We start from the raw sequence: 112,500 nt of genomic DNA on the forward strand, positions 1-112,500 counted from the left end.
GAGAAGGTGGAGCCTGTATGAGCAAGGCAACGAACAAGTTTGCACCAGAGGTGCGCGAGCGCGCGGATGGTGACCGATCACGAGCGCGATTTTTCATCCCACTGGGCGGCAGTAGTGTCGATTGCGGAGAAGATCGGCTGCGTTCCGCAGACGCTGCATGAGTGGGTGAAGAGGCGAGGTCAACAGCGGCAAGCGCGCTGGCATCCCGGTCGAGGTTGCCGACAAGGTAAAGGCGCTGGAGCGCGAGGTCCGTGAGCTGCGGCAGGCCAACGAGATTCTGCGCAAGGCGTCAGCATATTTTGCTCAGGCGGAGCTCGACCGCCCGTTCCGGCGATGATCGCATTTATTGACGATCACCGCGATGCCTATGGGGTCGAGCCGATCTGCCGCGTCCTGCCGATCGCCCCATCCACCTACCACGAGCGCGTCGCGCAGCGACAGGATCCGACACGCCTGTCGGCGCGGGCACGGCAGGATGCGGTCCTCAAGCCCGAGGTCGCGCGCGTGTTCGCTGAGAACTTCGCGGTCTACGGTGTACGCAAGGTCTGGCGGCAGATGATGCGGGAGGGCTTTCCGATCGCCCGCTGTACCGTAGCCCGGCTGATGCGTGAGATGGGCTTGGCAGGGGTGATCCGGGGCAAGCCGGCCGCACGACCATCAGCGACAAGGCGGCACCATGCTCACTCGATCACGTCAACCGCCAGTTCTACGCGCCAGCGCCGAACATGCTGTGGGTGTCGGACTTCACCTACGTCGCGACCTGGGCGGGGTTCGTCTACGTCGCCCTCGTCATCGACACCTATGCTCGGCGGATCGTCGGCTGGCGAGCCAGCAGGATGGCGCATGCCAGCTTCGTCCTCGATGCCCTGGAACAGGCGCTTCACGATCGCCGCCCGACCCATCGGGGCGGCCTGATCCATCATAGCGATCGTGGGTCGCAATACGTGTCCATCAAGTACACCGAACGCCTCGCCGAGGCCGGGATCGAGCCCTCGGTCGGCAGCGTCGGCGACAGCCACGACAATGCTTTGGCCGAGACGATCAACGGCCTTTACAAAGCAGAGGTGATCCCCAGGCGCGGGCCGTAGCGCAGCTTCGAAGCGGTCGAGTACGCCACGCTGGAATGGGTCGACTGGTTCAACCATCGCCGGCTGCTAGAGCCCATTGGCAACATCCCGCCTGCCGAAGCCGAAGATCAATTCATGCTGCCGCACACAACATCGATATGGCAGCGTGACTCACAACCCAATGCCTCCGGCAAACCCGGCGCGGTTCACAGCATGCCGAGCTGGACTTTACAAGCATCGAAATTCTCGTATCATTTAGTGTTCCTCTCGGCTCCCGCCCATGACTATGTTCGGCAGCCGATCAAATCATAATAATCAAGGAGTACGGATGCACCGGTTCATTGACAAAGTCGTAATCGTTACCGGCGGCGGGTCCGGCATAGGGCGCGCGACAGCCCGCGCCTTTGCCCGTGAGGGCACGACCGTCCTGGTCGCCGACATCCGCGAAGACCGCGCCGAGGAGACGGTGGCTCTTATTGCGGATCATGGGGGGCAAGCGATTGCGCGAAGGGTCGATGTTTCAAGTTCGCAAGAAGTTACCTCGATGTGCGAGGCTGCCGTTGAAACGTTTGGCAAGCTAGACATTCTATTCAGCATGCTGCTATCATCGACAAGGGCGCCCTCAGCGCGGAAATTGATGACGAATTGTGGTCACGGATCATGGGCGTCAACCTTTCCGGCACCTTTTATGCCATCCGCGCCGCGCTTCCGCATCTTGTGAAGACCAAAGGCAATGTCGTTGTTACGGCGTCAATCGCCAGCTTGGGCGGCATGCAAGGCGGAACCGCCTATACCGCTTCCAAACATGGTGTGGCAGGCTTGGTGGACCAGTTCGCCTGCGAAGCCGCAGCCGATGGCGTGCGGATCAACGCAGTGGCGCCCGGAGGCGTCGACACCAACATCTTCGACGGCATGGCTGATATCCCGGAGATGCAGAGGGCTGTACGAGCGAATACGCCTCTTGGCCGGTTTGCAAGCCCCGAAGAAATCGCTGAACCGGTCCTTTTTCTGGCATCCGACGCGGCAAGCTACATCACCGGCACCTTACTGCGCGTCGACGGCGGCGTTAAGTCAAAATAGTCCGAAACCAGACCAGGCTTCGGACCGACGATTTGTGGGAAATGGCGCAAAATCTCTTCCAGGGTCAGAACTCGTTGATTAGACCAGAAGATCATGGTTGCCGCGATGCAGATGGCCGACATGAAGGTGTGGACACAACGATCGTAGCGCGTATGGATGCGTCGCCAGTCATTGAGCTTTCCAAACATGTTTTCGACGTGGTGGCGTTGCGATAGAGAATGCGGTCGTGGGGGATCGGTACTTTTCGATTGCTCTTTGCCGGGATGCAGGGCGTGATCCCGCGTTCGATCAGAGCGTTGCGGAACCAGTCGGCGTCGTATCCCTTGTCGCCCAGCAAGGCCTGCGCCTTTGGAAAAGCATCGATCATCAGGGCTGCACCTTTGTAGTCGCTCATTACCTGACGCCCGCCGATGCTGCCAGGCGGCTTGTGCAACCCCGCCCGTATGGGCACGATGACAACCCCGGACTCCAGTTATGACTGGAGGAGAAATCGGCCAGTTTGCATCAACTAAATGACGGGTTTCAGTAAGAGCGGTCGTTAACGCCATCAGCGCTAAATGTCGTGAGTTGGTCGCGAGGCGACACCGCGAAAACAGCAGCTTTTCCCGCATCCCGGGTCCGAACGGGACATTCACCAACGGCCAATCATGCGTGAGTAAAAGTGTCTGGACACATCCAAGGTCGTCCGCCATGATGCTATCAAGCTGGTGATTTTATGATCAGTAGAGGCACCTGTGGGAAATGGTGTGGTAAAGCCTTAGGTAACGTGCAAGAAAAGTTTGGATTTCTGCCGTTTTTATTCACGGTTATTAATCCCTGCCGCTCCGCCATCATACAATTTCCTGTTTTCATTGCTTCCAAGGCTTTGAAAATGGGCGAGGTTTTCGGGGTTCGAAACCCTCGATTTCGTGCGTATGTAAGACGGTCTGCTAAGACCAATCGGATCACCGTTTGCTTGTCTTCGGCGCGATCACTTTTCCAAAGATTTGAAGGCTTTGAGAGGAAATCATAGCCGAGTTCGAACATTTCCTGTGAGGATCGTAGCGGCTTGCCCGCATTGCCCCGTTGTTCGGCAAGCAGAAGCCAATACCCACGAGATTTACCGTCCTTCCCGAAAATGAGGCTGTTGCCATCGCGCACCTGGAAGCGCGCGGCTATTCCCCGGTGGCCATCGACAAGGACGATGGCGGGTTGAGCGTATTGATCTTCACGCCGCTTCCTGACGATCAGATGTTTGGGCTGGTCCAAACCTTGCCGGTGCATCTGAGCGCCAAGATCGGCATCGTTATGCGCGATCAACCGCCATTCGCATCAAAGCTCGATCACTAACCTGAATTTGTCCATGCCGCCTAGGCCCTATGCTTGCCCAACCACCGCTTCGAATGGCTGCTTCTGTTTGCGAACCGCGAAGATCATCAGCACAGAGCCCAGGGAGGCAATGGCGAGAAGGCCCGCGGTCACCAGGAAGGGCAGTCTGTATCCATCAGCGTGATCGAACAGAAAGCCGACCAGCGGTGCGAAGCCGAAAATGAAGGGCAGGACGATCGCATAGCTGATCCCCATCGCCCGGCTGATGCTCGCAGCCCCTACCAGCCTGCTGAGTGCCGCGCCGTGCATCGTCGTCACCGGGACTACGCACATTCCCATTAGCGCCGCGAGCGCGAACAAGGGCAAGCCCGCCACATACAGCAGCCCCCACCACACCAGCCCCGCGCATAAAGTTGTGAGCGCGAGCGTGGAAGGAGGGCCAATACGGTCCGTTATCCAGCCAACGAGCAAGGTGCCGAAAATTCCGGCGCCGGCATAGACGGAAAGCAGCCCCGATGCGGCCTGCAGGGACAAATCCCGCTCCATGCCGAAGGGGACGATATGGACGAGAAACGCTATGCCCGATCCCGATATCACGCCGATCGCAAGCGACAGCAGCCAGAAGGGTAGGCTGGCAAGAATTTCGCGCGTCGACAGCTGCCGATCCCCGGCGGTCCCCTGGCCCGATGCGCCACCCGGGTCCATATTTGTCCCGCGCGGGGTCTGACCGATCCGTCCAGGATAATCCACGATCAGCAGCAGCGCGGGGATCAACAGAAGGAAGATCGTCGCGATCCCCCCGAGAACCGCAAATCGCCCATATTCCGGCAGCAGTTCGGCGACGATGAAAGGCGTCACAAACAGCGCGATCGGCAGGTTTACGATGCTCAGGACCTTTGCCTGGCCGGAGATGAACCATCGACTGACCAGCGTCAACGGACCCAGTATCGCCAACAGGCACACGCCCGTGCCGATCATGGCAAACATCAAGAGGGCGAGGCCGAACGAAGGAAGAAGGGCGAGGCCCCAATAGCCAACCGCGCTGAGCGCCGCGGCACCGATCATCGCGCTTCTTACCGAGACTTTTTGCAGCAGTCCCCCCAGCAAGGGAGCCAGGCCGCCGACGGCCAGCATGATCAGGCTCATCCCCGTGGCCGCAACGGCGCGGGTTACGCCGAAATGCTGCTCGGTGCTGGCGAGCAGCGGCCCGAAGGATCCGAAGGCGAAGCCAGCAGCGAGATTTTGCGCCAGAAAGCAGGGCAGAATCACTCTCCATCCCGAGAATGGCAGATCGGTCTGTGTATGCATGGAACTCCTCTCCTGTCCGGCAGATTACCCAAGGTTCTCGGGTTCGCGGTATTATTCTTGGGCTAGCAGTTAACCGACATATCACCGGGGCGCAATCTATCAAACCGATCACCACCGACTGCACAGGGAAGACGAGATACCTTCAGCCCGAAATGCATGCGTTATCTCGTATCCGCATATGTTGTCAGGAATAGGGTATTTGGGTTTCCATGAGTCTTGACCTGTGGGCCTAATTGCGGGCGAATAAAATATGCTCAGCGATAACGAGTTGAACAGTTGGTTTCGTCGGGAGGTGCTCATCCTTGAGCCCTCGCTGACCGCCTTTCTGCGTCGCCATTGTTCGCAAGGGGACGAGGTCGCCGATCTGCGGCAGGAAGTCTATGAAAAGGCGCTGCGTGGCGCCGGCCGGGGCCTGCCCGATCGCGCCGCCGCCTATGTCTTTACGATAGCGCGCAATCTGCTCATCACCCGCGCCAAGCGGGCGCGCATCGTCCGGTTCGATTTCGTGGCCGACCTTGAACGATTGTCCGTGCATGTCGACTGGCTGACGCCCGAAAGGCGTGTGAGCGCCAGTCAGGAGTTGGCCCGCGCCCGGGAAGGCTTGGAGCGCTTGCCCCCCCGCTGCCGTGAAGTCATGCGGCTGCGCAAGGTCCAGGGAATGAAGATACGCGAGATCGCGGACCAGCTGGGCATCGGCATCGAGGCGGTGGAGCAGCATATCACGCGGGGTACACGCCTGCTTGCCAGCCACATGCTGGACAGCGCGCTTCCCCCCGCTGCCGAATGCGCAGCGATCCCGGTCGGCAAGCCACGGGAGGGCGTGTGATGTCGGCCGATATCACCGAAGCGCGCGCCGCGCGGTTCATCATGCGTCGCGACGAGGATGACTGGTCGCAGGCCGATCAGGTCGAACTGGATGCATGGCTGGCCGAATCCCTAGCGCACAAGGCCGCCCTTTGGCGGCTGGAGGAAGGATCGCGCCAGACGGACCGGCTGCGGGCGCTCTATAATCCGGTCGACCTGCCGCACCCTGTGCAACGCAAGTGGCATTCCGTCGCGGCGTTCGCGCTGGCGGCCTCGCTCGTCATGGCGGTTTTGGGATATGTCATGTGGCCCCAGTCCGAGCCGGTTCAGATCGTCACCCTCGAAACGCATATCGGCGAGCGGCGCACCGCCCATCTGCCGGACGGAAGTACGATCGAACTCAATACGAACACCAAAATTCGCCTTGCCCTCGAACAGGAACGGCGTGTCGCATGGGTCAGCGGGGGCGAAGCCTATTTTCAGATCGCGCATGATCCGGCGCGGCCGTTCGTCATCCATGCCGGCGCGCATGATGTGACGGTGCTCGGCACCAAATTCTCGGTGCGTCGTGAAGGCGAATTGTTGCGCGTCGCCGTTGTTCAGGGCGCGGTCCAGCTTAAGGGCGTCGGGCGTAGTGCCTCCTTGGGATCGACGGTGCTGCCCGGCGGATCGACGGCGGTGGCGAACAGCGTGGCGACCATCGTCAGGCGTGAACCGCTGGACCAGCTTCAGCAGGGGCTGCGCTGGCGCGATGGCGTGCTGGTGCTGGATGGTAAAACGCTGGGTCAGGCGGTGGCGGAGCTTAATCGCTATAATCGCAATCCCATTGTCGTGAAGGGCGCCCCTCTCGCCGCGATGCCGATCGGCGGGACATTCCAGCTGGGCAATCGCCAAGGATTCGTCCGGCTGTTGAAAGAGGTGTATGATGTGCGCGTGTCGCGCGCCACGGACGGAAAAATATTTTTGCAGCGTTGAAATAGGGTTTTTCGTGTCCCGATAGTCCTGGCTTGGGACGGCAAAGCAGCCGCGACAGGGGAGATGTCATGAAAAATTGGAAGCGCGCCGCAACTGTAACTATTTGCGGGAGCCTGCTGACCTATGCCGCGCCCGCACTGGCGCAGGGCTACACTATTCCTCGGGGAGATCTGGCGCGCGCGCTCCAGCAGCTGGCCCGAGAATCGGGGCTTCAGATGGTGTATCGACCCGATCAGTTCGGGGGCGCCGTCACGGGCGGAACGAGCGGTAACGCCTCGCCCGAAGCCGCGCTGATCGATTTGCTCAGGGGCACGGGCTTTGAGGCGAAGCGCGATCCTTCGGGCGCGCAGGCGATCGTGCGGGAAGTGCCAAGGGCGCGTCCCATTGCCTATCAGGGGGAATCTTCGTCCACGATTCGCGGCGAGCCGGCGGCTGCGCCTGCTCCGGCATCCGTCGACGCGGGTACGGGCGACATCATCGTGACGGCGCGCAAGCGGGAGGAGACGCTGATCGACGTGCCCGTGGCGATCACGGCGGTAACGGGTGCCGAGCTGGAAAAGCGCGGCATCAATTCGATGGATGGTATCGCCCGCCTCGTGCCCCAGCTGATCGTCGGCGACGGCGGCACTGCCCAGGGCGGCAGCATCGTGATCCGGGGTATCAGCGGTTCGGACGGCAATCCTTTCGCCGATCAGGCCGTGTCGTTCAACATCGATGGCGTGCAGGTCGCGCGCGCCTCCGTCCGTCGCATGGGACAGATGGACATGCAGCAGGTCGAAGTGCTGAAAGGGCCTCAGGCGCTGTTCTACGGCAAGAACAGCCCCGGCGGCGTCATCTCCATCCGCACCGGCGATCCGACGAAAGATTTCCAGGGCAAGGCCTCGGTCGGCTATGAGTTCAACGCCCATGAATGGCGTGGCGAAGGCTATATATCCGGCCCGATCACCGACAGCCTCGGCTTTCGCCTCGCGGCTTATGGTTCGAAGATGCGCGGCTGGGTGCGCAACATCACGCCGCGCAGCGAAATCACCGCGCCCAAGCACCAATATGCGCCCAGGGCCGAAGAATTCGCCGTGCGCGGAACATTGAAATATGAGCCTGCGGACAATTTCGATGCCCGCCTGAAGGTCACCTATGGCAAGCTCAAGGATGACGGATATACGTCGAACCTCCAACTCGTATCCTGTCCCAATGGCGCGCCGCAATCCGGCCAGATCGACGATTGCCGCGCCGACGACAAGGTTTCCGTGGGGGCGCGTACCCCGAATTTCGCCTTGCGCTATCCGGCTTTCGGCGAGAATGATGGCCAGTTGCGGGGCGCTCAGAAGCAGCTGCTGATCGGCTATGAAATGAACTATCGACCGAGCGACGAACTGACGCTGACCTCGGTGACCGGCCTCTATCACATGAAGGCGGACTCCTTCGTCAACGTGACCGCAACCTATGTGCCCTCGCGCATGCTGGCATCCAATCAACGGCTGAGCTTCACCGAATTATCGGAAGAACTTCGCCTCACCAGCAATTTCGACGGGCCGGTCAATTTCATGATCGGCGGGCATTTCCAGAAGAGCACGGCCAAACAGGGTCTGGCCGCCTTTCTCAACGGTTCCAGTTTCACGACGGTGGCGCCGCTGGTTCCAGCGGTGGTCGCCAACTCCCATCACGAGCAGAAGGGCACCGCCTATTCGGGCTTTATGCAGATGCAATGGGATATCACCGACCAGATCCAGTTTTCCGGCGGTGGCCGTTATTCCTATGAGAAGAAAAAGTTGCCGGTCGCGGAAAGCCAGACCGCCGTCGATCCGGTGACCGGCCTTCTTCTGCCACGGGTGCCTATTCTCGCCCAGGGTTCCAAGAACAGCTGGAACGATTTCTCGCCCGAATTCACGCTGTCCTATCATCCCGACCGGAACCTGAACATCTACGGTTCCTACAAGCACGGCTTCATCTCCGGCGGTTATAACGGGGGCGCCGCCAACTTCGCCCTGCCGCTGGATTACGACCAGCAAACCGTCAAGGGCTTCGAAGCCGGGGCCAAGGCATCCTTGCTAGACGGTGCCCTGCGCACCAGTCTCGCGCTTTACACCTATGAGGTGAAGGGCTTGCAGGTCACGCTCAGCACCGGCGCTTTCCAGGAACTCAAGAATGTCGGCAAGGTGCGGAGCAAGGGCGGGGAATTCGACTTCTCCTACCGCACGCCGCTGCAGGGGCTGAGCCTGCACGGCGCCGTGGCCTATAACAGGGCGCGCTATGTCGATTATTTTGCGAACTGCTATCGGGGTCAGAGCAAGGCCCTTGGTTGCACATTCGTGCCGGTGCCGGGGCAGCCGGGATCGGGCATGCCTGCGGCGCCCGGCGTCAATGGATCGTTGCAGAACCTGGCCGGCACGGAAGTGGTCCGCACGCCCGAATGGACGGGTAATGTCGGCTTCGATTATGAAACGCCGATCGGGTCGGGCATGAAACTGGGCCTGTCGACCAACATGACCTTCAGCGCCAGCTATCTTTCGGACCCGGGCTCTATCCCGCAGGGACGGGTGCCCAACTACCAGCTGTTCGATGCGACGCTGCGCCTCTCGGAGCAGGATGATCGTTGGGACATCGCGCTGATCGGCCGTAACCTCACCGATGAATATTATTTCGTCAGGGCCAGCAACGTTCCCAATACAGGCACAGCACCAGGCAACGAAACTGGCCCCGCTGTTCTCGGCGATCTCCAGTCGTATGTCAGCCGCGGTCGCGAGATCATGCTGCGCGTATCGACCAAGTTCTGACGGCAAGGAGCATATAGTGCTGAATGCATCCAAATGGTTGATGGTCCTGGCCTGCACGATTTGTGCGGGCCAGGCAAAGGCGCAGGCCCCGTCGAAAGCGGGCCCCATATCCTATCCTGCGCTCGCCTATCCCACGACCAGCCGCGCGCCGGTGATTCCCGAGAATGAAAAGGGCCTCCAGACGATCGTCGCCGAACCCTGGTACAGCATGACGACCAGCATGCCGGCGTTCGGCGGGATGGATCAGAATCTCTTCATAGAAGGGCCGGTGTTCGACGAACAGGACAAGCTGCTGTTCGTCGAAGTGCAAGGCGGCCGAGTGATGCGGCTTTCGCCCAAACAGGATCTGACGATGATCCTGCCGAAGAACGCGGCCGGCTCTGCTGGTCTGGCCTTTCATAAGAACGGCCGCATAATCGTAGCAGGAATCGGCAGCGCCACGCAGGCCGGATCGATATTCTCGATCCGGCCCGACGGTTCCGACAAACAGGTCATCATCGATCCCAAGGCGGGCTATATTCCCAACGACCTCGCCATGGACAAGGAAGGCGGTTTCTACTTCACCGACTTCCAGGGCAACAATGCCAACCCCATTGGCGGGGTTTATCATGTCGCACCGGACATGAAGACGATAACCCCTATTATCACGCATCTTTCGATGCCCAACGGGATCGCGATCAGCCCGGACGGCAAGACTTTGTGGGTCGGCGAAGTGGGGACGGGGTTTCTCCATCGCATCGACCTTGCGACGCCAACGCAGATTTCGCCCGTGGTCGGCACGACGATCCGCTACCATTTCACCGGCGCAACGGTGGATTCGCTGCGAACGGACGTCGACGGCAACGTCTATGCCGCCCTCGCCGGCGAGGGCCGGGTGATGGTGTTCAATCGCAAAGGCGTACCGATCGGCCAGATACTGATCCCCGATCGCGATCGCGGGGAGATGCTCTTCACCACCAGCATGGCGATCAAGCCCGGCACCCGCGAACTCTATATCCTGTCGAGCGATTATCCGGGGCGCACGGCCAAGATTCATCGCGCCGGCGCGTTCGCTACGGCCGCTGCCTCGTCCGGCCCCTGACAAGGCGGCATGGCTCGCCCCGGCGTTATCGCTGCTGCACTATCTTGGGAGAATGGAGACATGAAAGCTGTAAGATGGACGGCGAGCGAGAAGCCAGGTCTGGAATTACATGATGAGCCGACGCCGACGCCGGGGGCTTATGATGTATTGATCCGTGTGCACGCCGCGTCCCTGAATTACCGGGACCAGATCATTCTGGACGGTAAATATCTCGGGCCGCTCAAGACATATGGCGTACCGCTCTCGGACGGTGCCGGCGAGGTCGTCGCGGTCGGAGAGGGCGTCACTCGGGCGAAACCAGGCGACAGAGTGACGGCCAGCTGCCACCCGCACTGGATCGACGGCCCCCCGCTTTGGGAGCACCGGCTGGATAGTGTCGGCATCAGCAGAGACGGGATGTTGGCCGACCATATTTTGCTGCACGAAAACGCCATCGTTCATCTGCCCGCGAGCCTGTCGTTCGTCGAGGCGGCCTGCCTCCCCTGCGCGGCTGTTACTGCCTGGACAGGTCTCAATCGGTCATCGCCCCTCCAGCCGGGCCAGACGGTTCTGGTCCAGGGCACGGGCGGCGTCGCCCTGTTCGCGCTCCAGGTGGCGCGGATGTTCGGTGCTCGCGTCCTGGCGATCACGTCGACGGACGAAAAGGCTAGGACGCTCGAAGAACTCGGCGCCGACGCTGTGGTGAACTACCGTAAAGTCCCCGATTGGGAGCACGAAATCCTTGCCCTCACCAACGGCAAAGGGGTCGACAAGGTGATCGACATCGCCGGCGAGCAGACGATCGTAAAGTCGGCGGCGGCGACCAGGATCGGCGGCGACATCGCCGTGGTGGGCTTCACGAGCGGCTTTGGCGGCGGATTGCCGCCGATCGACATATTGGGGCGGTCGCTCAATGTAGCGGGCACAGCCATCGGCCCACGCAGGGACTTCGAGGCCCTGGTCGCAGCGATGGCCCAGCACAAGGTCACGCCAGTCATCGACAGTATATTCCCCTTTGCCGAGTATAGAGATGCGTATCGCCGTCTTGAAAGCGGCAGCCATGTCGGGAAAGTCGTCATCGAGGTCAGCAAATAGCACCCGCACGAACCGAGCGGCCTCGCGTGGCGTGGCCACTCGGGTAGTGTGGGCCGACCTGCCGCCATAGTTCAAATCAATGGAGGATAAAGCAATGCGCTTCCACGTCGGAGAAGCGGTTAACCCGGTGAAGAACTACCTGCCCTTCGCCAAAGCTCTGGAATCTCTGGGGTATGACGGTTTTGCGATTTCCGACAGCATTGTTTATCCCCAAGATAGTCAGACAAGCTATGAATATGGCGCGGATGGCTCTCGTGCGTTCATCGAAAACAAGCCGGTCGTGGAAAGCTTCGTGCTCGCCTCCGCAATCGGTGTCGCCACTTCGCTGGAAATCACGACGAGTGTGGTAAAGCTTCCCATGCGGCACCCTGTATATGCGGCGAAGCTAGCCAGCTCCGTAGCGGCAATAGCGAACGGCCGATTTAACTTTGGTGTGGGTCTGAGCCCCTGGCCGGAAGACTATATCACCCTCGGTGTTCCTTACGAGGGCCGCGGAGGCCGGCTGGACGAATGCATTGAAATAGTTCGAGGGCTGACTGGCGGGGGCTATTTCGAATATCACGGAAAATATTACGACTTTCCGGCGATCAAGATCAATCCGATTCCGGTCCGCCCCTTGCCAATCATCGTGGGTGGGCACTCCGATCCTGCTTTGAAGCGCGCTGCGCGGAACGATGGTTGGAGTTGCGCAGGGGCGTCGTTCGCGGAGCTGGTCGCGATGATCAAGAAATTGAATTCCTTCCGCTCAGACTACGGACGAACTGGCGATTTCCGTATATTCGAGTCCGATATGGGCGAAGTCACCTACGACGATGTGAGGCGGAAGGAAGATTCGGGCGTGACAGATCTTATCTTATTTTTCAGGAATATTTATGAAATAGGAGAAAATCTAGAACCGATTTCCGAAAAGATTGATAGATTTAAAAGATTTTCCGATGAAGTCATAGCGCGAAGATAGAAGGGCGTTCGACCTTTATACGCTTTTCTACCGGCCGATCGTAGACGGCATGGGTGATGCAGGTCGCCGACTTAGGGTCTGTCCGAAATGCGCGAAGGAGCGCATTTCGAGACGGCCCTTGGACATCACGCCATCGTTCCGCGCCATCTGCAACACTGCGCCATCCGCCGCGTCTGCGTGGGTCTGCGCACCCTTTCGACGAGCGAGACTGACCGCCCGCGCCCGCAACAAAACGTCAAAGCCGTCACTCGTTGTCTACAGTTTACGAAAAACAAATCAGTTTGTATTGAAATAATCATAGGCAATGATATATCGCTCCCGATTAAGGGGTTCCTGCGATGCCATGGGGTCGCGAGGCGGTCGGATTGGGGGGGGTGGATTCATGCGGGCTGCCATGTTCATGATGTTGCTCGGCCTCGCTGCCCATGCCGCGCCGGCGGCCGCAGCAGAGTGTCCACCCAATCCCAACCTTCGCTTCCGCGTGCCCGAAAGCGTGTCGAAACAGGCGGCGGCGAAGCTTTGCGTGATCTACGCGCAGTCCGAAGCGCGCCCGCCCATGCCGCCGCTCAAAACGCTTGAAGACTTTGACCGGATGAATGCGGCAGTCGAAGCCGATGCCCTGCCGCCAAGCCAGAAGTTCGCTGACGCGATGGGCGTTCGTTCAGTCAGGGAAACGATCGGGGGCGTCAGTGTTCTCAGGATCATTCCTCCCAATGCGCAGCGTGGGCGGCCGCCGATCGTCTATATTCACGGCGGTGGCTATATTGTCCTTTCCGCCCTCTCGATGCAGGTACTTCCTTCCCTGCTGGGCAAGGCGCTGGGTCGCGAGGTCGTCTCGATCGATTACACGCTCGCCCCGCGAGGCAATGTGAACACGATCTCGGATCAGGTGATCGCCGTGTGGCGCGCCCTCATGGCTGCGGGGAACGACCCGCGGGGAATGGGACTGTTCGGTGACTCCGCGGGCGGGAACATGGCGGCCGCGTACACGCTGAAGATGCGGGACCAGGGCATCCCATTGCCCGGCGCGCTTTACCTGTTGTCGCCAGGCGCCGACCTGACGATGAGCGGCGATACCATTGCCACCATCGGGCCTTATGATCCGATGCTGGAAGCGCGGGACTTCAAGCTGTATCTGGACGCCTATGCCGCCGGGACGGATGTCAGGAACCCTTATATCTCTCCCCTTTTCGGAGATTATACCAAGGCGTTTCCGCCAACATTGATCCAGGCCGGCACGCGTGAATTGCTCCTCAGCGAAGCGGTCAGGCAATATCAGGCGATCCGCGCTGGCGGCCATGAGGCGATACTCGATCTCTATGAGGGCATGCCCCATGTATTCCCCGCGCTGCTCGCGAACACGCCTGAGTCTGACACGGCGATTTCCAGGGCTGCGGACTTCTTCAAAAAGCATTTGCGCAATTAGAGGGCGATTCAGGAGATGCGGTTATCAAGATCACGCCCCCTATGCAGGTTGGATTTCCCACGCCTGCTTCAGCCCGAGATCGACAGCGTCCGCTTGCCGCATAGGGTCTGGTGGCTGACCGTCGCACCATATGTTCAACCGGGTTCTGCTCATTCAGGAGCGTGAACGACCAATATTCGGAGCTGATATCTTGGTAAAACCTTTCGCATCTTCGGCCGACATGGCGCCCACGACGGAGAAGTTGGGGATCCAGGCCTCGATGACTTCTACGCGGCCTTGATCGCCTTGTACGATGGTCTGGACGAGCAGGAGAGCGCCGTGCTTAACGCAAAGCTGATCCTGATCCTGGCCAACCATATCGGCAACGGTGCCGTACTGGCCGAGGCTTTGGACCTGGCAAGGCGATCCTGATGAAGATCCGCGATCCCCGATGGGCGCTGGCATTGCTCTGTGCCGTCTATACCTTCAATTTCATGGACCGTCAGGTCGTGTCCGTCCTCGCCGAGCCGATCAAGCGCGACCTTGGGCTGAGCGACACCCAACTGGGCATGCTCACCGGTTTCGCCTTCGCCATATTCTATACTGGCTTCGGTCTGCCGGTGGCGGCGCTGGCCGACCGGATATCGCGGGTCAAGGTGCTGGCCGCCGCCTGTTCGCTGTGGAGCCTGTGTTGCGCCGCCTGCGGACTGGCCACGAATTTCGTCCAGCTCGCCGCCGCGCGCATCGGCGTTGGTCTGGGCGAAGCCGGCGGGGTCGCCCCTTGCTATTCGATCATCTCCGACCTCTTCCCCCCATCGCAGCGCGCCCGGGCGCTGGCGGTTTTTTCGCTGGGCGTGCCGTTCGGCCTGGCGCTCGGTTCCGCGCTTGCGGGCTGGTCGGCAGCGCAGTGGGGGTGGCGAACGAGCATGTTCGTCGTCGGGCTTCCAGGGCTGGGGCTCGCACTGCTGCTGATCTGCCTCGTTCCCGAGCCGCAGCGCGGCGGCATGGATGGCGGAGCGGTCCAGCCCAAGGCGTCGCTTCGTGAAACCGCGAAAATTTTCTTCCGCACGCCGACGATCCTTTCCACTGCCTTGGCATGCGCGATTGGCGGCATCCCCAATTATGCGCTGATGGCCTGGATGCCTGGTTACATGATCCGGGTCCTTGGCATGACGTTGACGCAGGTGAGCATCTATCTCAGCCTGACCGTCGCCGTCGCCATGGGTGCGGGCACCTGGCTCAGCGGATTTTTCGCAGACCGTCGGGGGGCAGGCGACAAGCGCGCCTATGCCTGGGTCAGTTGCGCCGCCATGATCTGTGCGGTGCCATTCCTGATCGCCGGCCTCCTGGTCCAGCGCTGGCAAATCGCCTTGCCCCTGCTGGGGCTGAGCCTTGGCTGCGCCGGCGCCTATCTGACACCGGCTGTCAGCTTCATACAAAATTCGGTCAACGCCTCGCAGCGCAGTACGGCCGCCGCGCTCCAGCTCTTGCTCGTCAACCTCGTCGGGATGGGCATCGGCCCGCTCTATGTCGGGATGATGAGCGACGGACTGCACGGGCGCTACGGGACGGAATCGTTGCGGATCGCGCTCGGCGGACTTGTGCCCTTCCTCGCCGCCGCAGGGATAGCGAACCTGGTGACGGCGCGTCTTGTATCGCGCGCAAGAGAGCGGGCGCTCGCCTCGCAATAATCTCCCGCAGGGTCCGGGCTTCGTGCGGGCGGCAAAGGCGGTTATTGCCATAAGGGCTTGACGCTGCGATGGCGACGTCGATGCTGCGGGGGCATAACGACGAGCGGTGAACCTGACGGACGCTGCAAATGGAGGGCGATAGGGTGGCTGCGGAGGCGCGCGGAGTTCAGTCGATAGAGGTCGGCGCGCGTATATTGGAGGCGATCGCGGCTGCCGGCGACCTGGTGATGCTGCGCGATATCGCGCTGGAAGCCGGGGTCGCGCCGGCCCAGGCGCATCCCTATCTCGTAAGTTATCGCCGCGCCAACCTCGTCGAACAGGACAGGCAGTCGGGCCGCTACCGCCTGGGTCCCTTCGCGCTCCAGCTCGGGTTGGCCCGGTTGCGCAGCTTCGATCCGCTCAAGGCGGCCGGGGACGCGGCGGCGCGGTTTGCGGCGGAAACGGCGATGTCGGTCGTCATCACCGTCTGGGGCGCCTATGGCCCTACCGTCGTGCAAGTCTATGAAGGATCGGATCAAGTCCACACGGCGCTTCGGCCCGGAACCGTCTTTTCCCTGACGGGATCGGCCACGGGCCGCATATTTTGCGCCAATTTGGGGGTCGAGATCATCATGGAGGCGATCAAGGCGCAGAAAGCCGACAAAATGCCCTCGCGCATCGTCGGCCCGGTTTCCGACTTCAGATCGATCAAGGCGGACCTGCCGCTTATTCGTGAAGCCGGCTATGCGACGACGACATCGAACCCCATTCCCGGTGTCAGCGCCATGAGCGCGCCGATATTCGAGACGGGCGGCGAACTGACGGGCGCCATCACGGTCATCGGGTCGGCCCTTTCCTTCGATATCGCCCCTTCCGCGGCACGCGTTCGCGACGTCATCGATCTGGCGCATGCCATTTCCGCGCGCGCCGGCTATCAGCGCCCGGCCGCTTCGGCATGACTGTTCCGTTGGACGCAGGGCAGGGACGATGAGCAAAAGCGCGGGACGGGGCATTCAGTCGATCGAGGTGGGGAACCGGTTGCTGGTGGCCCTGATGCGGTCGGGATCGCCGATGATGCTGCGGGATCTGGCGCAGGAGGCCGGGATCAGCGCGGCGCAGGCCCATGCCTATCTGGCGAGCTTTCGCCGGACCGAACTGGTCGAGCAGGAGCCGGCGAGCGGGCGCTATATCCTGGGGCCGGCGGTCAACCGGTTGGCCAGCGCGCGGATGGCGACGTTCGATCCGATGTCGAACATCAACGCCCGCGCGCCAGACTTCGCGCATTCGTTGGGCGTCATGCTCGCGCTGCTGGTGTGGGGACCGGTCGCGCCGACCGTCTATCGCGTTCACGACTCCAGCCAGTCCGTGAACAGCAACCTGCGGCCGGGCACGACCTTCAATCTTCTCAACTCCGCCGCCGGAAGAATATTCGGCGCATTCGACGCGTCGCCCGCCGTTGCGGAACGCCTGGCCCGCGAACTGGCCGGCGCGACCGCCAAGGGCGAGGAGGCGGCGTTCGATTCCGCGATCGCTGAGATCCGCAAGTCCGGCTATGCGATGATGATCGAAAGCCCGGTGCCGGGACTGGCCTCCATCGCCGCGCCGGTGCTCCGCGATGGCGACTGCATATTGGTCGCCATGATCATCGGCCCCAGAGCGGCTATGGAGGTTCAGGGAGCGGGCAGCCCCACCGAAGCCCTGCTGGACTTTACGCGCGGAGCCTAGTGTGGTGGAAGTTCGCCTGCCCTGTCGGATGAATGTGGCGAACTTCCGTCGAAACCCTGGTCGATGGCCGAAGCGACGGGGCCAACGAAGCACACCGATGTCCACAGGCTCGCAAAGATCAGGCGCTCTTTGCCGATGCGGTTGACCTCGTCGATGACGGCGGCGTCTTCCCATGTGTTCATCGACGTGCGGTCGAGCAGCGTCTGGCCGGGAAGGGCGTCGGTAATCTCGCTGAACATCGGGCCGGAAAAGCTGTCGACGGCGACGGTGGTCAGGATGGTGGAGACATTGAAGCCGGCGGCGGTATTGGCGACCAGCGCGGCGTTGTTGCGCAACAGCTCAGTGGACATGGACTTGGTGGCAAAGGCCATCTGCGACCGGAAGTCGATCATGATCAGCGTGTGATCATTGGCGGAAATCAGGGACTTGCCGGGGGTCGGGGTGGCGGTGATGGTCATGGGGTGTCTCCGTTCTGAAAAGCGGGACCGGGTGCCGCGATGCGCGGCAGGACTATGGGCCGCGCAAGATGCTCTGCAGCCGATGGGAGCGGTGGGGTTCGACGGGTCCCGCGCCGGTTACCCGCCATCACCGACGCGCGACCATTGTCTTCGCCGCCATCGCCCCCACCGCAGCCGTCATCGTCTGGCTCCGGTCAATGACTTCCGAGCCTGAACGGTCGATACAGCCTAGAAGCTGGTCGACGCACGAACCCCGAACTGACGCGGCATACCCCAGGTCGCTGGCGCGATGTCGCCGACATCCGTCTGCGAAACGAAATATTCCTGGTCGAACAGATTCTTGGCGAATGCTTCAATCCGCACGCCACCCGGCGTTTCCCAGCCGAGCCGCGCGCCGACGAGCGCATATCCATCCTGGATCGCATAGGGGTTATTATCGGGCCTGAAGAAGAATTTGGTTTGATAGATGATGTCGCCACCTAAAATCAGCGAGCCTCTGCCCTCGCCCAGGGATGGGTGCCAGCTAAATTGCCCGCTGACGCTGAACTTGGGGGTATTGGCCAGTCTGTTTCCGTCGATGGGCCGGCCCCCGATCAACAGGTTGGCCGGGGCGCTGAGCCTGTTGGAATTATAGGCGGCGCCGACCGAAGCGGTCAGGTCACGGCTCGGGCGCGCGGACAATTCGGCCTCTATCCCCTTGATCTTCGCATTGCCGATATTGAGATATGTCGCCACGACGCCCCCCGGACAACTCGCACAGGGCACGGTCGCCGAAGACTGGATATTCTTGTACTGACTGTAGAAGCCGCCAATATTGGCGACGAGCCGGCGATCGAACAGATTCGACTTTACCCCGAATTCATAGGTCTTGATCGTTTCGGAACCGACAGGTCCGACCGCGTTCTGGGTGGTGGCGAATGCGGTATTATAGCCGCCGGTCTTGAATCCGCTGGAAGCGGTCGAGTAGAGCATCACATCGGGCGTTACATGCCAGTCCGCGCCGAAGTGCCAGGTCACTTTCCGGGGGGCGATGCGGCCCGAATAGGTGAAGGTCGGCGTTCCCTCGCGCGTTCCGGGACGCGGCCCCCTGACGGCGGCATAGGCGCGCAACGTCTTTTCATCGCTCGTATATCGAAGCCCGCCGGTCAGATTGAGCGTGTCGGTCAGGGCATAGGTGGCCTGAGCGAAGGCGCCGAGGCTGGAAATCTTCTGGTCCGAATAGGAACCGAAATTCTGGCCGAGCTGGATCGCCGTAAAAAAACGGGTGTCCGTGTAGTAAATCCCGCCGGCAATCCATTGCAGCCGACCGACATCGCCGGACAATCTGAATTCCTGGCTGAACTGGCGATGGCGGATATAATAGTCGATCCAGATGTCGGCGACATAGGTCGGCGTAGACCCGGTATCCAGCGAATCCCGCTTGCGGCCGCCTTCGACGGCAGTGATCGACGTAAATTTCAGGTCGCCGATATCCGCATTCAATTTCAGGAAACCGCCGGCCGACGTCAGCGAGTATGGGATATCGCGCCGCGACGAAAAGGGGCGGCGGGGATCGGGATCGGGATCGCGAAACCCGACCGCGTTGGCGCACAGCGCCGCGCTTACCTGCGCGGGGGTACAAACCTGCGCGAGATTGGCGGGATTGCGCTTGCCATAGCCTGCCCGAGCATCCTCGCTGCCGGCGCTGTCGCCAAAATGGCCGCTCAGGGTCATCGAGATCGCGTCGGACAGGTCGGCATCCACCGTCGCCCTCACGGCGACGGCGTGGTCCACCTTCGCAAGCCGGGTGCCGAAACTCTGGCTGGTCTGCCAGCCATCGTTGCGGTTGAAGCGGCCGGCGATGCGCGCGCGTACCGAATCGCTGATCGGACCGGACAGCGCGCCTTCGAACACGACGTCGTTGAAGCTGGAATATTGCCCCAGCAACTGGCCCTGGAATTGCGCGGTAGGGCGCTTGGAAATGTAATGAACCAGGCCGCCGGTCGCATTGCGACCGTAAAGCGTGCCTTGCGGACCGCGCAATATTTCGATCCGTTCGACGTCGAACAATTGCTGGTTGGCCGAAAACGGATTGCCCAGATAGACGTCGTCCGCATAGATCGCGACCGAGCTTTCATTGGTATAGGTGAAATCCAGAATGGTGACGCCGCGGATATTGTAAACCGGCAATCCCGCATTTCCCGCGACACCCTGAAAGCGGACGCCGGGCGTCTGGGAAATGACGTCGCTGATGTTGCCTGCGCCCATTTCGCGCAGGCGGTCGCCCGAAAAGGCCGCGATCGAAACGGGCACATCCTGCAATTTCTGTTCGCGCCGCTGCGCGGTGACGATGATCTCGCTATCGCCAGCGTCGTCGGGGCCGACCTGCGCCGCCGGCATCGGATCGGCGACGGGCTGGGTATAATTTGCAGGCGCCAGCTTCGTCATTGACGCGGGCTTTGACGAAGGCGTCGGCTTGGCCACCACCAGAAATGATCCGCCGGGCGCCATCGTTGCCGCCAGGTCACTGCCGCGCAGCAACAGGCCCAAAGCCTCTTCCGTCTGATATGCGCCTCGCAAAGCCGGCGCGGTCCTGTCGCGCACGCTCTCGGGCCGGAACGCGATATTGACCCGCGCCTTGCTGCCGACCGCCCGAAGCGATCTGGCCAGGGTCTGGCTCGGAAGGTCGAACTGATATGATGTCTGCGCGATAGCGGGCGCACTCACGACCATCGCCGTCGCCAACGCCATGCTCGACGCACAGCATGCCCTGCTCGAAAGCCTCATCGACCTCTCCCCCTTTTTTTCGGTCCATTTGACGAACCGTTTGCTTCAGATGCTAGACGAACGGGTTCGCTGTTTCGGACAAAAAAAGATGCGCCGGGAAAATTATCCTGCTCGGCGCTCCGATGCCTTGTTGGCCACCGGCTGCCTCATTGGCGGGACGAGGCGGATTTCGCCGCCCTGTCGTTCGATCCTCAGCTGATGCAGCGTGGCCGCCGCGATCGCAAACTGTTCAAGTTCGTCGATACCGAAAATTCCGGAAATCCGCAGGTTCGCGACGGATGCATCCACGACGACGGACTTCGAACCGGCATAGCGGTTCATCTCGCGCGCCGCGTCCATCAGATTCGCATCCTCGAATATCACTTCTCCATTGCGCCACGCGGTAACGATGTCGATCGGCGGCCGGTCGATAACCAGGCCCGCCCGTTGCGTTATGCTGGCGCGCTCGCCTGGGCTGAGCACGGCCATGGCGACCTGCCGCATTCCTTGCGCCCGCGCTATTTCGACCCGCCCATGCGTCAGCGTGACGACGGTTGCCCGGGGCAAGCGCCGGACGACGAATGTCGTACCAAGCGCGCGCACCCGTTCATCGCCGCTCAAGACGGTGAAGGGACGACGCGGGTCCTTGCGCACGTCGAACATCGCTTCACCCCGGTCGAGCCGCAACCGGCGTTCGCGATTATTGTAAAACATGGTGATCTGGCTGTCGGAATTCAGGTCGACGCGCGACCCATCGGAAAGGACGATGGTTTCCTGCCGTCCCACGGTGGTCGCATATACCGTGGACTGCGGGGTCAGCCACGCATAGCCGATGCCGATCATGGCAAGGATGGCTGCGGCCAGGGCGATCAACGCGGCCGTGCGGCGATGGCGTGGCCGTTCGCTCGGCTCCGACGACGTCTCCAACAGGACGGCTCCAGGCAATATGTCCCAGATTTCGGTGGCGGCTTCGAACGCGTTGCGATGCGCCTCATCCTCGTCGAACCAGACTCTGAAAGCCTTTTTCGTCAGTTCAGGGGTCTGCTGACCCTGCAGGCGCGAAAGCCAGGCCGCGGCCTCGGCCCGGATCTGCTGCTCCGGGGTCGGGTGTGGCGTCACCATTCCTCCACCCACTTCATAAGGAAGAATGTGGCGCGGGCGATCTGCTTTTCGACGGCGGCGACCGACATGCCTTCGCGGAACGCGATGTCGGCCACGCTGGTCCCGTCCAGCCGCCGGGCGAGCAGGATGCGGCGGCTCGTCTCGCTCAATTCCTGCAGGCCTTGATTGACGCGTTGCAGACGAGCGCGCGCCCGGGCAATCTCGAAGGGATCAGGCTGCGCGTCGCCAAACTGCTCCAACCCCGAAGATGCGGTCGCAACCGGCGCCCTGGCCCTGCGTCGCGCATGGTCGATGGATATGTTGATGGCGGTTCGGACCAGAACGGCCTCCTGCGACCGAACATTCTGTACCTTTTCATATTCGCTCAACCGCACGAAAGCGTCATGGACGAGGTCTTCCCCCTCATCCACGGATACACCACGGCGGTGCAGCACTGCCGCGGCTTTTAACAGCATGTCTTTTACCTTGGCCATCCGCTCCGCTTTATATCTCTGACCCAAGACGAACGACAGGTCGATTCCGGACATTGGTGCGACGACTTGTCCCACCATGTCGCCGCCGGCCGCCCGCCAGGCGACTTCTGTATCCCGATCGCTGTCGCAGGGCTTGTCCTGGCCGGATCGGGCATAAGTATATGGGATATTTGGCAAATCATTTTCGCGCTTGATGACAGCCGTGTCCCTGCGCCATTGTCCCAACGGAGAGGCGCGCTGGTCCGATGCTCATGCCAAGCGGTCTCATAACAGGAATGAAGCCAGCGGCGCCGTCATGCGACTGAAAGCATAGTGCCGATCGCAGGGGAGGGCGCATGATGTCGAAAATGGACGACGCTTCATTACTGGTTCCGTCCCGATGGCGCGATTATATGGAGCAGCTCGCGCCGCTGGCAGAAAATATTGCCGCGCTTTCAAAACGTTCACATGATGAGCAATGGGCGGGAGAACTGCATCAGTTTCTCTATTCGCAGATATCGGTGGGATATCTGTTCATGACAAGCGATCCGCAATATCCCGAATTCATGCCCTATTATAATCATCTGTTTCGGCAGGGGTTTCCCAATCCGGACGATACGCTCAGCCAGGCTGTGATCGACGATCATGGGACCTATCAAATCTCTGGATTTCGCGGCGGCGCCCGGATCGTGTCGCTACAATTGGGCGGCGACGTCGGCTCGGTGGCGCGGATGCTCGACGATCCGAAATCGCCCGTAGGCCGTTCCAGGGGGGTGTTTGACCTGGATTCGGCAAGGCTGGCCGACGATGGCGCATTCGAAATCCTTCTCAGCCCGGAGCGACCGCCCGGCTATGAAGGGGACTGGTGGAAGCTGGAGCCGGAAACCACAGCGGTGATCATCCGCCAGCGCCACTATGACTGGATAAATGAAATCGACGGTCGATTTGCCATTCAGCGCCTCGACGTGCCGGCGGTCAAGCCCCGGTCGTCGCCCCAGGACATCGACAGGGCGCTGCGCGGAATTGCGCATTATATCGAAACATATGGAAAGGTGACGTTCGAGGGCGCGTCGACCCGTCACTTGCGGGCGGGGCCTTCCAACGTCTTCACCTGCAAGGACTATTCGGATTTTGGCGGGCTGGCGAACCAGGCCTTTGTCGAAGGGATGTTCGCGCTGGCCGACGATGAAGCGCTGATCATCGAATCGGCCGTGCCCGACAGGTGCGGCTATTGGGGATTCCATCTGACGGACGATTTCTGGCAGTCGATCGACTGGGTGAATCGGCAGTCGAGCCTGAACGGTCACACCGCCCGCATCGACGGCGACGGAAAGCTTCGGATCGTGGTTTCGGCGCGGGATCCGGGCGTGCCGAACTGGCTTGATACGGCGGGCCGCCAAGCCGGTTTCGTCTATGGGCGGTGGACCGACGCGTCCGAATATCCCACGCCCCATGTTGTCAAGGTCGGGATCGACGATGTGCCGGGGCATCTTCCGCCGGATACGCCGGTCGTCACGGCGCGGGAGCGGGAAGCGGTCATCCGCGCCCGGCGCAGGGCCGTTCAGATGCGGCATCGCTGGTAGCCGATCATGCCGAACCGCCGCTGGGTGCGCCGCGTCGCGACATCCCGCCTGACAATATCATTTGGATGGAGAACAGAATGACCGTGTTTGCCGTGGACGACCTTCTTTCGACGGCAAAGGATCGGACCGGTCTGTCCGATTTCGGCCCCGGTGACTTCATGGAGGGCCTTCATGTCCTGGTGAACGGCATCAACAAGTCGGGGCTCATACGCCAGGACCGCCAGGACGCGCTGCGTGAGCGCTTCCTCAACATTCTGGTCAATCGCCTATGGTTCGCCAAGGACCTGGCCCATCATCCCGAAATTGAGGATGAAGAGATCCGCTCTCCCGTCATCATCGCGTCCTTGCCCCGCACCGGCAGCACCAAATTGCAGCGCTTCCTTGGCGCTTCCGACGATTTTCAGGTCCTGCGCCTGTGGAGCGTGTCGAGATTTGCGCGCATACCCGGCATGGCCGACGGCGGTAGGGCGGAACGTATCCGCCAGACCTATGACTATGAAAAATGGATGTACAGCGTGTCGCCCGATATTGCCAAATGGCACCCGATGCACGCCGAAGAGCCTGAAGAAGACTGTTTTCTTATGGAAGCCGCCTTTCGCGACGTGCTGAATGCCGGGGTAACCGGCGCCGCGGATTTCATGGAATGGCTCGATCGTGCCGACCGACAGCCCGCATTCGACTATTTCATCAAGGCGATCAAATATTTGCAATGGCAGTTCCCGTCGGACAGGCACAAGCCCTGGCTGTTCAAGAACCCGTTTCATCTGGGGGCGGAAGCGCGGATTACCGGCTTGTATGACAAGCCAAGGTTCATCATCACCCACCGCGACCCGGTCAAATGCATGCCATCGGTCACGCACACGATGATGGCGGTGCGGAAAATGTATTCGCATGTCGACACGAGCCAGAACGTCGCTTCGGAAATGCTCGACGCCTGTTCAAGGCAAGTCGCCGACCATATGGCGTGGCGTGACAGCAATCCCGACGTGCCGATCCTCGATTTGAGCTTTCGTGAAGTCACCCAGGGCGGTGCGGCGGTCACCCGGAAGATATATGATTTTCTGGAAATGGACCTGTCCCAAGCATCGCAGGCGAATATTCAGGCATGGGAGGCCCGCAATCCGAGAGACAAGCACGGCAGGACGTCCTATTCCACGCAAGAGATCGGCATGAGCGATGCCGACATTCGTTCAGCCTTTGCGGCTTATACCGAACGGTTTTCCGCCTATATGGCGTGATCGCGCACGCGGTGGGACGGGCCTTGCTGAACTGGAGCAGAGATGATGCTGGAATTTTGGCTGCGTTATGATTTTAGGAGTCCGCCGTTCGGGCGTAGCTCCGCCGAACTGGCGCGCGCGGCCATCGAACAGGTCGAATGGGCGGACAAGCGCGGTTTCCACAGGGTCGAACTGACCGAACATCATGGCACGCCGGACAATGTCAATCCATCGCCGCTCATCATGGCCGCGGCCATGGCAAGCCGCACGTCGAACGTCCGGTTCCAGCCATCGGCCGTCATCCTGCCCCTGCACGACCCCGTTCGGATCGCGGAAGACTGCATCATGGTCGACATTATCAGCAACGGCCGGCTGGATGTGACGCTGGGGCTTGGCTACATGCCGGCAGAGTTCGAGATGTTCGGCATATCCTTGAAAGATCGCGCCCGCATCATGGACAGCAAGCTCGACGCGCTCGGGCGCGCGCTGAGGGGCGAAAGCTTCGAATATGAGGGGCGCAAGATCCGCGTTACGCCACGCCCGGTACAGGATGGCGGTCCCACGCTCTTTATCGGCGGCGGCGTTCTGGCTGCCGCGCACCGTGCCGCCAAATTCGGCGGCGGCTATTATCCCATGACCTATCGCGACGACTATGTGGCGGAATATCGCCATGCCTGCGCCGAACTCGGCAAGGCACCTGGCCGGGTGATGAACGGCAACGGCATCACCGTCATCCATATCGCGCAAGACCCTGAACAAGCCTGGGCGAAGCTTGCGCCCTATGCGCTGTATGAAACCAATTCCTACGCGACCAACGCGGCGAGTGCCGGGCAAATCCTGCATCAACAACAAGCCGACTCGACAGAGGCGCTTCGCGCATCTGGAAACTATCTCGTCCTCACGCCCGATGAAGGCCTGGCCTATTGCCGGGAGCAACGCGACCTAGGGCGCCACATCGTCATCAATCCGCTGATCTGCGGCATCGACCCTGAATTTTCATGGGAAAGCCTTGAATTGATCGCAAGCAGGATCATCCCCCAGCTTGAGGCAGATGAGAGCGGTCGCGACGGGCAGATCGCGGGGTCGTAAAAATCGAGACCGCGACGGGGCCGTGTCGCGCGGATGTCCAAACGGGTTGTGCGGCGCGATCGCTTCAGGGAGCATGACGTCAGCGCGGACCAGGGCGCAGTGATGACGCTCTAAGCGGTCATATGCAGTTGCGCCAGGCTGGCGGCCAGATCGCTCTGCTTGAACGGCTTGGTCAGCCGCGGCAGGTCCGGCGAAATGCCTTCGCCCTCGGCATAGCCCGACACCAGCAGGACCCGCAGATAAGGTTTCCGCGCGCGCAACTGCATCGCCAGCGCGGTCCCGGTGATCCCCGGCATCATATGGTCGGTGACGAGAAGGTCGATATCGTCGGATCGGTCGAGCAGGCGCAGCGCTTCCTCCGCCGAATGCGCTTCCACCACGGTATAGCCAAGTTCGGTCAGCATGTGCGCGGTGGCGGCCCGAACCAGATTTTCGTCATCGACCACCATGGCGACACCCCGGCCGGGCGAGCTTCCGTTCGTTGCCGGGGCTATCAGCAAGGGTTCGGGCCGGTCATCGGTCACCGGCAGCCACAGGTCGACGCAGGTGCCCTGGCCAAGCGCGCTGTCGATCGACAGCCCGCCGCCCAACTGCGCGGCCAGGCCATGGACCATCGACAGGCCCAGGCCGGTGCCTCGCCCCACTCCCTTGGTCGTGAAGAAAGGCTCGATCGCCTTGGTGATCGTTTCCTCGTTCATGCCCGTTCCGGTGTCGGCCACGCTGATCCTGACATAGGAACCTGGCTTCAATCCGGCCGCGTTGCCATCGGCCATGCTATTTTGCGTCGCGCGGATCGTCAGCGTCCCGCCGTCGGGCATAGCGTCGCGCGCGTTCACCGCCAGATTGAGCAGCGCCATCTCGATCTGGTTGGCGTCGGCCTTGGCCGGCACCAGTTCGTCGTCGACTTCGATGACCACCCTGATCCGGGGACCGCAGGTGCTGCCGATCAGGTCGGTCATGCCGTGGACCAGCCTGCCGATGTCGATCGCGGTGGCCTGCAACGGCTGGCGGCGAGCGAAAGCCAGCAGCCGCTGCACCAGCGTCCGCGCCCGGTCGGCAGATTGCATCGCGCCTTCGATCAGCTTGCGTTCGCGCTCCGTGCCCGCGCCGCGTCGATGCAGCAGGTCCAAACTCCCCACGATCGGCGTGAGCAGATTGTTGAAATCATGAGCGACGCCGCCGGTCAATTGCCCCATCGATTCGAGCTTTTGCGACTGGCGAAGCGCTTCCTGCGTCACCTCCAGCGCGCGCGTGCGCTCGGCGACCCGGTCTTCCAGCGTCTCGTTGAGCCGCAGCAGTCGCTCCTCGCTGTCGCGCAACGCCTGCTCCATGCGCCGGCGCCCGGAAATATCGCTGAACAGGACAGCGACCCGCCCCAATTCCGGGGCGCCCACCCGGAAAGCGTAAACCTCATACCAGATATTGCCCAGCGCCTGGGCATGTTGCTCGAACCGCCGGCGCTCGCCGGTCCGTGCGACTTCGCCATAGATGTCGAACCAGTGCCGCTCATGATCGGGAGCCAAGGACCGCATCGACCTGCCGACCACATCGTGCAATCCTGTCTGCCGTTCGAACGCGGGATTGGCTTCCACGAATATGTAGTCGACCGGCTTCCCATGGCCGTCGAACACCATGTCGATGATACAGAAGCCCGCATCTATCGAATCGAACAGCGACCGGTATTTTTTCGCGCCATTATGCAATTGCTCCAGTCGCGCGCGCGCGTCATATTGCCGCCGCCGGCCGCGCAACGCCGACTGCGCCAGGCTGACGAGCGTGGTCGGGTGAAAGGGGCGCTCCAGAAAGGTGACATTGCCCAAAATGTCGAGCAACCGCTTGGCGGTCGGGTTGCGCTCGATGCCGCCGCCTCTTTGCGTGAGCAATATGAACGGGAAATCCGACCATTCCGGCTGGCCTTGCAACCATTGGGCGAGCGGGTTGAGATTGGCGCCGCGCAATCCTTCCTCGGTCAGCAGGGCAAAGCCCGCGCCCTTTTCCAGCGCGTGAACGGTTTCGCCCAGCGACGTGCAGATCATCGTCAGCAGGCCCGCATCGCTCAGGATCGACGCGGCGATCGCGGAGTCGCGTCCATGCGGCGCCAGGATGATCGCGCGTTGGGAAAGGTCGTGACCCAAATCGCTAGTCTTTCAGCAATTTGGGCGCATCGCGCACTTCAACGAACGTGGGCACCCCGCGCAATATGCCCTGGAACCCTGACAGCGGTTCGCCAAAGCGGATGCCATAATCGCCGATCTTATATTCGCGGATCGTATGCTCATGCGCGCCGGTACGTTTCTTGATGATCGAAATGGCGCGCCGCACATGGCCCATCGCTTCGAAATAGCGCAGCAGGACGACGGTGTCGGCCAGATAGGTGATGTCGACGGGCGATTTCATGTCGCCCACCAGACCATGCTGGGCGACGGTCAGAAACGTCGTCGCGCCCTGGCGGTTCAGATATTGCAGCAATTCGTGCATGTGCAGGATCAAGGCGCTCTCTTCGGGCATCGCCGCCTGATATCCGTTCAGGCTGTCGATAATGATCGTTTGCACCTTGTGCTTTTCGACACAAGTACGCACGCGCTGGGTAAACTCCCCAGGTGACAATTCGGCCGCGTCCACCTGTTCAACAATCAGTTTTCCTTCATCGACCATCGCCTGCATGTCGATGCCAAGGCCCATCGCGCGATTGAACAGCAGCCCAACTTCCTCATCGAATACGAACATCGCCGCCCGCTCGCCACGATCGACCGCCGCGGCCACGAAGGTCAGCGTAAGCAATGACTTGCCCGTGCCTGCCGGACCCAGCACCAGCACGCTCGACCCGCGTTCTATGCCCCCGCCCAAAAGCGCGTCGAGTTCGGGGGCATTGCTCTTGAGCAACTCGCGCACGAAGGCTGTCTTGTGCTCGGCCGACACCAGTCTGGGAAAGGCCTGGACGCCGCCCTGCGCAATGATGAAGTCATGATAGCCGCCACGATAGCGCCGGCCGCGATATTTCGCGACGCGCAACCGGCGCCGTTCCGGGCCATATTCCGGCGACATTTCCTCCAGCCGGATCACGCCATGGGCGACGCTGTGCACCGTCTTGTCGGCGACCTCGGCGGTCAGGTCGTCCAGCATCAAAACGGTCGTATTCTGCCTGGAGAAGAAATGCTTGAGCGCGAGGATCTGGCGGCGATAGCGCAGCGAACTTTGCGCCAGCAGGCGAATTTCGGACAGGCTGTCGAGTACGACCCGGTCAGGTTTCACCTCGTCGAACATTTCGAATATACGTCGCGTGGTTTCGCCCAGTTCCAGGTCGGACGAATACAGCAGGCTCTGCTGCTGCTGTTCGTCCAAAAGGCTTTCGGGGGGGACAAGCTCGAACAGGTCGACGCCGCTCAGGTCCCAGCCGTGCGACCGGGCGCTTTCGTGCATCTCGTCGATATTTTCCGACAGGGTGATGTACAGGCATTTTTCCCCCTGCGCCGCGCCCTGCATCAGAAATTGGGTGGCGATGGTGGTCTTGCCCGTGCCGGGGCTGCCTTCCAGCAGGAAAACCCGGCCCCGTGTGAGTCCGCCGTTCAATATGTCGTCAAGGCCAAGCACGCCAGTACCAGCATACTCGGTAGATGCGTCCGTCATATGTGCCTTTTCCCTATCGATACCCACGCCACCGCGCTAGCACAGTCGTTGCGTGCGCGAAAAATCATTCACCTTGACCTGCATCAAGGATCATGTCGCAGCAGGCTCTGCACGCATATGGTCGCGCGCAGGAAGGAAGCGATCAGAAATTCGCGGACAGATTTAACGAGCCATAGCGCGTCCAGTTCCCCGGCGGCGCGTTCGGCGCATCGCGCAGGAAGCGGCCCTTGGCCAGCAGGACGCCATCGAATTCGAACCGCAGCCGGGCGGGAACGATCCAGTAGCGAAGCCGCGCCTCGATCTGGTGACCGGCGAAACGCCCCGACCGGCCGGTCGAATCGCGCACATTGGTCGATGAAAAGCTGTCATCCTTCGCCGCCAGCCACATCGGCCGATAGACCGCGAACCAGTCCAGCCGCTTGTCCGGGGCGGCTTCCAGGCGAATGCCCGCCGTCATGATGTTGGCCCGTCCGACGCTGTTATATATGCCAGAGGGCGCAAGGTCGGCGCGACGCATGCCGAACAGGGTGTCGAACCGCCCGAATCGTCCACCCCGTCGGTCGCCGCTGGCCCGGTCGAATTCGACAGACAGACGCGGTTTCCAGGGACCTGAGAAACTATATCCCATATCGGCATGGAAGAAGGTCGCGCTCACCCGCTGCCGGGCGGCCGCCGCCGCGGCGGAAACGCTGGCATGGCCGGTCTGGTACAATGCCTCGACCTCATAGTCGATGCGATCGGGATGCGGCTCGCGGATCACCCGACCGCCCAGGGTATCGAGCGACCGGTCGCGGGTCGGACGGCCGGGCGCATCCCGTTCGCCAAGGTGGAAATAGGTCAGTTCCGCCGTTGCTTGGCCAAGGATCCTGGCCCTGCTGACCTGACCGCCCCATAACACCAGGTCGAAGCCTTCCCGGTCCAGCCGAACCCTGGTCTCGCGCAGCCCTTCGCGATCGTCTGGCCGGCGCTGCTGCGGCAGGACATAGATCGCCGTTGCCTTCCAGCCCCGCGGCGCGACGACGTCGGCGCGCAGCCCGGTATAGCCGTTGGTGGTGTTGCGATAATCATCGGCTGCGACCAGGCGTCGCGACCCCAGATTGAGCATCATGCGCCCGGCGGTCATCGTCAGCATCGTACCCCGGCCGAAGGCATCGGCGAAATCGGCCGCGACATAAGCCTGGACCGGCTCGATCGCATTGACCTCGCTGGTGCTGACGGGCGATCCTGCATCCTCGCCCCACACCCTGCTGTCGTACAGCTCCACGCCGACGCGCAGCGCGCCCTCGCTATATTCGGCTTTCAGGGTGGTTCGCAGGTTGACGAGCTGATCGCTCTGGTTGAACCCGGTACGGGCTTGCCCGCCGATCGCTTCATATCGCAATCGAACGGTGCCGGTCACGCTCAGTCCGTCGCCGCCATCCTGCCCGCGCGCGGGCGCCGCCAGCGCCATCAGGCCGCCGACACAGCCGGACATGAGCGACAGCATCGACCCAAGATGTTTCAGGAGAGCCATGGTCATTGGCGCTTCGCTCGGCTCAGGGGCGCATCTTCGGGCGACGTCACCCGTTGCGGGCGCGGGGCATAAGAAAAGGGCGGTCCGCGCATGCGAACCGCCCTATCCATGAAATTCTCGCTCGCGCGAAGATTAAATCGCGTTCGCGGCGTTGACAGCGGCGTTGTCGGCAGCATTGGCTGCGTTCATCGCGTTGTCCGAAGCGTTGACGGCGTTTTCGATGACGTTCTCGACGACTTCGTTAGAAGCGTTCGCGGTCTCGTTGGCCGGGGTCTCACCGCAAGCGGCGAGGGCCAGCAGGCCGGCCGAAGCGAAAACAGCTGCGATCTTCTTCATTGTGTACGGCTCCCATAGCAATATGCCGCGTCTGGCACTTGTTGATGTGACCCTACGCGAGCGACCCGCATTAACGTGTGCGTTGCACAAATCAATGCTTTTCTAAGTCGGTGAACCGATGGAATCACGCGACCGGCTGTTGTCTACTATGAAAGTGCAGTTAAAGCCCAGCCTTTCCGCGTGGCCGTGCAAGGGGGCGGGGCAGGGGATGACGGGTCCGCAAAACACCCCGCGCGGGGCGGGGGCAGGCGGATTTCGGCAAGCACGCGGTGCAAGCTGCCCCTGGCGATTTGCCAATATGCGCGGCCTTCGCTAACCGGGCGCCAAATCGTTCGTCCTTCCTTCTCGGAGCTGAACCCCATGTCCGCCTCATCGCAATATGCCTTCGTCATGAAGGGCATGACCAAAACCTTCCCCGGCGCCGCCAAGCCGGTGCTCAGCAACATCAACCTGCAATTCTATCGCGGGTCCAAGATTGGCATCGTCGGTCCCAATGGCGCGGGCAAGTCGACCCTCATCAAGATCATGGCCGGCATCGACACGGACTTTTCGGGCGAGGCATGGCCGGGCGAGAATATCACGGTCGGCTATCTGGCGCAGGAACCGCAACTCGACCCGACCAAGACGGTGCTGGAAAACGTCAAGGACGGCGCGCGTGACACCGCCGACAAGATGGATCGCTTCAACGAGATCAGCAATATCATGGCCGACCCGCCCGAGGACGTCGATTTCGACGCGCTGATGGAGGAAATGGGCACGCTCCAGGAACAGATCGACGCGGTCGACGGCTGGACGCTCGACAACCAGCTGGAAATCGCGATGGAGGCGCTGCGCTGCCCGCCGTCCGACTGGTCGGTGGAAAATCTGTCGGGCGGTGAAAAGCGCCGCATCGCGCTCACTCGCCTGCTGATCCAGAAGCCCGACATCCTGCTGCTCGACGAACCGACCAACCATCTCGACGCCGAAAGCGTCACCTGGCTGGAAAATCACCTGAAGGAATATGCCGGCGCGGTGCTGATGATCACCCATGACCGCTACTTCCTCGACAATGTCGTCGGCTGGATTCTCGAACTCGATCGCGGCAAATATTTCCCTTACGAAGGCAATTATTCCACTTATCTGGAAAAGAAGGCCAAGCGCCTTGAGCAGGAGGATCGCGAGGCCACGGGCCGCCAGAAGGCGATCAATGACGAACTGGAATGGATCAGGGCCGGCGTCAAAGGCCGGCAGACCAAGTCCAAGGCGCGTATCAAGAAGTTCGAGGAACTGGTCGCGGGCCAGAACAACCGGACGCCCGGCAAGGCGCAGATCGTCATCCAGGTGCCCGAGCGCCTCGGCGGCAAGGTGATCGAGTTCAAGAACATCTCCAAGGCATTCGGCGACAAGCTGCTGTTTGAGGATCTGTCCTTCCTGTTGCCGCCGGGCGGCATCGTCGGCGTCATCGGCCCGAACGGTGCGGGCAAATCCACGCTGTTCAAACTCATCACCGGGCAGGAAACGCCGGATTCGGGCGATATCGACATCGGTTCGACCGTGCGCCTGGGCTATGTCGACCAGAGCCGCGACCATCTCGACCCGACGAAGAATGTCTGGGAAGAGGTGTCGGACGGTCTGGATTACGTCAAGGTCAACGGCCACGACATGTCGACCCGCGCCTATGTCGGCGCGTTCAACTTCAAGGGGCAGGACCAGCAGAAGAATGTCGGCAAGCTGTCGGGTGGTGAGCGCAACCGCGTCCACATCGCCAAGATGCTAAAAAAGGGCGGCAACGTCCTGCTGCTCGACGAACCGACCAACGATCTCGACGTCGAAACGCTGGGCGCGCTTGAAGAAGCGATCGAAAATTTCGCGGGCTGCGCGGTTGTCATCAGCCATGACCGCTTCTTTCTCGATCGCCTCGCCACGCACATCCTCGCGTTCGAGGGCGACAGCCATGTCGAATGGTTTGAGGGGAATTTCGAAGCCTATGAGGAAGATAAGCGCCGTCGCCTGGGCGATGCGGCCGATCGCCCGACCCGGCTCGCCTACAAGAAGCTTACCCGTTGATCGTCACGCGGTTGCAACAAACGCAATCGCGATGACAGTCTTCGCATTTGCACAGTAGCGATTCGAAACGCATATGCAGGAGGCCTTTCAGGCATCCTCTCCTAAAACTTATCAGGCCGGTCCTTCTGGGACCGGCCTTTTTTTCGATTTGAAGGGGGCGGCGGATGGGCGGCGGCAGCCGGATTGTCGTCAGGCGATGCTGACGAAACTGTCCATCACCCGCTTGCGACCGGCGGTTTCGAAATCGATCTCCAGCTTGTTGCCCTCGATCTCCGCGACGATGCCATAGCCGAATTTCTGGTGAAAGACGCGCAGGCCCACCGCCATGTCATCCCGGCCCTTGTTGCCCAGCGATATCGCTGAACTGCGGGCTTCGACGATGCGGGCCGGTTCGCGGCTGAAATGACCGGTCGATTGGGCGCGCTGCCATCCGGGGCCGCGTCCCGTGCCGCGCTGGACATCGGCGAAGGGGTCGGCGTGTTCGGACCAGTTGGCGCGCCATAGCGACGCACCCCCCGCCATGCTGCTTTCCTCATCGACATGGTCGCGCGGCAATTCGCCCACGAAACGCGACGGGATGGAACTGGTCCACTGGCCGTAGATGCGGCGATTGGCGGCATGCAGGATCACGCATTTGCGCCGCGCTCTTGTGATGGCGACATAGGCCAGGCGGCGTTCCTCCTCCAGGCTGTTGAGACCGCCTTCGTCCAATGCCCGTTGCGACGGGAAAATGCCTTCTTCCCAACCGGCAAGGAAGACGGTTTCGAACTCCAGCCCCTTGGCCGCATGGATGGTCATGATCGTGACCTTGCGCTCGTCCGCCTGCGCGTCATTATCCATGACCAGGCTGACATGTTCGAGGAACGCGCCCAGCGTATCATATTCCTCCATCGCGCGGGCAAGTTCGGACAGGTTTTCCAGCCTGCCGGCGCTTTCGGTGGTGCGATCGGCTGAAAGCATCGCGGTATAGCCGCTCTCGTCGAGTATCAGGCGCGCCAGTTCCGCATGCGGCAGTTGCGCCGCGCGGTCGCGCCAGCGGGCAAGGTCGCCGATGAAGCTGCCGAGCGCCCGTCGCGCCTGCGGCGTCAGTTCGTCGGTGTCGAGGATGCGGGCGGCCGCCAGCGTCATCGGAATGCCCTGCGCCCGCGCAAGGCGATGGAGCTTTTCGACCGCCTTGTCGCCAAGCCCGCGCTTGGGCACATTGACGATCCGTTCAAAGGCGAGATCGTCGGCGGGCTGGTTGACCAGCCGCAGATAGGCGAGCGCATCGCGGATTTCGGCGCGCTCATAGAAACGAAAGCCGCCGACGATGCGATAGGGCATGCCGATGGCGATGAAGCGGTCCTCGAACTCGCGGGTCTGGTGCTGGGCGCGCACCAGGATGGCGACGGTGTCGATCGTGCCGCCGCGGCGCTGGATGCCTTCGATTTCCTCGCCGACGCGGCGGGCCTCCTCAGGCCCGTCCCACACGCCAAGCACCTGAACCTTGTCGCCCTGCGCCTCCTGCGTCCACAGGGTCTTTCCCAGCCTGCTGCTGTTTTCGGCGATGACGCCCGACGCGGCGGCGAGAATATGGGGCGTCGATCGGTAATTCTGCTCCAGCCGAATGATGGCGGCGCCGGGAAAATCCTTTTCGAACCGCAGGATATTGGCCACTTCCGCGCCACGCCATGAATAGATCGACTGGTCGTCATCGCCAACGCAGCAGATATTCTTGCGTGTCTGCGCCAACAGCCGCAGCCATAGATACTGGCTGGAATTGGTGTCCTGATATTCGTCCACCATGATATATTTGAACCGCTGCTGATACTGTTCCAGCACGTCGCGGTGGCCTTTCAATATCGTCAGAACATGCAGCAGCAAGTCACCGAAATCACAGGCGTTCACTTCGCGAAGGCGCGTCTGGTAGGCGGCATAGAGCTTCTGCCCCTTGCCCTGTGCATAGCCTTCGCTCTCGCCCGCTCCGATCTCGCCGGGCGTCAGTCCCTTGTTCTTCCACTGGTCGATCAGGCCGCCCAGCTGGCGCGCGGGCCAGCGCTTTTCGTCGATTCCCTCCGCCTGGATCAACTGCTTCATCAGCCGGAGCTGGTCGTCGGTGTCGAGGATGGTGAAGTTGGACTGCAACCCCACCAGTTCGGCATGGCGGCGCAGCATCTTCGCGGCGATCGCATGGAATGTGCCGAGCCAGGGCATCCCCTCGACCGCTTCGCCGATCATCCGCCCGACCCGCTCGCGCATTTCGCGCGCCGCCTTGTTGGTAAAGGTCACCGCCAGTATTTCCGAAGGCCAGGCGCGGCGCGTCGCCACCAGATGCGCCAGGCGCGCGGTCAGCGCGGCGGTCTTGCCGGTGCCGGCCCCTGCCAGCACCAGCACCGGCCCCTCGGTCGTCAGCACGGCTTCGCGCTGCGGGGCGTTCAAACCGCGCAGATAGGGCGGATCGTCGGGGGAGGGAGCAGGAAGAGTCATGGCCTCAATGCAGGTAGGGGCGGGGGCGGGAGCGGGCAAGGACGCAAAGGCCGCGGCCGCTTGCGCTCCCTCCGCGTATATGAGAACAAACAGAGAATCAATCAGGGAGAGCGTTATGGCCACGGGCGGATGTCACTGCGGTGCGATACGATATGAGGTACGGGGCGATCCGGCCTACAGCACGCTTTGCCATTGTTCGGATTGTCGGCGGACCACCGGCGCGCCGATGGTGGGATGGGCGCTGTTTCCTCAAACCGCCGTCACGATCATCGGCGATCCGGTCGAATATCGCTCGTCCGCCGATGTCGTACGGCGCTTTTGCGGCGCGTGCGGCACCAGCCTCTTCTATACCAATGCCGTCGTCTTTCCGGGCATGATCGACATTCAGAGCGCGACGCTGGACGACCAGGCCCGGTTTCCGCCGACCGCCCACATCCAATATGCCGCCGCCGCGCCATGGATGGACGCCAGCCACGATCTGCCGAAATTCGATCATTATCCGGAATAGAAGGGCTGTTCCGCAAACGTCTCGGGCGATGACCGGAACGGTTCGTCGCACGTCTGGAACGGGTGCATCGCCGATCAGGTTCTCTACCGGCCCCCCATGTTTCGACCGGGCGAGAAAATAAGGAAGGATGTTCCGATGAGAACCATCATGTTGACCGGGCTTGCCGCTCTCACTTTGGCTCTGGCAGGCGGCGCGACCGCCCAGACCACGTCCGATCCGACGATGCAGCCGCCGGGGACGGAAACGCCCTCCGCGCCCGACAATGTTCCAGCGCCGACGGACCAGCCCGGCATGGGCACGGATCCCAATGCGGGCGTGCCGACCGGCGCCGTTCCTGCCGATTCGGGGATGGCGCCCGCGCCCGCCGGTGCGCCCGCCGATCCGACAGCGCCTGTGGGGTCGTCCAGCAATCCGGTCACGGTCGGTGGCAACATGACGCCGCCGCCCGCCGAAGCCAAGGATTACCCCCTGTGCAGCCGAACGGTGCAGGACAGCTGCATCAATCCGGGCGAGGCGAAGCGCAGGCCTCGTCGCTGACAGACGGCGCGGGCGGGCGGGGGCGCGCGGCCAGAAGCGCCGCAAGCCCCGCCCGGTCGCGCGCCGCGTCGGCCAGGCTATAGCGATCGAGCACGGCCATGAATGCGTGCGTGGCTTCGGCCAATATTCCGGTCAGCCCGCATGCGGGGCGGATCGCGCAATGGGCGCAATCCGCCATTGTCATGCCCGGTTCGGCATGCCGCACCACATCGCCTATTCCGATCGCGTCGGCGGGGCGGGCGAGGGCGAAGCCGCCTCCGCGTCCCCGGCGGGTGTCGATGAATCCGCCCAGCCCCAGGCTGTGCACCACCTTCATCAGGTGGCTGCGCGACAGATCGTAGCTGTCCGCGATTTCCGTGATCGTCGCGCGCCCCGACGGCGTCGCCGCCAGGTGGATGAGGACGCGCAACGCATAGTCGGTGTGTCGAGTGAGTTGCATAGCCATTCCATGCCCTGCTGCGGCAAGCGATAAAACATATATCCTATTAACATCTTTAATGCCTCGATATATCCGATCGCTGCAACCGTTAGAAAGGCGTTTCCATGAGCAAGCCATTGTCGCAGCAGACCGTCGACATCGTGAAGGCTACCGGCCCCGCGCTTCAGCAGCATGGCGTCGCCATCACCACCCGCATGTATCAGCGGCTGTTCGAGGATGCGGAGGTCAAGGCGATGTTCGATCAGGCGGCGAAGGAAAGCGGCGAACAGCCCCGGCGACTGGCGGCGGCTATCCTGGGCTACGCGCAGAATATCGACCGTTTGCGGGCGCTCGACGGTGCGGTCGCGCGGATGGTCGCGCGCCATGTCGAAACGGGCGTGAAGGCCGAACATTATCCCAAGGTCGCCGCCGCGCTGCTGCCGGCGATCCGCGACGTCCTGGGGGCGGATGTGGCGACCGATGCCGTGCTCGACGCCTGGGGGGAAGCCTATTGGTTTCTGGCAGACCTGCTGATCGCGAAAGAGGCCGATGCCTATGCCGCGGCGGCCTGATCGGCCCGCAACAATGTGAGCCGCGCCTTGCCGACGTCGCGAACGGCGTCGGCGGCAAAGCCCTTGACCGACACATCCTCGCGCCGGTCGGTTTCGATGCTGACCCAGGTCGCAGGGCCGGTCCAGCCGAGGCGCGAAAGCTTGTCGAGCGCCACCGAGCCGGCGCCGCTGCCATAGGGCGCGTCCATGAAGATAAGGTCGAGCGGGCGCGGCGCCTGGCCCAGCGTCAGGACCGACGCGGGGCGGATGTCGGGGCTGACGCCGAACCGCTCGCCATTGGCGCGGATGGCGTCGAGCGCGGCCTTGTCCTGCTCCACGAACAGGCAACTTGCCGCGCCACGCGAAAGCGCTTCATAGCCCAGCGCTCCCGATCCGGCGAAAAAGTCGCCGACCGCCAGTTCCTCGAACGAGCCGATGCGGCTGACCAGCATCGAAAAAAGCGTCTCGCGCGTCCGGTCGGCGGTTGGCCGCGTCGCGTCTCCCTTGGGCGCGACAAGCGGGCGGCCGCGCCACTGACCGGCGATGATCCTCATTGTTTGGGTATATCCTTGAGCGTCTTGCGAAAGATGTGGAGGTCATGCTGGGGCACCTCTCCGATCGCCCCTGACGCCAGCTCTCCCAGCAGAAATGGTCCGTAGCTGGTGCGAATCAGGCGGCTGACCTGCAACCCCAGATGTTCGAGCACGCGGCGGACCTCGCGATTCTTGCCTTCGGTCAGGGTCATCTCGATCCACTGGTTGCGGCCGGTGCGCCGTTCCAGATTGGCTTCGATCCGGCCATAATGAATGCCGTCAATCTCGATCCCGTCGAACAGATCCTCCAGCTGCTGCTGGCTGACATCGCCGAAGGCGCGGGCGCGATAGGTGCGCGGCACGCCGGTGGCGGGCAATTCCATCTGCCGCTTGAACCCGCCGTCGGTGGTCATCAGCAACAGGCCTTCGGTGGTCATGTCCAGCCGGCCGATCGGCATCAGGCGCGGCAGGTCCGGCGGCAATATGTCGTATATGATGGATCGCCCCTGCGGGTCGCGTTCGGCGGTAAGGTAGCCCGAAGGCTTGTGAAACAGGAACAGGCGCGTCGGCGCGGGCGGCGCCACCGACACGCCATCGACGGTGACGCCCGCCAGCGTCTCCAGCAATGTGGCCGGGGTCGTCAATGTTTCGCCGTCGAGGGCGATGCGACCATCCTCGATCATCCGCTCGATCTCGCGGCGCGACGCGATGCCGGCGCGGGCCAGCAATTTCGCGATGCGCTGCGGTCCTTCGCCCGCGCTCTCCCCGGCGCGGGCCGGGTGGGGATTGGCGGGCTTCGCGGGCGCCTTGTTGGCTCGCCGGGGTCTTGCATAGGGGCTGACGGGCGTGCCCGGCGCGCTCTTCGCGCCAAAGGGCTGGCGCTTGCCCGGCACGGACTTGCCCCCCGCGCCTGCGCCTGACCCCGCGCCTGACCCCGCGCCTGACTTTGCACCGGGCGGACGAGGGCGGCGAGGCCCCGATTTTTTTGGCGGTTCCAGCGACGGATTCCTTTTCGCGGCGACGTGCCCACCCCATATCCGGGGCGGGTATCAAAAATTGACGAACAATGCTGTCCCGACGCTCAAGCGAAGGGACGGGGCAGCCGGCGGGAAACCGCCGCCGACCCCCGGCGTTGAACGGCTAAATGGCGCATACAGGGCGGAACGGCAATGTTTTTCGGACGTGACAGGGTGGGGCGCGGCCTCGGGGCGGCCAGGACGGCGATCCATTCGATCCTCGTTGTCGAGGACGAGCCGCTGGTGGCGTTCGACAATGAGCATTTTCTCGAACAGGCCGGCTATGCCGTCGTCGCGACCGTCGACGCCTATGACCAGGCGATCGCCGCGATCGATGCAGGCGGAGTAGATCTGGTGATCGCGGATATCGGTCTTCATGGTCCCAAGACGGGCGTCGATGTCGCGCTGTACGCCCATGGCCGCACCGTGCCCGTGCTGTTCGTCACCGGCGCCTGCCCGGCCGATGCCCGGCACCTTGCGGTCGGCTGTCTTGCCAAGCCCTATTCGCAGCGCGATCTGCTCGCCGCGATCGGTGTCGTCGATGCGGTCCTGCTAGGTGTCCAGCATGGCCGGGTGCCCGCCGGCATGCAGCTGTTTCGGGGTGACCAGCGGCCAAATTCCTGATCAGCCGCGGCAAAAGCTGCCTAACGGGTTGTTAATCAATCGGGCGCATCATCATGTCCTATCTTTGGGAGAGGGTCGGATCATGATTGATGATATGGCTGAAACCTTGCGCATGGCCCGTTTGGAAGGCGCGATCGCCGCGCGTTGGGTTGTTCCCCGTCCGGCGATGCGCAGCCTGCGCCGCGAAGCGCGACAGGTCGGCGGCACCGGCATCACCCGCATATTGGGCTTGCCCATTGAAATCGCGCGGACGCCCGACGGCAAATTCAGTCTGCTGGTCGAAACCACCGAACGCACCGACTGATCGGGCCGTTGCCCGCACGGGCCGGTTCGCCGCCCGCTGCACGGGTCGTTTGCCCAAGGCGCTTGCCTGCACGTGAATTGCTCATATGGTGCCTCGTGACTTCATGGGGGCAGGGCATTGATAGGGCAGGGCGAGCATGACAAGGCAAGCTGGCGGAACGCGGTGCGTCCCTATTTCGAAAAGGCGCCGCTCACCGCCCTGTTTCTTGGCATTTCATCAGGATTTCCGTTCGCGCTGCTGGCCGCGACCCTGACCAACCGGCTGGCCGAAGCGGGCATCGAAAAGAAATCGATATCGGCCTTCGCGCTGGCCTTGCTGGTTTACAGCTTCAAATGGATATGGGCGCCGCTCGTCGACCGGCTGCGTCTGCCATTCCTCGCGGGCGCATTGGGGCATCGCCGGTCCTGGCTGTGGTTTTGCGGCTGCGGAGCGGCGGCCGCCGTCGCGGTCCTGGGCGCGGCCGATCCCTCGACGGGGCTGCGCGCCGTCATCATCGGCGCGCTTCTGCTGGGCTTTGCCGGCGCGACCTTCGACATCGTCATCGACGCCTACCGCATCGAATTGCTGCGGCCCGACCAGTTGGGGGTGGGGTCGGGCATGTCCCAATATGGCTGGCGGCTGGGCGCTTTCTTCGCCGCCAGCATCGCCCTGGCGGTCGCCAGCATATCGTCCTGGTCGCTGGGCTATGTCGCGTGCATCCCGCTGGCCTTTGCCGGCCCGATCGCTTCGCTGTTCGCGGGCGAACCCGCCCGGCATCGCGAACCAAAGCCGCTGAAATCCGTGCGCGAAGCCCTGTCCGCCTTCACCAGCCCGCTCGTCGATTTCTTTCAGAGGCGGGGGGCGTTGGTCGTCCTGCTGTTCGTGCTGGTGCACAAGATCGGCGACACGATGGCCAATCTGATGATCCGCGACCTGCTGGTGGGGCTTGGCTTTACCAAGCCGGAAATTTTATGGGGCGATGTCTGGGTCGGCTTTTTCGCCCTGCTGGCGGGCATATTCGTCGGCGGAATGCTCTATGCCCGGCTTGGCATGAAGCGATCGGTGCTGCTCAGCCTCGTGCTGATGGCCGTATCCAACATCAGTTTCGCGGCATTGGCGGCGGCGGGCCATTCGATGCCGATGCTGGCCTGGACCATCGGCTTTGAAAATTTCGCCAGCGGCATCGGCGGCGTCACCGTGGTCGCCTATCTGTCGGCGCTCTGCAATCTCTCCTTCACGGCGACGCAGTTCGCGCTGCTCTCCGCCGCTGCCGCTATCGTCGGCCGTTTCCTGACCGGAACCAGCGCCGGCGTGCTGATCGAACGGTTCGGCTATGTCGATTTCTACCTGCTCACCACCGCGCTGGCCGTGCCGGGCATCGTCCTGTTCTGGCTGATGATGCGCGCGGGCCTGATCGAAGCCAGCGTCGGCAGCGCGGGCACGCAGCCCCCGCCGGATCAACCGGCGGCGTAGAGGTCGAGCGGGCGGCCCAGGTCGCCATAGCTTTGCGCTACCGCCTGCAAGCAGGTCAGCGCGCCAAGCGCATGGTCGTTGCCGAGCAGCGCGGCCAATTGCCGATACGCAGCGGCGGGATCGTCCAGTGCGGTGCCGATAGCGCCGATCACCAGCGCCTCGTCCCCGGTCATGCGCGCGCAGCAACAGGGTGCCACCAATATCCTGCGGCTCGATGCGCGCGCCATTTCCAGCATCATCGCGCGCATCAGCACCAGCGGGCGGCGATAGCTTTTGCCGAATGCGCCCAACATGGCGTTGGCGGCGTGCGCGTCGTTCACGCCGTCGCTGGCCATCCGCCGCATGACGAACAGGAACAAGCGGTTGCCATAGCCAAGCGGCATCGGCCGGTTCGACTCGGTTGCGGGGTGATTCTCTCCATATGCCATATGAGCGGCCTCCTGCTGTGGTTAGCCATCATGATGGCGCTATTGCGAGTCAATCGCAACAACTTTGTGGAAGATTAATCGGGATATTGATCATTGAGGCGCAGCGCCTCGCCCGCCAGGTAAAGAGATCCGGCGATCAATATCTGGGACGGCTGCATCACGCGGTCGATCGCGGCCAGGGCACCGGGCAGGTCGGCATATGGCGTGCAGCCGATATTCCATCGGGCGGCGACCGCCGCGAACCGATCCGCCCCATGATGGTCATGCCCCGGCACGGGCACGGCATGGATATGCGCGATCTTGCCCGCGAACGGCGCCAGGAAATCGTCCGGGTCCTTGTTGGCGAGCATCCCGATGACGAGGTGGACCGGCTCGCCGCCGATCCGATCGGGCGTGAAGAACGCGCCGATCGCTTCGCCCGCGCCCGCATTATGGCCGCCGTCCAGCCACACGGTACTGCCCGCGTGAAGCAGGTCGACCAGCGGCCCCGGTTCGAGCCGCTGTAGCCGGGCAGGCCAGTGTGCCCAGAGCGGCGCTGCCTTGAGCGCCGATTCATGGACCGGGACGATGTCCTGATGGCGCAGCATCGCAAAGGCGAGCGCGGCATTGGTTGCCTGATGCGCGCCGGGCAACCGGGGCAGGGGGGTGTCGAACCGCCCCTGCGCATCGCGATAATGAAGCCGATCGCGATAGGTCGCCGCGTCCCAGCCATCGCCCATCGGCAACCAGGTGGCCCGTGCCTTGGCGACCGCGTCGAGCAGCACCGGATGCAGCGATTCGGGATAGCGCTGCGTCACCAGCGGCACGCCCTGCTTGGCGATCCCCGCCTTTTCCGCAGCGATCTGCGCCAGCGTGTCGCCCAGAAACGCCTGATGATCCACGCTCAACTGCGCGATGCCGCATATGGCGGGGGCGGGGATGACGTTGGTCGCGTCCAGCCGGCCGCCCAGCCCCACCTCGATGACGCACGCGTCGGCGGGGTGCTCGGCAAAGGCGAGGAACGCGGCCGCCGTCGTCACTTCGAAGAAGCTCGCGCCCACGCCATCGGCAATGTCGAGCACGCGGGCGAGATTATCGGCCAGCGCATCGTCGCCGATCAGCGCGCCGTTGATCCTGATCCGCTCGTTGAATCGCACCAGATGGGGCGATGTGAAGACGTGCACGCTCCTGCCGTCCGCTTCCAGCGCGGCGCGCAGGAACGCGCAGGTCGATCCCTTGCCATTGGTGCCCGCGACATGAAAGACCGGCGGCAGCGCCAGATGGGGATCGCCCAGCCGGGCGAGCAGCGTCGTGATCCGCTCCAGCCCCAATATGTCGGCGCCGGGCGACAGCAGCGCCAGCCGGTCGAGCTGTGCCTGAACGCCCGCGTGGGTAGAAACGGCATGGTCGGGCATTGCGGTTCCGCCCGTCGCGTCAGGCGGCTTGCGGCGTCAGATAGCCGATCACGCGCGCCAGCGTGTCGCGCAGATCCTTGCGCGGCACCACCATGTCGAGCATCCCATGCTCCAGCAGATATTCGGACCGCTGAAATCCTTCGGGCAGCTTCTCGCGGATCGTGCTTTCGATGACGCGCTGGCCGGCAAAACCGATCAGGGCATTGGGTTCGGCGATCTGGACATCGCCCAGCATGGCGTAGCTGGCGGTCACGCCGCCCGTCGTCGGATCGGTCAGCACGACGATATAGGGCAGTCCGGCGGCATGCAGCTTGCGGATCGCCACGGTCGTTCGCGGCATCTGCATCAGCGACAATATGCCTTCCTGCATCCGCGCGCCGCCGGCGGCGGTAAAGATCACATAGGGGCATTTATGCGCGATCGCGTCGTTCACGCCCTGGATGAAGGCCGCGCCCACGCCCATGCCCATGGAGCCGCCCATGAAAGCGAAATTCTGCACGCCCATGACCAGCGGCACATCATCGATCGCACCGCGCGCGTTGATCAACGCTTCCTGTTCGCCGGTCACGTGGCGCGCTGCCTTCATGCGGTCGGGATATTTTTTGGAATCGCGGAATTTCAGCGGATCTTCCTGCACCTGGGGCGTGGGCAGCAGAATGAAGCCCGCGTCCAATATATGCTCGAACCGTTCGGACGGGCCGATGCGGCCATGATGGTCGCATCGCGGACACACCGAAAGATTGTCCTCCCATTCCTTGATGAAGATCATCTCGGCGCAACCGGGGCATTTGTGCCACAGCGTTTCGGCGCTGCCTTCCTTCTTGGCGATGAAGGGAATGGCGTTGCGGACGCGGTTGATCCAGCTCATGCGGCGCTCTCTCTTGCTGTGCCGACGCGGGCGGTGTCGATTGCGCCCCGCAGGGTTGCGGTGAACGCCTGGACGAAGGGGGCGGCGGCCGATCCGTGCGATCCGACCAGGTCGACAATGGCGGAACCGACGACCACGCCGTCGGCGACACGGCCGATCGCGGCGGCCTGCGCCGGTGTGCGAACCCCAAAGCCGACCGCGACGGGCAGGTCGGTCGCGGTCTTGAGGCGCGCGACGGCATCTTCGATATTGGCGAGCGCCGCCTGCTGCTTGCCGGTGATGCCCGCGACCGAAACATGATACAGGAATCCGCTCGCGCCGTTCAGCACGGCGGGCAGGCGCGCCGCATCGGTCGTGGGCGTCGCCAGGCGGACGAGATGAACACCGGCAGCACGCAGCGCCGGACCGATTTCGGCATCTTCCTCCGGCGGCACATCGACGCAGATCACGCCATCGACACCGGCCGAGCGGCATGCGTCCGCAAACCATTGCGGTCCACGGATCAGCATCGGATTGGCATATCCCATCAGCACCAGCGGCACTTGCGGATGGCGTGCGCGGAAATCGGTGGCCAGCGCAAAGATGTCCCTCGTCTTCGTCCCCGACCCCAGGCTGCGCAGGTTCGCCAGCTCGATCGCCGGACCGTCCGCCATCGGATCGGTAAAGGGCATGCCCAGCTCGATGATGTCCGCGCCGCCCGCGACCAGCGCGTCGAGCACGGACGGCGTATCGGCCACGGTCGGATCGCCGGCGGTGACGAAGGTGATCAGCGCCGCGCGGCCCTGCGCCCGGCAGGCGGCGAAGCGGGCGGAGAGGCGGTCCATGCTCATCACATCTCCGCTCCCAGCGCCGACGCCACGGTGAATATGTCCTTGTCCCCCCGGCCCGAAAGATTCACGACGATGATCCGGTCCGCGTCCATCGTCGGCGCGATCTGCTGCGCGGCGGCGATGGCGTGCGCGGATTCGAGCGCGGGAATGATCCCCTCGCAGGCCGACAGCGTCTGGAAGCTCGCCAGCGCCTCGTCATCGGTGATCGGCACATATTTGACCCGACCGATTTCGTGCAGCCAGCTATGTTCGGGACCGATGCCGGGATAATCCAGCCCGGCCGAAATGCTGTGCGCCTCGGTGATCTGCCCGTCCTCGTCCTGCAACAAATAGGTGCGGTTGCCGTGCAATATGCCCGACGCGCCGCCCGCCAGCGACGCGGCATGCTTGCCGGTCAGGCCCTCGCCCGCCGCCTCGACGCCCACCATCGCGACTTCGGGATCGTCCAGGAACGGATGGAACATGCCGATGGCGTTGGACCCGCCGCCGACCGGTGCGATCAGCATGTCGGGCAGGCGGCCTTCGGCTTCCATGATCTGGTCGCGGATTTCCCTGCCGATCACCGACTGAAAATCGCGCACCAACTGGGGATAGGGGTGCGGGCCGGCGGCGGTGCCAATGATGTAGAATGTGTCGTGGACGTTCGACACCCAATGGCGCAGCGCGTCGTTCATCGAATCCTTGAGCGTCTGCGACCCCGACGTGACCGGGATCACCTCGGCCCCCAGCAGCTTCATGCGGAACACGTTGGGCGCCTGCCGCTCGACATCCTTGGCGCCCATGAAGATCTTGCATTCCATGCCAAAGCGCGCGGCGACGGTGGCGGTGGCGACACCGTGCTGGCCGGCGCCGGTTTCGGCAATGACCTTCTTCTTGCCCATCCGCCGGGCGAGCAGCGCCTGGCCGATGCAATTGTTGATCTTGTGCGCGCCGGTGTGGTTCAGCTCCTCGCGCTTGAGGTATATTTTCGCGCCCTTGCCCGGCACCGCATCCGCGCGCAGCATCTGCGTCAGCCGTTCGGCATAATATAGCGGGTTGGGGCGGCCGACATAATATTTGAGGAGATGGGTGAACTCCTCGTCGAAGGCGGGGTCGTTCTTCGCCGCCTTATAGACCTTCTCCAGCTCCAGGATGAGCGGCATCAGCGTTTCGGCGACGTAACGGCCGCCAAACGCGCCGAAATGTCCGTTGGCGTCGGGCTGGCTGCGCAGGCTGTTGGGCAGGGTGATTGGTTCGGTCATCGTCGTTTCAATTCTCTCAAGGGTGGACGGGGCTGTTCGCAAGCGATCAGCGCCATCGTGTCCCTTCACGCCGGGCAGGTGCGGTAATGGTGGCGGACTGCGTCGGCATCATGATGAAACCGCTTTGCAGAAGGCCATGATCTTGTCCACACTCTTGACCCCCGGCGCGCTTTCGACGCCGGACGACACATCTATCAGTTGCGCGCCGGTCACGCGGATCGCCTCGGCGATATTGTCGGCGGAAAGCCCGCCCGACAGGCCCCATGGGATGGACAGCGGCGCCCCGCGCAGCAGTGTCCAGTCGAACCGCAGCCCCATGCCCCCCGGCAACGCCGCGCCTTCGGGCGTCTTGGCATCGAACAACAGGCGGTCGACCGCCCCTAAATAGGCCGCGGCGCGGGCGATATCGGCCGCCGTCTTGACCGCAATCGCCTTCCACACCGCCAGCCCGAAGCGCTGGCGGATTGCGGCGGCGCGCGCGGGGCTTTCATTGCCATGCAGCTGGATCGCCGACAGCGCGCCCGTCGCGCACAGTTCGGCCAGCAATTCGTCGTCGGGGTCGACCACCACCGCCACCCGTCCGATATCGCCGGGCACGCCGGCGGCCAGCGCCGCCATCTGCGCCGGGTCGACATGGCGCGGGCTTTTGGGGAAGGACACGAATCCCACATGGCTCGCACCCGCGCGCACGGCCGCGCCGACGGTGTCGGCGGTCGACAGACCGCAAATCTTGATCGCGAGTCGGGACATGGGTGCCGCCTTAGGATGTTGGCCGGGTAAGGTCCATGTCGTGCAGCGCGAGCCATTGATCGGCATGGTCGATACACGCCTGCCCCAGAAATGCGTCGAGCGCGGCGACGATCTGGGCGTCGTCCATTTCGCGCGGGTCCAGCGGCGGGTGCCAGCGCAGGGCGAAATGCGGCCCGCTCGTCCGCGCGAGATAGAATGGCAGGAATCGCGCGCCGACCTTGCGCCCCAGCCGCAATGCCACCGACAGGTTGCCCGAAGGCGGCAGGTCGCGGCCGAAGGTCGGAAACCAGACTTGAAAATCGCGCCGCTCGTCGAGCAGGATATAGAGCGTCGCGCGGTCCTTTTGCGCCAGATGCTTCATCACCCCGCGCGCCGCGCCCTCGCCGCCGATCGCTTCGCCCATATAGCTTTGCCGCGCCCGCTTGAGCAGCGCCGCCTGCGCCGGGTTCTGGGGCGCATCATAGATGCCCAGCCCCGGCCGGTCGGTCGACGCCTTGATATAGGCGGCCAGCAGGTCCCAGTTGCCGGTGTGAACCGTCAGGCTGATCATCGGGCCGGGGCCGTCCAGCACGGCCTGATACCCCGCCTTGTCCTCCACCATGACATGGTCGTCGTTCACCAGCCGGTCGATATTGGCCAATTCCCCTATGGTCCGGCCGATATTGAACCATCGCCGCGTCAGCATCGCCTCGCGCTCGGCTTGGCCAAGGTCGGGCCGCAACAGCGCCAGGTTGGCGCGCGCGCGCGCATCGCGCAGCTTCATGCGCCGCCGGGCGACATGGGCGGAAAGCCATCCGCTAAGCCAGGACGCCCATGCCGCCGGCAGGTGGCGCATCAGCCAGAAGAGAAAGGGACTGGAGAGCATCGCTCCAGCGTCATACAGCAGGGACGCACATGGTAAAGGGGCGCGAACGGGGTGACGGGACTGATGCTGGCGGCGATGACGCTGTGGCTGTTGATGCAGGGGCTGACGCTGATCGGCGTCGGCAATTATCTGGCCAACCTGCCGCGCGATCGCAAGCAGGAGCCGGCCGACGGCGTGGTCGTGATCCTGAGCGTGCGTGACGACTGGGACGGATCGCCGGACCTGATCGCGCGGCTGGAGCGGCAGGATGTCGCGGGCTTCCGCCTGCTGGTCGCGACATCGGGGGAGTGCCCGGCGGCGCTGGCGCTGGCCTCGCGGGAACCGGGACGGGTGCAACTGGTCGCCGCCGGACGAGCGGCGGACGAAGGCCAGAAGGTTCACAAGCTGCGCGCGGCGCTGCGTGCGCTGCATCCCGACGATCGCTATCTGGTCTTCATCGACGCCGACATAGCGCCCCCGGCGCGGCTGATCGGACGATTGCTGTTCCCGCTGGTGCGCGACAAGGCGGACATTGTGACGGGCTACCGCCTGCTGCTGCCCGCGCGCGGGCGACCTGCGCTCGCGCTGGTCGGCGCGGTCGAAATGCAGCTGGCGACGCTGCCGCGCTTTCCCAGCGCCACCATGCCCTGGGGCGGGGCGATGGCGATGCGGCGTGAAACGGCGGACCGGCTGGGCCTCGATGCGGCACTGGCCGGGCGGCTGTCCGACGACATGGCGATCGGACTGGCGGCATGGCGCGCGAAATTGCGGCTGCGCCCGGTGCGCGACCTGCTCGTCGCCAGCCCGCTGGATGAACGGACGGGGGCGGCGCTGGCGTTCGCGGTGCGGCAATATCGGCATATCGCCACCAACAGCATGGGCATGTGGGCATTGGCGACGGCGGTGGCCGCGCTTCAGTCCGCGGGATGGCTATGGGCGCTGGGGTGGGGCGGATGGCCGGCGATCGGCATCGGCTATGGCGCGGCCTGGGGTCGCATGCTGCTGCGACGGCGGATCATAGCCGGCGTGGTCGAACCCGAACAGGCGATAGCGGCGCGGCGCTCGCTCGCATGGGATGTCGTTGCGCCCTTTGCGATATGCTGGATGCATCTGGCGATCCAGCTCGTTGCCGTGTCTTCAAGCACGATTCGCTGGGGCGGCTATGACTATCGGGTCCAGCGCGGGCGAGTGACGCGGATGGCGCGGGTGGATCAGAACCCCGCCGGAAACTGATGCGTCCCATCGTCGCCCAGCCGTAGGACGACCTTGCCCGCGACCGCGCTCATCGGCAGATCGGCATAGAGGTGCGGGAACAGCGCCCCGCCGCGCGAGGGTTCCCACCTGATCAGATCGCCAAAGGCAGCTAGGTCCACCATCAGCATCACCAGGCCGTCCTGGCCGGCGAAATGCCTGGCCGCCGTCTCCGCCGCCTGGTTGCGCGTCGACAGGTGAATATAGCCGTCGGCCAGGTCCACCGGGGCGCCGGCAAAGACGCCATCGGCCTTGAACCGGGCAAATTGGTCGGCGGTCAGTATCTTGAAGGCGAAAAGTTCGGTCATCGTTTCTGCATGATCGCGCTTGCCGGCGATCGCAACGAAAAAGGCCCCGGATCGCGCCGGGGCCTCTCTCATTTCCTGTCTGCCGATCAGGCCAGCGCCACCCGCATCTTGCCCAGCTGGTCGCCGGCAATCCGCATCATCGCCTTTTGCAGCTTCTCGAACGCCCGCACCTCGATCTGGCGGACCCGCTCGCGCGACACGCCATAGACCTGGCTCAACTCCTCCAGCGTCTTTGGCTCCTCGGCCAGTCGACGCTCGGCCAGGATATGCTTTTCCCGGTCGTTGAGGTCGCTCATCGCATCGACCAGCATTTCATGGCGCAGCGCCTTTTCCTGCTCGTCGGCGACGCGCTCGTCCTGCAAGGGGTCGGTATCCTGCAACCAGTCCTGCCACTGGCCCTCGCCATCTTCGCGCATCGGCACGTTGAGCGAGGTGTCGCCACCCATCGCCATGCGGCGGTTCATGGACACGACATCATCCTCGCTGACGCCCAGGTCGGTCGCGATCCTGGTGACGTCGGCGGGCTTGAGGTCGCCGTCCTCGAACGCCTCGATATTGTTCTTCATCCGGCGCAGGTTGAAGAACAGCTTCTTCTGCGACGCGGTGGTGCCCATCTTCACCAGGCTCCACGACCGGAGGATGAATTCCTGTATCGACGCGCGAATCCACCACATCGCATAGGTGGCGAGGCGGAAGCCGCGTTCAGGCTCGAATTTCTTGACGCCCTGCATCAGGCCGATATTGCCTTCGGAAATCAGCTCGCTGACCGGCAGGCCATAGCCGCGATAGCCCATCGCGATCTTCGCCACGAGGCGCAGATGCGACGTCACCAGTTGCGCCGCCGCTTCAGGATCCTGATGTTCGGCATAGCGTTTGGCGAGCATATATTCCTGCTCGGGCGCGAGCAGCGGAAATTTGCGAATTTCCGACAGATAGCGATTGAGGCTGGCTTCACCGCCCAGCGCCGGCACGGCGGGGACATTGCTCTTGCTGGCCATGTCACAATTCCTTCCCTTATCATGCTCGGCGGGACCCGGATGAGGCATCCTGCGCCGCAGCAAACTTGTCGAACCTTATACGTGGAGCTGGCTTAACAGTTCCTGCATATCCGCCGGAATCGGACTTTCGAACGACAGGGCGACTTGCGTTACGGGATGTATGAAGCCCAGTGTCCGCGCGTGCAATGCCTGCCTTTTGAAACCCAATGTTTCCAGTATTGATTTGAAACCTTTTTTGTCTCTCGCATAAACCGGATCGCCGATCAAGGGGTGGCCGATATGCGCCATGTGCACGCGCACCTGATGCGTGCGCCCGGTTTCCAGCCGGCACTCCATCATCGCCGCGCCGCGCAGCGGCCTGATGGTGCGATAATGGGTGATCGCATGCTTGCCGCGTCCTTCCCGATGAACGGCCATCTTCTTTCGATCGGCGTCGCTTCGCCCGATCCATGTGTCGACCGTCCCCGCCGCCGGCGCCGGCACGCCATAGACGACCGCGTTATAGAGGCGCCGGATCGAATGGTCCTTGAACTGCCGCGCCAGCCCTTCATGCGCGCGATCATCCTTGGCAACGACCAGCAGCCCCGACGTATCCTTGTCGATCCGGTGGACGATGCCCGGCCGCGCGACGCCGCCGATGCCCGACAACTGCCCCCGGCAATGGTGGAGCAGCGCGTTGACCAGCGTGCCGTCCAGGTTGCCGGCGGCCGGATGGACCACCAGCCCCGCCGGCTTGTCGACGACGATCAGATGCTCGTCCTCGTAAATGACTCGCAGCGGAATGTCCTGCGCGATCGCCTCGGCCGCGACCGGCGCGGGCAGGGTGATGCGATAGGCCTGGCCGACGACGACCTTCATGGATGCATTGCGCGCGGGCGCGTCGCCCGGCCCCGTTACCTGCCCGCCCAGGATCAGGGCCTTGAGCCGTTCGCGCGACAGGTCGGGCAAAAGGTCGGCCAGCGCCCGGTCGAGCCGCGCGCCCGCTTGCGCCTCGCCGACCATCACCGCAATAGTGGAAACCCCCGAACCCATTGGCTGGCAATGTAGGCATGACAGTGCATATTTCAAGATCGCTGCTGGATCGGATCAGGGGTCAGGCGGCGGCGCAACCGACGGAAATCTGCGGGTTGCTGCTGGGGTGCGGGGACAGGATCGACGCGATCCTTCCCGCCGGCAATGTCGCGCCCGACCCGGCCCGCCATTTCGAACTGGACCCGGCGGTGCTGATCGGCGCGCATCGCGCGGCGCGGCAGGGCGGGCCGGCGATCGTGGGCCATTATCATTCGCATCCGTCGGGCGTCGCGGTTCCATCGGCGCTCGACGCCGCCTCGGCCGCGCCAGACGAGGGCATCTGGATGATCGTGGCGGCCCAGGACGTGCGGATATGGCGCGCCGGGCCGGGCGAGGGCGGGGTCGTCTTCCGCGAGGCACGGCTGGTGGTCGATTAGCCGTTCGGGGCGACGCACGGGGTTGCATCGCCTCGCCCCGCGTCGCATTAGGCGGAGGGTCGCGGCGAAGCGCGCGGCCCCATAAAAGCACAACAGTCAGGCAGCATCGTTCATGACAAGCCCGGATATCGTCAGCGAAAGCATTGAATTTGCAAGTCTTCTCTGCTCGCGCCTCTGCCATGATCTGTTGAGCCCGGTCGGCGCGCTGAACAACGGGCTGGAACTGATGGCGGACGAAACCGACCCGGAAATGCGCCAGCGCTGCCTCGAACTGCTGGGCGACAGCGCGCGGACCTCCGCCAACAAGCTGAAATTCTTCCGGCTGGCGTTCGGATCGGCCGGCGGTTTCGGCGATGCCGTGCCCACCCACGAAGCGCGCGTCGCGATCGAGGGCATGTTCGCGCAAAGCGGCCGGGTGAAGCTGGGCTGGCTGGTCGAGGATGATCTGCTGGGCAAGCTGCCGGTCAAGATATTGCTCAACCTCGCGCTGATCGCCGGCGACGCGCTGGTGCGCGGCGGGCAACTCGATGTCGGCGCGGAACGGCGCGATGGCCTGACTGAAATCGTCGTCCGCGCCGAAGGGCCAAAGGTCGTGCTCGATCCTGAACTGCGCGCGGCGCTGGCCGGCACCCTGCCGCCGGCGGGGCTGTCATCGCGCACCGCCGCCGCCTGGATGGTGCGCGCGCTGGTGGTCAGCGCGGGCGGCGAGATCGTCCTGTCGGCGCCCGGCGATCCGGCGCTGCTGTTCGGCGCCGCGATGCCGGGCTGATCCGCCCGCCATCATCGTCCGCCGCGTCGCTCCAGGGCATGCATTTCCGCGCGTGACAGCAGCAGGTCCAGATCCTCGCGGCTGATGTCGAAACTGTCCGCCATGTCGGCCAGCGCCAGGTCGATATCCTCCAGATGAAAGCCCGCGGCCTCGCGCACCGATCCCAGGTCCGCGGCGGCAACCCCCGGCTGATGCGGGAAGCTGTGCCCGGACAGGCGATGGAAGAACATCGCCAGCGACACCAGCGCGATCGAATTGAGCGCCACCGGCGCGAACGCAAAGCTGTAGCCCGCCGCGTGGATCGCCGGGCTGCCGATCACGGCAGTCAGCGCCGCCGCGCCGCCGGGGGGATGCAGGCAGCGCAGCAGCGACATCGCCAGGATCGCGCCGCCCACCGCCACGCCTCCGGCCAGGAACGGATCGGCGATCATCCGCGCGGCGGTAACACCGACCAGTGTCGACACGATATTTCCGCCCACCACCGACCATGGCTGGGCCAGCGGGCTGGCGGGTACGGCAAAGACCAGCACCGCCGACGCCCCGATCGGCGCGACGATGATCGGCAGGTCGCTTGTCGCCAGCGGGAACTGGGCGCAGATCACCATGGTCAGCGCGATGCCCGCCATCGCGCCGAAGCAGGCGAACAATCGGTCGTACAGCGTCGCGCCCGCCAGCATCGGTCGCGCAAAGGGCCAGCGGCCCCCTTCATCCTCATTCATCATGGCCCTCGCAATCGAGGGCCTCCATTCCGCAGCGCGAGGGGAAAAGCCAGACGCGGTTTCTTTTCGCCCGAAAAGCAAAAGGCCCGGTCGCGCGTGCGACCGGGCCTTTCCCTAAAGGCAGCCGTGAAAGGGATCAGCCGCTATAGTACATGTCGAATTCGACCGGCGACGGCGACATTTCCCAACGATATACTTCGGGCCACTTCAGCTCGATATAGGCGTCGATCTGGTCCTTGGTGAACACCCCGCCCTTGAGCAGGAAGTCCTGGTCGGCGGACAGGCTTTCGAGCGCTTCGCGCAGGCTGCCGCACACCGTGGGAACCTGGGCCAGTTCGACCGGCGGCAGGTCATACAGATTCTTGTCCATCGCCTCGCCGGGGTGGATCTTGTTCTCGATGCCGTCGATGCCCGCCATCAGCAGCGCCGCGGTGGCGAGGTAGGAGTTGGCGAGCGGATCGGGGAAGCGGAACTCGACGCGCTTCGCCTTGGTGCCGGCGCCATAGGGGATGCGGCACGAAGCCGAGCGGTTGCGCGCCGAATAGGCGAGCAGCACCGGCGCTTCGAAGCCCGGCACCAGCCGCTTGTAGCTGTTGGTGGTCGGGTTGGTGAAGGCGTTGATCGCCTTGGCATGCTTGATGACGCCGCCGATGAAGAACAGGCAGGTTTCCGACAGGCCGGCATAGCCGTCGCCGGCGAAGGTGTTCTTGCCCTCGTTCCAGATCGAAATATGCGTGTGCATGCCCGAACCATTGTCCGCCTTGATCGGCTTGGGCATGAAGGTCGCGGTCTTGCCATAGGCCTGGGCGACCATCTTCACGACATATTTGTAGATCTGGATGCGGTCGCAGGTTTCGACCAGCTTGCCGAAGGTCAGGCCCAGTTCGTGCTGGCTGCCCGCGACTTCATGATGATGCTTGTCCATGGGCAGGCCCATTTCCAGCAGCGTCGACACCATTTCGGCGCGGATGTCGGTGGTCACGTCGACCGGACCGACGGGGAAATAGCCGCCCTTGGCGCGCGGGCGGTGGCCCATGTTGCCGCCTTCATAGGTGGTGCCAGTGTTCGTGGGCAGTTCGACGTCGTCCAGCTTGTAATAGCTGCTGTTGTAGGTGTTATCGAACTTCACGTCGTCGAACATGAAGAATTCCGGCTCGGGACCGATATAGACGGTGTCGCCAAGGCCGGTGGACTTGAGATAGGCTTCGGCGCGCTTGGCGGTCGAACGCGGGTCGCGCGAATAGAGCGAACCGTCCTCCGGCTCGACGATGTCGCATACCAGGATCAGCATCGGCGTCGCGCTGAACGGGTCGATATAGACGGCGTCCAGGTCGGGCTTGAGGATCATGTCCGACTCGTTGATTTCCTTCCAGCCCTCGATCGAGGAGCCGTCGAACATCAGGCCGTCGGTCAGTTCATCCTCGCCGATGACGCCGGCGCACATGGTCAGGTGATGCCAGGCGCCCTTGGTGTCGGTGAAGCGGACATCGACCCACTCGATCTCCTTTTCCTCGATCATCTTCAGAATGTCTTTAGGCGTGTTGGCCATGTGTTCTTGCCCTTCTCTAATGATTCCCCCCGAGGGAACCTGTGGTTGCCCGCTTTGCGCCGATCTTTAAGGAACGGCGCAGAAGTCGTTGAAATATCAGATTGCGTCGCTGTCCTGCTCGCCGGTGCGGATGCGCAGCGCCCTTTCGATGGTCGACACGAAAATCTTGCCGTCGCCGATCCGGCCGGTCTGCGCGGCGGCGGAAATCGCCTCGACCACGCGGTCGGCCATGGCATCGTCGACCACCACTTCCAGCTTCACCTTCGGCAGGAAATCGACGACATATTCGGCGCCGCGATACAATTCGGTATGGCCTTTCTGCCGGCCAAAACCCTTGGCTTCGGTTACGGTGATGCCCGACACGCCGACTTCGTGCAGCGCTTCCTTCACTTCGTCGAGCTTGAACGGCTTAATGATCGCTTCGATCTTCTTCATCGTTTATTCCCAACCCAGTCGCATCCCGGCGGTGCGGACCATCCGTTACCGCCGGCTCTCCCGGTGACGTGCGATCATGCCCCCAAAGGCACGTGCCGTCCCCTTAACAAACAATTACCGTGCCAAGTGGCGAATCGCCGGAAGCAGCTTTCGGCGATGCAGCAATCTTTGTCCATATTGCCCGGATTTCGGGCAATTCCTCTCCTGCCTGCCTCAAATTTGGGCAGCGCATATTTCAATCGCCGTCACGCGCCATAGGGCGGCGCGTCAAGCCCCGTCGGGCTCCTGGTAAAGATCTCGCAGCCGTCCTGCGTGATGCCGATACTGTGCTCGAACTGCGCCGAAAGCGATCGGTCGCGGGTGAGCGCCGTCCAGCCGTCTTCGGCCATCTTGATGTCGGGCTTGCCGATGTTGATCATCGGCTCGATCGTGAAGAACATGCCGGGTTTCAGTTCCGGTCCGGTGCCGGGGCGGCCGACATGGACGACATCGGGGCTGTCGTGGAACACGCGCCCCAGGCCGTGACCGCAAAAATCGCGCACGACGCCATAGCGGTGCTTTTGCGCATGCTGCTGGATGGCATGGCCGATATCGCCCAGATGATTGCCCGGCTTTGCCTGCGCGATGCCCAGCATCAAGCACTCGTAGGTCACCTCGACCAGCCGCCGCGCCTTGATCGGCGCGTCGCCCGCTATGTACATGCGGCTGCTGTCGCCATGCCAGCCGTCGACCTGCGGCGTCACGTCGATGTTCAGGATGTCGCCATCGCGGATCACCTTGTCGCCCGGTATGCCATGGCAGATCACATTGTTGAGCGAGATGCAGCAGCTGTGCGTATAGCCGCGATAGCCCAGCGTCGCCGGCACGCCGCCGCCGTCCAGCGTCATCGCGCGCACGATGTCGTCCAGTTCGCCGGTGGTGACGCCCGGCACCACATGGGGCACCAGCGCGTCGAGGATTTCCGCGGCCAGCCGGCCCGCCTTGCGCATGCCCGCAAAGCCGCTCTCGTCATACAGTTTGATCGCGGAAGATCGTGATACCGGCGTACCCGCCGTCATGGTCATATAGTCGGTCATGTGCCATCTATAGGCATTGCATCGCGATATTGCGAGTGTCGGCGAAAGCCCCGGATCTGACGGCCCTCACGCTCTGGCGCAGGCGTCGAACGTGCGTCAGACGCTCAAGGATCGCTGGCGGATACGGTGTTGCGGCGGGCTTCATGGTCGTGGACAGGCTCCCCGCCTGGCCGATTCACCGTGGCGCATTTCAAATCCACCGCACTAGGCATCGGCGACGGGGCGGGCTATGGCCCAGCCATGGCTGATCCAACACGCATCTGGACCGCGGCGCTGATCGTCATCGGCGACGAAATTCTCTCTGGCCGCACGCAGGACAGGAACATCGCGCAGGTTGCGTCCTGGCTGAATGTCCAGGGCATCCGGCTCAAGGAAGTGCGCGTGATCGCCGACGATGCCGATGCGATCGGCGAAGCGGTGAACCTGCTGCGGGCGCGCAACGACTATCTGTTCACCACCGGCGGCATCGGTCCCACCCATGATGACATCACCGTGGATGCGATCGCGGCGGCGCTGGGCGTCGGGGTCGAAATCCATCCCGAAGCGCGCGCCGCGCTGGAACGCCATTATGCGACGCGCGGGGGATTGACGGACGCGCGGTTGCGGATGGCGCGAGTGCCCGCCGGCTCCAGCCTGATCGAAAACCGCATGTCCGGCGCGCCGGGCATCCGCCACGGCAATATCTTCATCATGGCTGGCGTGCCCCACATCACCGCGGGGATGCTGGAAAGCCTGACCGGCACGCTGGAGGGCGGCGATCCGCTGATATCGGCGCAGATCGGCTGCTGGGTGCCCGAAAGCGAGATCGCCGACCTGCTGCACGATGTCGAACGCAGCCATGACGGGTGCCAGATCGGCAGCTATCCCTTTTTCCGCGAAGGCCGGGTGGGCGCCAATTTCGTCGTGCGCTCGACCGCGCGCGACGGGCTCGACCGGTGCGTCGACGACCTCGTCGCCAGGCTTGAGGCGGCGGGCTGGCCGGTGGAGCCGGGCGGCATCTGATCGCGATGCGTGAAGGGGCGGGGCGGGACATCCCGCCCTGCGTCCGTTCAATCGAGCGAAGCGGTCTGGATGACCGGCGCTTCGCTCATCGCGTCGCCCTTCGCCTTGTCGTAGCAGCGCACATAATCTGCCGGCTGGCGCAGGCCGTACATGCCGTGATAGCCGCACACCTGCCGCGCGGCGAGCGTGATGCGCTTGTCCAGCGCGGCGCGCCCGGCGGCGGTATTCAACTGCAAATCGTTGATTTCCACCGCGCGCGAACGAGTGATCGTGCCCGCCGGAGCGTCATAGCTGACGACGAGGTCGGACTGGGCCAGGGCCGGGGCGGCAAGCGCCAGCGTCGCGGTGATGGCGACGCTGAAAGCCCCCAAGGGGCGGGTGACACGAAACATGGGCATCCTCCTGCGCAAGTTCGGCTTTGCGCCGATTCTCGCAATGACGTGGACGTCGGCGGTATGTGCCGCGGACATGTCTGCAATAGGCGTTGTCGGCCCGCAATTCAACGTGACACCCGCGAAAATCCGCGGAAATGCGATGCCAGTCGGACCGAAATGGCCTCCATCCGACTGGCATGGCGCCGGGTTCATATATTCATGGTCAGTCCGCCGGGGCGGCTGTATCAGACGTTTCGCGCACAGCGGCGATCTTGAGCAGCACTTCCTTGCGCTTTTCCTCCAGCGCCGTTTTCGTGCTCGGGTCCGCCGTGCCGATCTGGGTTTGCAGGAAGGTGGCCGTCGCGCGCAGGTTGCGTTCCTCGATGATGGCGTCGCGCCCGGCCGCGTTGACCCCGGCATCCAGCAGCACCTGCAATCCATGCGAAAAGGAACAGGTCTGGTGATAGCGATTGACCAGCCGGATCATCTCGTCGACCGGATAGTCGCCGATCGCGGTCTTTCGCTTGGAAATGAGTTCGGTCAGCACCTTGGCGCGCTCGCCGTCTATCACCTTGGTGATCGCCTGGGTGATCTGGTTGCGATAGACATGGGTGTTGATATGGTCCTGCGACCCGCTGGTCACGGCGGCCGCGCCCGACAGGATCGATTTGGCCAGGTCGCCGCCGACGATGGTCGATGCCGCCGACAATGCTGTCGTGGCGATGCTGAACCCGCTGTTGGTCGCCGCTTCCACCGACGTCATCCGGCCTTTTTCCAGCGTGCAGATATTGTCGGCCTGCGTCAGCAGCACGGATTCGAGGCGACCGCGAGCGGCGGCATCCGCGGATGCGGCTTTATAGGCGGTCGGATCGAACGCGGCATCCGGATCGGTCGGATCGGGTGCTTTATCGCTGGGAAATCTGAAGCAGTCGAGGTCGATCACGCCCAGGCGGGACAGCCCGCCGCCGCGCACCGTCGGGCAACTCGACTGATGATAATCGGCCACAGTATTGGGGTTGACCCGCGCCTTGGTGGAAATCGTCTCGCAGCCCGACAGGACGATGGCGGATGCGGACAAGACAATGACAGCAATTAATCTCATAATTGGCCCCCCAATATGGTAATGTTGACTATGTGGCCGGCATTGTTCGGACACAAGGACAACTATTGCAATATAATATCCGCTATAGTCTCAATTACCACCATAATGAATTTAACCTGGCATGAAGCGCCTTCCGCGCGCACGTCGTCTTCGCGTGCCGTCACGACGCGTGCGATTCGCATTGCCGTGGCTTGCGTCCGGGTGACGATGGCAGGCCGGGCCGCAACGCCGCTGGCTCCTGGAAGGCGTGGGACATGGGCGCGGTCGATCCGCATTTCGCGCGCCCTTGGGACCAGGGCGAACTGGAAATGGTGAGTCCAGCTGGGTTCGAACCAGCGACCTACTGATTAAAAGTCAGTTGCTCTACCGACTGAGCTATGGACCCGCGCGCCGGAGTGGGGACGCACTAGTCAGCGTCGGGCGCGGGGTCAACCTCTTCGCAGCGGCTTTCGCAACCGCGCGCGCAACTGCGCCACCGTGCGGCCGCTCGTCGGGTCGCGCCAGCGCGGCGCGATCCGCGCCAGCGGCGTCAGCACGAAATCGCGCGCGGCAAAGGCGGGGTGGGGGATGGCGAGGCCCTTTGCCTTCGCCGCGCCGCCCGACCACAGGATGATGTCGATATCGAGCCGCCGCGCGCCCCAGCGCAACGCCCGCTTGCGGCCGAAGCGCCGCTCGATCGCCTGGAGCGCGCGCAACAGGTCGGGCGGGGCGAGGCCGCTTTCCACGATCAGCGCGCCGTTGGCGAAGCGCCGCCGCGACGGGCCGACAGGGGCCGTCATGATGATGGGAGAGCGGGCGCGGACCGGCCCGATCTCCGCGGCGATCGCCGCCACCGCCGCCTTGAGGATCGCCGCCGGCGTCAGCCGCGCCGACAGCGCCCGGTTGGAGCCGAGCGCGAGCGCATAAGATCGGGCTTGGGGGGGAGGGGACCGCATGACGGCTGGCCTACGCCCTGCCCGTATGCCTGAAAAGCCGATCATCGCTCGCCGGTCATTCGGCCAGGCGCAACGCCACTTCGTTCATGAAGCGCGCGTCGTCATTCTTCGCCAGCCATTCCGCTTCCGCGCCGATCGCGCCCAGCATGGCGGCGAGCGCGTCCATCTCGCTCTTGTGATAGTTGCCAAGCACATAGCCATGCACCCGGTCCTTGTGGCCCGGATGGCCGATGCCGATCCGCACCCGGCGAAAATCGGGGCCGATGTGCGCGTCTGTCGACCGCAGGCCGTTATGCCCGGCGGTGCCGCCGCCGCGCTTGACCTTGACTTTCATCGGCGCCAGGTCGAGTTCGTCGTGAAAGACGGTCACGTCCTGCGGCGTCAGCTTGTAGAAGCGCATCGCCTCGCCGACCGAACGGCCGCTTTCGTTCATGAAGGTCGCGGGCTTGACCAGGACGATCTTTTCCGTGCCGATCCGCCCGTCCTGCACCCATCCCTGGAACTGTTTTCTGGGCGGGGAAAAGCGGTACATGTCGGCGATCAGGTCGGCGGCCATGAAGCCGACATTGTGCCGGTGCATCGCATAGGTGGGGCCGGGATTGCCCAGGCCAGCCCAGATCTGCATCGCTCATCTCCCTGAATCAAAAACCTCCGTTCGTGCCGAGTGGTCCTTACTCGGCACGAACGGAGGTTGATGACATTCGCTGGATCGAAGGCGATTACTCGCCTTCGCCCTCGGCTGCGGCCGCCGCTTCGCTGCCGCTGCTCTTGAGCGCGGACGGGGCAACGATGGTCGCGATGGTGAAATCGCGGTCCTCGATGGCGGGCTTGGCGCCCTTGGGCAGCTTGACCGCGCTGATGTGGATCGAATCGCCCACTTCAAAGCCGGTCAGGTCGATCACGACATCGTCGGGAATTTCGGCGGCGTCGACGATCAGGTCGACGTCATGACGAACGACGTTCAGAACGCCGCCCTTCTTGAGGCCGGGCGATGCGTCTTCATTCTCGAAGCGCACGGGCACCGCGACGGTGACGGTGGCATGTTCGGAAACGCGCAGGAAATCGGCGTGCAGCGGACGATCCGTCACGGGATGAAAGGCAACGTCCTTGGGCAAGGTGCGAACCTTGGCGCCGCCGACTTCGACCATGACGACCGAATTGAAGAAGTGACCGGTGCCCAGCAGCTTGCTCAGCAGCTTTTCCTCGACGTGAATCGACTGGGGTTCTTCGTTGTTTCCGTAAATGACGGCTGGTACGCGGCCCTCGCGGCGGAGAGCGCGGGAGGCTCCCTTGCCTGCCCGATCGCGTGCCTCGGCCGACAACATAAGCTGCTCGCTCATTGCGTGTCTCCAAAAGCTCGATTGATACAAATACCCGCCACGCCTCCAGGGATGACCATCGCGGGAAGGCGGCCCTCTAGCAGAAACGCGCCGGAAAGCAAGCGCGGCGGCTATTGCACCCGCGTCACGGTAAAGCCTTTCGCCTGCAGCAGCGCGATCAGATTGTCGCGCCCGGTCAGGTGCCCGGCGCCCACGGCGATGAAGGGCTTGCCCGCCATCGCGTCGATCGCCTTCACCCAGTCGCGGTTGCGCGCCACCAGCACGGCGTCCTCGACCAGCGGGTCGGGCTGTTCGCCCATCTGGTCCTCCTTGGCGATGGCGTCCATGTCGCCGGTCCGCCATGCCTTGAGGATGCGGTCGTAAAGCCCGCGCATGTCCTGCGCTTCACGCACGGTCTGCACCAGCAATCGCCGCTGCGCATCGTCGGGCAGCGTGTCGAAGGCCGAAAACTGCCGCTCGATCGTTTCCAGCCCGCCGATCGGCTTGCCCGCCGCCTTGAACGCCGCGATCAGCGCCGGTTCCACGCCATTGTCCTGGCTGATGGCCAGCGCCTGTTGCGTGGCGGAGGACAACAGCATCGCCGCCGCCCAGCTTTCATAGCCCGACAGCAGCTGCGTCGTGGTGCCGCCGCCCGCCGCGACCGCGCGGAGCGCGGGCCTGTCATCCTGGGGCACGCGCGCTTCGAGCGGGGGCAGGCCGGCGCTGCGGCCCATCTTTTCGAACAGCGCCAGCGTCTTGGCCTCGTCCTGCAGATCCGCCGCCTCCAGCACCAGCCGGTCGGACTTGTCCATCGCCTCGCGGATCGTGCGCGTCTGCCACATGATATCCTTGGGCAGCACATGGATGGTGCCCAGCAATGTCGCGTCCAGCGCGCCGCGCTGCACCCGCCACAGCGCCGGCCCCGGTTCGCGCGGCGGCGGGGCAGGGGCCTTGCCGCACGCGCTCACCATGGTGAAGGCGATCAGCGCCAGCAACCATGTCGCCAGCCACGATCCTAAAAGTCGCGTCATGCTCATTTCCTCACCCGTTCGGACGTCACGCCCAGCGCCGTCATCTGTGCCTGCACGCTGCCCTTGCCCGCCAGGTGCCCCGCGCCCACGGCCACGAACACCACCCCCGGCCGCGCCATCCGCGCCTTGATCCACTGCGCCCAGCGCGCGTTGCGATCATATAGCAGCACCTTGGCCAGCTCCGGCGTCGCTTCCAGCGACTCGTTCATTTCCGCCGCCAGCGCGTCCGGTTCGCCGCTTGCCCAATGGCCGATCAGCATCGCGAAATCCCGTTCGACATCGGGCAGCCCCGTCACCGTCGCCGTCAGGAAGCTCAGTTGCTGCGCCATCGGCAGCGTGTCGAAATAGCCGATCTGCTGTTCGGGTGTTTCCAGCGCGCCCACCCGCTTGCCCGCGGTTCGGGCGGCCGTCGCCAGCATCTTCTCGACGCCCAGGTCGGAGCGATAGCCCAGCCGTTCGAGCGGCGCGACCGACAGCGCCATGCCCGCCATCCACGGCTCCATCGTTTCGAACGATTGCCACGGCAGGCCGTTGGCGGTCATCGCCGCCTTGTACCCCTCGCGCCCGGCCGGCTCCAGCCGCTCGCTCAGCGCCACGCCATCGGTCGCGATGGCCCGCGTGCCGATGATCGCCGCCATCGCCGCCGGGCTTTCCGGCTCGATGATCTCCAGCACCAGTTCCTCCGACCGGTCGAACGCGTGCTTCACCGCGCCCTCGAACCAGCGCACGCCGGGCTTGAGCACATGGACGGTGCCGAACAGATAGATGGTGGTGTCCGCATCGCGCGCCATCCACAGCGCGGGCGACGCCACCGATGCATCGGCAGGCCGCGCCTCCCGCGCGCTGGCGCCACCGCCCATCAGCAACAGCGCCGCCACCGCGCTCAACCCGCCCGAAATCGCTTTTCGCATGATCATGGCGCCTGTCATGTAAGCCTCGCGCCGCCGGGGCAAGCGGCTTAACCCTGTTTGGCCGCGCGCGGGCCGCCCCTTGACCCTTTTGCCACCATGGGCCAAGGCAACGCGCCTGCATTTCCTCCTATTTCCGGTGACAGACGTGGCCGACGGCACAGCGCTTTCCTTCCAGGACCTGATCCTCACCCTGCATGCCTATTGGGGCCGGCAGGGCTGCGTCATCCTGCAACCGCTGGATATGGAGGTGGGCGCCGGCACCTTCCACCCCGCCACCACGCTGCGCGCGCTCGGCCCCCAGCCGTGGAACGCCGCCTATGTTCAGCCCAGCCGCCGGCCGACGGACGGCCGCTATGGCGAAAACCCCAACCGGCTCCAGCATTATTACCAGTATCAGGTGATCATGAAGCCGTCGCCCGCGAACCTTCAGGACCTCTATCTGGGAAGCCTCGCGGCAATCGGCATTGATCCCTTGGTCCACGACATCCGCTTTGTCGAGGATGACTGGGAAAGCCCGACGCTGGGCGCCTGGGGGCTGGGCTGGGAAGTGTGGTGCGACGGCATGGAAGTCACCCAGTTCACCTATTTCCAGCAGATGGGCGGCTTCGATTGCAAGCCGGTCGCGGGCGAACTGACCTACGGCCTCGAACGGCTCGCCATGTATATCCAGGGCGTCGACAGCGTCTATGACCTCAAATTCAACGATGCGGGCGTCACCTATGGCGACGTCTTCCTTGAAAATGAGCGGCAGATGTCGAAATGGAATTTCGAAGTCGCCGACACCGAAAAGCTGTTCCGCTGGTTCAAGGATTGCCGGGCGGAATACGACCAGTGCATCGACAATGGCGTCCCGCTCGCCGCCTTTGAACAGGCGATCAAGGCGTCCCACACCTTCAACCTGCTCCAGGCGCGCGGGGTGATCAGCGTCCAGGAACGCGCCAGCTACATGGGCCAGGTCCGCGACATGGCCAAGGGCAGCTGCGAAGCGTGGATGCAGAGCAACGGGTGGGCTGCGTGATGACCGACTTCCTCCTCGAACTGCGCTGCGAGGAAATTCCCGCGCGTATGCAATTGAAGGCCAGCGATGATCTCGCTCGCCTGTTCGCCGAGGAACTGGCGAAAGCAGGCCTCACCCCCGGCGCGATCGACAGCTTCGTGACGCCCCGCCGCCTGGCGCTCATCGCCCGCGACCTGCCGCTCCAAACCGCCGCCGTCAGCGAAGAACATAAAGGTCCGCGCACCTCCGCGCCGCCCCAGGCGCTCGAAGGCTTCCTGCGCAAGACCGGCCTGACCCAGGACAGGCTGGAGGATCGCGACGGTGTCTGGTTCGGCGTCGTCGGCAAGCCCGGCCGCGCCACCGCCGATGTGCTGGCAGACGCCATCCCCGCCGTCATCCGCGCCTTTCCCTGGCCCAAATCCATGCGCTGGGGCGCCGCCAGCCAGACGACCGAAAGCCTGCGCTGGGTCCGCCCGTTGCAGGGCATCGTCGCCATCCTTGGCGAAGAGCTGGTGGACATAGAGATCGAGGGCGTTCGCTCCGGCTACGCCACGCTCGGCCACCGCTTCCATCACCCCGATCAGATCACCATCGGCGGCGCGCACGACTATGTCGAAAAACTGCGCGCCTGCCATGTCATCGTCCGCCATCAGGAACGGCGGGCGATCATCGAGGCAAAGGCGGCGCAGGCCGCCGCCGCGCGCGGATACACGGTCATCGAGGACAAGGGGCTGGTCGCCGAAAATGCGGGCCTCACCGAATGGCCGGTGCCGCTGCTGGGCGATTTCGATCCCGCTTTCCTTGAGGTTCCACCTGAAGTTATCCAGCTAACCCTGCGTATCAACCAGAAATATTTCGTGCTCAAGGGCGCGGACGGCAAACTCGCCCCGGCCTTCATCTGCACCGCCAATATCGACGCCAAGGATGGCGGCGCGGCGATCATCGCCGGCAACCGCAAGGTGCTCGCCGCCCGCCTCTCCGACGCCCGCTTTTTCTGGGAACAGGATCGCAAGACGCGGCTGGAGGACCATGCCAAGAAGCTGGAACGCATCACCTTCCACGAGAAGCTCGGCACCGTCGCCGACAAGGTCGAACGGGTGGCGAAGCTGGCCCGCTGGCTGGTGGAAGAGGGCATCGTCAAGCCTTCCCCGACCGTCACTCCAGCCCTTACCGTCACCCCAGCCCTTACCGTCACCCCAGCGAAGGCTGGGGTCTCAGGCGGCAGCGCGCCAACGCCTGAAATGCCAGCCTACGCTGGCATGACGAAAGAGGCGTTGGCCACCCTCGCCGAACAGGCCGCGCGCCTGTGCAAGGCCGACCTCGTCACCGAAATGGTCGGCGAATTCCCCGAACTGCAAGGCATCATGGGCGGCTATTACGCCCGCGCCGAAGTGGATGAGAATGGCCTGCGGCGCTGGCCCGACGCCGTAGCCGACGCCATCCGCGACCATTACAAGCCGGTCGGGCAGGGCGACGACGTCCCCGCCGCGCCGGTCACGGTCGCTGTGAGTTTGGCGGATAAGCTGGATACGCTAGCTTGGTTCTTCCAGAAGGATATGCCGCCGTCGGGGTCACGCGATCCTTTCGCTCTTCGACGGGCAGCTCTTTCCGTGATTGCGTTGATCACTAGGAATGGATTGCGGCTGAATTTGAAGCGTCTTACTGGCAGGATTATCGCGATTGTTGGCCTCATGGAAGATAACCAACGGTCTAAAGAACGGGCGTTCAGGGATGAGGTTATGCTCAAGAACAGCCCAATTCAGAAGTACGTCCACGAAGATGGAGATATTCTGAGGCCGCTAAGTTGGTCTGACAGCTTTGTAGACGAATTCATTGATCTTGAATGGCTTAGTGGACAAGGCACACTTAGAACGCGCTTTTCTGAGTTTGATAGACATCTTCTCGACTTCTTCGCCGACCGCCTCAAAGTCCAGCAACGCGAAGCCGGCGTCCGCCACGACCTGATCGACGCGGTGTTCGCGCTTGGCCAGGAAACCGGACAAATCGAGGATGATCTCGTCCGCCTGCTCGCCCGCGTGAAGGCGCTCCAGTCCTTCGTCGCCACCGACGACGGTGCCAACCTGCTCGCGGGCTACAAGCGCGCCGCGAACATATTGAAGAAGGAAGCCCCGGCCCCATCCACACCTCACGTCATGCCAGCGCAGGCTGGCATCTCGGGCGGCGGCGCGCCAACGCCAGCGACCCCAGCCGTCGCTGGGGTGACGGACGATTTTACCCTGTCCTACACGCCCGAAAAGGCCGAAGCTGAGCTTATCGCCGCGCTGTCACAGGCGCAGCCGCGTGCCGCGCGGGCGGTCGAGGCCGAGGATTTCGAGGGCGCGATGGCCGCGCTCGCGACGCTCCGCGCGCCCATCGACGCCTTTTTTGAAACGGTCACGGTCAATGATGCCGACGCGGACAAGCGCGCCGCGCGCCTCGCCCTGCTCGCGCGGGTCCGCGATGCGGTGCATGGCGTCGCCGACTTCTCTAAAATTGCGGGGTAAGGCAATAAAATGCCACGTCGAGCGCGAAATGTGCGAAGTTAAGCCAGGGCGAGACGCGCAAGCGACTTGCCGCCCGCAGAATCTCTTTGTTGCGGCGCACAATTCTTCTATTGGTCGCCCCATGACGGAGACCGCCCCACGATGATCACCATGGAAGAGGCCAGCATGAGCACCACCGCCACTCGTTACGTCTATCGCTTCGGCGGCGGGATCGATGATGGCGGACAGGGTGATCGCAATCTCCTGGGCGGCAAGGGCGCGAACCTCGACGGCATGGCCGCGATCGGCCTGCCGGTGCCGCCGGGCTTCACCATCACCACCGCGATGTGCACTCGTTATTATGAAGATGGCGGCAAATATCCCGACAGCCTGAACGCGGAAGTCGAAAGCGGCATCGCCCATATCGAAGCGATCACCGGCAAGCGCTTCGGCAATCCCGCCGACCCGCTGCTCGTTTCGGTCCGTTCCGGCGCGCGCGCGTCGATGCCCGGCATGATGGACACCGTCCTCAACCTCGGCCTCAACGACGAAACCGTGGCCGGCCTCGCCGCGACGTCTGGCGACGAACGCTTCGCCTGGGACAGCTATCGCCGCTTCATCCAGATGTATTCGGACGTGGTGCTGGAACTCGATCATGGCGCGTTCGAAGAGGCGCTGGAAATCGCCAAGGAAGACCAGGGCTACAGCCTCGACACGGAAATGACCGCCGACGACTGGAAGATGCTGGTCGCCGAATATAAGGCGCTGGTTGAAAAGCTCTGGAACAAGCCTTTCCCGCAGGACGTCCACGACCAGCTCTGGGGCGCGATCAGCGCGGTGTTCGGATCGTGGCAGTCGGAACGCGCCAAAGTCTATCGCCGCCTCAACAACATCCCCGGAGAATGGGGCACCGCCGTCAATGTGCAGGCGATGGTGTTCGGCAATATGGGCGAAACGTCCGCGACCGGGGTGGCCTTCACGCGCGATCCCTCGACCGGCGAAAATGTCTATTATGGCGAATTCCTGATCAACGCCCAGGGCGAGGATGTCGTCGCCGGCATCCGCACCCCGCAATATCTGACGAAGGCGGCGCGCGAACGGGCCGGGGCCAAGCCGTTGTCGATGGAAGAAGCGATGCCCGAAACCTATGCTGAACTGGCCGGGGTGTTTCGGATCCTCGAAACCCATTATCGCGACATGCAGGACATCGAATTCACCGTTCAGCAGGGCAAGCTGTGGATGCTCCAGACCCGTTCGGGCAAGCGCACCGCCAAGGCCGCGCTCAAAATGGCGGTCGACATGGCGCAGGAAGGGCTGATCACCGAAGAGGAAGCGGTCGCCCGTGTCGATCCCGCCGCGCTCGACCAGTTGCTCCACCCCACGCTCGATCCGACCGCCCCGCGCGACGTGCTGACCAAGGGCCTGCCCGCGTCGCCCGGCGCCGCTTCGGGCCTGATCGTCTTCGATGCCGACACCGCCGAGCGTCGCGCCGAAATGGGCGACGCGGTCATCCTCGTCCGGGTCGAAACCAGCCCGGAGGACATTCACGGCATGCACGCGGCCAAGGGCATCCTGACCGCGCGCGGCGGCATGACCTCCCACGCCGCCGTGGTCGCGCGCGGCATGGGCCGCCCGTGCGTTTCAGGCGCGGGCAGCCTGTCGATCGACAAGGTCGCCAAGATCCTGCGCGTCGGCGGCCGCGAGCTGAAAGAGGGCGACATCCTCACCATCGACGGTTCGACCGGCGAAGTGATGGCGGGCGAAGTCCCCACGGTCCAGCCTGAGCTGGCCGGCGATTTCGGCACGCTAATGGTCTGGGCCGACAAGGTCCGCCGCCTGCGCGTGCGCGCCAACGCCGAAACGCCGCAAGACTGCAAGGTCGCGCGCGAATTCGGCGCCGAGGGTGTCGGCCTGTGCCGCACCGAACATATGTTCTTCGACGCCGCCCGCATCACCGCCGTGCGCGAGATGATCCTGGCGGACAGCGAAAAGGGCCGCCGCGTCGCACTCGACAAGCTGCTCCCCGAACAGCGCGATGACTTCGCCCAGATTTTCATGGTGATGGCCGGCCTCCCCGTCACCATCCGCCTGCTCGATCCGCCGCTGCATGAATTCCTGCCGCACGGCGAATCCGAATTCGAAGAGGTTGCCAGGGCCGCCGGCGTCAGCGTCGATGTGCTCAAGCGCCGCGCGGCAGAACTGCACGAATTCAACCCTATGCTCGGCCATCGCGGTTGCCGCCTTGGCGTCACCTATCCCGAAATCTACGAAATGCAGGCGCGCGCGATCTTCGAAGCGGCGCTGATCGTCAAGCAGCGTGAGGGCGACGCGCCAATCCCCGAAGTCATGATCCCGCTGGTCGCGACCGCTAAGGAACTGGAACTGATGAAGGCGATCGTCGATCGCGTCGCCGCAGAAGTCTTCGCCGAACAGGGCGACAGCGTCGAATATCTGGTCGGCACGATGATCGAATTGCCCCGTGCGGCGCTCAAGGCCGGGGAAATTGCGGGTGTGGGCGAATTCTTCTCGTTCGGCACTAACGATCTCACCCAGACCACGATCGGCATCAGCCGCGACGACGCTGGCCGCTTCCTGACGCAATATGTCGACAAGGGCATCTTCGCGCGCGACCCGTTCGTCAGCATCGATGTCGAGGGCGTTGGCGAACTGATCGAAATCGCGGCGGAGCGGGGCCGCAAGACCAGGCCCGACATCAAGCTTGGCATTTGCGGTGAACATGGCGGCGATCCGGCCTCGATCGCTTTTTGCGAAGCGACCGGGCTGGATTATGTCAGCGCCTCGCCCTATCGGGTGCCCATCGCCCGTCTGGCGGCGGCGCAGGCGGCTCTGGCGCGCCGGACGGATTGATCGTCCGGCCTGAGCGTCATCCGGCTCAGATGTCCGTCTTCAAACGGTCATAGCGCTGGCTGTGTTCGTCAAACTTGCCCGCCTGAAGCAGTTGGGCCTGTTCGCGCCACTCATCCCGCGCGATCAGTCCCGGCTTGCGCCCAAGGCGCGCTTCCAGCGTCGCTTGCTCTTCCTGACTTAGCGCAGCGATCTGCGCGTATCGATGATAGCCGGCTTCGTTCAGTGCCATTTCGTCCTGAGCCGACACCGTCCTGATGCGCGTCAGATCGTCATGGCCATGTGTCGCTGTGGCTGCGGTCGTTGCCGTGCCCGCACCGATGGGTCCGCGCTGCTGCTCCAGCTGTTCGATCCGGGCCTTGGCAGCCGCAATCTGTACGTCCCCGTCCTTGCGCGTCCGGTCGTGGGCATGGCGCTCGTCTCGCCACGCCCGCTTGTATTTCCCCCGCCCGCTCAAGATCAGTCCCATCAGCAGGCCGATCATCAGGGTTATCGCCAGCAGCGCGATATCATTGATGGTGAAGCTCATATGACATCCTCTTCACAGCCGAAACGGTTGGAAGTCGCATAAGGTTGCGACCAATGCCCTTGGCGGTAGATAGTTCGGGGAAAGGCGAAAAAGGGGCTTGCCAGAGCCGGCGGCCGCGTATATCCGCGCCACTCCAGTGCACCCGTAGCTCAGCTGGATAGAGCATCAGACTACGAATCTGAGGGCCGGGCGTTCGAATCGCTCCGGGTGCACCATTTGCTTCAAACCCACCTTCACGCCACCAAAAAGCGTGAAAGGTGAGGATGTTAGCGGCGTTCTAAATCCGCTATTCCGGACATATTGGAGCCGATCCGCAAAAATGAGCGTAAGGACCATTTGCTTGAGTTCAAGCTGGCCAGAAGTCCATAATATATAAGGCTTTTTGACGAAGGCCATTGCAGTTCTAAATGCGTCGTCGAAAGTGCCCAGCAGAGTGCCGCACTTGGCGGCCTGCTCCTTCAGTTCGACCTTGCGGGCCTCGGCCTCGAAGAGTCGCTGTTCATAGGCAGCAATGAGCGTCTTGTTCTCGGTTCCCAAAGTGCGCTCGACAAGTTTCTTGGCTTCGCGCTCGACCTCCCGGATTTCGAGGGCAAGGGCGGCCTTCCGTTTTGCGGCCAAATCGTCCTGCTGGTGCCAATGATGGCTCAGCACGTCATGCATCAGGTCATACATGGCGGGCGCTGGCGTGATGGATTTCAGAAGTTCCTCAAACTCGCCTTCGATCTTCGCGCGCGGGATCGAGAGGCCATAGTCCTCACAGGACTTCACGCGGCAATGATAATAGGCGTAGCGCTTGCCCGCTTCCTACAAAGCCACCCCGATTTTCCAAAAACTTCGCATGGCACGGTCAAGGACCAGACGGCCAAAAACATTCTGATGAACCCGCTCTACGCCGGATATGTCTATGTGCCCGAATGGGATGTTTCCCTGCGACCGGGGCATCATCCCGCACTTGTCAGCTTTGACACCTTCCAGCGCGTCCAGCGCCGCCTACAGGGCAATAGCAAGGGCTTGGTGCAGACGGACAACAGCGCCGACTTCGCATTGCGTGGCCATGTCGTCTGCGGCTGCTGTGGGACTCGCCTGACAAGTTGCTGGGCAAAGGGCAGCATGGGCAACTTCCGCCTGCGTCGCCAGATGACCGCAGGCAAAACCCTCGATGGCATTTTGTATGATCGTTGCCATCGGCTCGTCGCGCAGGATTTGGGCGCGGTCGTTCCGGCTTTCCTTGCGGCGATATTTATAGCCATATCCTGCGCCTTGATCGTCTCGGCTTCACCGATCAGGCGGCGCAATGTCGGTGCGATAGTTTCACGAATGGTCTGCTTGGTCTTCTCGACACTATCAAGGCCGTCAGGCTTTCCGAGCCTTTCCCGCACTTCCTTGGCTTTCCTGCCAAGCAGGCGAGGGATAGAGAATGTTTCGCCCTGCCACGAAATGGCGACGTGATCGCGGTCGTCGCCCCGCGCAAGATACAGGCCGCGTGATGACAGTGCTTTGGCGAAAGAGTCTGCATTGTCCGAGTCCGCCCATGCTTCCTGCGCCAGCGTCTTCATATGCTTCATATCACGGCCCATGCGCTGGGCCTGCTGGTATTCGGCGAGAGTGAAGTTGCGGGGGTCGCGGTCTTCTCTATCGATCATGCCGCGCGGCATGTCCCAGCCGCGCTCTACGAATATCTCCTTTGACAGGTTAAAAAGGCGCTCCTTGAAAAAGGGCAGCGGCTTGACCGTCAGCGTATCGCCATCGATCCGGCTAATGACAAGATGGCAATGCCGCCTCCCGTCATTTTCGTGAAAGACTGCAATGTGCGGCTGTTCGGCTAGGCCGATGCGTTCTTTGATCCGGCGAATGGCATCGTCAAAAACATCGTTGCCCACGCGCTCTGTCGGCGGCGGTGAGAGTGACACGTGGAAGAGGTATTTTTGAGACCGGACACCCGAGGCTATAGCGTCGGTGTCTCGCATCGCGCCATGTACGTCGTCGGCCATGAATCCATCAACCGAATGCACCTCGACCCGCTCGTTCCGCTTCTCGTTCAGAAGATATTTGCCGAGCGCAACGGCATCGCCCCTCGTGGACGCCTTGAAGATCATCGGCGGCGCTTTTTCGGGAGAAGGGTAAGCAGGATGTCCCGGATGGTGATCAGCGCGCGGCTCGCTTCGCAGACTACGGCTTCAGTTTCCGGGGTGACGGTAATGGTCCGCTCGTTGATCGCCTTCGCAATCTGGTTGAGGTTACTGCCGATACGAGAAGTGCCCAGCCAATTATAGATGCGGGCAAGACTGTCCCTGTCTTGCGGCGTCAGTTCATTCCGGTCCCGGACAGTTGGCAAGTCCAGATACAGGTCAGCACACATTTTGAAAAACGCGCCCAGCGGCATTCCGGCTGCGCCGAGCAAATAGCGGGCGCGCTCGTCCACCGAGAGCCGGACGCTATGCGGGGCTTCCCGTTTGGGCTTTTTATCTGACATGGGTGCATCTGGAAATAAAAGAGCGCATGACCCGCATCCGTGGGAATGCAGGTCATGCGCTCATGGTTGAACGAAGCTGGGGAATTACGACGGATTACGGTGCGGGCGGATCAGGACCTTCTAGGATTTCTGCCGGGATTTCCGAAAGGCGCTCGTTCCAGTCGGCCAAGATGGCGAACAGTTCGTTCAAACTCTCTCCATCCGGGTGCACCACTTTCCCCATTTCCACTTTCGCGGGTTGCAAAAGCCTGAAAAAGCGCAAGGGCCAGTGGCGTTTCAAGCCCGCTATTCCAAGCGATCCATGAAAACGAACGTCAGCACGATGTGGCTGTGGTCGACTGCCGCCCGCCCGCCTGGAGAACGCTCAACGCTTGCGCGTCAGCTCGCGCATCGCCGCGTCCAGCCCGTCGATCGTGAGCGGATACATGCGGTCATTGACCAATTGACGGACCATCTTGCCCGACTGGCTATAGTCCCAATATTGTTCGTCCGCGGGATTTATCCACACGGTCGCGGGATAGGTGCCGGTCAGCCGTTGCAACCACACAATGCCCGCTTCCTCGTTCATATGTTCGACCGATCCGCCCGGATGAGTCAGCTCATAGGGACTCATCGCCGCGTCGCCGACCAGGATCACCTTATAGTCGTGACCATATTTGTGCAGGATATCCCAGGTCGGGATGCGCTCTGAAAAGCGGCGGCGATTGTCCTTCCACACGCCTTCGTACAGGCAGTTGTGGAAATAGAAGAATTCCAGATTCTTGAATTCGCTGGTCGCGGCCGAAAACAGCTCCTCGCACAGCTGGATGAACGGGTCCATGGAGCCGCCGACGTCGAGAAACAGCAGCAACTTGACCGCATTGTGCCGTTCCGGCCGCATGCGGATGTCGAGCCAGCCCTGCCGCGCGGTGCCGCGAATGGTTTCGTCCAGGTCCAGTTCGTCCGCCGCGCCTTCGCGTGCGAAGCGGCGCAGGCGGCGCAGCGCAACCTTGATGTTGCGCGTGCCAAGCTGGCGCTGATTGTCGAGATTCTGGAATTCGCGCTTTTCCCAGACCTTTATCGCCCGCTTGTTCTTGCTCGTTCCGCCGATCCGCACGCCCTCGGGATTATAGCCACCATTGCCAAAGGGGGATGTGCCGCCGGTGCCGATCCACTTGCTGCCCCCCTCATGGCGGCCCTGTTGTTCCTCCAGCCGCTTTTTCAGCGTCTCCATGATTTCGTCCCAGGATCCGAGCGACTTGACCTTGGCCATCTCCTCGGCGCTGAGGAATTTTTCCGCGACCAGCCGCAGCCAGTCTTCGGGAATGTCAGCTCCTTCGACGGTGTTCGCGCCTTCAAGCCCCTTGAATATCCTGGCGAAGACCTGGTCGAACCGGTCGAGCAGCCCTTCGTCCTTCACATAGGTCGCGCGCGCCAGATAATAGAATTCCTCCGGCCGCCGGCCGATCACTTCGCGGTCGAGCGCTTCGAGCAGCAGCAGATGTTCCTTGATGCTGGCCGGAATGCCGGCAGCGCGGAGCGCGTCGAGAAAATTGAGCATCATGATATTGGACTTGTCGGCCAGCGCGCCTGGCGATGCAAGTCTGCGATGACCGGGCGGCGCGGTTTACCGCCCCTTGCGATCACCCTTGCTGGCGACGATCAGGGTGCGGGCGCCGTCCGCGCCATAGGCGGTGGTCGATCGCGCGCGCGCGGTCGCCGGGTCCTTGCCGTCGAGCATGGCGGCGATCTGGGTTTCGCTCGGCAGGCGGTCATAGGCGTCATAGACTTCGGTGCGGCCGACCGAATGGATCGACAGGCGATAGCCGCCGCTCGTGCCGACAGGGTCGAAGGCCATCACTGTGCCGCCATCATCCACCGGCACCAAAACCGAACCGCGAGCATCGCCGGCGCTCTGCAAAATCTCAAGAGCGCCGGATGTCGTTTCGACATGGCCGCGCACGCACAACGCATCGCGCCCGTCGCGCGGAAAGCCGGGCTGGCGCGCGGTGATGTCGGTCGATGCGTCATACAGGAGGCGCGCGATGCCCCTCGCCGGGGCCAGGCAGGACGCAGGTGCCAGCGGCGCGGCGGGCAGAGGCGTGGCGGCGGCGTCGAAGCGAAGTCCCGCAAGCATCGCGTCCAGCCCCGCCAGCACTTCTGCCCGCCGCTCGCTGGGGCCTGTGATCCGCAGCTTCACCATCCAGCGTCCCGTGTGAAGCAACGCCGCGGCGGTGGTGAGGTGGCCGTCCGCCGCGTCGTCATAGACCGCACGGATCGCGGCGCCGGGCTGGCCGCCGACGCTGACGCTGTCATAGGATGTGCGGCGGGTCTTGCCGCCGAACCGGTCCATGATCGCGCGGTCGGTCATGTACGCGCCAAGCGCCGCATCGGCGAATCCTGGCATATAGATATAGATGGTGCCCTGCACCGCGCCGTCGGCCGACACATATTGTGCGACATTGTCGATGCCCCGGCCGCCGTTGGAAATCTCGCCCGTCCTGTCGAGCGCCAGCGTACCCGCGCTCATCGGCGCAGCGATGCCGGCGGCGCTCACCCGTACGGTGTCGGCGGTCGTCGTCCAGGCGCCATCATCGCTGGCGGCAAGCGCGATGGACGCGCTGGTCGCCGCCAGGGCGGCCAGGAACAGGGAAATCACGCACTTGGGCATGGACATCCTTCCTAAAATCAAACCGTCTGTCGCGGCTTTGAACGGAAAGGATCACATGTATTTCGCAGTGGCGCAAGACCCTGATGTCAGGTCAAGGGCCGAATTTTCGCCGATAATGCGGCGATGCGGGACAGCGGCTGCCGGCGGGAAGCGTCAGCGGCCCTGTCGCCGGCTCATGAACGCCAGCCGTTCGAACATCATCACATCCTGTTCGTTCTTGAGCAGCGCACCGTGCAGCGGCGGAATCGCCTTGCTGCTATCGGCAGACTGGAGCACGTCGAGCGGCATGTCCTCGGCCAGCAGCAGCTTGAGCCAGTCGAGCAGTTCGCTGGTGCTGGGCTTTTTCTTGAGGCCGGGCACTTCGCGGATATCGTAGAAGATATCGAGCGCGCGGTTGACCAGGATCTTCTGGATGCCGGGGAAATGCACGTCGATGATGGCCTGCATCGTCTGGCGTTCGGGAAATTTGATATAGTGGAAGAAGCAGCGGCGCAGGAAGGCGTCGGGCAGTTCCTTTTCATTGTTCGATGTGATGATGACCACCGGCCGCTCGACGGCGGCGATCGTTTCTCCGGTTTCATAGACGTGAAACGCCATGCGATCGATTTCCTGCAACAGGTCGTTGGGAAATTCGATGTCGGCCTTGTCGATCTCGTCGATCAGCAGGACGGGCAGGGTGGGGCTGGTGAAAGCCTCCCACAGCTTGCCCTTGCGGATGTAATTGGAAATGTCGTGAACCCGCTCTTCGCCGAGTTGGCCGTCGCGCAGGCGGGCGACTGCGTCATATTCATACAGTCCCTGATGCGCCTTGGTGGTCGACTTGACGTTCCATTCGATCAGCGGGGCACCCAGCGCGTCTGCGATCTGTTGCGCCAGAACGGTCTTTCCGGTGCCCGGCTCGCCCTTGACCAGCAGCGGGCGGCGCAGCAGCACGGCGGCGTTGACCGCGACTTTCAGATCATCGGTCGCCACATAATCGGCGGTGCCTTCAAAACGCATGCGCGACGTTCCATCCCTCTTGCAGTGCCGCACAGAGGTAGGGAAAGGCTTGGGCGCACGCAAGCGTGGAAGCAGGGGAGACGGGCTAGCCCTGTTCGCGGGCGCGAAGCCCGGCGCGAGCCTGCATCAGGTCCCACAGGCCGCGATGCTGGCTGAGCAGTTGGCGCGCGCCGAACAGGATTGCGCGGTCGATGCCGTCGTCTCCGCCGATCGACGCGGCGACGCCCAGCGTCTCTTCGCGATCGGGCAGGGTGCAGGGCTGGGGTTCGAGCCCCACGCGCAGCGCCGCCATGTCGAGCAGGCGGCGTACGCTTTGCCAGTCGAGCGCCAGCGCCAGCGCCGCGCCCATGGCGCAACCGCGCCGGTCGGACTGGGCGAGCATGTCGAGCGCATGGCGTTGCTGGCCGACCGCCGTTTCGCAATCGGCCTGGCCGGCGGTGCTGGGGGCGGGCCCGACGGCGACCGTGACCTGGGCCAGATAGGCGCGTTCACGCGCGAAGGCGTCGGCGGCCTGCACTAGCCAGGCGCGGGCACCATTGTCGGCCGAACGAGTCGCGGCATGATCGATCACACCCGGATGGCGACCGTGGAGCATGCAGAGATAATAAGCGGCATCCGCCAGATCCGCGATCGACTGCGGCCGCGCGCCCGGCTCGCGGCTGCCTGCCTGAGCCACATAGCCGTGACCGGCCGAACCGTCGGCGCGCGCCAGAGCATCGAGAATATGGGAGACATGTCCTCCCTTATGCAACGGTATGGCTTCGCTCATCGTCGGATCCCCGCAGCCCGCGCGCGCTAGCAGGGCTTGGCAGCGTTTCTACGGGTCCGGAGTAAATAGCAGGTTAAGCGCGCGCCAGGCCGAGGGCTTTACTGATCGAGAAAACTGCGCATCTTGCGGCTGCGGCTCGGATGCTTGAGCTTCCTCAGCGCCTTGGCCTCGATTTGCCGGATGCGTTCGCGTGTCACGCTGAACTGCTGGCCCACTTCCTCCAGCGTATGATCGGTGTTCATGCCGATGCCAAAGCGCATGCGCAACACGCGTTCCTCGCGCGGCGTCAGCGACGCCAGAACGCGGGTGACGGTTTCCTTGAGGTTCGCCTGAATGGCCGCGTCCACGGGGATGATCGCATTCTTGTCCTCGATGAAGTCGCCCAGATGCGAATCCTCCTCATCGCCGATCGGCGTTTCGAGGGAGATCGGCTCCTTGGCGATCTTCATCACCTTGCGCACCTTCTCCAGCGGCATGGAAAGGCGTTCGGCCATTTCCTCCGGGGTCGGTTCGCGGCCCTGTTCGTGCAGGAACTGGCGGCTGGTGCGGACCAGCTTGTTGATCGTTTCTATCATATGGACCGGAATACGGATGGTCCGCGCCTGATCCGCGATTGAACGGGTGATCGCCTGCCGGATCCACCAGGTCGCATATGTGCTGAACTTGTAGCCGCGACGATATTCGAACTTGTCGACCGCCTTCATCAGGCCGATATTGCCTTCCTGAATAAGATCAAGGAATTGCAGGCCGCGGTTCGTATATTTTTTAGCGATGGAAATGACCAGGCGCAGGTTCGCCTCGACCATTTCCTTCTTGGCGATGCGCGCTTCGCGTTCGCCCTTTTGCACCATATTGACGATGCGGCGAAACTCGCCGAGCGACATGCCGGTCGCCTGCGCGATTTCGCCCACTTCATTGCGAATGCGCTCGACCGCGCGCTCTTCGGCGGCGGCAAAGGCGGCCCATTTCTTGTCGATGCCGCTGATCTTGTCCATCCACCCATCGTCAAGCTCATGATTGACGTAGCGGTCGAGGAAATCCTTGCGCGGCACCTTGTGCCGTTCGGCCAGGCGCAACATCTGCCCGCCCAGCGCGGTCAGGCGCCGGTTGTAGGCATAAAGCTGATCGACCAGATATTCGATCTTCTGCTGATGAAACTGGACGCTTTCGACCTGCGCGGTCAGACTTTCGCGCAGCTCGTGATAATGATCTTCCTGCTTCTGGCCCATCGCCTCGCCGTTGGCCATCGCGGCCATGCGGGTTTCCTGGATTTTCGAAAAGGCGCGGAAAATCTCGGTAATGGTCGCGAATTTCTCCAGCGCCATGGGCTTTAGCGTTTCTTCCATCTGGGCGAGGGAAAGCGTGTTGTCCTCTTCCTCCTCCTCTTCCATCCGGGGCGTGCGCCGTTCGGTCAGGCCGTCTTCCTCTTCGGCGTCGGCGGATTCCTCTTCAGGCTCCTCCTCTTCCTTGAAGCTGGGACCGGCGGTCTTTTCGCTGATCTCTCCATCGTCATCCTCGGCGCCTTCCTCCAGGCTCTCCGGGGCGGGGTCCTTGGACAGCATGGCGTCGAGATCCAGTATCTCGCGCAGCTGCATTTCGCCGTTATTGAGCGCGGTCGACCATTCGATGATCGCGTTGAAGGTGGTCGGGCTTTCGCACAGCCCCAGGATCATGGTGTCGCGACCGGCCTCGATCCGCTTGGCGATGGCGATTTCGCCCTCGCGGCTGAGCAGTTCCACCGCGCCCATCTCGCGCAGGTACATGCGAACGGGATCGTCGGTGCGATCGACCGTTTCCTTCTTCTTTTCGCCGACCGGCCGGGGCGCGCCTTCTTCGTCCTCGGCCGCCTCGTTGGCGTCGTCGGCGTCGTCCTCGCGTTGCTGGTCCTCGTTATCGTCGCTGGCTTCTTCGTTCTCGACGATGTTGACGCCCATGTCGTTGAGCGCGGACATCACATCCTCGATCTGCTCGGAGGACATCTGGTCCTGCGGCAGCGCGGCGTTCAGTTCGTCATAGGTGATGTAGCCGCGCTTCTTGGCGCGGGCGAGCAGCTTCTTGACCGACGCTTCGTTGAGGTCGAGCAAAGGCGCATCGCCGCTGTCGACTTCCTCGCCCGCACCCTTGCCGTTTGCCTTGCTTGCCATCTATTCGCCTTAACTGCGTCGCCACCAGAAGGGCGATCGATCAAATAATGTCTTCGGACTGCACCAGTTCCGCCAGTCGGCGGTCATGTTCCGCCTTCAACTGACGCACCCGCTGCTGCTCGGCGAAGGTTTCTTCGCTAAGCTCTTCGCTTGCTCGCCTCGTGGCCTCCGCCAGTGCCGCCTCCAGCTCGGGACCCTGCGCCATCACCCGAATGGCTTCGTCCAGATCGCGCCGCGCGCGACCGGCATCGGCCTCTTTCCTGTGGGGGGTGAATGTGAAGGTATCGGCCCGGAGCATCCCCTTAGCCATATTATACAAATCACCTTGGCCCCATATGGTAAGGAGGGCGATGGTTTCAACTGTTTCTTTGCGAAACGAAGCGCTGATCATGGCGGCGAGCAATTGCGCCAGCGCAGGGTCGGCGACCTTGAGCGCCGACAGCGCTTCGCGATGCACCGCGATCTGATCGGGATGGCGCAGCAGGCTGGCGACCACCGCGCGCAACAGGCGCGCCTCCAGCCCGGTCGCGCCGATCGCGCGGGCGTCTCCGGTGGCCGGCGGCAGCGGCGCTTTCCAGTTGCCGCGCCGGTCCCGTTGCCAGCCCGCACGCGCGCCGCCGCCCTGGCTTTGTCGCGGTTGCGCGGCAAAGCCGGGTCGCGCGAAGAACAGCGCGTCGTAGCGTTCGCGAAACATGTGGACATAGTGGGCGCGCACATCGCCATGCCCGATGCTGTCCGTGATCGCTGACAGGCGCTGCTTGAGCGCGGCGCGCTGTTCGGGCGTGTCGAGCGGGGCGGCGGCGCATTCATGGTTCCAGAGCCTGTCGACCAGCGGTTCGGCACGGTCGAGCACCGCTTCGAACGCGGCCGGGCCGCTGGCCCTGACCAGATCGTCAGGGTCCTGTCCCGCCGGCAGGGTGGCAAAGGCCAGGCTGTAGCCGGGGCGGAGCAGCGGCAGCGCGCGCATCGCCGCGCGGACCGCCGCCTTCTGTCCCGCCGCGTCGCCATCGAAGCACAGGATCGGCACCTGGGCCATTTTCCACAGCCGTTCGATCTGATGTTCGGTCAGGGCCGTGCCCAGTGGCGCGACCGCCTCGCCAAAGCCGGCCTGAGCAAGCGCGATAACGTCCATATAGCCTTCGACGACGAGGACCCGTCCGCTGTGGCGGCTGGCGGGGGACGCGCGGTCGATATTGTAGAGCGTTCGTCCCTTGTCGAAGAGGGGCGTATCGGGCGAGTTGAGATATTTGGGTTCGCCCGCGCCCAATATCCGTCCGCCAAAGGCGATGATCCGGCCGCGAATGTCACGGATGGGCAGCATCAGGCGACCGCGAAACCGGTCATAGCTCTCGCGCTTCCTGGCTTTTTCGCCGTCCGCTTCAGCTCCGTCGGGATCGATCAGCAGCCCGGTCTCCACCAGCATCGGTTCGCCGAAGTCCCGCAGCGCGGTCTTCAGCTTGCCGCGCGAATCGGGGGAATAGCCGAAACCGAACGCCCGCCGCGTTGCATCGCCGATGCCCCGCTGGATCAGATATTGGCGCGCATCGCCGCCATCTATGCCGCCAAGCTGATCCTCGAAAAAGCTCTGCGCCGCCGCCATGACGTCATGCAGGCCCTTTGCCTGCTCGGCCCGGTGCGCCGCGCGCGGATCGGGCGCGGGCACGTCCAGTCCCGCCGCCTGGGCGAGTTCCCTGACCGCCTCCATGAACGGCAGCCCGCGCTGGTCGGTCATCCACCGGATCGCATCGCCATGGGCACCGCACCCGAAGCAATGGTAGAAACCCTTTTCGTCGTTGATCGTGAAGCTGGGCGTCTTCTCGTTATGGAAAGGGCAGCACGCCTTATACTCGCGCCCGGCCTTCTGCACCTTGATCGTGCGGCCGATCAGGGTGGAGAGCGACGTGCGGGCACGCAGTTCGTCGAGGAAGGCGGGGGTGAGGGTCATGAAGCGCTTAAAGCCCCTCCCTTCCAAGGGAGGGGTTGGGGTGGGTGATCTTTTGCCGTTCGGGTAATGCCGAGGCCCTTTCGAGGATCAAAGTTAGCACGCCATCCTGTCGGCGGAACTTGAATCCACCCAGTCTGGAAGCGCGCAAATGCGCCCATAGCCGCGTCTCATATTCGCCCGGTTTGCGGCGCATGTCGCGTGCATATCGGCCCAGCCTTGCGTTGATGCGTAGCGCCATTACCCACCCCAACCCCTCCCTTGGAAGGGAGGGGCTTTATAGTGTCACCCCAAAGCCGCCTTCACCAGCCCGCTCGCCTTGCTCATGTCGATCACCTGGCCGTGGCGTTCCTTGAGCACCGCCATCACGCGGCCCGTATCCTTGACGCTCGTCGCGCCCACCTCCGCCTTGATCGCTTCGATGGTCGCGCGGGTTTCGTCCTCGCTCAATTGCTGGGGCAGGAAGCCTTCGATCACGTCCAGTTCGGCCTGTTCCTTCGCGGCCAGTTCCTCGCGGCCGCCGCTGGTGAACATCTCGATCGATTCGCGGCGCTGCTTGATCATCTTCTGGAGCACTTCGACAACGATGGCGTCGTCGTCGGGCAGGCTGGAAGCGGTGCGCAGTTCGATGTCGCGGTCCTTGAGCTTGGCCAGGATCAGCCGCACGGCGGCCAACCTGTCCTTGTCCCCCGCTTTCATGGCGGTGAGCTGGGCGCTCTTGATGCTCTCGCGAATCATGGCGAATATGTCCCTGTTTATCGGAAAGGAGCAGATATAACGGCAAAAGAGATTTTTAACAGTCGTTGACCCGGAGCCGCGTGAGGCATAGGTGACCGGCCGTTTAACCCGCTGCAGACGGGTTCCCGCCAAAGCATAAAAGGACCGCCCGACCATGGCTGACGCCAAGACCCTCATTGTGCCCAAAGGAGCGACGGGGGTGCTGGTATTGGCGGATGGGACCGCCGTGTTCGGGCGCGGCTTCGGCGCGGTGGGCGATGCCGTGGGCGAACTGTGCTTCAACACGGCGATGACCGGCTATCAGGAAGTGATGACCGACCCCAGCTATGCCGGACAGATCGTCACCTTCACCTTTCCCCATATCGGCAATGTCGGCACCAATATGGACGATGTCGAGGCCGACAATCCGTTCGCGCTGGGCTGTGTCGTGCGGCAGGACGTGACCGAACCCAGCAACTTCCGCAACGCGCAACCCTTCGACCAGTGGATGAAGGATCATGGCCGCATCGGCATTTCGGGTGTCGACACGCGCGCGCTGACCCGGATGATCCGCATCCAGGGTGCGCCCAATGCGGTGATCGCCCATGATTCGCAAGGCCGGTTCGATCTGGCCGCGCTGGCGGCGAAGGCGGCGGCGTGGCCGGGGCTGGAGGGCATGGACCTGGCCATCGAGGTGTCGGCCAAGGACATCCGGCTGTGGCGCGATGGCGGCTGGACGCTGGGCAAGGGCTATAGCCTGGGCGAAGCGGGGGCGGATCGTCCCCATGTCGTCGCAATCGATTATGGCGCAAAGAACAACATCTTCCGCAATCTGGTGAAGGCCGGCGCGCGCGTCACCGTGCTGCCTGCCACCGCCACCTATGAGCAGGTGATGGAACACAAGCCCGACGGCGTGTTCCTCTCCAACGGTCCGGGCGATCCCGCCGCGACCGGCGCCTATGCGGTGCCCGTCATCGCGGCACTGCTGGCGCAGGATATATCGATTTTCGGCATTTGCCTTGGCCACCAATTGCTGGCGCTGGCGGTGGGGGCAACGACGCTCAAGATGCATCAGGGCCATCGCGGCGCGAACCATCCGGTCAAGCGGCTGGACGACGGCCTGGTCGAGATCACGTCGATGAACCATGGCTTCGCGGTCGATGCCGCCACGCTGCCCGCGAATGTCCGCGCGACCCATATATCGCTGTTCGACGGCAGCAATTGCGGCATCGAACTGACCGACCGCAACGCCTTTTCGGTCCAATATCACCCCGAAGCCTCGCCGGGGCCGCAGGACAGCTTCTACCTGTTCAAGCGCTTCGTGGAAGGACTGGCCAAGTGAGCGTCAAACTCCCCCCGGTCGATGAAGCCCGCCTCGCGGCGGAATGGGAAGCCGACAAGGAAGTGCTTGCCAATCTCGCCGCCAATGGCGACGTGGCAAAGCTGCCGCGCGCCGTGGACGTCAGCTTCAAGGGCAGCGAAAAGGATTTCGACCGCGTCCTCACCATCGCCGGCCAGTTCGGTTTCGTCGAACTGGACCGCGAAGAGAATGAGGATGGCGACCTGTTCCTGTTCCTCGAATGCGAACAGGCGGTGGACGAAGCCTCGATCCGCGCGCTGACGAAGAAGTGCCTCCAGATCGAGCTATTGTGCGGCGTCGAATATGACGGCTGGGGGTGTGAGGCTCGGGCGGGGGGCGTGCATTGAGCAGAGTAGGGCGGCGGTTTTGAAAGCGCGCATGCAAGGTCTGTTGTTGGCATTGGGAGCAATTGTCTGTTTTGCCGGTGCTGGTCTTTTGTGGCTTGATTCGATTTTAGGTGTGGGAACATGCGAAACGTCGATCTTTTCGTCGAACCATTCACCTGATGGAACAGTAGCGGCTCGTATTCAGATGACGGATTGCGGAGCCACAACAGGCTATTCGCGGGTCGTTATGCTTGAAAGTGGCCGATTCTGGAAAAGCGAATGTCGAGCGCTTGCGCTGGATGGAGAGCCGAACGTGATAATGGAATGGCTGTCTGACGATGTTCTAAAGATTGTTCACTTCGCCGCTAAAGCTGACATCATCGGAGCAGAGAACGTCTGCTTTGGTCGCAAAATTGAACTTGTGCAGGGATAACATGCCCAAAAGAACCGACATATCCTCCATCCTCATCATCGGCGCTGGCCCGATCATCATTGGCCAGGCGTGCGAGTTCGATTATTCGGGCACGCAGGCGGTGAAGGCGCTCAAGGAAGAGGGCTATCGCATCATCCTCGTCAATTCCAACCCGGCCACGATCATGACCGACCCGGAATTTGCCGACGCGACCTATATCGAGCCGATCACGCCCGAAATCGTGGCGAAGATCATCGAGAAGGAGCGGCCGGACGCGGTGCTGCCGACGATGGGCGGGCAGACGGCGCTCAACACCGCGCTGGCGCTGTTCAACGACGGCACGCTGGAGAAGTACGGCGTGCAGATGATCGGCGCCGACGCCGAAGCCATCGACAAGGCGGAGGACCGGATCAAGTTCCGCGACGCCATGGACAGGATCGGCCTTGAATCCGCGCGCTCGCGGATCGCCCACACGCTTGAGGAAGCATTGGAGGCCCTCGAATTTACCGGTCTGCCGTCGATCATCCGCCCCAGCTTTACCATGGGCGGCACCGGCGGCGGCATCGCCTACAACCGCGACGAGTTCAAGCGGATCGTCATGGAGGGGCTGGACGCATCGCCCACCACCGAAGTGCTGATCGAGGAATCGCTTCTCGGCTGGAAAGAATATGAGATGGAGGTCGTGCGTGACCGCAACGACAATTGCATCATCATCTGTTCGATCGAGAATGTCGATCCGATGGGCGTCCATACCGGCGATAGCATCACCGTCGCGCCGGCGCTGACGCTGACCGACAAGGAATATCAGATCATGCGTAACGCATCCATTGCGGTGCTGCGTGAAATCGGTGTCGAAACAGGCGGTTCCAACGTACAGTTCGCGGTCAATCCCAAGGATGGCCGGCTCGTGGTCATCGAAATGAACCCGCGCGTGTCGCGCTCCTCGGCGCTCGCGTCGAAGGCGACCGGCTTCCCCATCGCCAAGGTCGCGGCCAAGCTGGCGGTGGGCTATACGCTGGACGAGATCACCAACGACATCACCGGCGCGACGCCTGCCTCGTTCGAACCGACGATCGACTATGTCGTGACCAAGATTCCGCGCTTCGCCTTCGAAAAGTTCAAGGGCGCCGAACCGCTGCTTGGCACCGCGATGAAATCGGTCGGCGAAGTCATGGCCATCGGTCGCAACATTCACGAAAGCATGCAAAAGGCGCTGCGCGGCCTGGAAACCGGGCTGTGCGGCTTCAACGACGTCGATCATCTGGTCGGCGCGCCGCATGACGATATCGTCGCTGCCCTGTCGCAGCCGACGCCGGATCGGCTGCTGGTTGCCGCGCAGGCGCTGCGCGAGGGCCTGAGCGTCGCGGAAATCCACGCCATCGCCAAATATGACCCCTGGTTCCTCGAACGGATGAAGGAGATTGTCGAGGCAGAGGCGCAAGTCCTGGAAAACGGATTGCCGCAGGATGCAGACGGCATGCGCCACCTCAAATCCATGGGCTTTTCCGACAAGCGGCTCGCTTGGCTGGCGCTCAAATCCGCCAATCTGCGCGGCATGGAGCGCGGCATCGCGCGCGGATCGGGCCTCATCCACGAAGCGGTCAAGGCGATGACCGGCGGCGTGACCGAAGCGGAGGTGCGCACGCTGCGCCACCGGCTGGGCGTGCGCCCGGTGTTCAAGCGCATCGACACCTGCGCCGCCGAGTTCGAGGCGAAGACGCCGTACATGTATTCGACCTATGAAGCGCCCCTGTTCGGCGAGCCGGAGAATGAATCCGCACCCACCGACCGCGAAAAGGTCGTGATCCTGGGCGGCGGACCGAATCGGATCGGGCAGGGGATCGAGTTCGACTATTGCTGTGTCCACGCTTGCTTCGCGCTCAGCGACGCCGGCTATGAAACGATCATGGTCAACTGCAACCCGGAAACCGTTTCGACCGACTATGACACGTCCGACCGCCTCTATTTCGAGCCGCTGACCGCCGAGGACGTGCTGGAGATATTGGAAATCGAAAAGTCGAACGGCATTTTGAAGGGCGTGATCGTCCAGTTCGGCGGCCAGACGCCGCTCAAGCTGGCGCAGGCGCTCGAAGATGCCGGCATCCCGATCCTGGGCACCTCGCCCGACGCCATCGACCTGGCCGAAGATCGCGAGCGTTTTGCCGCGCTCATCGACAAGCTGAAGCTCAAGCAGCCCGACAATGGCATCGCCCGCAGCCGGGAGGAAGCGATCGCAGTTGCCAACCGCATCGGTTATCCGGTGCTGATGCGGCCCTCCTATGTGTTGGGCGGCCGGGCCATGGAGATTGTCGACGGCCAGGCGCAGCTTGACGAATATATCACCACTGCGGTCCAGGTGTCGGGCGACTCGCCGGTCCTGATCGACCAGTATCTGCGCGATGCGGTCGAGGTCGACGTCGATGCGCTATGCGATGGCGACGATGTCGTGGTGGCGGGCGTGCTCCAGCATATCGAAGAAGCGGGAGTCCATTCGGGCGACAGCGCCTGTTCCTTGCCGCCCTACAGCCTGAACGCCGGGATCATCGCGGAAATCGAACGGCAGACGCAGGTGCTGGCCCGCGCCCTGTCCGTGCGTGGCCTGATGAACATCCAGTTCGCGGTCAAGGACGACACCGTCTATCTGATCGAGGTCAATCCGCGCGCCAGCCGCACCGTGCCCTTCGTCGCCAAGGCGATCGGCGCGCCCATCGCCAAGATCGCTGCGCGGGTGATGGCCGGCGAAATGCTCCGCGACCTGCCGACCATCGACCGCAATGCCATCGATCATGTCGCGGTCAAGGAAGCCGTCTTCCCCTTCGGTCGCTTTCCCGGTGTCGATCCGGTGCTGTCGCCTGAAATGAAGAGTACGGGTGAAGTGATGGGAATCGATAGCGATTTTGCGACCGCTTTCGCAAAGGCCCAACTTGGCGCGGGCACCGTGCTGCCCACCGGCGGCACCGTATTCATATCCCTCAAGGACAGCGACAAGCCGGTGATCCTTCCCGCCGCGAAAAAGCTCGTAGCTATGGGTTTCCATCTGGTCGCCACCGGCGGCACCGCGCGCTATCTGGAAGAAAGCGGCATCGCGGTCGAAACGGTCAACAAGGTGGCCCAGGGTCGACCGCACATCGTCGATCGCATCACCGACGGCGGCGTCGCGCTGATCTTCAATACGACCGAAGGCTGGCAGTCCTTGAAGGACAGCAAGGCCATCCGCACCAGTGCGCTCCGGCAGAAGGTCGCGAGCTTCACCACCGCCGCCGCCAGCCTTGCGGCGGTCGACGCCATCGAGGCACTGCGCGGTCATGCCCTTGAAGTGCGGGCGCTCCAGTCCTATTATCCGGTGTCGCAAGCCTGACCCCCTGCACAGGAAGCACATGCTGCGGGTGGCCCCATACCGGGGCCGCCAAAGGGAAGTATTGACGAAGGATTTTATGATGGCGACGGTCGAAAAGATGCCGATGCTGCAGATGGGTTATGACAAGATGCTGGCCCAGCTGCGAGAGTTGAAGGCGGAACGTCCGATCATCGTGGAAGCGATCGAAACCGCGCGCGCTCATGGCGACCTGTCCGAAAATGCCGAATATCACGCCGCCAAGGAGCGTCAGGGCCAAGTTGAGGCGACGATCTCCGACCTGGAGGATAAGCTCTCGCGCGCCCAGATCATCGATCCGGCCAGCCTGTCGGGCGACAAGATCGTGTTCGGCGCGACTGTCACCCTGCTCGACGAGGATGACAAGCCCGTGCGATATCAGATCGTGGGACAGGCCGAAGCGGATGCCAAGGCGGGCATGATTTCCTATAACAGCCCGCTCGGCCGGGCTTTGATCAGTCGCCAGGTTGGCGACGAGGTCGAGGTTACGGTGCCGTCGGGCGACAAATTCTATATGGTCGACCGGATCGAATTCATCTGACCCAGCCGGTGATCAACATCAGGCGCATGGTCGGCCGCGTCACCAACTGGATCGCGGCCGCCACCATATTTGTATTTCTGTTGTTGCTGGCGTCCCGCCAGATCGACCATGCCGCGCTGATCGGCGGCGTCATCCCCGCGCGCCTGTCTCATCCCGCTTTGCTGGATGGCATGGCCGCGGTGCCGACATGGCTGACCCCGCTCAGTTGCACGCTGATTCATGCCGGTTGGCTGCATCTGGGCTTCAATCTGCTGATGCTGCTGTTCTGCGGCAGCCAGGTCGAACATGTGCTGGGACGCTGGCTTACGCTGCTTCTCTACGGCCTCGGGGCCTATGCGGCGGCGCTGGCGCAGATCATCGTCGATCCCGCTTCCACCAATCCGATGGTCGGCGCGAGCGGCGCGATTTCGGCGCTGATGGCGACCTATGCGCTGCTCTACAGCCAGCAGAGGGTGAGGGCGATCGGGCCGATTTCGGCCAATATGGTGCGGTTGTTGTGGCTCGCGGCCGCCTGGATCGCGCTTCAGTTGATGATCGGTGTCGCAACGACTGGCGGTGGCGGCGGGATCGGCCAGATCGCCATAGCGGCGCATATCGGCGGATTTCTCGCGGGGTTGCTGCTGACTCGCCCCATTTTATGGCTGCGTTTCCGCCGCGCGCGGCAACAGTTCAACAACAACCGCGCCTGACGCTACAGGGCGGTCAGCCGGCTGGCGGCAACTTAGGCTCCAGCAAGCGGTGCAGATGAACCACGACATAGCGGATTTCCGCATCATCGACGGTGCGCTGCGCGGATGCGCGCCATGCCTTTTCCGCGCTGGCATAGTCGGGGAACACGCCGACCAGGTCGATGGCGTTCAGATCCTCGAATTCCATCGTCTGCGGATCCTTGACCCGCCCACCCATCACCAGGTGCATCTTGCTCATGCGCTCGCCCCTAGATCGATAATATCAGGGCCTCGGGCGATTTGCGATCCGGTGACACAGGATCAACTGCCCCAGGCTTTTGCGTCCATGCGGCTTCTGCCTCGTCAGACGAAACGACCTGCCCGGCGACCGCTTTATCGGGCAAACCGAAACTCTCCCGACGCCGGGGATCGCCAAGCCGCTATTTTTTCGGCAGCCGGTTCTTGAAGGCGTCGCTGACCGCCTCGGCCTTTTGCACCACCAGCGCAAGCATGTCGTCGGCAATGCGCGATGCCATGGTCGCGATGTCGGACGAAACCGCCTGATCCTTGACCGCGACGGCGCTGTCCTTCGCGGCGATTGCGCCATCCCTGGCGGCATCTATCGCGTCACCGGCGCGCGCCTTGACCGTTTCCGCGCCATGTTCGGCCAATGTCCGGGCGGCCAACGCGGCTTCCACCGCGCGCGTGCCGATGGCGCTGGCGACGCCGGGCATCGCGCGCATGGCGGCACGGCTCTTGGGAAAAAGATAGGCGATCACGGCGCCCGCGGCGACGGCGGCCGCTGCTGCTGCGATCGGATGCTCCTGAATGATTTCGTTGGCGCGGGTGGCGGCGCGCTGGCTCTTGTCCTTCACATCGGTGAAGGCTTCGCTCGCCTTGTCGCGCCCGGTCAGGATCATTCCCGTGGCGCTTTCGGTGCCGTCCTTGATCCGGTCGACGGCGCTGCCGGCAATGTCGTTGGCCGCGTCGCGTACGCGGGTCAATTGTCCCTGGATATCAGCCATTGTCATTCTCCGAATTGCGGTCACGCACACGAACGTACAGCCGCTTGAAAAGTGCTGCGATCGGGCGGCGGGCGAGATAGGCGACCAGAGCCGAAGCTGTCGCCGCGACCATCACGGGCCGGTCGCGCACCATATCGCCGGTCTTTGTGCCAAGAGCCATCATGCCTTGCGTCACCTTGTCCTTCGCATCGGCCCTCAGCCGCGCCGGCGTCACCCGCGCCGTCGCGGCGGCGATGCTGTCCAGAAGCGCTGCCCGCCGGGCTTCCGCGCGTTCGGTCGCCGCGCGATAGGCTTCCTCGCTGCTCATGGCTTTGCCGCCTTCTTCATCCGGCTGATCCGCGCTTTCGCCATTACCAGCAATGCGACCGTCACCAGCAGCGCCGCACCGACCACCATGGCGGTCGCGCCGAGCGGACCCCAGGCGGGAGTGAGCGCCAACACACATCCGATCAGAAGCGCGATAAGAGCGGCGAAGGCGAGCATGATCGCGATCGCCGCAAAAATCGTCGCATCCCTGACGCCGGCGCCGATGATCGCGGCGCGCAATTTCTGCCGGTCTATTTCGGCCTGGGTATAGGCACGGCCATCGGCATAGAGCCGCGCGAAAGTCGCGCCGATGCTCTCCTGGGTGTCGCTGTCATATTCGGGCGCGTGCGGAAATTCCGGTTCCGCTGGCTGTTCGATCACATCGTTCCTCCGCCCTGACGGCAGGGGCCGTTCAGTTCCCGTCTGCGCATCCCGATCCGTCAGCGGTTCAGCTGTCATCCGAACCCTTGGCTAGCCGCATCAGCACGAAGCCGACCACCGCCGCCGCGCCGATCGCGACGGCCGGACTCTTGCGCACGAAGTCTCGGGCTTCGGCCATCAATTGATCGACATCCTTGCTGTCGAGCGAGTTGGCCGCTCCAGCCACGCTTTCCGCCGCCTGACGCGCATAATCGCCATATTGCGGCCCAAGTTTCGCATCCACCGTTCCGGCGGTATCGGAAATCAGCTTGGCCAGGCTCTGCATCGCGGTTCCGGTCTTGTCCTTGGCCACGGTCGCCGCGGACATGGCGGTCTTGCTCGCCTGTTCCTTGATCGGGTCGATATGCGCCTTCCAGTCGACTTCGCTAATCTTGCTGGCGGCGGTACGGGCCGCTTTTTCCGCTTGCTCCTTCAAAGGCGCGATCTGCGCTGACCATCCGGACGTGCCGGCGGTCGACCCGCTGTTTTCGGTCACGGGCGACGACGTTGCCGTGGTGTCGCCGGCAGGCTGCGTGCGGCTTTTTCCCGTCGTGCGCTTGGCAGTGGGGGTTTCCGGGGTGTCGACCATCATCTTGTCTCCTCACGCGAATTACTGGACCATCGGCGATGCCGGCAGTGTTTTCTGCCCAATGCTTCGCCGGCGCAAACAGTTCCGTAGCCGTTATCATCGTGAGCATCGGCATTTTTTGCGCTCTGGCAAGCCCCTGCATTGCCATGATGCACTGCCGTGGCTATCGGGGCCGCGTCAGCCGCGCCCCTGGCCGTTTTCAGGGAAGCGCGCCATTCAGGGGAAAGTCATGACCGCCATTCTCGATGTCCATGCCCGCCAGATTCTCGACAGCCGGGGCAATCCGACCGTCGAAGTCGATGTGATGCTGGAAGATGGCAGCTTCGGCCGTGCCGCCGTGCCTTCGGGCGCATCGACCGGCGCCTATGAAGCGGTCGAGAAGCGCGATGGCGACAAGGGCAGATATCTCGGCAAGGGCGTGCTCGCCGCGGTCGAGGCGGTCAATGGGGAAATCGCCGACGAGATCCGCGGCATGGAAGCCGAGGACCAGGGCGAAATCGACGCGGCGATGATCGCGCTCGATGGCACGGACAACAAGTCGCGCCTGGGCGCCAACGCGATCCTGGGCGTCAGCCTGGCGGTGGCCAAGGCCGCCGCGGACGCGCGCGGCCTGCCGCTCTATCGCTATGTCGGCGGCGTGTCGGCGCATGTCCTGCCGGTGCCGATGATGAACATCATCAACGGCGGCGAACATGCCGACAACCCCATCGATTTCCAGGAATTCATGATCATGCCGGTCGGCGCGGAAAGCCTGGCCGATGCGGTGCGAATCGGCGCCGAAATCTTTCATACGCTGAAAAAGGGCCTGCACGACAAGGGCCTGGCTACGGCGGTCGGCGATGAAGGCGGCTTTGCCCCCAACCTCGCCTCGACCCGCGACGCGCTCGATTTCATCATGGAATCGGTGACGAAGGCCGGCTACACGCCGGGCGACGATGTCGTGCTCGCGCTCGATTGCGCCGCGACCGAATTTTTCCGCAACGGCCGCTATGAAATTTCGGGCGAGGGCCTGTCGCTGACGCCCGTTGAAATGGCCGATTATCTCGCGGCCCTGTGCGCCGACTATCCGATCAAGTCGATCGAGGACGGTATGAGCGAGGATGATTTCGAAGGCTGGAAGGCGTTGACCGACAAGATCGGCCATTCGGTCCAACTGGTCGGCGACGATCTGTTCGTGACCAATCCCGCGCGCCTTGCCATGGGCATCGACAAGGGCCTGGCCAATTCGCTGCTGGTCAAGGTCAACCAGATCGGCACGTTGACCGAAACGCTGGCCGCCGTCAGCCTGGCGCAGCGGTCGTCCTACACCGCCGTCATGTCGCACCGTTCGGGCGAAACCGAAGATTACACCATCGCCGACCTCGCCGTCGCCACCAACTGCGGCCAGATCAAGACTGGGTCGCTGGCCCGCTCCGACCGGCTTGCCAAATATAATCAGCTCATCCGCATCGAAGAAGAACTGGGCGATGTCGCGGTCTATGCCGGCCGCTCGATCTTTCGTTCAAAACACGGTTGATCGCGGATTAACCATTTTTCGCTTGCCGGGCGGGAAACGCTGTGATTCAAAGGGGCTATGGCGCAAATCGCTCATCTTCGATCATTGCTGTTTTCCGCGCTTGGCCCCGCCATTGCCATCCTGCTGCTGCTGTTTTTCGCTGCCTACGCCATTTTGGGGTCCAGCGGCATATTGGCGTGGGGCGATTATGCGCGGCAACTGCGGATGGCGCGCGCCCAGCTGGCGCAGGTCCAGGTCGAACAGCGCGAGTTGAAAAACCGCGTCGACCTGCTCAATCCCCGCCGGGTCGATCCTGACCTCAGCGACGAACTGATCCGCCGACAGCTTGGCGTCGTCCATCGCGACGAGATCATCATTCCGCTTAACTGATAGCGCCGCTCTGTTTTGAATGGGCGCTGAGCGCCCCTTGGCGTTGCATTGTCACGGCCGCTGCCCCTATATCGGCGTTTCCATCCCGTCGCGAACAGAGGAAAAATCCTTGGCGAAGTCACCCACGCCGCGAGCCCCGCGCGCCACTGCCTCCCAGCAGCGTGCAACGCGCGCGCCTGCCAAAGCCAAGCCGGCGCAGGCTGGCTCCGATCATAACCGGCCCCGGCCCGACGCGCCCGCCGACTATCCGGCGAGCAAGGACGAACTGCTCGAATTTTACCGCCAGATGGTGTTGATCCGCCGCTTCGAGGAAAAGGCCGGCCAGCTGTACGGCCTTGGCCTCATCGGTGGCTTCTGTCATCTCTACATCGGCCAGGAAGCGGTTGCCGTGGGCATCCAGTCGGCGCTGGAACCGGGCAAGGACAGCGTCATCACCGGCTATCGCGACCATGGCCATATGCTTGCCTATGGCATTGATCCCAACGTCATCATGGCTGAACTGACCGGCCGGGAGGCAGGCATTTCGCGCGGCAAGGGCGGGTCGATGCACATGTTCAGCGTCGAACATAAATTCTATGGCGGCCACGGCATCGTCGGCGCGCAGGTGTCGCTGGGTACGGGCCTGGGCTTCGCGCACAAATATCGCGACGATGGCGGGGTATGCGTGGCCTATTTCGGCGATGGCGCGGCCAACCAGGGCCAGGTCTATGAAAGCTTCAACATGGCCGAGCTGTGGAAGCTGCCGATCATCTTCGTGATCGAAAACAACCAATATGCCATGGGCACCAGCGTCAACCGGTCGTCGGCCGAGGACCAGCTTTACCGCCGCGGCGAAAGCTTTCGCATCCCCGGCCTCCAGGTCGATGGCATGGACGTGCTGGCCGTGCGTGGCGCGACGGAGGAGGCGCTTAAATGGGTCAAGGCCGGCAATGGCCCGATCCTCCTCGAAATGAAGACTTATCGCTATCGCGGCCATAGCATGTCGGACCCGGCCAAATATCGGTCGCGCGAGGAAGTTCAGGCGATGCGCGAGAAATCCGATCCGATCGAGGGTGCGAAAAACCGTCTCGTGGAGCTTGGCGTGGGCGAGGATGAATTGAAGGCGATCGACCAGCAGATTCGCAAGATCGTCGGCGCGGCGGCCGATTTCGCCGAAACATCGCCCGAGCCGGACCCGGCCCAACTCTATACCGACGTGCTGGTGGAGCAATATTGATGGGTGTCGAAATCAAGATGCCGGCGCTCTCGCCGACGATGGAAGAAGGCACGCTGGCCAAATGGCTGGTCCAGGAGGGCGACGACGTGCAGTCGGGCGACATCCTTGCCGAAATCGAAACCGACAAGGCGACGATGGAGTTCGAGGCGGTCGACGAGGGCAAGATCGGCAAGATCATGGTTGCGGCCGGCACCGAAGGCGTGAAGGTCGGAACGGTCATCGCCACTATGGCGGAGGATGGCGAAGTTCAGGGCGCGCAAGCTGCGCCCAAGGCGAAAGTGAGCGCGCCGCCCGCCGGGGCCGGGGAGGAGCCTCAGGCGCCCGGGAAGGCCCAGGGCGGGACGGCCAAGCTTGCCGCCGATGTGCGCGCGGTCCTGACCGATCCAGACCTTCCGCAAGGCACCGAATATGTGAAAACGACCGTGCGCGAAGCGCTGCGCGACGCCATGGCGGAGGAAATGCGCCGCGACGATCGCGTGTTCGTGATGGGTGAGGAGGTCGCCGAATATCAGGGCGCCTACAAGGTGACGCAGGGCCTGCTGGAGGAATTTGGCGGCAAGCGCGTCATCGACACGCCGATCACCGAATATGGTTTTGCCGGTGTTGGCACGGGCGCGGCGATGGGCGGGTTGAAGCCGGTCATCGAATTCATGACCTTCAACTTCGCGATGCAGGCGATCGATCACATCATCAATTCGGCGGCCAAGACCAATTATATGTCGGGCGGCCAGATGCGCTGCCCGATCGTGTTTCGCGGTCCCAACGGCGCGGCGAGCCGGGTCGGCGCGCAGCACAGCCAGAATTACGGACCCTGGTATGCCAGCGTCCCCGGCCTGATCGTCATCGCGCCCTATGACGCGGCCGATGCCAAGGGTCTGCTCAAAGCCGCGATCCGCTGCGAGGACCCGGTGGTGTTCCTGGAAAATGAGCTGGTCTATGGCCGCAGCTTCGACGTGCCCAAGGTCGACGATTATGTCCTGCCGATCGGCAAGGCGCGGATCGTGCGCCCCGGCGACAGCGTCACCATCGTCAGCTATTCGATCGGCGTCGGCCTCGCTCTACAGGCGGCCGAAACGCTGGCGGGCGAGGGGATAGAGGCGGAGGTCATCGACCTGCGGACGCTGCGCCCGCTCGACACCGCAACCGTGCTGGAAAGCCTCAAGAAGACCAATCGCCTGATCGTGGTGGAGGAAGGCTGGCCGACCTGCTCGATCGCGTCGGAAATCGCGGCGGTGGTAATGGAACAGGGCTTCGACGATCTCGACGCCCCGGTCCTGCGCGTCACCAACGAGGACGTGCCGCTGCCCTATGCCGCCAATCTGGAAAAGGCGGCGCTGGTCGATGCCGCGCGCGTGGTCGAGGCCGCAAAGAAGGTGTGTTATCGAAGTTGATCAGGTCGCCGAGAAGGTCGAGCAACTGGCGGCGGTCACGCCTTCGGTGTTGTATATGCCTTTGGTGCCCCCGGTATAATCGCGGTTGTCGCGTACCGTCATGGCCGCCGTTTCCCTGATCGTCGGGATTTTGACGAAATTCGGGCCGATCAGCGGCTGATAGCTGTACACAATTTCGACGAACATGACCGCGCCGTTGGCGGGTGGTTTAACCTTGAACGGGTTGGTGGCAAGGGTGGTGTCATCGTTGCGTTCAGTGGCCGTGGAACCTGAATCCTCGTTGAAATAGCTTCCAAGTTCGGTGGATTTCATGCCTTTGCACCGCTGCCATTTGACGATGTATTTGTTGGCGACCGTGGCTGGTTGCAGGCTGCGGATGATCACCCGGCCATCGGCGAACAGGCCCAGCTTGCCGGCTTGAAGGTTGGCGCCGGCCAGCAGGTCGTTGATCTGCTTTTCGCTGATCGTCTTGTTGGACAGTACGGTGCCGGTGCCGATGCGCGATGCATTGTCGGCCACCATCAGGGCCAACTGGCTGATGCGCATCTTGGTCGTGGTGAAGTTGGCAAGTTCAGCCGCGGTCATCGTGACAATCACGATGAAGGGCAGGCTGAGCGCGAATTCGACGAGCGCCATGCCCGATCGGTTGATGCACAGCCGCGACAATGTGCGCCGCAGGGCGTTCATGGGCAATTCCTGACGGTCACGGCGGCCTGATCGCCAAAGGGCTGGTTGGCCAGCACCGTCGCCGCGCTGACGGTGACATTCGCGGGCAGGCCGACCGTTTTCATGAAGGGAAAGATGCGCGGGTAAACGACCTGGGTGGACAGGATCACCGTATCCTTTGCGCCGCCCTGGCCGGTGCGGCCATTGTCCACATCCCATGATCCGCTGTCATTATTGTCCTCATAAGGTTCGCCATGATCGCAGATGCCGTTGGCGTAGGTGCCCGATGTGGCGTCCGTGAACGGCTCCTTGGCACGCACCGCGGCCTTGGTATAGTCGCGGAAGGACGTGCGGGTAATCGTTACCGTGGCATTGCTGGCAAGGCGCTTGACCTGATCGGTGATGGCGGTGTCCATCGCGGTTTGCACGGCCGAGGTTCCCCCGGTTTCAAGGCTGGAGTCGCGGGCGGCCTTCTGCACCGCGCCCTGCAGAACGCTCTGGACATAGAGCGTGTGGCAAACGTCCAGCACGCCCATCATCATGACCATGAACACCGGCGCGATCAGGCCGAATTCAGTGATCGAGACGCCGGTTCGACTGGCCGTCAGGCGGCGCAACAGGGCGGGGCCGGGCATCAGTTGGTCAACCGCAATTGCGAGATTTCATCGGCGATCGACTTGAACTTGTCGATCAGCAAGGTGCTGTTCGTGGCGTTGTAGAAACGGCCCGAACTGGCGCAATTTTCCAGCCGCGTATAGTCGTCGGTGCCCGCCGCGCCATAATAGATGACCCACAGGGTGATATTCTTGTTCTTGATGGCGCTGCAAAGGGCGACCAGTCGCGCATTGATGGTCGCGACCAGGGTATCGCTGTCGGTCGCATTGGTTTGACGCTGGTCCCACCATGGCAAGCCGTGCGACACATAGTCGGTGTTGTTCGCCACCGCCGTGCCGTCCGTCATGAAGATCATGTGTCGTTCGATCGTGCCGCCATTGGGTGTCAGCGCATTTTCACTGGCGAACAGGCCCGTCGGCGACATGAGCCGCGCGCCCCAGATCAGGCCGATGTCATGATAGGTGTTCCCGTCGGGGGTCAGCGCATCGACATAGGTTTTGAAATCGGTGACTTCGGCCGATGTCTTGTATATCCCCATCTTGCGCGCGGGGCGCGGGCAGTAATAGTTCCGATTGGTCGGCATGTCGTTGATGCCATAGGTCGTCCACCCGTTCGGGCTCCAATTGCCGGCGATCGTCACGGGATCGCGCGTCTTGTTGCCGCTGCCATCCACCCGGCCCCAGACCACGTCGCGCAGCAGCGGCTTCCATTGGGTGTTGCGATCGCTGGTCGGCGCGCTGTCGATATCCATGTCGAACGCCGAAGACGGTATGGGATCATAATCGTCCGCCGGATTGCCGTCGCTGTTCTTGAAGGGCTGTCTTTCTTCGATGCAGCCGTCCCAACTGATCGATGTGCTCGTGCCGTTGGTGCCCACTGGCAGCATGACACTATCATTCCAGCTATACCCTCCTGCTTTTAGGCCACGAACGTCTAATTCGTCCTTTTTGTATATCCATCCTGAAAACACTTGGGTAGTGGTAGTAGTAATCGTGTCGATCCGCCGATACTGTTTGGTGATATTATATGATCTTGTCCTAACAGTCACGACGCATTGCCGGCCAATACCGAAAAAGCCATTAAACTGAGTTTCGTTGCTGTAATCTCTTTCAGTGACAGGCGTATCAGTATACCATGTCGTCGTAGTGGTGTTACCAGATGTTGTCGATGTCTGGCCATAAGGCGAACCCTCAGTTCCTGTGGAAACGCCATCAACGGATCGGCCATCACAATAGCCGGAATAGTTTGCATTGGTCGAACCGGACCAGCTGCTCCAAGAGCCATTTTGCGTCGACAGTAACGTCGGCGTACCCGTCGCAGTTGAAGTGGAAGTGGATGGCGTGAATTGCGGGACGCGTGTCTGATAGAATGGCGTATCTTCCATCCAGCTGTTGTTGAGCAGCTTGCCGACATTGACGTTGGTGGCATAGGGCACGAAGCCGAAGCGCAACTGCACCGTGGCGCTGTTGCCGCCGGTCGGCGTGCTGCCGCAATCGACATTGTCGATGTCGATCTTGGCCAGCGCCTCGTAAAAGCATTTGACCGCTTTTCTCAGCCCGACGATCTTTTTGACCGTGTCGCCGGGGATGGTTTCGTCCATCGACCCTGTCGTATCGAGAACGAACATGACATCGGTATTGGGGATGCGCATTTCCGCGTCGCATGTAATGCTGATGGTCTTGTTGGTCTGGCCAAAGATTTTCATCACCGTCATCGGCACGATGACCGATGCCGTGCCGGTCACCTTGCCGGAACTTTCGGTGAAGCTGCGGCTGGTCGTATTGGTGCCATAGGGATTGGTGCCGAAATTGGCGTCGAACAGTTCGAGCGCGACCGCGTTCGCCTTGTTGCTGTTTGCCGACCACGCGCCCGCGCCCATCTGCTTGCGGCCCCCGAGCGCGCCGGCGTCGCAGGCCTGCTGCAAACGCGCCTTGGTCAGATAGAGACGCGCCATGTCGATGCCGCCGCCGGCCAGGCCGGCAAGCGGGATGATCGCCGCCGCAACCATGGCCAAGGTGCTGCCTGCCTGGCTCTTGCCCAGACGTCCCAGAAATCCCACAGGAGGTTCGATTTGCTTGCCCATCTGTCCTCAGTCACTCATGTCGCGCCCAACACCCCCCACATCCGGGCAAGGCAGCCTTTTCGTCTATGCAGGCGCACTCGTTAGAATGTGTATGAGGAGAATGGTTAAGATGGCGTAATTCCGGGATGATCATGAACGGGACGGGGGAAGATTTTGAGTGACGCTATCGCGCCGCACGGTGCGCTGACCCGTCTGCTGCTTGCCCATGGGGATGCGGCCGGGCGAACGCGGCGGGCGCTTGCCTGGGCCTATGACGAGCGGCTGGCCGATATCATCCGCACCACGTCCGATCCGATGATCGGGCGAATCCGCATCGCGTGGTGGGACGAGGCGCTGGCCGATCCGGCGCGGGCCAAGGGCAGGGGCGAGCCGCTGCTCGACGCGCTGCGCGCGGCGGGCATGGCGGGGGATGCGGGGCTGCGCGCGATGCTGGACGGCTGGGAAGCGCTGCTGGTGCCACAGGTCGACGCTGATGCGATGCGCGACTTCGCCATCGGTCGTGGCGGGGGCCTGTTCACCCTGCTGAGCGGAGTGGACGATCCGCCATCCTGGCTTTGGGACGCGGGCCGCCTGTGGGCGCTATGGGATTTGTCGGGCCATCTCCATTCGGCGCCGGCGCGGGCGGAGGCGGTCGCGCTTGCCGGCCGGCTCGTGCCCGCGCTCAAGGATGCGCGCTGGCCCGCCGCATGGAAATCCATGCGGATCGCTACCGCCCTTGCGCGGCATGACATCATCCGCAACCGCCCGGCTCCGCCCGCGCTTACCCCCGGCCTCTATGCCCGGCTGCTGGGGCTGTTGATACGCCCGCGCTGATGGTCGCGCCGGTTCAGTCCGTATCGGGATCGCGGAAGTTCAAACGCCGCGTCACGCTATAGTCCAGCACGCCGACGAGGAAGTAGCTGATCCACCCCTTGATCAGCGTCAGCACGCCCCGTTGCCGCACATAGGCGTCATAGGTGACGCGCTTGCTGTCCTTCGCATAGCGGTCGATCCGCGCGCGCATCAGCTCGGCAAAATGCCGGTCCTCGATCCGCAGCATCAGTTCCAGGTTGAGGAACAGCCCGCGCATGTCGAAATTGGCGGAACCGATGAACACCGCATCGTCCACCACCAGCAGCTTGATGTGCAGCTTGTTGGGCAGGTATTCGCGGATTTCGACGCCCCGGCGCAGCAGCGGGCCGTACAGCAGGCGGGATGCGGCGACGGTTGCGCCATTGTCCGACCGGGCGGGCAGGATCAGCCGCGCGCCATCGCGTCCCGCCGCTCGCGCGATGCGCTTGAGCATGCCGCGTCCGGGCGAAAAATAGGCCATCACCATGTCGACGCGGCGGGCCTGTTCCAGATCATGCTTGGCGACCTTCGCCCAGGGGCTAAGCCGCCGGGTCGGCCCGCCCACCAGCCAGCGAAACGCGCTGTGCGGATCGTGCCGCAAGGCGGGATGCCAGCGGCGCACCATCGCGCGCAGCGTGCGGAACCGCTGACGCCGGGTGGAAACCCATCGCCACAATTGCGCATACCACAGCACCATCGCCTCGACTTGCGGGCCGCGTATCACCAGCCCCAGGTCGCGCCAGCCATCGGCTTCGACCGGGCCGAAATAGTCGTGGGAGATATTGAACCCGCCGATCATCAGGCGCTCGTCATCGGCGATCGCGATCTTTTGATGGTTGCGGATCAGGTAACGGGTCGATCGGCGCGCACCGAACCAGGCGAAATGGCCGCCCGCCGCGATCAATCCGTCGAACAGCGGCTGGTCCGGGCCACCGCTGCCGAACGCATCGACGATCAGGGTCACCGCCACGCCCCGATTGCGCGCCGCGATCAGCCGGTCGAGCATGATGTGGCCGCTCTCGTCATCGGCGAAGATATAATAATAGAGCTTGAGCGATGACCTGGCACTGTCGATCAGGTCGATCAGGGCGGTCCACAGGGCGGGGCCGTCGTCGATCACGCTCAGGCTGTTTCCCTGCAGCGTCACTTGGACCATCGTTTCGTCCGAATGCGCACCATGGCGTTCCTGCGTCATTGGGTATCCATGCCCCCTAAAGCAGCGCGGAGCCATGCTTTTATGGGCTATTCTTGACTCCTGTGCAGGCCGCTGTTAGGCGCGAACCATACGATCCCCATCAGAGTTTTCAAGGAGGCCCTATTGGCCCGCGTAACCGTCGAAGATTGCGTCGACAAGATTACCAACCGCTTCGATCTCGTACTGCTTGCAGCGCAGCGCGCCCGTGAAATTTCCGGCGGCGCCGAACTGACCGTGGATCGCGATCGCGACAAGAATCCGGTGGTCGCCCTGCGCGAGATCGCCGAAGAAACCGTGTTGCCCGATGAACTTCATGCGTCGGTCGTTGCTTCGCTGCAAAAGGTGCAGATCGACGATGACGATACGCCTGACGAGATCGGCTCGATCGCCCAGTCGGCGGAGGCGCTTCGCCTGACCGCGGCCGCGCCGCCGCGCAACCAGAATATCGGCGGCGATTACGACGGCTGAACTGACCGGTTTGGAGAGGGAAGAGGCCCGGCCCGTTCCAGCGGGACCGGGCCTCATAATTTCGGGCTGAATTTTCTCGCTCGCGCCGCCGTCCGATCCGCTCAGGCCGCGGGCAGCGCCCAGTCGATGGCCCCCCGCCCATGCGCTTCCAGAAACGCATTGGCCTGAGAAAAATGGCGACATCCCAGGAAGCCGTTATGCGCTGAGAGGGGTGAAGGGTGCGCCGCCTTGAGCACCAGGTGGCGGCGGCTGTCGACGAACCCCGCCTTGCGCTGCGCATAGGCGCCCCACAGCATGAACACCACCGGATTGGGCTGGCGGTTTACCGCCTGTATGACGGCATCGGTGAACCTCTCCCAACCCTTGCCCTGATGGGACGCAGCCTGGCCCATTTCGACGGTAAGGACGCTGTTGAGGAGCAGCACGCCCTGTCGCGCCCAATGTTCCAGAAAGCCATGGGTAGCGACGGGGATGTTGAGGTCGTCTTGAAGTTCCTTGTAGATGTTGCGCAGCGACGGCGGCACGCGCACGCCGGGCTGAACGCTGAAGCACAATCCATGCGCTTGCCCCGCGCCATGATAGGGGTCCTGCCCTAGAATGACGATCTTCACCTGGTCGAGCGGGGTCAGGTCGAGCGCACGGAAATATTCGCTGCCCCTGGGAAAGATGCGTTTGCCGGCGGCCTTTTCGGACTGGAGGAAAGTCTTCAGCGCGCGCATGTGCGGCGCGGCGAATTCGCTGGCCAACGGATCGCGCCAGCTTTGGTGCAGCTTTACGGTGTCGCTCATCAGGTCTGATGGCCCGACGGCGGTCCGCGAGTCAATTGGCGGCGTTCGATCCATTCTGTCCTTTCCGCCGCCGCATGGTGCCACGGGCCTGACCTGGATAAATGTTCGCTTCTCCTGTGGGGCAAAAAAGGTCTCGACTGGACGATCGCTTCCTTAACCTGAAGCAGGATTTGGGATATGGGTCATGTATATAAGGGACGAGGATAATGCGACTGGCACGCTTCGGGGAGTTCTGGCCCTATTATCTCCAGGAACATGCCCGTGCTGGAACGCGGGCGCTGCACTATGCCGGGACGACCCTGGTATTGCTGCTGCTCGCAACCCTGCCCTTTCTGCACAATTGGTGGCTGACGGCCGCCGTCCCGCTCGCGGGCTATGGCTTCGCCTGGATCGGGCACGGGCTGATTGAGCATAATCGCCCCGCAACCTTTCGTTATCCGCTGTGGTCGCTGGGGGCGGATTTCGTCATGTGGTATCGGTTCATAGGCGGTCACATGGTGCACGACCTGCGCCGTGCCGGCGTCCGCACCGACGGCACGGTGGACCCTGAACAACGCCTGGGCCTGTAGCCGCAAACAGCTTGACCGCCCGCCACCCGTTGCGACATGGGATGTCATGGCGTTGACGGCGCAGTTTTCCTCCCTCCCTGACAGGGTCATGCTCGGCGCACGCTGGCGCGAACTCGAAGCACGGGGCGCCGCAAGCTTTTTCCTCGGCTGGACATGGATCGACGCCTGGCTCGACAGCTATGCCATCCGGCCCGAACTGCTATCCGTCACCGACGCGAATGGGGACGACATGGGCCTCGCGCTCGTCGGCCATGCGATGCAGCCGCGATTGCTGGGCCGTGCCGCGACCCTCTTTCTCAGCGAATCGGGCGATCCGGTCGCCGATCGCCCCTATGTCGAATATAACGGCCTGCTCGCCGCCGCCGGGGCGGAAAGCGACGCGACGCTGGCTGCGCTCGCCGCCATCGCGGGGCGAAACGATTGGCGCGTGTTCCGGCTGGCTGGCGTACTGCCCGATTCGCCGATGCTGGCATTGCCGGGCCGAAGGGCGACCCGGCTCGATGCGTCGCCCGTCTACCAGGTCGATCTTGCCGCAGTACGCGATGCGGGCGGCGACTATCTGTCGCTCCTGAGCGCCAATACGCGCAGCCAGGTCCGCCGGGCGATGAAGGATCGGGGCGGGGCGATGCCCGGCATCGCGGTGGCGCGCGACCTGGATGAAATCGACGCCGGACTTGGCGAGATGCTGGCCCTCAACACGGGCCGCCATGCCGATAATGCCTGGGATGATCCGGCCTTTCGCACTTTCGTCCGGGGGCTGCTCGTTCGGGGGCTGGCAAATGGTCAGGTCGAACTGCTTCGCCTGACCGATGCGGGCGGGCTGGTCGGGCTGCTCGTCAATTTCATCTATCGCGGCGTGGCGATGAACTATCAGTCCGCCTTTGCCGCGCCTTTGTCGCCCAGGGACAAGCCGGGGCTGTTATGCCACGCCGCCGCCGTGGCGCGCTATGCCGGGATGGATTGCGCACGCTATTCGCTGCTGGCGGGGAAGGACCGCTACAAGCAGAGCCTCGCAACCTGTCAGGAGAGGCTGGAATGGTGGGCGATTGAGCGTTTCTCGCCCCGGCTGGAAGCCGAGGCGTTCATCCGCCGGATTTTCAGGCGCCCAATTTCCGCATGATGCGATAGACGAGGCGCTGGACCGACTGGCTTTCGGGCTTGGCGCTGACACGGGCAATGGGCAGGCCCCGCCGGCGCAGGAGCGCGTTGAGGCTGTGCAACTCGCCTTCGGCGACGCTGCGTTCCGACCGCCAGGTGACCGACAGGCTGATCGAAACGGCATCGCCATTTTTGACGAAATGGGGGGCCTTGACCGGCACATGGACCGCTTCGCCCCGCGTCAGGGAAAAGGGCGTGCCATGCCTTAGAAAATCGTCGCGCCATGGCAGGTTGCGATGGCCGCCTGCATGAAACGCCTCGCTCTGTTCCGCAGACACCAGTTGCTCGTCGTCGGCCGGAAAGACCGTCATCTCCTTCGCGCCCCTGATCTGGAGCAGGATATTATGCTCCGGGTCCATGTGAAACGGGGTGACGCTGCCCGGCGAAGACAGGAAGATAAAGGCTTCGCGATGCACCATCGGCCCGGTCTTGCGCGCCACGATCGGCTCCAGCTCGGCAAGGGCCATATCGAGCAGCGCGCGATAGGCGTCGTCGCGCTCGACATTTTTGAGCACGGCCCAACTGCCGTTGGTGTCGATCGTGCGGATCGTCTCGCCAAGGGTCAGGCCGTTGGTCGGGGTATCCTCTGGCCGCAGTCCGAGCGGCAGTCGCCCCAGATTATATTCGACATTTTCCACAGGCATCCGTTCGGCAAGGGCCGCGAGCGCTTCCAGGGTCAGCAGCGGATGGTCGGCCAGGCCGTGCGTCAGCTTGACGGGCCTGTCAGGATAGGCCGCGCCGAAGGCGACGCGGGCGCTGTCGGAAAAGGCACGCGCGTCGTTGCGCGCCTCGATTGGACTTTGGGCCGTCATGCTTGTCCTTTCACTCGCCGCACGAGCCATTCACATCCATCCGCGAGCGCAAAGGCGACTGCCCGGCGCAGGCGGACCGCGCCGGTGCCTTGCAGCGCCACCCGATATTGCGCCATCGACCGGCGTTCGGCCCACAGGCTGTCGATCATCGGATGATCCGGCGCGGCACAGCTGTCCATCCAGGCGATTGCCGGATCGCCCTGAACGCTGCCCAGGTTCGCCAGCTCGATCAGGACGCCCGGCGAAAATCGGCCCATGTCCTCATCGAAGGCGATCTTGAACGAAAAGCCGCCATCGCCGTGCAGAAAATTAACCAGCATCGCGATCGCGCGGCCATCAAGGTCGATGCGCAGAAAATGCAGGCGACCCTCGCCGAAGGCGGCGGCGCTGGCGGCGCGGAAGAAAGCGGCGTCGGCGGGGCTGCATGCCAGCGCGCTTCCCTCTCGCCCCTTCCACCCTGATCGTTCGAGCGCCAGAAAATCCCCGCACCAATGCGAAACATCGCCTATCTCGGTCAGCCGCCGTTCCTCGATCCGCCCCAATTCCTCCAACCGCTTTTGCAGGCGGCGGATCTCCTTGCGCTTCTTGGCGCGTACATGCGCGTCCCAATAGGCGCCGGCATCCAGGTCGGATCGCAGCAAGGCGCGGTCGTATCGGTGGATTTCCCGGCGCGAGCGTCCCTGCACGCTGCATATCGCTTCGAGCGCCGCGGCGTTCGCGCCGGCGGCGTCGAGGCCGGTCAGGTGCAGGAAATGCGGTGCCCATGGCGCATCGTCCAGCTGGGCGAAAAACTCGCGCCACGCTGCTGCTTCATGGCCGCGCCGCAGGATCGGCGCGCCAAAGAAGCAATGGCGGTGCATCCAGTTGGTGGCGCAGGCCAGGGGCAGGCGGCCATATCCGGGGCTGATTTCCACCGGCAACAAGCCGATCAGCAATTCGCCGGCAAAGGCTTCGACGATCCGCACCGCGCCGGGGCGAGCGAGATGGTCGAGCGCGGCGCACAGCATGTCGGGCGCGTAAAAGGCATTGGCCTCGGCAGCGTCAGCGGCCAGATCCGCCCAGCGCGCACGCTGCCCCGCCGACAGGGCGCGCGTGTGCGCCGCCATGGGAGAGGGATGAGACGCCATGTCCATGGCATCGCCTTAGGCGGCAAAGATTAGGGAATAGCTAAATGCCCCACCACTATGCGCCTGTTCTTGCATGACGCGGGCAATGGCGATTACATCAGGCGCGCAGTCGTCGTCTATGCGGACGATGCGATATAGGAAAGGTGGATTGTGGGAACGGCCATAGAGGGCAGATTTTTCCGGCAGATATTGGGACATTATCCGACTGGCGTATGCGTGGTGACGACGGTCGAATCCGATGGACGCGGCGCTGGCATGGTCGTGGGCTCCTTCACCTCGGTGTCGCTGCATCCGCCGCTGGTCGCCTTTTTCCCGGACAAAAGCTCGACCAGCTGGCCGCGGATCGAAGCGACGGGGCGCTTTTGCGTCAATATCCTCGCCGACGATCAGGAAGATCTGTGCCGCACCTTCTCGCGACCGAGCGAAGATCGGTTCGCCGGCGTTTCGCATCGGCTTTCGGCCAATGGCTCGCCGATCCTCGACGGCGCGCTGGCCTGGATCGACTGTACGCTGCACGCGGTCCACGAAGCGGGCGATCATTATATCGTGCTGGGCGAAGTGCAGGCCCTCGACACGGAGCGGGACGGGCGGCCGCTGCTATTCTTCAAGGGCGGTTACGGTCAGTTCGCGCCGATCCTGCCACCTGGCATGTCGTGATCGAATGACCGTCCTTGTCACCGGCGCGGCCGGCTTCATCGGCATGCATGTCGCCGACCGGCTGCTGGAACAGGGCCGGGCGGTGATCGGCATCGACGACATGAACGATTATTATGCGGTCTCGCTCAAGCGCGACCGGATCGCGAAGCTGGAGGCGGCGCATGGCAAGCTGTTCACCTTCGTCGAACTGGACTTTGCTGACATGGACACGGTGCGGGCGGCGCTCGATGGCCATGTGATCGAATCCATCGTCCATCTGGGGGCGCAGGCCGGGGTCCGCTATTCGCTCGAAAATCCGCAAGCCTATGTCCGGTCCAACTTGGGCGGGCATGTCAACATGCTGGAACTGGCGCGCGACCGGCGGGTGCGGCACATGGTCTATGCCTCGTCATCGTCGGTCTATGGCGGCAATGACAGCCTGCCCTTCCGGGTCGAGGACCGCGCCGATCATCCGGTGTCGCTCTATGCCGCGACCAAGCGCGCCGACGAACTGATGAGCGAGACCTACGCCCACCTGTTCCGCATTCCCATGACGGGCCTGCGTTTCTTCACCGTCTACGGGCCGTGGGGACGGCCCGACATGGCGATGTGGATCTTTACCCGCAAGATACTGGCGGGCGAGCCGATCCCGGTGTTCAACCATGGCCGGATGCAGCGCGACTTCACCTATGTCGATGATATCGTTGCGGGCGTGATTGGCTGCCTCGATCATCCACCGGCCGATGACGGCGCGGCCAAGGCGGGCGGCAGCCGCGCGCCCCACCGGCTCTACAATATCGGCAACAACCGGTCCGAAGAATTAATGCACCTGATCGCCGTGCTGGAACAGGCGTGCGGGCGCAAGGCGAAGATCGATTTCCAGCCGATGCAGCCTGGCGACGTCCACGCGACCTATGCCGACATCAGCGCGATCGCGGCGGACATCGGCTATGCGCCGACGACGGCGATCGAGGCGGGCGTACCCCGGTTCGTCGACTGGTATCGGGGCTATCACGCGGGGTGATGGATCGGGCCGGGGACAACCCGGACGCCATCTCGACAATCCATTCTGAAACCGCCGCCTGCATCGCAAGCGGGGATGCGTGCCAGCCGGGCCTCCGATGCTCCCGGCGGAGGCCATGCGCGCTACGGCAGCTTCTCAATATGGCTTTTCGCCGGGGGCGATGATCATCGACGTGCCGCCCGCGACCCCGTTGATCGTCGTTCCGCCATTGTGAAGCGCCGGGAACATGGTCATCATATTCTGCGGGAACGGCAGCGGGTGCTTGGTCAACGCGTCGAGTTGAGCCAGTTCCTCGGGCGAGAGCACAATCTGCGTCGATCGGATATTGTCCTCCAGCTGGCTCACACGGCGCGCGCCGATGATGGTGGACGTCACGCCCGATTGCATCCGCAACCAGGCGAGAGCGATGCGGGCCACCGTGCTGCCGTGCGCCTCGGCGATCGACTCCAGCACATCGATGACGGCATAGGTCTGCTCGTTGAGCGGAACCATCGCGCCGCGATCGATCTGTACCTGGCCGTCGTTCCTGCGCGTATATTTGCCGCTCAGCGCACCGCTTTTCAGCGGTCCCCAGGGGGTGATGCCAAGGCCCATCTCCCGTGCCATCGGCACCAGCTCCGCCTCGACGCTGCGCTCCAGCAGGGAATATTCGATCTGCAACCCGATGAATGGCGCCCAGCCGCGAAAGCGCGCTATCATGTTCGCTTCCACGATTTTCCACGCGGGCGTATCCGAAACGCCGATATAGCGCACCTTGCCGGAACGGGTCAGGTCTTCCAGCGCCGCCATGGTTTCATCGATCGGCGTGTGTATGTCCCAGTTATGCAGCCAGTAGAGATCGATATAGTCGGTTCGCAGGCGTCGCAGCGACTGCTCGCACTGGCCGATGATCGCCTTGCGCCCCGAACCGCCGCCGTTGGGATCGCCCAGATACAGATTGTTGCTGAATTTGGTGGCCAGAACGAGGCGGTCGCGCTTGGCCGGGTCATGGCCGACATGATCGCCGATAATCGCTTCCGACTGGCTCGCCTGATAACCGTTCGCCGTGTCGATGAAATTTCCGCCCGCATCGATGAAGCGGTCCAGGATGGTCCGGCATTCCTCGACGGGCGCACCCCATCCGCGGCTTTCCCCGAACGTCATCGTGCCAAGGCACAGCGGGCTGACGCGCAGGCCCGACCGGCCCAGCGTGACATAGTGATCAAGCGCCATTTCTGTTTCCTTCAGCTGCGCGATATGGTGACTAGGTAACCTTGCCAGAAAATGGGTCGTCCAGCATATCGGATTGTGGCCGCGTCGCCACAGCCTGCGCGAAAACCATCCTATTTTGCTTCGGCCTCCCGTTTCATCCTGTCCTATTTCGCCCGCGCCAGCCTATCGTGCCCTGATCCTTGAACCGTTCGATCCTTTCGCTCTCGCGCGCCCGTCCGCGCGCGCACGCGCGCCCGCCAGAGTGTGAACTTCGGGGCGAAAATGGCGGTTATCGGTCACTTTTGATGCTCCAGCCCGATCCGTTGCGCCGCTACCTTTTCACCGCTGCCATGCCCTGCGGGATGGCGTGGCTCGGCGGGCTGGAGGGGTCAGTCGTGCGCCTGCGCCTTTTCGTAAGCGCCACGTCCGTCGGGCGGTATCAGCGCGCCGTCGCGGGGCGTGAGTTCCAGCCGGTCGAAGCCGGGGCGCGGGATGTCGCCGGACGGTTTCGCGATCAGGATGATGCGGTCGCCCTCTTGCGTCCATCGTCCTTGCGCGAACAGGTCGAGCGCGCCGTAGACCAGATACCATTGAAAGCGGCCATCGGCTTGCAACAGCAGTTCCGATCCCGTTTCCATCACGCCTTGAAGATAATAATGGCCCGGCCATGGCGATGCGTCCCGCGCCGCCAGCGGCGCTGCATGGAGCAGCAATGGCACGGTTAACCAGCGCGTCGCGGTGATCCATATGTTCGCCATGGCCGGAATTTGCGCCGTTTGCCACTGCTTGTCGAATCGACCGCGAAACGGGCTGGCATCGCGTCCGCCCCGTGCTAAGTCTTGGACAGAATGATGATCGACCCCGTGCTGCTGCTCAAGGCCTATGCCATCGGCGTCTTTCCGATGTCCGATGACAGGGATGCGCCGGATGTCTATTGGGTCGAGCCGAAAAAGCGCGCGATCCTGCCACTCGACGGGTTCCGGCTGTCACGTTCGCTGGCCAAGGTCATCCGGCAGGAGCGATTCCGCGTCACCGCCAATCATGATTTCGCCGGCATCGTCGCCCTGTGCGCGCAGGCCGCGCCGGATCGGCCATCGACCTGGATCAACGGGCCGATCGAGCGAGCCTATCGCCATCTGCACGCCATCGGATTTGCCCATTCGATCGAATGCTGGGAAGGGGATGATCTGGTCGGCGGCCTGTATGGCGTGGCGATCGGCCGCGCCTTTTTCGGCGAGAGCATGGTGTCGCGCCGCACCGATGCGTCAAAGGTGGCGCTCGCCTGGCTGGTGGCCCGGCTGCGTGCGGGCGGCTTCACGCTGCTCGACTGCCAGTTCATGACCGATCACCTGCGCTCGCTGGGCGCGGTGGAAATCGACCAGGCGGACTATCTTGGGTTGCTGGACGGCGCGCTGGATGGCGTGGCGTTGGGGACCGGGCGCGGCTGGCTGGCGGATGGCTCGGGCGCGGCGGCCTCGGTGGCGTTCGAACCGCTGGCGGCATTGCCCGCCGACGGCGAGGATGCGTCCGGGACTTCGCCCTTGCCGCCCAGCTTGACGGTGCCGGGGCCGGTTTCGGGCCAGCTCATCGTGCAGCTCTTGACCCAGACGTCGTAGATCGGGTGCTGAACGATGTTGCGGTCGGGCCGATTGCGGAACAGCCAGCCGGAAAAATTGCGTCGCCACTTGCCGTCGGCGGTGGAGCGCACGTCCAACTGGACGAAGGCGCCGACCTCCTGCAAATTCTCCCACGGCGCGCTGGTTTCGCACGCCTGGAGCCGCACGATGGCGTCGCCGACCCGTAGCGCTTCGCCGGGCTTCATGCTCAGATCGCGGGTCAGTCCGTTGCGCTTGTTGAGCAGGCCGATCACCGCGACTCGCTGCGCCATGGGCGTGCCGGGCAGGGCGGTGGCATCGCCGGACGCGATCTTGCTGCCTTCGACGCGGACAGGGCCGCTCTGGTTGGCGGTCGGAATTTCGTCACCGCCGCAGGCGGAGAGCGCCAGCGCCAGTACAGACGCCAATGCCAATGTGCCGGGCAGGATCGGCCCGGCGGCAGGGCGCGTCATGATGCGTCGGGGCTCCAGGCTTCATAATCGCCGGTGGCGCGCTGGCGCTGGCCGCCCTTTTCGAGCGCGCCTGAGGGGCGATAGGCGTTGGCCGTGCCGGTGGCGTTGGGGATATATTCGCGTTCCCAGATGCGCGGCGGCGGCAGGAAGCTTTCGGGCGCGCCGTCAAAGCTGTGGTGCAGCCATCCATGCCATTCCGCCGGAACGCGGCTGGCATCGTTGGCGCCATTGTAGATGACCCAGCGGCGGGGGCGGCCATCGAGGCCCACACCGCCTTCGAAATAGACATTGCCCTGATGGTCCTCGCCCACCTTGGTGCCCTTGCGGGCGCTGAACAGGGCGGTGCCGATGGTCGCGCCATCCCACCAGGTGAAGATCTTGCCGAGGATTCCCATGGCACAAGCGCTTAGCCGCTGCCGCAGGCCATTGGCAAGTCGCTAGCTATGGCGTGGGGCAGAATTCCAGCGCAGCGGGACGACCGGCCGGATCGGCGCATCGGCCCCAACGCACTTTGTCCCCTTCGCCAATGCCAAGGGCGGCGGCGCGGCCTCCGGCCAGTTCCAGCACCGCCGCCACCGGCACCCCCGCCGATACCGGTTCGAGCGCATAGGGTTGGCGGTTGGCGCCGATCAGCGCGATCGTCCCGTCGGTGCGGATGAACAGGATGTCGAGCGGGATCAGCGTGTCCTTCATCCAGAAACTGGCGGTGCGGGGCGGTGTCATCGGAAACAGCATGCCGCTGTCGGGACCGATCTGTTTGCGGAACATGAGGCCGCGCGCCTGCTCCTGCGGCGTGGACGCGACCTCGACGGCGAAGCGGTGGTCGGCCGTCGCTGTCCTGATGGCGAGGGGAAGCAGACTGACCTGCGCCGGGGCGGCGGCGCTGGCGCTATTGTCGGGCTGGTCCGCGCCGGATTTGCAGGCGACGAGCAGGAGCAGGGCGGAAAAGACCAGGGTGCGGGACATGGCAGCGACTTCTAGCCGGGACCGTCGTGAATGGGGAGAGGCTTTCGCACGCGACCCTCTGGCGCATCGGCGGGGACAGGGCTACATCAGCGACGGGGTTCGCGCCTGCCGATGACTGCGCCTGAAAGTGTGGCTTGGGCACGTCTGGGGCATGACGGGCATATCGCTGGGGGGTGGCATGAGTGAGCGCGTGCGGATCGCTATAGTCGGTTCGGGGCCTGCGGGCCTTTCCGCCGCCGCGCGCGCGGCGCAGCTTGGCCTGTCTCATGTCCTGCTGGAAAAGACCGACCATCTGTCGGACACGATCTACAAATATCAAAAGGGCAAGCATGTCATGGCGACGCCCAGCCAGTTGGTGCTGCGTTCCGACTGCGATTTCGAGGCTGGCAAGCGCGAGGCCGTGCTGGAGAGATGGAACGCCCAGGCGGCGGCGCTGGGCGTTGCGGTCGTCTATAATGCCGAGGTCATGAGCATCGAGGGGTCAGGCGATCCAATTCCGGGCAGCGTGCAGACGATCGTGTCGCGCGGGCGCGACGGTTCAAGCACCACCCGCGAGATACAGCGCCGCGAGCCGCCCTATCGCCTGACGCTGGCGAATGGCGGCGAAGTGATCGCCGATACGGTGGTGGTGGCGATCGGGACGCAGGGCAATCCCAACCTTTTGCGGGCGACAGGCGCGGACCTGCCCCATGTGCAATATCAGCTCGACGATCCGGCTGCGTATAATGACGAACATATCGTCGTCATCGGTGGCGGCGACGCGGGGATCGAAAATGCGCTGGGTCTGGCGGCGGACGAGGCGCAGGGCAATGTCG

109 protein-coding genes, 2 tRNA genes, 5 pseudogenes and 1 other annotated feature (1 of these 117 only partly in view) are annotated in these 112,500 nt (G+C 63.2%); of the genes and pseudogenes, 50 read left to right on the forward strand and 66 right to left on the reverse strand.

The genetic code is table 11. The annotated features are described in order from the left end of the window. Positions 1-17 precede the first annotated feature (17 nt). Together WG908_RS12535 and WG908_RS12540 are read left to right on the forward strand one after the other, a co-directional pair. Positions 18-1,202: pseudogene (locus tag WG908_RS12535) on the forward strand (IS3 family transposase); the annotation flags it as partial. Beyond that, positions 292-408, forward strand: a sequence feature (AL1L pseudoknot). Its footprint overlaps the pseudogene before it by 117 nt. 193 nt (positions 1,203-1,395) lie before the next feature. After that, positions 1,396-2,147: pseudogene (locus tag WG908_RS12540) on the forward strand (SDR family NAD(P)-dependent oxidoreductase). A gap of 91 nt (positions 2,148-2,238) precedes the next feature. On the opposite strand, the gene WG908_RS12545 reads toward WG908_RS12540, so the two are convergent. The 3 genes from WG908_RS12545 to WG908_RS12555 form a co-directional block, all read right to left on the reverse strand. Then, positions 2,239-2,541: a hypothetical protein gene (locus tag WG908_RS12545; RefSeq protein WP_340186936.1), complete on the reverse strand. Its 303-nt coding sequence runs from the start codon at positions 2,539-2,541 to the stop codon at positions 2,239-2,241. 305 nt (positions 2,542-2,846) lie between these two features. Beyond that, positions 2,847-3,446, reverse strand: a complete 600-nt coding sequence (locus tag WG908_RS12550; protein WP_340186937.1) for a hypothetical protein — start codon at positions 3,444-3,446, stop codon at positions 2,847-2,849. A 57-nt stretch (positions 3,447-3,503) separates the two neighbouring features. Further along, complete coding sequence (locus tag WG908_RS12555) at positions 3,504-4,763, reverse strand: MFS transporter (protein ID WP_340186938.1); 1,260 nt, start codon at positions 4,761-4,763, stop codon at positions 3,504-3,506. Between the two features lie 250 nt (positions 4,764-5,013). Here WG908_RS12555 and WG908_RS12560 point away from each other — a divergent pair, with 250 nt between their 5' ends. The 11 genes from WG908_RS12560 (at position 5,014) to WG908_RS12610 (ending at position 17,229) form a co-directional block, all read left to right on the forward strand. Next, positions 5,014-5,589: an RNA polymerase sigma factor gene (locus WG908_RS12560; RefSeq protein WP_340186939.1), complete on the forward strand. Its 576-nt coding sequence runs from the start codon at positions 5,014-5,016 to the stop codon at positions 5,587-5,589. Then, positions 5,589-6,542: a FecR family protein gene (locus WG908_RS12565; RefSeq protein ID WP_340186940.1), complete on the forward strand. Its 954-nt coding sequence runs from the start codon at positions 5,589-5,591 to the stop codon at positions 6,540-6,542. The genes WG908_RS12560 and WG908_RS12565 overlap by 1 nt, the downstream gene beginning before the upstream one ends. Positions 6,543-6,610: 68 nt before the next feature. Then, entirely contained in the window at positions 6,611-9,316 is a 2,706-nt protein-coding gene (locus WG908_RS12570; RefSeq protein ID WP_340186941.1) for a TonB-dependent receptor, read from the forward strand. 16 nt (positions 9,317-9,332) lie between these two features. After that, a complete protein-coding gene (locus WG908_RS12575; RefSeq protein WP_340186942.1) occupies positions 9,333-10,397 on the forward strand; it encodes an SMP-30/gluconolactonase/LRE family protein in 1,065 nt (354 codons plus the stop codon). 60 nt (positions 10,398-10,457) lie between these two features. Beyond that, a complete protein-coding gene (locus WG908_RS12580) occupies positions 10,458-11,471 on the forward strand; it encodes a zinc-dependent alcohol dehydrogenase family protein (protein ID WP_340186943.1) in 1,014 nt (337 codons plus the stop codon). A 94-nt stretch (positions 11,472-11,565) separates the two neighbouring features. Then, complete coding sequence (locus WG908_RS12585) at positions 11,566-12,429, forward strand: LLM class flavin-dependent oxidoreductase (protein ID WP_340186944.1); 864 nt, start codon at positions 11,566-11,568, stop codon at positions 12,427-12,429. 394 nt (positions 12,430-12,823) lie between these two features. Beyond that, on the forward strand, positions 12,824-13,855 hold the full coding sequence (locus WG908_RS12590) for an alpha/beta hydrolase (RefSeq protein WP_340186945.1): 1,032 nt from the start codon (positions 12,824-12,826) through the stop codon (positions 13,853-13,855). Between the two features lie 207 nt (positions 13,856-14,062). Then, the gene (locus tag WG908_RS12595) at positions 14,063-14,266 is read left to right on the forward strand and encodes a DUF2783 domain-containing protein (RefSeq protein WP_340187061.1); all 204 of its coding nucleotides are present in this window, start codon (positions 14,063-14,065) and stop codon (positions 14,264-14,266) included. Continuing rightward, a complete protein-coding gene (locus tag WG908_RS12600) occupies positions 14,266-15,525 on the forward strand; it encodes a spinster family MFS transporter (protein ID WP_340186946.1) in 1,260 nt (419 codons plus the stop codon). Before WG908_RS12595 ends, WG908_RS12600 begins: the two co-directional genes overlap by 1 nt. Before the next feature lie 128 nt (positions 15,526-15,653). Next, positions 15,654-16,463, forward strand: a complete 810-nt coding sequence (locus tag WG908_RS12605) for an IclR family transcriptional regulator (RefSeq protein ID WP_340186947.1) — start codon at positions 15,654-15,656, stop codon at positions 16,461-16,463. Between the two features lie 28 nt (positions 16,464-16,491). Then, positions 16,492-17,229, forward strand: coding sequence for an IclR family transcriptional regulator (locus WG908_RS12610; protein WP_340186948.1), 738 nt, complete (start codon positions 16,492-16,494; stop codon positions 17,227-17,229). Between the two features lie 47 nt (positions 17,230-17,276). On the opposite strand, the pseudogene WG908_RS12615 reads toward WG908_RS12610, so the two are convergent. The 4 genes and pseudogenes from WG908_RS12615 to WG908_RS12630 all read right to left on the reverse strand — a co-directional run. Further along, positions 17,277-17,687 (reverse strand): annotated as a pseudogene (locus WG908_RS12615) (isochorismatase family protein); the annotation flags it as partial. A gap of 228 nt (positions 17,688-17,915) precedes the next feature. Beyond that, positions 17,916-20,393, reverse strand: a complete 2,478-nt coding sequence (locus WG908_RS12620) for a TonB-dependent receptor (RefSeq protein WP_340186949.1) — start codon at positions 20,391-20,393, stop codon at positions 17,916-17,918. Between the two features lie 162 nt (positions 20,394-20,555). After that, entirely contained in the window at positions 20,556-21,554 is a 999-nt protein-coding gene (locus WG908_RS12625; RefSeq protein ID WP_340186950.1) for a FecR family protein, read from the reverse strand. Next, the gene (locus WG908_RS12630) at positions 21,548-22,027 is read right to left on the reverse strand and encodes an RNA polymerase sigma factor (protein WP_340186951.1); all 480 of its coding nucleotides are present in this window, start codon (positions 22,025-22,027) and stop codon (positions 21,548-21,550) included. Before WG908_RS12630 ends, WG908_RS12625 begins: the two co-directional genes overlap by 7 nt. A 335-nt stretch (positions 22,028-22,362) precedes the next feature. On the opposite strand from WG908_RS12630, the gene WG908_RS12635 reads away from it, so the two are divergent. The 3 genes from WG908_RS12635 (at position 22,363) to WG908_RS12645 (ending at position 25,895) form a co-directional block, all read left to right on the forward strand. Then, entirely contained in the window at positions 22,363-23,589 is a 1,227-nt protein-coding gene (locus tag WG908_RS12635) for a DUF1214 domain-containing protein (protein ID WP_340186952.1), read from the forward strand. Between the two features lie 77 nt (positions 23,590-23,666). Beyond that, positions 23,667-24,827: a sulfotransferase family protein gene (locus tag WG908_RS12640; protein ID WP_340186953.1), complete on the forward strand. Its 1,161-nt coding sequence runs from the start codon at positions 23,667-23,669 to the stop codon at positions 24,825-24,827. A 42-nt stretch (positions 24,828-24,869) separates the two neighbouring features. Further along, entirely contained in the window at positions 24,870-25,895 is a 1,026-nt protein-coding gene (locus tag WG908_RS12645) for an LLM class flavin-dependent oxidoreductase (protein ID WP_340186954.1), read from the forward strand. A 110-nt stretch (positions 25,896-26,005) separates the two neighbouring features. Here the strand turns inward: WG908_RS12645 and WG908_RS12650 are convergent, their stop codons facing one another. The 4 genes from WG908_RS12650 to WG908_RS12665 all read right to left on the reverse strand — a co-directional run bounded on the left by WG908_RS12650 (position 26,006) and on the right by WG908_RS12665 (position 31,371). Beyond that, complete coding sequence (locus tag WG908_RS12650) at positions 26,006-27,931, reverse strand: hybrid sensor histidine kinase/response regulator (protein WP_445326722.1); 1,926 nt, start codon at positions 27,929-27,931, stop codon at positions 26,006-26,008. Between the two features lie 103 nt (positions 27,932-28,034). Further along, positions 28,035-29,522, reverse strand: a complete 1,488-nt coding sequence (locus WG908_RS12655) for an ATPase domain-containing protein (protein WP_340186956.1) — start codon at positions 29,520-29,522, stop codon at positions 28,035-28,037. A gap of 142 nt (positions 29,523-29,664) precedes the next feature. Beyond that, on the reverse strand, positions 29,665-31,041 hold the full coding sequence (locus WG908_RS12660; protein ID WP_340186957.1) for an alginate export family protein: 1,377 nt from the start codon (positions 31,039-31,041) through the stop codon (positions 29,665-29,667). Positions 31,042-31,167: 126 nt separating this feature from the next. Further along, complete coding sequence (locus WG908_RS12665) at positions 31,168-31,371, reverse strand: hypothetical protein (protein ID WP_340186958.1); 204 nt, start codon at positions 31,369-31,371, stop codon at positions 31,168-31,170. Positions 31,372-31,731: 360 nt separating this feature from the next. Here WG908_RS12665 and ettA point away from each other — a divergent pair, with 360 nt between their 5' ends. Beyond that, complete coding sequence (gene ettA / locus WG908_RS12670) at positions 31,732-33,417, forward strand: energy-dependent translational throttle protein EttA (protein ID WP_340186959.1); 1,686 nt, start codon at positions 31,732-31,734, stop codon at positions 33,415-33,417. Positions 33,418-33,606: 189 nt separating this feature from the next. On the opposite strand, the gene WG908_RS12675 is transcribed toward ettA, so the two are convergent. After that, positions 33,607-35,883, reverse strand: coding sequence for an ATP-dependent helicase (locus tag WG908_RS12675; RefSeq protein WP_340186960.1), 2,277 nt, complete (start codon positions 35,881-35,883; stop codon positions 33,607-33,609). A gap of 115 nt (positions 35,884-35,998) precedes the next feature. Between WG908_RS12675 and WG908_RS12680 the strand changes: the two genes are divergently transcribed. Together WG908_RS12680 and WG908_RS12685 are read left to right on the forward strand one after the other, a co-directional pair. Continuing rightward, entirely contained in the window at positions 35,999-36,391 is a 393-nt protein-coding gene (locus WG908_RS12680) for a GFA family protein (RefSeq protein ID WP_340186961.1), read from the forward strand. Between the two features lie 135 nt (positions 36,392-36,526). Continuing rightward, positions 36,527-36,928 carry a Fe-S oxidoreductase gene (locus WG908_RS12685; protein WP_340186962.1) on the forward strand — a complete coding sequence of 134 codons (402 nt, stop codon included), beginning with the start codon at positions 36,527-36,529 and terminating at the stop codon, positions 36,926-36,928. Here WG908_RS12685 and WG908_RS12690 read toward each other — a convergent pair. Beyond that, positions 36,891-37,367: an Rrf2 family transcriptional regulator gene (locus WG908_RS12690; protein WP_340186963.1), complete on the reverse strand. Its 477-nt coding sequence runs from the start codon at positions 37,365-37,367 to the stop codon at positions 36,891-36,893. The two genes, WG908_RS12685 and WG908_RS12690, sit on opposite strands and share 38 nt — an antisense overlap. A gap of 104 nt (positions 37,368-37,471) precedes the next feature. Between WG908_RS12690 and WG908_RS12695 the strand changes: the two genes are divergently transcribed. Next, a complete protein-coding gene (locus WG908_RS12695; RefSeq protein ID WP_340186964.1) occupies positions 37,472-37,918 on the forward strand; it encodes a globin domain-containing protein in 447 nt (148 codons plus the stop codon). Here WG908_RS12695 and rsmD read toward each other — a convergent pair. Together rsmD and WG908_RS12705 are read right to left on the reverse strand one after the other, a co-directional pair. After that, positions 37,900-38,451 carry a 16S rRNA (guanine(966)-N(2))-methyltransferase RsmD gene (gene rsmD / locus WG908_RS12700; RefSeq protein WP_340186965.1) on the reverse strand — a complete coding sequence of 184 codons (552 nt, stop codon included), beginning with the start codon at positions 38,449-38,451 and terminating at the stop codon, positions 37,900-37,902. The two genes, WG908_RS12695 and rsmD, sit on opposite strands and share 19 nt — an antisense overlap. Further along, positions 38,448-39,323, reverse strand: a complete 876-nt coding sequence (locus WG908_RS12705) for a pseudouridine synthase (protein ID WP_445326720.1) — start codon at positions 39,321-39,323, stop codon at positions 38,448-38,450. Before WG908_RS12705 ends, rsmD begins: the two co-directional genes overlap by 4 nt. 276 nt (positions 39,324-39,599) lie before the next feature. Between WG908_RS12705 and WG908_RS12710 the strand changes: the two genes are divergently transcribed. The 3 genes from WG908_RS12710 to WG908_RS12720 all read left to right on the forward strand — a co-directional run bounded on the left by WG908_RS12710 (position 39,600) and on the right by WG908_RS12720 (position 41,826). After that, positions 39,600-40,070, forward strand: coding sequence for a response regulator (locus tag WG908_RS12710; RefSeq protein WP_340186966.1), 471 nt, complete (start codon positions 39,600-39,602; stop codon positions 40,068-40,070). A 94-nt stretch (positions 40,071-40,164) separates the two neighbouring features. Further along, positions 40,165-40,374, forward strand: a complete 210-nt coding sequence (locus WG908_RS12715) for a hypothetical protein (protein WP_340186967.1) — start codon at positions 40,165-40,167, stop codon at positions 40,372-40,374. 120 nt (positions 40,375-40,494) lie between these two features. Continuing rightward, entirely contained in the window at positions 40,495-41,826 is a 1,332-nt protein-coding gene (locus WG908_RS12720) for an AmpG family muropeptide MFS transporter (RefSeq protein WP_340187063.1), read from the forward strand. On the opposite strand, the gene WG908_RS12725 is transcribed toward WG908_RS12720, so the two are convergent. The 7 genes from WG908_RS12725 to WG908_RS12755 all read right to left on the reverse strand — a co-directional run bounded on the left by WG908_RS12725 (position 41,811) and on the right by WG908_RS12755 (position 48,202). After that, positions 41,811-42,254, reverse strand: coding sequence for a DUF6628 family protein (locus tag WG908_RS12725; protein ID WP_340186968.1), 444 nt, complete (start codon positions 42,252-42,254; stop codon positions 41,811-41,813). The two genes, WG908_RS12720 and WG908_RS12725, sit on opposite strands and share 16 nt — an antisense overlap. 74 nt (positions 42,255-42,328) lie before the next feature. Then, entirely contained in the window at positions 42,329-43,648 is a 1,320-nt protein-coding gene (locus WG908_RS12730; RefSeq protein WP_340186969.1) for a bifunctional folylpolyglutamate synthase/dihydrofolate synthase, read from the reverse strand. Between the two features lie 19 nt (positions 43,649-43,667). Next, a complete protein-coding gene (accD, locus tag WG908_RS12735) occupies positions 43,668-44,516 on the reverse strand; it encodes an acetyl-CoA carboxylase, carboxyltransferase subunit beta (protein ID WP_340186970.1) in 849 nt (282 codons plus the stop codon). Next, on the reverse strand, positions 44,513-45,340 hold the full coding sequence (trpA, locus tag WG908_RS12740) for a tryptophan synthase subunit alpha (protein WP_340187064.1): 828 nt from the start codon (positions 45,338-45,340) through the stop codon (positions 44,513-44,515). Before trpA ends, accD begins: the two co-directional genes overlap by 4 nt. A 5-nt stretch (positions 45,341-45,345) precedes the next feature. Beyond that, complete coding sequence (trpB, locus tag WG908_RS12745) at positions 45,346-46,587, reverse strand: tryptophan synthase subunit beta (RefSeq protein WP_340186971.1); 1,242 nt, start codon at positions 46,585-46,587, stop codon at positions 45,346-45,348. Between the two features lie 108 nt (positions 46,588-46,695). Next, a complete protein-coding gene (locus WG908_RS12750; protein WP_340186972.1) occupies positions 46,696-47,337 on the reverse strand; it encodes a phosphoribosylanthranilate isomerase in 642 nt (213 codons plus the stop codon). Between the two features lie 10 nt (positions 47,338-47,347). Beyond that, positions 47,348-48,202: a lysophospholipid acyltransferase family protein gene (locus WG908_RS12755; protein WP_340186973.1), complete on the reverse strand. Its 855-nt coding sequence runs from the start codon at positions 48,200-48,202 to the stop codon at positions 47,348-47,350. Between the two features lie 63 nt (positions 48,203-48,265). Between WG908_RS12755 and WG908_RS12760 the strand changes: the two genes are divergently transcribed. Next, positions 48,266-49,414 (forward strand): glycosyltransferase, encoded by a 1,149-nt coding sequence (locus WG908_RS12760; RefSeq protein WP_340187065.1) that lies wholly within the window; start codon positions 48,266-48,268, stop codon positions 49,412-49,414. Here the strand turns inward: WG908_RS12760 and WG908_RS12765 are convergent. The 3 genes from WG908_RS12765 to WG908_RS12775 all read right to left on the reverse strand — a co-directional run bounded on the left by WG908_RS12765 (position 49,393) and on the right by WG908_RS12775 (position 51,770). After that, a complete protein-coding gene (locus WG908_RS12765; protein WP_340186974.1) occupies positions 49,393-49,740 on the reverse strand; it encodes a DUF952 domain-containing protein in 348 nt (115 codons plus the stop codon). The two genes, WG908_RS12760 and WG908_RS12765, sit on opposite strands and share 22 nt — an antisense overlap. Before the next feature lie 86 nt (positions 49,741-49,826). Continuing rightward, complete coding sequence (gene rpoH / locus WG908_RS12770) at positions 49,827-50,738, reverse strand: RNA polymerase sigma factor RpoH (RefSeq protein ID WP_340186975.1); 912 nt, start codon at positions 50,736-50,738, stop codon at positions 49,827-49,829. 75 nt (positions 50,739-50,813) lie between these two features. Beyond that, positions 50,814-51,770 carry an RluA family pseudouridine synthase gene (locus tag WG908_RS12775; protein WP_340186976.1) on the reverse strand — a complete coding sequence of 319 codons (957 nt, stop codon included), beginning with the start codon at positions 51,768-51,770 and terminating at the stop codon, positions 50,814-50,816. A gap of 17 nt (positions 51,771-51,787) precedes the next feature. Here WG908_RS12775 and WG908_RS12780 point away from each other — a divergent pair, with 17 nt between their 5' ends. Together WG908_RS12780 and WG908_RS12785 are read left to right on the forward strand one after the other, a co-directional pair. After that, complete coding sequence (locus WG908_RS12780) at positions 51,788-52,186, forward strand: M67 family metallopeptidase (protein WP_340186977.1); 399 nt, start codon at positions 51,788-51,790, stop codon at positions 52,184-52,186. A gap of 112 nt (positions 52,187-52,298) precedes the next feature. Continuing rightward, positions 52,299-52,955: a histidine phosphotransferase family protein gene (locus WG908_RS12785; protein ID WP_340186978.1), complete on the forward strand. Its 657-nt coding sequence runs from the start codon at positions 52,299-52,301 to the stop codon at positions 52,953-52,955. A gap of 11 nt (positions 52,956-52,966) precedes the next feature. Here WG908_RS12785 and WG908_RS12790 read toward each other — a convergent pair whose 3' ends face one another. The 4 genes from WG908_RS12790 to map form a co-directional block, all read right to left on the reverse strand. After that, the gene (locus tag WG908_RS12790; RefSeq protein ID WP_340186979.1) at positions 52,967-53,677 is read right to left on the reverse strand and encodes an HPP family protein; all 711 of its coding nucleotides are present in this window, start codon (positions 53,675-53,677) and stop codon (positions 52,967-52,969) included. A 133-nt stretch (positions 53,678-53,810) separates the two neighbouring features. Beyond that, the gene (gene glnA / locus WG908_RS12795) at positions 53,811-55,223 is read right to left on the reverse strand and encodes a type I glutamate--ammonia ligase (protein ID WP_340186980.1); all 1,413 of its coding nucleotides are present in this window, start codon (positions 55,221-55,223) and stop codon (positions 53,811-53,813) included. Positions 55,224-55,319: 96 nt separating this feature from the next. Then, complete coding sequence (locus WG908_RS12800) at positions 55,320-55,658, reverse strand: P-II family nitrogen regulator (RefSeq protein WP_340186981.1); 339 nt, start codon at positions 55,656-55,658, stop codon at positions 55,320-55,322. A gap of 245 nt (positions 55,659-55,903) precedes the next feature. Further along, positions 55,904-56,734, reverse strand: coding sequence for a type I methionyl aminopeptidase (gene map / locus WG908_RS12805; RefSeq protein ID WP_340186982.1), 831 nt, complete (start codon positions 56,732-56,734; stop codon positions 55,904-55,906). 240 nt (positions 56,735-56,974) lie between these two features. Between map and WG908_RS12810 the strand changes: the two genes are divergently transcribed. Beyond that, a complete protein-coding gene (locus WG908_RS12810; protein ID WP_340186983.1) occupies positions 56,975-57,736 on the forward strand; it encodes a competence/damage-inducible protein A in 762 nt (253 codons plus the stop codon). A gap of 47 nt (positions 57,737-57,783) precedes the next feature. On the opposite strand, the gene WG908_RS12815 is transcribed toward WG908_RS12810, so the two are convergent. From WG908_RS12815 to WG908_RS12850, 8 genes are all read right to left on the reverse strand, one after another. Further along, positions 57,784-58,128 (reverse strand): UrcA family protein, encoded by a 345-nt coding sequence (locus WG908_RS12815; RefSeq protein WP_340186984.1) that lies wholly within the window; start codon positions 58,126-58,128, stop codon positions 57,784-57,786. A 205-nt stretch (positions 58,129-58,333) separates the two neighbouring features. Further along, on the reverse strand, positions 58,334-59,212 hold the full coding sequence (locus tag WG908_RS12820) for a hypothetical protein (RefSeq protein ID WP_340186985.1): 879 nt from the start codon (positions 59,210-59,212) through the stop codon (positions 58,334-58,336). Positions 59,213-59,521: 309 nt separating this feature from the next. Continuing rightward, positions 59,522-59,597, reverse strand: a tRNA-Lys gene (locus WG908_RS12825). 43 nt (positions 59,598-59,640) lie between these two features. Beyond that, a complete protein-coding gene (gene folK, locus WG908_RS12830) occupies positions 59,641-60,147 on the reverse strand; it encodes a 2-amino-4-hydroxy-6-hydroxymethyldihydropteridine diphosphokinase (RefSeq protein WP_340186986.1) in 507 nt (168 codons plus the stop codon). Between the two features lie 55 nt (positions 60,148-60,202). Beyond that, the gene (pth, locus tag WG908_RS12835; RefSeq protein WP_340186987.1) at positions 60,203-60,772 is read right to left on the reverse strand and encodes an aminoacyl-tRNA hydrolase; all 570 of its coding nucleotides are present in this window, start codon (positions 60,770-60,772) and stop codon (positions 60,203-60,205) included. Positions 60,773-60,866: 94 nt separating this feature from the next. Beyond that, the gene (locus WG908_RS12840) at positions 60,867-61,487 is read right to left on the reverse strand and encodes a 50S ribosomal protein L25/general stress protein Ctc (protein ID WP_340186988.1); all 621 of its coding nucleotides are present in this window, start codon (positions 61,485-61,487) and stop codon (positions 60,867-60,869) included. A gap of 110 nt (positions 61,488-61,597) precedes the next feature. After that, entirely contained in the window at positions 61,598-62,497 is a 900-nt protein-coding gene (locus WG908_RS12845) for a TraB/GumN family protein (protein ID WP_340186989.1), read from the reverse strand. A gap of 2 nt (positions 62,498-62,499) precedes the next feature. Next, complete coding sequence (locus tag WG908_RS12850; RefSeq protein WP_340186990.1) at positions 62,500-63,408, reverse strand: TraB/GumN family protein; 909 nt, start codon at positions 63,406-63,408, stop codon at positions 62,500-62,502. A gap of 145 nt (positions 63,409-63,553) precedes the next feature. Here WG908_RS12850 and WG908_RS12855 point away from each other — a divergent pair, with 145 nt between their 5' ends. From WG908_RS12855 to ppdK, 3 genes are all read left to right on the forward strand, one after another. After that, complete coding sequence (locus tag WG908_RS12855; protein WP_340186991.1) at positions 63,554-64,426, forward strand: glycine--tRNA ligase subunit alpha; 873 nt, start codon at positions 63,554-63,556, stop codon at positions 64,424-64,426. Continuing rightward, positions 64,426-66,909 (forward strand): glycine--tRNA ligase subunit beta, encoded by a 2,484-nt coding sequence (gene glyS / locus WG908_RS12860; protein ID WP_340186992.1) that lies wholly within the window; start codon positions 64,426-64,428, stop codon positions 66,907-66,909. The genes WG908_RS12855 and glyS overlap by 1 nt, the downstream gene beginning before the upstream one ends. Positions 66,910-67,050: 141 nt before the next feature. Further along, a complete protein-coding gene (gene ppdK / locus WG908_RS12865) occupies positions 67,051-69,756 on the forward strand; it encodes a pyruvate, phosphate dikinase (RefSeq protein ID WP_340186993.1) in 2,706 nt (901 codons plus the stop codon). Between the two features lie 25 nt (positions 69,757-69,781). Here ppdK and WG908_RS12870 read toward each other — a convergent pair whose 3' ends face one another. Next, positions 69,782-70,282, reverse strand: a complete 501-nt coding sequence (locus WG908_RS12870) for a helix-hairpin-helix domain-containing protein (RefSeq protein ID WP_340186994.1) — start codon at positions 70,280-70,282, stop codon at positions 69,782-69,784. Positions 70,283-70,420: 138 nt separating this feature from the next. Between WG908_RS12870 and WG908_RS12875 the strand changes: the two genes are divergently transcribed. Next, a tRNA-Arg gene (locus WG908_RS12875) sits at positions 70,421-70,497 on the forward strand. A 661-nt stretch (positions 70,498-71,158) separates the two neighbouring features. Beyond that, a pseudogene (locus tag WG908_RS16565) lies at positions 71,159-71,224 on the forward strand (hypothetical protein); the annotation flags it as partial. On the opposite strand, the gene WG908_RS12880 reads toward WG908_RS16565, so the two are convergent. From WG908_RS12880 to WG908_RS12930, 11 genes are all read right to left on the reverse strand, one after another. After that, a complete protein-coding gene (locus WG908_RS12880) occupies positions 71,224-72,378 on the reverse strand; it encodes a relaxase/mobilization nuclease domain-containing protein (RefSeq protein WP_340186995.1) in 1,155 nt (384 codons plus the stop codon). The pseudogene WG908_RS16565 and the gene WG908_RS12880 sit on opposite strands and share 1 nt — an antisense overlap. Continuing rightward, positions 72,375-72,755: a plasmid mobilization relaxosome protein MobC gene (mobC, locus tag WG908_RS12885; protein ID WP_340186996.1), complete on the reverse strand. Its 381-nt coding sequence runs from the start codon at positions 72,753-72,755 to the stop codon at positions 72,375-72,377. The genes WG908_RS12880 and mobC overlap by 4 nt, the downstream gene beginning before the upstream one ends. 94 nt (positions 72,756-72,849) lie before the next feature. After that, positions 72,850-73,035, reverse strand: coding sequence for a hypothetical protein (locus WG908_RS12890; protein ID WP_340186997.1), 186 nt, complete (start codon positions 73,033-73,035; stop codon positions 72,850-72,852). An 84-nt stretch (positions 73,036-73,119) separates the two neighbouring features. Then, a complete protein-coding gene (locus WG908_RS12895) occupies positions 73,120-74,298 on the reverse strand; it encodes a vWA domain-containing protein (protein WP_340186998.1) in 1,179 nt (392 codons plus the stop codon). Positions 74,299-74,361: 63 nt separating this feature from the next. Further along, on the reverse strand, positions 74,362-75,405 hold the full coding sequence (locus tag WG908_RS12900) for a hypothetical protein (RefSeq protein ID WP_340186999.1): 1,044 nt from the start codon (positions 75,403-75,405) through the stop codon (positions 74,362-74,364). Between the two features lie 153 nt (positions 75,406-75,558). Continuing rightward, entirely contained in the window at positions 75,559-76,404 is an 846-nt protein-coding gene (locus WG908_RS12905; RefSeq protein WP_340187000.1) for an AAA family ATPase, read from the reverse strand. 85 nt (positions 76,405-76,489) lie between these two features. Then, complete coding sequence (locus WG908_RS12910; RefSeq protein ID WP_340187001.1) at positions 76,490-77,173, reverse strand: DUF6975 family protein; 684 nt, start codon at positions 77,171-77,173, stop codon at positions 76,490-76,492. A gap of 98 nt (positions 77,174-77,271) precedes the next feature. Beyond that, positions 77,272-79,317, reverse strand: coding sequence for an RNA polymerase sigma factor RpoD (gene rpoD, locus WG908_RS12915; protein ID WP_340187002.1), 2,046 nt, complete (start codon positions 79,315-79,317; stop codon positions 77,272-77,274). A 40-nt stretch (positions 79,318-79,357) separates the two neighbouring features. After that, positions 79,358-81,262: a DNA primase gene (gene dnaG / locus WG908_RS12920; RefSeq protein WP_340187003.1), complete on the reverse strand. Its 1,905-nt coding sequence runs from the start codon at positions 81,260-81,262 to the stop codon at positions 79,358-79,360. A gap of 7 nt (positions 81,263-81,269) precedes the next feature. Further along, complete coding sequence (locus WG908_RS12925; RefSeq protein ID WP_340187004.1) at positions 81,270-81,500, reverse strand: DUF559 domain-containing protein; 231 nt, start codon at positions 81,498-81,500, stop codon at positions 81,270-81,272. A gap of 44 nt (positions 81,501-81,544) precedes the next feature. Then, positions 81,545-81,997, reverse strand: coding sequence for a GatB/YqeY domain-containing protein (locus tag WG908_RS12930; RefSeq protein WP_340187005.1), 453 nt, complete (start codon positions 81,995-81,997; stop codon positions 81,545-81,547). Between the two features lie 154 nt (positions 81,998-82,151). Between WG908_RS12930 and carA the strand changes: the two genes are divergently transcribed. The 6 genes from carA to WG908_RS12960 all read left to right on the forward strand — a co-directional run bounded on the left by carA (position 82,152) and on the right by WG908_RS12960 (position 88,677). Beyond that, the gene (carA, locus tag WG908_RS12935) at positions 82,152-83,318 is read left to right on the forward strand and encodes a glutamine-hydrolyzing carbamoyl-phosphate synthase small subunit (RefSeq protein ID WP_340187006.1); all 1,167 of its coding nucleotides are present in this window, start codon (positions 82,152-82,154) and stop codon (positions 83,316-83,318) included. Further along, positions 83,315-83,683: a ribonuclease E inhibitor RraB gene (locus tag WG908_RS12940; RefSeq protein WP_340187007.1), complete on the forward strand. Its 369-nt coding sequence runs from the start codon at positions 83,315-83,317 to the stop codon at positions 83,681-83,683. The genes carA and WG908_RS12940 overlap by 4 nt, the downstream gene beginning before the upstream one ends. A 31-nt stretch (positions 83,684-83,714) precedes the next feature. Then, a complete protein-coding gene (locus WG908_RS12945; RefSeq protein ID WP_340187008.1) occupies positions 83,715-84,095 on the forward strand; it encodes a hypothetical protein in 381 nt (126 codons plus the stop codon). A 1-nt stretch (position 84,096) separates the two neighbouring features. Further along, positions 84,097-87,432 (forward strand): carbamoyl-phosphate synthase large subunit, encoded by a 3,336-nt coding sequence (carB, locus tag WG908_RS12950; RefSeq protein ID WP_340187009.1) that lies wholly within the window; start codon positions 84,097-84,099, stop codon positions 87,430-87,432. Positions 87,433-87,511: 79 nt separating this feature from the next. Beyond that, the gene (greA, locus tag WG908_RS12955) at positions 87,512-87,988 is read left to right on the forward strand and encodes a transcription elongation factor GreA (protein ID WP_340187066.1); all 477 of its coding nucleotides are present in this window, start codon (positions 87,512-87,514) and stop codon (positions 87,986-87,988) included. A gap of 26 nt (positions 87,989-88,014) precedes the next feature. Further along, entirely contained in the window at positions 88,015-88,677 is a 663-nt protein-coding gene (locus tag WG908_RS12960; protein WP_445326723.1) for a rhomboid family intramembrane serine protease, read from the forward strand. Between the two features lie 13 nt (positions 88,678-88,690). Here the strand turns inward: WG908_RS12960 and WG908_RS12965 are convergent, their stop codons facing one another. The 5 genes from WG908_RS12965 to WG908_RS12985 form a co-directional block, all read right to left on the reverse strand. Then, complete coding sequence (locus tag WG908_RS12965; protein WP_340187010.1) at positions 88,691-88,915, reverse strand: DUF4170 domain-containing protein; 225 nt, start codon at positions 88,913-88,915, stop codon at positions 88,691-88,693. Positions 88,916-89,096: 181 nt separating this feature from the next. Continuing rightward, on the reverse strand, positions 89,097-89,681 hold the full coding sequence (locus WG908_RS12970) for a hypothetical protein (protein WP_340187011.1): 585 nt from the start codon (positions 89,679-89,681) through the stop codon (positions 89,097-89,099). Further along, the gene (locus tag WG908_RS12975; RefSeq protein WP_340187012.1) at positions 89,674-89,988 is read right to left on the reverse strand and encodes a hypothetical protein; all 315 of its coding nucleotides are present in this window, start codon (positions 89,986-89,988) and stop codon (positions 89,674-89,676) included. The genes WG908_RS12970 and WG908_RS12975 overlap by 8 nt, the downstream gene beginning before the upstream one ends. Beyond that, entirely contained in the window at positions 89,985-90,368 is a 384-nt protein-coding gene (locus WG908_RS12980) for a hypothetical protein (RefSeq protein ID WP_340187013.1), read from the reverse strand. The genes WG908_RS12975 and WG908_RS12980 overlap by 4 nt, the downstream gene beginning before the upstream one ends. A 67-nt stretch (positions 90,369-90,435) precedes the next feature. Next, positions 90,436-90,996 carry a hypothetical protein gene (locus tag WG908_RS12985; RefSeq protein WP_340187068.1) on the reverse strand — a complete coding sequence of 187 codons (561 nt, stop codon included), beginning with the start codon at positions 90,994-90,996 and terminating at the stop codon, positions 90,436-90,438. A 229-nt stretch (positions 90,997-91,225) separates the two neighbouring features. On the opposite strand from WG908_RS12985, the gene eno reads away from it, so the two are divergent. From eno to WG908_RS13005, 4 genes are all read left to right on the forward strand, one after another. Further along, entirely contained in the window at positions 91,226-92,512 is a 1,287-nt protein-coding gene (eno, locus tag WG908_RS12990; RefSeq protein WP_340187014.1) for a phosphopyruvate hydratase, read from the forward strand. A gap of 57 nt (positions 92,513-92,569) precedes the next feature. After that, positions 92,570-92,881: an FtsB family cell division protein gene (locus tag WG908_RS12995; RefSeq protein WP_340187015.1), complete on the forward strand. Its 312-nt coding sequence runs from the start codon at positions 92,570-92,572 to the stop codon at positions 92,879-92,881. A gap of 109 nt (positions 92,882-92,990) precedes the next feature. Continuing rightward, a complete protein-coding gene (gene pdhA / locus WG908_RS13000; RefSeq protein WP_340187016.1) occupies positions 92,991-94,097 on the forward strand; it encodes a pyruvate dehydrogenase (acetyl-transferring) E1 component subunit alpha in 1,107 nt (368 codons plus the stop codon). After that, positions 94,097-95,488 carry a pyruvate dehydrogenase complex E1 component subunit beta gene (locus WG908_RS13005; protein ID WP_340187017.1) on the forward strand — a complete coding sequence of 464 codons (1,392 nt, stop codon included), beginning with the start codon at positions 94,097-94,099 and terminating at the stop codon, positions 95,486-95,488. Before pdhA ends, WG908_RS13005 begins: the two co-directional genes overlap by 1 nt. Here the strand turns inward: WG908_RS13005 and WG908_RS13010 are convergent, their stop codons facing one another. From WG908_RS13010 to WG908_RS13020, 3 genes are read right to left on the reverse strand one after another with little or no spacing between them, the layout of a single operon-like run. Further along, entirely contained in the window at positions 95,489-96,175 is a 687-nt protein-coding gene (locus tag WG908_RS13010) for a TadE/TadG family type IV pilus assembly protein (RefSeq protein ID WP_340187018.1), read from the reverse strand. Next, positions 96,172-96,789 (reverse strand): TadE/TadG family type IV pilus assembly protein, encoded by a 618-nt coding sequence (locus WG908_RS13015; protein WP_340187019.1) that lies wholly within the window; start codon positions 96,787-96,789, stop codon positions 96,172-96,174. The genes WG908_RS13010 and WG908_RS13015 overlap by 4 nt, the downstream gene beginning before the upstream one ends. Beyond that, the gene (locus tag WG908_RS13020; RefSeq protein WP_340187020.1) at positions 96,789-98,852 is read right to left on the reverse strand and encodes a pilus assembly protein TadG-related protein; all 2,064 of its coding nucleotides are present in this window, start codon (positions 98,850-98,852) and stop codon (positions 96,789-96,791) included. Before WG908_RS13020 ends, WG908_RS13015 begins: the two co-directional genes overlap by 1 nt. A 153-nt stretch (positions 98,853-99,005) precedes the next feature. Here WG908_RS13020 and WG908_RS13025 point away from each other — a divergent pair, with 153 nt between their 5' ends. After that, positions 99,006-99,665 carry a hypothetical protein gene (locus tag WG908_RS13025; RefSeq protein WP_340187021.1) on the forward strand — a complete coding sequence of 220 codons (660 nt, stop codon included), beginning with the start codon at positions 99,006-99,008 and terminating at the stop codon, positions 99,663-99,665. 13 nt (positions 99,666-99,678) lie between these two features. On the opposite strand, the gene WG908_RS13030 is transcribed toward WG908_RS13025, so the two are convergent. Continuing rightward, on the reverse strand, positions 99,679-100,878 hold the full coding sequence (locus WG908_RS13030; RefSeq protein WP_340187022.1) for a phospholipase D-like domain-containing protein: 1,200 nt from the start codon (positions 100,876-100,878) through the stop codon (positions 99,679-99,681). A gap of 123 nt (positions 100,879-101,001) precedes the next feature. Here WG908_RS13030 and rpoZ point away from each other — a divergent pair, with 123 nt between their 5' ends. Continuing rightward, entirely contained in the window at positions 101,002-101,346 is a 345-nt protein-coding gene (gene rpoZ, locus WG908_RS13035) for a DNA-directed RNA polymerase subunit omega (RefSeq protein ID WP_340187023.1), read from the forward strand. Positions 101,347-101,447: 101 nt separating this feature from the next. On the opposite strand, the gene ung is transcribed toward rpoZ, so the two are convergent. After that, positions 101,448-102,134 carry a uracil-DNA glycosylase gene (gene ung, locus WG908_RS13040; protein WP_340187024.1) on the reverse strand — a complete coding sequence of 229 codons (687 nt, stop codon included), beginning with the start codon at positions 102,132-102,134 and terminating at the stop codon, positions 101,448-101,450. Between the two features lie 206 nt (positions 102,135-102,340). Between ung and WG908_RS13045 the strand changes: the two genes are divergently transcribed. Continuing rightward, the gene (locus WG908_RS13045) at positions 102,341-102,703 is read left to right on the forward strand and encodes an Mpo1-like protein (RefSeq protein WP_445326721.1); all 363 of its coding nucleotides are present in this window, start codon (positions 102,341-102,343) and stop codon (positions 102,701-102,703) included. A gap of 46 nt (positions 102,704-102,749) precedes the next feature. Next, complete coding sequence (locus WG908_RS13050) at positions 102,750-103,823, forward strand: GNAT family N-acetyltransferase (RefSeq protein ID WP_340187025.1); 1,074 nt, start codon at positions 102,750-102,752, stop codon at positions 103,821-103,823. On the opposite strand, the gene WG908_RS13055 is transcribed toward WG908_RS13050, so the two are convergent. Both WG908_RS13055 and WG908_RS13060 read right to left on the reverse strand, forming a co-directional pair. Then, positions 103,801-104,673 (reverse strand): cupin-like domain-containing protein, encoded by an 873-nt coding sequence (locus WG908_RS13055; RefSeq protein ID WP_340187026.1) that lies wholly within the window; start codon positions 104,671-104,673, stop codon positions 103,801-103,803. The genes WG908_RS13050 and WG908_RS13055 overlap by 23 nt on opposite strands. Beyond that, positions 104,670-105,806, reverse strand: coding sequence for a GNAT family N-acetyltransferase (locus WG908_RS13060; protein WP_340187027.1), 1,137 nt, complete (start codon positions 105,804-105,806; stop codon positions 104,670-104,672). Before WG908_RS13060 ends, WG908_RS13055 begins: the two co-directional genes overlap by 4 nt. A 144-nt stretch (positions 105,807-105,950) precedes the next feature. Between WG908_RS13060 and WG908_RS13065 the strand changes: the two genes are divergently transcribed. Then, a complete protein-coding gene (locus WG908_RS13065; protein ID WP_340187028.1) occupies positions 105,951-106,457 on the forward strand; it encodes a flavin reductase family protein in 507 nt (168 codons plus the stop codon). 4 nt (positions 106,458-106,461) lie between these two features. Then, a complete protein-coding gene (locus WG908_RS13070; RefSeq protein ID WP_340187029.1) occupies positions 106,462-107,460 on the forward strand; it encodes an NAD-dependent epimerase/dehydratase family protein in 999 nt (332 codons plus the stop codon). Positions 107,461-107,595: 135 nt separating this feature from the next. Here the strand turns inward: WG908_RS13070 and WG908_RS13075 are convergent, their stop codons facing one another. Beyond that, complete coding sequence (locus tag WG908_RS13075) at positions 107,596-108,672, reverse strand: aldo/keto reductase (protein WP_340187030.1); 1,077 nt, start codon at positions 108,670-108,672, stop codon at positions 107,596-107,598. A gap of 368 nt (positions 108,673-109,040) precedes the next feature. Continuing rightward, a complete protein-coding gene (locus tag WG908_RS13080) occupies positions 109,041-109,409 on the reverse strand; it encodes a hypothetical protein (RefSeq protein ID WP_340187031.1) in 369 nt (122 codons plus the stop codon). Between the two features lie 90 nt (positions 109,410-109,499). Between WG908_RS13080 and aat the strand changes: the two genes are divergently transcribed. Then, complete coding sequence (gene aat, locus WG908_RS13085; protein WP_340187032.1) at positions 109,500-110,267, forward strand: leucyl/phenylalanyl-tRNA--protein transferase; 768 nt, start codon at positions 109,500-109,502, stop codon at positions 110,265-110,267. A gap of 35 nt (positions 110,268-110,302) precedes the next feature. Here aat and WG908_RS13090 read toward each other — a convergent pair. From WG908_RS13090 to WG908_RS13100, 3 genes and pseudogenes are all read right to left on the reverse strand, one after another. Continuing rightward, positions 110,303-110,719, reverse strand: a pseudogene (locus WG908_RS13090) (DUF2155 domain-containing protein); the annotation flags it as partial. Continuing rightward, on the reverse strand, positions 110,716-111,114 hold the full coding sequence (locus WG908_RS13095; RefSeq protein ID WP_340187033.1) for an NADH:ubiquinone oxidoreductase subunit NDUFA12: 399 nt from the start codon (positions 111,112-111,114) through the stop codon (positions 110,716-110,718). The gene WG908_RS13095 and the pseudogene WG908_RS13090, both read right to left, overlap by 4 nt. Positions 111,115-111,160: 46 nt before the next feature. Then, positions 111,161-111,685, reverse strand: a complete 525-nt coding sequence (locus WG908_RS13100) for a DUF192 domain-containing protein (RefSeq protein WP_340187034.1) — start codon at positions 111,683-111,685, stop codon at positions 111,161-111,163. Between the two features lie 178 nt (positions 111,686-111,863). On the opposite strand from WG908_RS13100, the gene WG908_RS13105 reads away from it, so the two are divergent. After that, positions 111,864-112,500, forward strand: the start of a protein-coding gene (locus WG908_RS13105) for a cyclic nucleotide-binding domain-containing protein (RefSeq protein WP_340187035.1). 1,889 nt of this gene lie beyond the right edge of the window; 637 of the gene's 2,526 nt are visible here — the first part of the coding sequence; it begins with the start codon at positions 111,864-111,866; the stop codon falls past the right edge of the window.

Origin of the sequence: Sphingobium anseongense, assembly GCF_037725245.1 — a bacterium.
Lineage (GTDB): Bacteria > Pseudomonadota > Alphaproteobacteria > Sphingomonadales > Sphingomonadaceae > Sphingobium.

What these genes read in the sequence shown, in the direction of transcription:
- WG908_RS12775 (WP_340186976.1), bottom strand. Translation starts at nt 51,770, where the DNA reads ATGGGTTCGGGGGTTTCCACTATTGCGGTGATGGTCGGCGAGGCGCAA.
- WG908_RS12755 (WP_340186973.1), bottom strand. Translation starts at nt 48,202, where the DNA reads ATGCTCTCCAGTCCCTTTCTCTTCTGGCTGATGCGCCACCTGCCGGCG.
- WG908_RS12970 (WP_340187011.1), bottom strand. Translation starts at nt 89,681, where the DNA reads ATGGCTGATATCCAGGGACAATTGACCCGCGTACGCGACGCGGCCAAC.
- WG908_RS12650 (WP_445326722.1), bottom strand. Translation starts at nt 27,931, where the DNA reads ATGATCTGCACGTCGCTGGGCGAAACCGTTCACGCGCTGGAAAAGGGC.
- WG908_RS12715 (WP_340186967.1), top strand. Translation starts at nt 40,165, where the DNA reads ATGGCTGAAACCTTGCGCATGGCCCGTTTGGAAGGCGCGATCGCCGCG.
- WG908_RS12600 (WP_340186946.1), top strand. Translation starts at nt 14,266, where the DNA reads ATGAAGATCCGCGATCCCCGATGGGCGCTGGCATTGCTCTGTGCCGTC.
- WG908_RS13005 (WP_340187017.1), top strand. Translation starts at nt 94,097, where the DNA reads ATGGGTGTCGAAATCAAGATGCCGGCGCTCTCGCCGACGATGGAAGAA.
- WG908_RS12930 (WP_340187005.1), bottom strand. Translation starts at nt 81,997, where the DNA reads ATGATTCGCGAGAGCATCAAGAGCGCCCAGCTCACCGCCATGAAAGCG.
- WG908_RS12905 (WP_340187000.1), bottom strand. Translation starts at nt 76,404, where the DNA reads ATGCGTTTTGAAGGCACCGCCGATTATGTGGCGACCGATGATCTGAAA.
- WG908_RS12850 (WP_340186990.1), bottom strand. Translation starts at nt 63,408, where the DNA reads ATGCGAAAAGCGATTTCGGGCGGGTTGAGCGCGGTGGCGGCGCTGTTG.
- WG908_RS12730 (WP_340186969.1), bottom strand. Translation starts at nt 43,648, where the DNA reads ATGCCCGACCATGCCGTTTCTACCCACGCGGGCGTTCAGGCACAGCTC.
- glnA (WP_340186980.1), bottom strand. Translation starts at nt 55,223, where the DNA reads ATGGCCAACACGCCTAAAGACATTCTGAAGATGATCGAGGAAAAGGAG.
- aat (WP_340187032.1), top strand. Translation starts at nt 109,500, where the DNA reads ATGATGATCGACCCCGTGCTGCTGCTCAAGGCCTATGCCATCGGCGTC.
- WG908_RS12625 (WP_340186950.1), bottom strand. Translation starts at nt 21,554, where the DNA reads ATGGTGACGCCACACCCGACCCCGGAGCAGCAGATCCGGGCCGAGGCC.
- mobC (WP_340186996.1), bottom strand. Translation starts at nt 72,755, where the DNA reads ATGTCAGATAAAAAGCCCAAACGGGAAGCCCCGCATAGCGTCCGGCTC.
- WG908_RS12870 (WP_340186994.1), bottom strand. Translation starts at nt 70,282, where the DNA reads ATGAGCTTCACCATCAATGATATCGCGCTGCTGGCGATAACCCTGATG.
- WG908_RS13075 (WP_340187030.1), bottom strand. Translation starts at nt 108,672, where the DNA reads ATGGCGCTTGATCACTATGTCACGCTGGGCCGGTCGGGCCTGCGCGTC.
- WG908_RS12675 (WP_340186960.1), bottom strand. Translation starts at nt 35,883, where the DNA reads ATGACTCTTCCTGCTCCCTCCCCCGACGATCCGCCCTATCTGCGCGGT.
- WG908_RS12580 (WP_340186943.1), top strand. Translation starts at nt 10,458, where the DNA reads ATGAAAGCTGTAAGATGGACGGCGAGCGAGAAGCCAGGTCTGGAATTA.
- greA (WP_340187066.1), top strand. Translation starts at nt 87,512, where the DNA reads ATGGCGACGGTCGAAAAGATGCCGATGCTGCAGATGGGTTATGACAAG.
- WG908_RS12570 (WP_340186941.1), top strand. Translation starts at nt 6,611, where the DNA reads ATGAAAAATTGGAAGCGCGCCGCAACTGTAACTATTTGCGGGAGCCTG.
- WG908_RS12985 (WP_340187068.1), bottom strand. Translation starts at nt 90,996, where the DNA reads ATGGTCGACACCCCGGAAACCCCCACTGCCAAGCGCACGACGGGAAAA.
- WG908_RS12815 (WP_340186984.1), bottom strand. Translation starts at nt 58,128, where the DNA reads ATGTTTCGTGTCACCCGCCCCTTGGGGGCTTTCAGCGTCGCCATCACC.
- WG908_RS12845 (WP_340186989.1), bottom strand. Translation starts at nt 62,497, where the DNA reads ATGACGCGACTTTTAGGATCGTGGCTGGCGACATGGTTGCTGGCGCTG.
- WG908_RS12895 (WP_340186998.1), bottom strand. Translation starts at nt 74,298, where the DNA reads ATGATGCTCAATTTTCTCGACGCGCTCCGCGCTGCCGGCATTCCGGCC.
- WG908_RS12685 (WP_340186962.1), top strand. Translation starts at nt 36,527, where the DNA reads ATGAGAACCATCATGTTGACCGGGCTTGCCGCTCTCACTTTGGCTCTG.
- pth (WP_340186987.1), bottom strand. Translation starts at nt 60,772, where the DNA reads ATGCAGATCTGGGCTGGCCTGGGCAATCCCGGCCCCACCTATGCGATG.
- WG908_RS13020 (WP_340187020.1), bottom strand. Translation starts at nt 98,852, where the DNA reads ATGGGCAAGCAAATCGAACCTCCTGTGGGATTTCTGGGACGTCTGGGC.
- WG908_RS12820 (WP_340186985.1), bottom strand. Translation starts at nt 59,212, where the DNA reads ATGAGATTAATTGCTGTCATTGTCTTGTCCGCATCCGCCATCGTCCTG.
- WG908_RS13080 (WP_340187031.1), bottom strand. Translation starts at nt 109,409, where the DNA reads ATGGCGAACATATGGATCACCGCGACGCGCTGGTTAACCGTGCCATTG.
- WG908_RS13010 (WP_340187018.1), bottom strand. Translation starts at nt 96,175, where the DNA reads ATGAACGCCCTGCGGCGCACATTGTCGCGGCTGTGCATCAACCGATCG.
- WG908_RS12790 (WP_340186979.1), bottom strand. Translation starts at nt 53,677, where the DNA reads ATGATGAATGAGGATGAAGGGGGCCGCTGGCCCTTTGCGCGACCGATG.
- eno (WP_340187014.1), top strand. Translation starts at nt 91,226, where the DNA reads ATGACCGCCATTCTCGATGTCCATGCCCGCCAGATTCTCGACAGCCGG.
- WG908_RS13045 (WP_445326721.1), top strand. Translation starts at nt 102,341, where the DNA reads ATGCGACTGGCACGCTTCGGGGAGTTCTGGCCCTATTATCTCCAGGAA.
- trpA (WP_340187064.1), bottom strand. Translation starts at nt 45,340, where the DNA reads ATGGACCGCCTCTCCGCCCGCTTCGCCGCCTGCCGGGCGCAGGGCCGC.
- WG908_RS12710 (WP_340186966.1), top strand. Translation starts at nt 39,600, where the DNA reads ATGTTTTTCGGACGTGACAGGGTGGGGCGCGGCCTCGGGGCGGCCAGG.
- WG908_RS12560 (WP_340186939.1), top strand. Translation starts at nt 5,014, where the DNA reads ATGCTCAGCGATAACGAGTTGAACAGTTGGTTTCGTCGGGAGGTGCTC.
- WG908_RS12785 (WP_340186978.1), top strand. Translation starts at nt 52,299, where the DNA reads ATGACAAGCCCGGATATCGTCAGCGAAAGCATTGAATTTGCAAGTCTT.
- WG908_RS12900 (WP_340186999.1), bottom strand. Translation starts at nt 75,405, where the DNA reads ATGCCCAAGTGCGTGATTTCCCTGTTCCTGGCCGCCCTGGCGGCGACC.
- map (WP_340186982.1), bottom strand. Translation starts at nt 56,734, where the DNA reads ATGACCGACTATATGACCATGACGGCGGGTACGCCGGTATCACGATCT.
- WG908_RS12925 (WP_340187004.1), bottom strand. Translation starts at nt 81,500, where the DNA reads ATGGCGCTACGCATCAACGCAAGGCTGGGCCGATATGCACGCGACATG.
- WG908_RS12690 (WP_340186963.1), bottom strand. Translation starts at nt 37,367, where the DNA reads ATGCAACTCACTCGACACACCGACTATGCGTTGCGCGTCCTCATCCAC.
- WG908_RS13060 (WP_340187027.1), bottom strand. Translation starts at nt 105,806, where the DNA reads ATGGACATGGCGTCTCATCCCTCTCCCATGGCGGCGCACACGCGCGCC.
- WG908_RS12605 (WP_340186947.1), top strand. Translation starts at nt 15,654, where the DNA reads ATGGAGGGCGATAGGGTGGCTGCGGAGGCGCGCGGAGTTCAGTCGATA.
- WG908_RS13015 (WP_340187019.1), bottom strand. Translation starts at nt 96,789, where the DNA reads ATGCCCGGCCCCGCCCTGTTGCGCCGCCTGACGGCCAGTCGAACCGGC.
- WG908_RS12975 (WP_340187012.1), bottom strand. Translation starts at nt 89,988, where the DNA reads ATGAGCAGCGAGGAAGCCTATCGCGCGGCGACCGAACGCGCGGAAGCC.
- ettA (WP_340186959.1), top strand. Translation starts at nt 31,732, where the DNA reads ATGTCCGCCTCATCGCAATATGCCTTCGTCATGAAGGGCATGACCAAA.
- WG908_RS12635 (WP_340186952.1), top strand. Translation starts at nt 22,363, where the DNA reads ATGATGTCGAAAATGGACGACGCTTCATTACTGGTTCCGTCCCGATGG.
- WG908_RS12590 (WP_340186945.1), top strand. Translation starts at nt 12,824, where the DNA reads ATGTTCATGATGTTGCTCGGCCTCGCTGCCCATGCCGCGCCGGCGGCC.
- rpoH (WP_340186975.1), bottom strand. Translation starts at nt 50,738, where the DNA reads ATGGCCAGCAAGAGCAATGTCCCCGCCGTGCCGGCGCTGGGCGGTGAA.
- WG908_RS12660 (WP_340186957.1), bottom strand. Translation starts at nt 31,041, where the DNA reads ATGACCATGGCTCTCCTGAAACATCTTGGGTCGATGCTGTCGCTCATG.
- WG908_RS12910 (WP_340187001.1), bottom strand. Translation starts at nt 77,173, where the DNA reads ATGAGCGAAGCCATACCGTTGCATAAGGGAGGACATGTCTCCCATATT.
- WG908_RS12800 (WP_340186981.1), bottom strand. Translation starts at nt 55,658, where the DNA reads ATGAAGAAGATCGAAGCGATCATTAAGCCGTTCAAGCTCGACGAAGTG.
- WG908_RS12965 (WP_340187010.1), bottom strand. Translation starts at nt 88,915, where the DNA reads ATGAGCAAGATGCACCTGGTGATGGGTGGGCGGGTCAAGGATCCGCAG.
- WG908_RS13095 (WP_340187033.1), bottom strand. Translation starts at nt 111,114, where the DNA reads ATGGGAATCCTCGGCAAGATCTTCACCTGGTGGGATGGCGCGACCATC.
- dnaG (WP_340187003.1), bottom strand. Translation starts at nt 81,262, where the DNA reads ATGACCCTCACCCCCGCCTTCCTCGACGAACTGCGTGCCCGCACGTCG.
- WG908_RS12995 (WP_340187015.1), top strand. Translation starts at nt 92,570, where the DNA reads ATGGCGCAAATCGCTCATCTTCGATCATTGCTGTTTTCCGCGCTTGGC.
- carA (WP_340187006.1), top strand. Translation starts at nt 82,152, where the DNA reads ATGGCTGACGCCAAGACCCTCATTGTGCCCAAAGGAGCGACGGGGGTG.
- WG908_RS12680 (WP_340186961.1), top strand. Translation starts at nt 35,999, where the DNA reads ATGGCCACGGGCGGATGTCACTGCGGTGCGATACGATATGAGGTACGG.
- WG908_RS13070 (WP_340187029.1), top strand. Translation starts at nt 106,462, where the DNA reads ATGACCGTCCTTGTCACCGGCGCGGCCGGCTTCATCGGCATGCATGTC.
- WG908_RS12960 (WP_445326723.1), top strand. Translation starts at nt 88,015, where the DNA reads ATGGTCGGCCGCGTCACCAACTGGATCGCGGCCGCCACCATATTTGTA.
- WG908_RS12880 (WP_340186995.1), bottom strand. Translation starts at nt 72,378, where the DNA reads ATGATCTTCAAGGCGTCCACGAGGGGCGATGCCGTTGCGCTCGGCAAA.
- WG908_RS12610 (WP_340186948.1), top strand. Translation starts at nt 16,492, where the DNA reads ATGAGCAAAAGCGCGGGACGGGGCATTCAGTCGATCGAGGTGGGGAAC.
- WG908_RS12765 (WP_340186974.1), bottom strand. Translation starts at nt 49,740, where the DNA reads ATGACCGAACTTTTCGCCTTCAAGATACTGACCGCCGACCAATTTGCC.
- WG908_RS12640 (WP_340186953.1), top strand. Translation starts at nt 23,667, where the DNA reads ATGACCGTGTTTGCCGTGGACGACCTTCTTTCGACGGCAAAGGATCGG.
- WG908_RS12810 (WP_340186983.1), top strand. Translation starts at nt 56,975, where the DNA reads ATGGCTGATCCAACACGCATCTGGACCGCGGCGCTGATCGTCATCGGC.
- accD (WP_340186970.1), bottom strand. Translation starts at nt 44,516, where the DNA reads ATGAGCTGGATCAACCGCGTCCGCAACGCCATTCCCTTCATCGCCAAG.
- WG908_RS12945 (WP_340187008.1), top strand. Translation starts at nt 83,715, where the DNA reads ATGCAAGGTCTGTTGTTGGCATTGGGAGCAATTGTCTGTTTTGCCGGT.
- trpB (WP_340186971.1), bottom strand. Translation starts at nt 46,587, where the DNA reads ATGACCGAACCAATCACCCTGCCCAACAGCCTGCGCAGCCAGCCCGAC.
- WG908_RS12665 (WP_340186958.1), bottom strand. Translation starts at nt 31,371, where the DNA reads ATGAAGAAGATCGCAGCTGTTTTCGCTTCGGCCGGCCTGCTGGCCCTC.
- ung (WP_340187024.1), bottom strand. Translation starts at nt 102,134, where the DNA reads ATGAGCGACACCGTAAAGCTGCACCAAAGCTGGCGCGATCCGTTGGCC.
- WG908_RS13030 (WP_340187022.1), bottom strand. Translation starts at nt 100,878, where the DNA reads ATGACGCAGGAACGCCATGGTGCGCATTCGGACGAAACGATGGTCCAA.
- WG908_RS12630 (WP_340186951.1), bottom strand. Translation starts at nt 22,027, where the DNA reads ATGGCCAAGGTAAAAGACATGCTGTTAAAAGCCGCGGCAGTGCTGCAC.
- WG908_RS12695 (WP_340186964.1), top strand. Translation starts at nt 37,472, where the DNA reads ATGAGCAAGCCATTGTCGCAGCAGACCGTCGACATCGTGAAGGCTACC.
- folK (WP_340186986.1), bottom strand. Translation starts at nt 60,147, where the DNA reads ATGCGGTCCCCTCCCCCCCAAGCCCGATCTTATGCGCTCGCGCTCGGC.
- rpoD (WP_340187002.1), bottom strand. Translation starts at nt 79,317, where the DNA reads ATGGCAAGCAAGGCAAACGGCAAGGGTGCGGGCGAGGAAGTCGACAGC.
- WG908_RS12760 (WP_340187065.1), top strand. Translation starts at nt 48,266, where the DNA reads ATGCTGGCGGCGATGACGCTGTGGCTGTTGATGCAGGGGCTGACGCTG.
- WG908_RS12585 (WP_340186944.1), top strand. Translation starts at nt 11,566, where the DNA reads ATGCGCTTCCACGTCGGAGAAGCGGTTAACCCGGTGAAGAACTACCTG.
- glyS (WP_340186992.1), top strand. Translation starts at nt 64,426, where the DNA reads ATGACCGACTTCCTCCTCGAACTGCGCTGCGAGGAAATTCCCGCGCGT.
- WG908_RS12750 (WP_340186972.1), bottom strand. Translation starts at nt 47,337, where the DNA reads ATGTCCCGACTCGCGATCAAGATTTGCGGTCTGTCGACCGCCGACACC.
- WG908_RS12565 (WP_340186940.1), top strand. Translation starts at nt 5,589, where the DNA reads ATGTCGGCCGATATCACCGAAGCGCGCGCCGCGCGGTTCATCATGCGT.
- rsmD (WP_340186965.1), bottom strand. Translation starts at nt 38,451, where the DNA reads ATGAGGATCATCGCCGGTCAGTGGCGCGGCCGCCCGCTTGTCGCGCCC.
- WG908_RS13100 (WP_340187034.1), bottom strand. Translation starts at nt 111,685, where the DNA reads ATGTCCCGCACCCTGGTCTTTTCCGCCCTGCTCCTGCTCGTCGCCTGC.
- WG908_RS13050 (WP_340187025.1), top strand. Translation starts at nt 102,750, where the DNA reads ATGGCGTTGACGGCGCAGTTTTCCTCCCTCCCTGACAGGGTCATGCTC.
- carB (WP_340187009.1), top strand. Translation starts at nt 84,097, where the DNA reads ATGCCCAAAAGAACCGACATATCCTCCATCCTCATCATCGGCGCTGGC.
- WG908_RS12555 (WP_340186938.1), bottom strand. Translation starts at nt 4,763, where the DNA reads ATGCATACACAGACCGATCTGCCATTCTCGGGATGGAGAGTGATTCTG.
- WG908_RS13055 (WP_340187026.1), bottom strand. Translation starts at nt 104,673, where the DNA reads ATGACGGCCCAAAGTCCAATCGAGGCGCGCAACGACGCGCGTGCCTTT.
- WG908_RS12780 (WP_340186977.1), top strand. Translation starts at nt 51,788, where the DNA reads ATGACAGTGCATATTTCAAGATCGCTGCTGGATCGGATCAGGGGTCAG.
- WG908_RS12840 (WP_340186988.1), bottom strand. Translation starts at nt 61,487, where the DNA reads ATGAGCGAGCAGCTTATGTTGTCGGCCGAGGCACGCGATCGGGCAGGC.
- WG908_RS12645 (WP_340186954.1), top strand. Translation starts at nt 24,870, where the DNA reads ATGATGCTGGAATTTTGGCTGCGTTATGATTTTAGGAGTCCGCCGTTC.
- WG908_RS12725 (WP_340186968.1), bottom strand. Translation starts at nt 42,254, where the DNA reads ATGGCATATGGAGAGAATCACCCCGCAACCGAGTCGAACCGGCCGATG.
- WG908_RS12655 (WP_340186956.1), bottom strand. Translation starts at nt 29,522, where the DNA reads ATGACGGACGCATCTACCGAGTATGCTGGTACTGGCGTGCTTGGCCTT.
- ppdK (WP_340186993.1), top strand. Translation starts at nt 67,051, where the DNA reads ATGATCACCATGGAAGAGGCCAGCATGAGCACCACCGCCACTCGTTAC.
- WG908_RS12545 (WP_340186936.1), bottom strand. Translation starts at nt 2,541, where the DNA reads ATGAGCGACTACAAAGGTGCAGCCCTGATGATCGATGCTTTTCCAAAG.